114 protein-coding genes, 3 tRNA genes and 1 pseudogene (1 of these 118 running past the window's edge) are annotated in these 115,343 nt (G+C 33.0%); 45 read left to right on the top strand and 73 right to left on the bottom strand.

From position 1 onward, the window contains the following. The 6 genes from N4A31_03125 to nuoG form a co-directional block, all read right to left on the bottom strand. Positions 1–395 carry the start of a DUF3137 domain-containing protein gene (locus N4A31_03125; GenBank protein ID MCT4635225.1) on the bottom strand. It extends 598 nt beyond the left edge of the window, so the window shows 395 of its 993 coding nt (coding positions 1–395); it begins with the start codon at positions 393–395; its stop codon lies off the left edge, out of view. A gap of 3 nt (positions 396–398) precedes the next feature. Continuing rightward, the gene (locus tag N4A31_03120) at positions 399–959 is read right to left on the bottom strand and encodes a LemA family protein (GenBank protein ID MCT4635224.1); all 561 of its coding nucleotides are present in this window, start codon (positions 957–959) and stop codon (positions 399–401) included. Continuing rightward, complete coding sequence (locus N4A31_03115; GenBank protein ID MCT4635223.1) at positions 956–1,360, bottom strand: Smr/MutS family protein; 405 nt, start codon at positions 1,358–1,360, stop codon at positions 956–958. The genes N4A31_03120 and N4A31_03115 overlap by 4 nt, the downstream gene beginning before the upstream one ends. 129 nt (positions 1,361–1,489) lie before the next feature. Next, on the bottom strand, positions 1,490–1,969 hold the full coding sequence (gene nuoI, locus N4A31_03110) for an NADH-quinone oxidoreductase subunit NuoI (protein MCT4635222.1): 480 nt from the start codon (positions 1,967–1,969) through the stop codon (positions 1,490–1,492). A 5-nt stretch (positions 1,970–1,974) separates the two neighbouring features. Beyond that, entirely contained in the window at positions 1,975–3,000 is a 1,026-nt protein-coding gene (nuoH, locus tag N4A31_03105; protein ID MCT4635221.1) for an NADH-quinone oxidoreductase subunit NuoH, read from the bottom strand. Positions 3,001–3,008: 8 nt separating this feature from the next. Beyond that, on the bottom strand, positions 3,009–5,018 hold the full coding sequence (gene nuoG, locus N4A31_03100) for an NADH-quinone oxidoreductase subunit NuoG (protein ID MCT4635220.1): 2,010 nt from the start codon (positions 5,016–5,018) through the stop codon (positions 3,009–3,011). Positions 5,019–5,435: 417 nt separating this feature from the next. Here nuoG and N4A31_03095 point away from each other — a divergent pair, with 417 nt between their 5' ends. Further along, positions 5,436–5,570 carry a hypothetical protein gene (locus N4A31_03095; protein MCT4635219.1) on the top strand — a complete coding sequence of 45 codons (135 nt, stop codon included), beginning with the start codon at positions 5,436–5,438 and terminating at the stop codon, positions 5,568–5,570. Positions 5,571–5,754: 184 nt separating this feature from the next. Here N4A31_03095 and N4A31_03090 read toward each other — a convergent pair whose 3' ends face one another. From N4A31_03090 to N4A31_03080, 3 genes are all read right to left on the bottom strand, one after another. Next, positions 5,755–7,785 (bottom strand): S9 family peptidase, encoded by a 2,031-nt coding sequence (locus N4A31_03090; protein MCT4635218.1) that lies wholly within the window; start codon positions 7,783–7,785, stop codon positions 5,755–5,757. A 141-nt stretch (positions 7,786–7,926) separates the two neighbouring features. Further along, positions 7,927–8,481: a hypothetical protein gene (locus tag N4A31_03085; protein MCT4635217.1), complete on the bottom strand. Its 555-nt coding sequence runs from the start codon at positions 8,479–8,481 to the stop codon at positions 7,927–7,929. Positions 8,482–8,539: 58 nt separating this feature from the next. Next, complete coding sequence (locus N4A31_03080; GenBank protein ID MCT4635216.1) at positions 8,540–8,974, bottom strand: hypothetical protein; 435 nt, start codon at positions 8,972–8,974, stop codon at positions 8,540–8,542. A 402-nt stretch (positions 8,975–9,376) separates the two neighbouring features. Between N4A31_03080 and N4A31_03075 the strand changes: the two genes are divergently transcribed. The 3 genes from N4A31_03075 (at position 9,377) to N4A31_03065 (ending at position 12,454) form a co-directional block, all read left to right on the top strand. After that, complete coding sequence (locus tag N4A31_03075; GenBank protein ID MCT4635215.1) at positions 9,377–11,224, top strand: ribonucleoside-diphosphate reductase subunit alpha; 1,848 nt, start codon at positions 9,377–9,379, stop codon at positions 11,222–11,224. Positions 11,225–11,442: 218 nt separating this feature from the next. Next, on the top strand, positions 11,443–11,919 hold the full coding sequence (locus N4A31_03070; protein ID MCT4635214.1) for a hypothetical protein: 477 nt from the start codon (positions 11,443–11,445) through the stop codon (positions 11,917–11,919). A gap of 58 nt (positions 11,920–11,977) precedes the next feature. Then, complete coding sequence (locus tag N4A31_03065; protein ID MCT4635213.1) at positions 11,978–12,454, top strand: hypothetical protein; 477 nt, start codon at positions 11,978–11,980, stop codon at positions 12,452–12,454. An 87-nt stretch (positions 12,455–12,541) separates the two neighbouring features. Here the strand turns inward: N4A31_03065 and N4A31_03060 are convergent, their stop codons facing one another. Continuing rightward, a complete protein-coding gene (locus N4A31_03060) occupies positions 12,542–12,790 on the bottom strand; it encodes a DUF2312 domain-containing protein (protein ID MCT4635212.1) in 249 nt (82 codons plus the stop codon). A gap of 146 nt (positions 12,791–12,936) precedes the next feature. Here N4A31_03060 and glmU point away from each other — a divergent pair, with 146 nt between their 5' ends. Both glmU and N4A31_03050 read left to right on the top strand, forming a co-directional pair. After that, positions 12,937–14,232, top strand: a complete 1,296-nt coding sequence (glmU, locus tag N4A31_03055) for a bifunctional UDP-N-acetylglucosamine diphosphorylase/glucosamine-1-phosphate N-acetyltransferase GlmU (GenBank protein ID MCT4635211.1) — start codon at positions 12,937–12,939, stop codon at positions 14,230–14,232. Between the two features lie 109 nt (positions 14,233–14,341). Next, positions 14,342–14,968, top strand: coding sequence for a hypothetical protein (locus tag N4A31_03050; GenBank protein MCT4635210.1), 627 nt, complete (start codon positions 14,342–14,344; stop codon positions 14,966–14,968). Positions 14,969–14,989: 21 nt separating this feature from the next. On the opposite strand, the gene N4A31_03045 is transcribed toward N4A31_03050, so the two are convergent. The 4 genes from N4A31_03045 to cysT form a co-directional block, all read right to left on the bottom strand. Then, positions 14,990–15,574, bottom strand: coding sequence for a hypothetical protein (locus N4A31_03045; protein MCT4635209.1), 585 nt, complete (start codon positions 15,572–15,574; stop codon positions 14,990–14,992). A gap of 119 nt (positions 15,575–15,693) precedes the next feature. After that, positions 15,694–16,503 carry a 2,3,4,5-tetrahydropyridine-2,6-dicarboxylate N-succinyltransferase gene (gene dapD / locus N4A31_03040; GenBank protein ID MCT4635208.1) on the bottom strand — a complete coding sequence of 270 codons (810 nt, stop codon included), beginning with the start codon at positions 16,501–16,503 and terminating at the stop codon, positions 15,694–15,696. Further along, complete coding sequence (cysW, locus tag N4A31_03035) at positions 16,500–17,306, bottom strand: sulfate ABC transporter permease subunit CysW (protein MCT4635207.1); 807 nt, start codon at positions 17,304–17,306, stop codon at positions 16,500–16,502. The genes dapD and cysW overlap by 4 nt, the downstream gene beginning before the upstream one ends. Next, positions 17,293–18,117, bottom strand: coding sequence for a sulfate ABC transporter permease subunit CysT (gene cysT, locus N4A31_03030; protein MCT4635206.1), 825 nt, complete (start codon positions 18,115–18,117; stop codon positions 17,293–17,295). Before cysT ends, cysW begins: the two co-directional genes overlap by 14 nt. 211 nt (positions 18,118–18,328) lie before the next feature. Here cysT and rplS point away from each other — a divergent pair, with 211 nt between their 5' ends. From rplS to N4A31_03015, 3 genes are all read left to right on the top strand, one after another. Beyond that, the gene (gene rplS / locus N4A31_03025) at positions 18,329–18,712 is read left to right on the top strand and encodes a 50S ribosomal protein L19 (GenBank protein MCT4635205.1); all 384 of its coding nucleotides are present in this window, start codon (positions 18,329–18,331) and stop codon (positions 18,710–18,712) included. Positions 18,713–18,931: 219 nt separating this feature from the next. After that, positions 18,932–19,357 carry a helix-turn-helix domain-containing protein gene (locus tag N4A31_03020; protein MCT4635204.1) on the top strand — a complete coding sequence of 142 codons (426 nt, stop codon included), beginning with the start codon at positions 18,932–18,934 and terminating at the stop codon, positions 19,355–19,357. A gap of 86 nt (positions 19,358–19,443) precedes the next feature. Further along, positions 19,444–19,518, top strand: a tRNA-Asn gene (locus N4A31_03015). A 641-nt stretch (positions 19,519–20,159) separates the two neighbouring features. On the opposite strand, the gene N4A31_03010 is transcribed toward N4A31_03015, so the two are convergent. Further along, a complete protein-coding gene (locus N4A31_03010; GenBank protein MCT4635203.1) occupies positions 20,160–20,789 on the bottom strand; it encodes a CvpA family protein in 630 nt (209 codons plus the stop codon). A 70-nt stretch (positions 20,790–20,859) separates the two neighbouring features. Here N4A31_03010 and N4A31_03005 point away from each other — a divergent pair, with 70 nt between their 5' ends. From N4A31_03005 to N4A31_02995, 3 genes are all read left to right on the top strand, one after another. Continuing rightward, a complete protein-coding gene (locus N4A31_03005) occupies positions 20,860–22,023 on the top strand; it encodes a UbiH/UbiF/VisC/COQ6 family ubiquinone biosynthesis hydroxylase (GenBank protein MCT4635202.1) in 1,164 nt (387 codons plus the stop codon). A gap of 96 nt (positions 22,024–22,119) precedes the next feature. Further along, a complete protein-coding gene (locus N4A31_03000; protein ID MCT4635201.1) occupies positions 22,120–22,608 on the top strand; it encodes a hypothetical protein in 489 nt (162 codons plus the stop codon). A gap of 83 nt (positions 22,609–22,691) precedes the next feature. Next, on the top strand, positions 22,692–23,828 hold the full coding sequence (locus tag N4A31_02995) for a hypothetical protein (GenBank protein MCT4635200.1): 1,137 nt from the start codon (positions 22,692–22,694) through the stop codon (positions 23,826–23,828). Between the two features lie 43 nt (positions 23,829–23,871). Here N4A31_02995 and N4A31_02990 read toward each other — a convergent pair whose 3' ends face one another. Both N4A31_02990 and N4A31_02985 read right to left on the bottom strand, forming a co-directional pair. Continuing rightward, positions 23,872–24,033, bottom strand: a complete 162-nt coding sequence (locus N4A31_02990; protein MCT4635199.1) for a hypothetical protein — start codon at positions 24,031–24,033, stop codon at positions 23,872–23,874. Continuing rightward, positions 24,030–25,499, bottom strand: coding sequence for an ankyrin repeat domain-containing protein (locus tag N4A31_02985; GenBank protein ID MCT4635198.1), 1,470 nt, complete (start codon positions 25,497–25,499; stop codon positions 24,030–24,032). The genes N4A31_02990 and N4A31_02985 overlap by 4 nt, the downstream gene beginning before the upstream one ends. A gap of 149 nt (positions 25,500–25,648) precedes the next feature. On the opposite strand from N4A31_02985, the gene N4A31_02980 reads away from it, so the two are divergent. Continuing rightward, complete coding sequence (locus N4A31_02980) at positions 25,649–27,817, top strand: hypothetical protein (protein MCT4635197.1); 2,169 nt, start codon at positions 25,649–25,651, stop codon at positions 27,815–27,817. Here N4A31_02980 and N4A31_02975 read toward each other — a convergent pair whose 3' ends face one another. The 5 genes from N4A31_02975 to N4A31_02955 all read right to left on the bottom strand — a co-directional run bounded on the left by N4A31_02975 (position 27,818) and on the right by N4A31_02955 (position 30,340). Next, complete coding sequence (locus tag N4A31_02975) at positions 27,818–28,240, bottom strand: lysozyme (protein ID MCT4635196.1); 423 nt, start codon at positions 28,238–28,240, stop codon at positions 27,818–27,820. It lies immediately after the preceding gene. A 1-nt stretch (position 28,241) separates the two neighbouring features. Further along, positions 28,242–28,688 (bottom strand): hypothetical protein, encoded by a 447-nt coding sequence (locus N4A31_02970; protein MCT4635195.1) that lies wholly within the window; start codon positions 28,686–28,688, stop codon positions 28,242–28,244. Between the two features lie 16 nt (positions 28,689–28,704). Then, positions 28,705–29,157: a hypothetical protein gene (locus N4A31_02965; GenBank protein ID MCT4635194.1), complete on the bottom strand. Its 453-nt coding sequence runs from the start codon at positions 29,155–29,157 to the stop codon at positions 28,705–28,707. Positions 29,158–29,230: 73 nt separating this feature from the next. After that, positions 29,231–29,482, bottom strand: a complete 252-nt coding sequence (locus N4A31_02960; GenBank protein ID MCT4635193.1) for a hypothetical protein — start codon at positions 29,480–29,482, stop codon at positions 29,231–29,233. 78 nt (positions 29,483–29,560) lie between these two features. Next, a complete protein-coding gene (locus N4A31_02955) occupies positions 29,561–30,340 on the bottom strand; it encodes a DUF2163 domain-containing protein (protein ID MCT4635192.1) in 780 nt (259 codons plus the stop codon). A gap of 82 nt (positions 30,341–30,422) precedes the next feature. Between N4A31_02955 and N4A31_02950 the strand changes: the two genes are divergently transcribed. After that, complete coding sequence (locus N4A31_02950) at positions 30,423–30,944, top strand: hypothetical protein (protein ID MCT4635191.1); 522 nt, start codon at positions 30,423–30,425, stop codon at positions 30,942–30,944. Here N4A31_02950 and N4A31_02945 read toward each other — a convergent pair. After that, positions 30,941–31,543 carry a DUF2460 domain-containing protein gene (locus tag N4A31_02945; GenBank protein MCT4635190.1) on the bottom strand — a complete coding sequence of 201 codons (603 nt, stop codon included), beginning with the start codon at positions 31,541–31,543 and terminating at the stop codon, positions 30,941–30,943. The genes N4A31_02950 and N4A31_02945 overlap by 4 nt on opposite strands. 95 nt (positions 31,544–31,638) lie before the next feature. On the opposite strand from N4A31_02945, the gene N4A31_02940 reads away from it, so the two are divergent. Then, entirely contained in the window at positions 31,639–31,914 is a 276-nt protein-coding gene (locus tag N4A31_02940) for a hypothetical protein (GenBank protein ID MCT4635189.1), read from the top strand. Between the two features lie 72 nt (positions 31,915–31,986). On the opposite strand, the gene N4A31_02935 is transcribed toward N4A31_02940, so the two are convergent. The 4 genes from N4A31_02935 to N4A31_02920 form a co-directional block, all read right to left on the bottom strand. After that, on the bottom strand, positions 31,987–32,424 hold the full coding sequence (locus N4A31_02935; GenBank protein MCT4635188.1) for a DNA starvation/stationary phase protection protein: 438 nt from the start codon (positions 32,422–32,424) through the stop codon (positions 31,987–31,989). A gap of 95 nt (positions 32,425–32,519) precedes the next feature. Next, complete coding sequence (locus N4A31_02930) at positions 32,520–33,575, bottom strand: hypothetical protein (protein MCT4635187.1); 1,056 nt, start codon at positions 33,573–33,575, stop codon at positions 32,520–32,522. 28 nt (positions 33,576–33,603) lie between these two features. Then, complete coding sequence (locus tag N4A31_02925) at positions 33,604–34,287, bottom strand: hypothetical protein (protein MCT4635186.1); 684 nt, start codon at positions 34,285–34,287, stop codon at positions 33,604–33,606. A gap of 74 nt (positions 34,288–34,361) precedes the next feature. Then, positions 34,362–37,646: a glycoside hydrolase TIM-barrel-like domain-containing protein gene (locus N4A31_02920; protein MCT4635185.1), complete on the bottom strand. Its 3,285-nt coding sequence runs from the start codon at positions 37,644–37,646 to the stop codon at positions 34,362–34,364. A gap of 100 nt (positions 37,647–37,746) precedes the next feature. On the opposite strand from N4A31_02920, the gene efp reads away from it, so the two are divergent. Together efp and N4A31_02910 are read left to right on the top strand one after the other, a co-directional pair. After that, positions 37,747–38,313: an elongation factor P gene (gene efp, locus N4A31_02915; protein MCT4635184.1), complete on the top strand. Its 567-nt coding sequence runs from the start codon at positions 37,747–37,749 to the stop codon at positions 38,311–38,313. A 2-nt stretch (positions 38,314–38,315) separates the two neighbouring features. Further along, the gene (locus tag N4A31_02910) at positions 38,316–39,071 is read left to right on the top strand and encodes a hypothetical protein (protein ID MCT4635183.1); all 756 of its coding nucleotides are present in this window, start codon (positions 38,316–38,318) and stop codon (positions 39,069–39,071) included. 294 nt (positions 39,072–39,365) lie between these two features. Here N4A31_02910 and N4A31_02905 read toward each other — a convergent pair whose 3' ends face one another. Further along, positions 39,366–40,574, bottom strand: a complete 1,209-nt coding sequence (locus tag N4A31_02905; protein MCT4635182.1) for a hypothetical protein — start codon at positions 40,572–40,574, stop codon at positions 39,366–39,368. Positions 40,575–40,794: 220 nt separating this feature from the next. Here N4A31_02905 and N4A31_02900 point away from each other — a divergent pair, with 220 nt between their 5' ends. Next, on the top strand, positions 40,795–41,646 hold the full coding sequence (locus N4A31_02900; GenBank protein ID MCT4635181.1) for a hypothetical protein: 852 nt from the start codon (positions 40,795–40,797) through the stop codon (positions 41,644–41,646). 62 nt (positions 41,647–41,708) lie between these two features. Continuing rightward, positions 41,709–42,812 (top strand): branched-chain amino acid transport system II carrier protein, encoded by a 1,104-nt coding sequence (locus N4A31_02895; protein ID MCT4635180.1) that lies wholly within the window; start codon positions 41,709–41,711, stop codon positions 42,810–42,812. 124 nt (positions 42,813–42,936) lie between these two features. On the opposite strand, the gene N4A31_02890 is transcribed toward N4A31_02895, so the two are convergent. The 11 genes from N4A31_02890 to N4A31_02840 all read right to left on the bottom strand — a co-directional run bounded on the left by N4A31_02890 (position 42,937) and on the right by N4A31_02840 (position 50,288). Then, positions 42,937–43,614 (bottom strand): ankyrin repeat domain-containing protein, encoded by a 678-nt coding sequence (locus tag N4A31_02890; GenBank protein ID MCT4635179.1) that lies wholly within the window; start codon positions 43,612–43,614, stop codon positions 42,937–42,939. Positions 43,615–43,630: 16 nt separating this feature from the next. Then, positions 43,631–44,611: an ankyrin repeat domain-containing protein gene (locus tag N4A31_02885; protein ID MCT4635178.1), complete on the bottom strand. Its 981-nt coding sequence runs from the start codon at positions 44,609–44,611 to the stop codon at positions 43,631–43,633. 68 nt (positions 44,612–44,679) lie between these two features. Continuing rightward, the gene (locus N4A31_02880) at positions 44,680–45,114 is read right to left on the bottom strand and encodes a prepilin peptidase (protein ID MCT4635177.1); all 435 of its coding nucleotides are present in this window, start codon (positions 45,112–45,114) and stop codon (positions 44,680–44,682) included. A gap of 112 nt (positions 45,115–45,226) precedes the next feature. After that, positions 45,227–45,907 carry a hypothetical protein gene (locus N4A31_02875; protein MCT4635176.1) on the bottom strand — a complete coding sequence of 227 codons (681 nt, stop codon included), beginning with the start codon at positions 45,905–45,907 and terminating at the stop codon, positions 45,227–45,229. A 49-nt stretch (positions 45,908–45,956) separates the two neighbouring features. Next, the gene (locus tag N4A31_02870) at positions 45,957–46,643 is read right to left on the bottom strand and encodes a hypothetical protein (GenBank protein MCT4635175.1); all 687 of its coding nucleotides are present in this window, start codon (positions 46,641–46,643) and stop codon (positions 45,957–45,959) included. Positions 46,644–46,734: 91 nt separating this feature from the next. Continuing rightward, positions 46,735–47,499 carry a hypothetical protein gene (locus tag N4A31_02865; GenBank protein MCT4635174.1) on the bottom strand — a complete coding sequence of 255 codons (765 nt, stop codon included), beginning with the start codon at positions 47,497–47,499 and terminating at the stop codon, positions 46,735–46,737. Positions 47,500–47,583: 84 nt separating this feature from the next. Beyond that, positions 47,584–48,261 (bottom strand): hypothetical protein, encoded by a 678-nt coding sequence (locus tag N4A31_02860; GenBank protein MCT4635173.1) that lies wholly within the window; start codon positions 48,259–48,261, stop codon positions 47,584–47,586. A gap of 75 nt (positions 48,262–48,336) precedes the next feature. Continuing rightward, positions 48,337–48,741, bottom strand: a complete 405-nt coding sequence (locus N4A31_02855; GenBank protein MCT4635172.1) for a phage tail protein — start codon at positions 48,739–48,741, stop codon at positions 48,337–48,339. Positions 48,742–48,764: 23 nt separating this feature from the next. Then, positions 48,765–49,136 carry a hypothetical protein gene (locus tag N4A31_02850; protein ID MCT4635171.1) on the bottom strand — a complete coding sequence of 124 codons (372 nt, stop codon included), beginning with the start codon at positions 49,134–49,136 and terminating at the stop codon, positions 48,765–48,767. Positions 49,137–49,429: 293 nt separating this feature from the next. Continuing rightward, the gene (locus N4A31_02845; protein ID MCT4635170.1) at positions 49,430–49,762 is read right to left on the bottom strand and encodes a phage head closure protein; all 333 of its coding nucleotides are present in this window, start codon (positions 49,760–49,762) and stop codon (positions 49,430–49,432) included. Position 49,763: 1 nt separating this feature from the next. Further along, the gene (locus N4A31_02840) at positions 49,764–50,288 is read right to left on the bottom strand and encodes a head-tail connector protein (protein ID MCT4635169.1); all 525 of its coding nucleotides are present in this window, start codon (positions 50,286–50,288) and stop codon (positions 49,764–49,766) included. Between the two features lie 106 nt (positions 50,289–50,394). Here N4A31_02840 and N4A31_02835 point away from each other — a divergent pair, with 106 nt between their 5' ends. Next, a complete protein-coding gene (locus N4A31_02835) occupies positions 50,395–50,688 on the top strand; it encodes an ankyrin repeat domain-containing protein (GenBank protein ID MCT4635168.1) in 294 nt (97 codons plus the stop codon). 4 nt (positions 50,689–50,692) lie between these two features. Further along, complete coding sequence (locus N4A31_02830) at positions 50,693–51,355, top strand: ankyrin repeat domain-containing protein (protein ID MCT4635167.1); 663 nt, start codon at positions 50,693–50,695, stop codon at positions 51,353–51,355. 50 nt (positions 51,356–51,405) lie between these two features. Here N4A31_02830 and N4A31_02825 read toward each other — a convergent pair whose 3' ends face one another. From N4A31_02825 to N4A31_02815, 3 genes are all read right to left on the bottom strand, one after another. Then, positions 51,406–51,972: a hypothetical protein gene (locus tag N4A31_02825; GenBank protein ID MCT4635166.1), complete on the bottom strand. Its 567-nt coding sequence runs from the start codon at positions 51,970–51,972 to the stop codon at positions 51,406–51,408. Between the two features lie 204 nt (positions 51,973–52,176). Next, the gene (locus N4A31_02820) at positions 52,177–52,467 is read right to left on the bottom strand and encodes a hypothetical protein (protein MCT4635165.1); all 291 of its coding nucleotides are present in this window, start codon (positions 52,465–52,467) and stop codon (positions 52,177–52,179) included. A gap of 42 nt (positions 52,468–52,509) precedes the next feature. Next, positions 52,510–54,135: a phage major capsid protein gene (locus N4A31_02815; protein MCT4635164.1), complete on the bottom strand. Its 1,626-nt coding sequence runs from the start codon at positions 54,133–54,135 to the stop codon at positions 52,510–52,512. Between the two features lie 331 nt (positions 54,136–54,466). On the opposite strand from N4A31_02815, the gene N4A31_02810 reads away from it, so the two are divergent. Next, positions 54,467–55,123 carry a hypothetical protein gene (locus N4A31_02810; GenBank protein MCT4635163.1) on the top strand — a complete coding sequence of 219 codons (657 nt, stop codon included), beginning with the start codon at positions 54,467–54,469 and terminating at the stop codon, positions 55,121–55,123. A gap of 79 nt (positions 55,124–55,202) precedes the next feature. Beyond that, positions 55,203–56,156 (top strand): hypothetical protein, encoded by a 954-nt coding sequence (locus tag N4A31_02805; protein MCT4635162.1) that lies wholly within the window; start codon positions 55,203–55,205, stop codon positions 56,154–56,156. A gap of 84 nt (positions 56,157–56,240) precedes the next feature. On the opposite strand, the gene N4A31_02800 is transcribed toward N4A31_02805, so the two are convergent. Further along, entirely contained in the window at positions 56,241–57,452 is a 1,212-nt protein-coding gene (locus N4A31_02800; GenBank protein ID MCT4635161.1) for a phage portal protein, read from the bottom strand. 118 nt (positions 57,453–57,570) lie between these two features. On the opposite strand from N4A31_02800, the gene N4A31_02795 reads away from it, so the two are divergent. After that, entirely contained in the window at positions 57,571–57,948 is a 378-nt protein-coding gene (locus N4A31_02795) for a hypothetical protein (protein MCT4635160.1), read from the top strand. Positions 57,949–58,098: 150 nt separating this feature from the next. Here N4A31_02795 and N4A31_02790 read toward each other — a convergent pair whose 3' ends face one another. Then, positions 58,099–58,890 (bottom strand): class II glutamine amidotransferase, encoded by a 792-nt coding sequence (locus N4A31_02790; protein ID MCT4635159.1) that lies wholly within the window; start codon positions 58,888–58,890, stop codon positions 58,099–58,101. Between the two features lie 40 nt (positions 58,891–58,930). Continuing rightward, entirely contained in the window at positions 58,931–60,664 is a 1,734-nt protein-coding gene (locus tag N4A31_02785; protein MCT4635158.1) for an ankyrin repeat domain-containing protein, read from the bottom strand. 284 nt (positions 60,665–60,948) lie between these two features. On the opposite strand from N4A31_02785, the gene N4A31_02780 reads away from it, so the two are divergent. Then, positions 60,949–61,704: a pentapeptide repeat-containing protein gene (locus N4A31_02780; protein ID MCT4635157.1), complete on the top strand. Its 756-nt coding sequence runs from the start codon at positions 60,949–60,951 to the stop codon at positions 61,702–61,704. A 9-nt stretch (positions 61,705–61,713) separates the two neighbouring features. On the opposite strand, the gene N4A31_02775 is transcribed toward N4A31_02780, so the two are convergent. The 8 genes from N4A31_02775 to N4A31_02740 all read right to left on the bottom strand — a co-directional run bounded on the left by N4A31_02775 (position 61,714) and on the right by N4A31_02740 (position 73,059). Next, positions 61,714–64,125, bottom strand: coding sequence for an ankyrin repeat domain-containing protein (locus N4A31_02775; GenBank protein ID MCT4635156.1), 2,412 nt, complete (start codon positions 64,123–64,125; stop codon positions 61,714–61,716). Between the two features lie 163 nt (positions 64,126–64,288). Next, the gene (locus N4A31_02770) at positions 64,289–65,866 is read right to left on the bottom strand and encodes a DEAD/DEAH box helicase (protein MCT4635155.1); all 1,578 of its coding nucleotides are present in this window, start codon (positions 65,864–65,866) and stop codon (positions 64,289–64,291) included. Between the two features lie 128 nt (positions 65,867–65,994). Then, complete coding sequence (locus N4A31_02765; protein ID MCT4635154.1) at positions 65,995–66,198, bottom strand: cold-shock protein; 204 nt, start codon at positions 66,196–66,198, stop codon at positions 65,995–65,997. A 475-nt stretch (positions 66,199–66,673) separates the two neighbouring features. Continuing rightward, positions 66,674–67,102 (bottom strand): hypothetical protein, encoded by a 429-nt coding sequence (locus tag N4A31_02760; protein ID MCT4635153.1) that lies wholly within the window; start codon positions 67,100–67,102, stop codon positions 66,674–66,676. 72 nt (positions 67,103–67,174) lie between these two features. Continuing rightward, a complete protein-coding gene (gene pgeF, locus N4A31_02755; protein ID MCT4635152.1) occupies positions 67,175–67,870 on the bottom strand; it encodes a peptidoglycan editing factor PgeF in 696 nt (231 codons plus the stop codon). Next, positions 67,854–69,233, bottom strand: coding sequence for a glutamate--tRNA ligase (gene gltX, locus N4A31_02750; protein MCT4635151.1), 1,380 nt, complete (start codon positions 69,231–69,233; stop codon positions 67,854–67,856). Before gltX ends, pgeF begins: the two co-directional genes overlap by 17 nt. 374 nt (positions 69,234–69,607) lie before the next feature. Continuing rightward, a complete protein-coding gene (gene ispG / locus N4A31_02745) occupies positions 69,608–70,867 on the bottom strand; it encodes a flavodoxin-dependent (E)-4-hydroxy-3-methylbut-2-enyl-diphosphate synthase (protein ID MCT4635150.1) in 1,260 nt (419 codons plus the stop codon). A gap of 50 nt (positions 70,868–70,917) precedes the next feature. Further along, positions 70,918–73,059, bottom strand: coding sequence for a hypothetical protein (locus tag N4A31_02740; GenBank protein ID MCT4635149.1), 2,142 nt, complete (start codon positions 73,057–73,059; stop codon positions 70,918–70,920). Between the two features lie 172 nt (positions 73,060–73,231). Between N4A31_02740 and lon the strand changes: the two genes are divergently transcribed. From lon to N4A31_02680, 12 genes and pseudogenes are all read left to right on the top strand, one after another. Then, positions 73,232–75,643 (top strand): endopeptidase La, encoded by a 2,412-nt coding sequence (lon, locus tag N4A31_02735; GenBank protein ID MCT4635148.1) that lies wholly within the window; start codon positions 73,232–73,234, stop codon positions 75,641–75,643. Positions 75,644–75,786: 143 nt separating this feature from the next. Beyond that, on the top strand, positions 75,787–76,059 hold the full coding sequence (locus N4A31_02730) for an HU family DNA-binding protein (GenBank protein MCT4635147.1): 273 nt from the start codon (positions 75,787–75,789) through the stop codon (positions 76,057–76,059). Positions 76,060–76,153: 94 nt separating this feature from the next. Continuing rightward, positions 76,154–76,771 (top strand): zinc-ribbon domain-containing protein, encoded by a 618-nt coding sequence (locus N4A31_02725; protein ID MCT4635146.1) that lies wholly within the window; start codon positions 76,154–76,156, stop codon positions 76,769–76,771. Between the two features lie 56 nt (positions 76,772–76,827). Then, positions 76,828–77,895, top strand: a complete 1,068-nt coding sequence (locus tag N4A31_02720; protein MCT4635145.1) for a hypothetical protein — start codon at positions 76,828–76,830, stop codon at positions 77,893–77,895. Between the two features lie 42 nt (positions 77,896–77,937). Then, positions 77,938–78,174 (top strand): hypothetical protein, encoded by a 237-nt coding sequence (locus N4A31_02715; GenBank protein MCT4635144.1) that lies wholly within the window; start codon positions 77,938–77,940, stop codon positions 78,172–78,174. A 58-nt stretch (positions 78,175–78,232) separates the two neighbouring features. After that, positions 78,233–78,640 (top strand): annotated as a pseudogene (rpiB, locus tag N4A31_02710) (ribose 5-phosphate isomerase B). A 12-nt stretch (positions 78,641–78,652) separates the two neighbouring features. Further along, positions 78,653–79,924 (top strand): serine hydroxymethyltransferase, encoded by a 1,272-nt coding sequence (locus tag N4A31_02705; protein ID MCT4635143.1) that lies wholly within the window; start codon positions 78,653–78,655, stop codon positions 79,922–79,924. A gap of 77 nt (positions 79,925–80,001) precedes the next feature. Continuing rightward, a complete protein-coding gene (locus N4A31_02700; GenBank protein MCT4635142.1) occupies positions 80,002–82,191 on the top strand; it encodes a PAS domain-containing sensor histidine kinase in 2,190 nt (729 codons plus the stop codon). Beyond that, complete coding sequence (locus N4A31_02695; GenBank protein ID MCT4635141.1) at positions 82,191–83,597, top strand: sigma-54 dependent transcriptional regulator; 1,407 nt, start codon at positions 82,191–82,193, stop codon at positions 83,595–83,597. Before N4A31_02700 ends, N4A31_02695 begins: the two co-directional genes overlap by 1 nt. After that, a complete protein-coding gene (locus tag N4A31_02690; GenBank protein ID MCT4635140.1) occupies positions 83,590–84,240 on the top strand; it encodes an HAD-IA family hydrolase in 651 nt (216 codons plus the stop codon). The genes N4A31_02695 and N4A31_02690 overlap by 8 nt, the downstream gene beginning before the upstream one ends. Further along, on the top strand, positions 84,233–84,652 hold the full coding sequence (locus N4A31_02685) for a DUF2155 domain-containing protein (protein ID MCT4635139.1): 420 nt from the start codon (positions 84,233–84,235) through the stop codon (positions 84,650–84,652). The genes N4A31_02690 and N4A31_02685 overlap by 8 nt, the downstream gene beginning before the upstream one ends. Continuing rightward, positions 84,642–85,043, top strand: coding sequence for a hypothetical protein (locus N4A31_02680; protein ID MCT4635138.1), 402 nt, complete (start codon positions 84,642–84,644; stop codon positions 85,041–85,043). Before N4A31_02685 ends, N4A31_02680 begins: the two co-directional genes overlap by 11 nt. Positions 85,044–85,262: 219 nt before the next feature. On the opposite strand, the gene N4A31_02675 is transcribed toward N4A31_02680, so the two are convergent. From N4A31_02675 to yajC, 12 genes are all read right to left on the bottom strand, one after another. Further along, positions 85,263–85,348, bottom strand: a tRNA-Leu gene (locus tag N4A31_02675). Positions 85,349–85,406: 58 nt separating this feature from the next. Beyond that, positions 85,407–86,384: a Holliday junction branch migration DNA helicase RuvB gene (gene ruvB, locus N4A31_02670; GenBank protein ID MCT4635137.1), complete on the bottom strand. Its 978-nt coding sequence runs from the start codon at positions 86,382–86,384 to the stop codon at positions 85,407–85,409. Next, positions 86,381–86,989 (bottom strand): Holliday junction branch migration protein RuvA, encoded by a 609-nt coding sequence (gene ruvA, locus N4A31_02665; protein ID MCT4635136.1) that lies wholly within the window; start codon positions 86,987–86,989, stop codon positions 86,381–86,383. The genes ruvB and ruvA overlap by 4 nt, the downstream gene beginning before the upstream one ends. Before the next feature lie 119 nt (positions 86,990–87,108). Next, positions 87,109–88,236 carry a hypothetical protein gene (locus N4A31_02660; protein ID MCT4635135.1) on the bottom strand — a complete coding sequence of 376 codons (1,128 nt, stop codon included), beginning with the start codon at positions 88,234–88,236 and terminating at the stop codon, positions 87,109–87,111. Between the two features lies 1 nt (position 88,237). After that, positions 88,238–88,936, bottom strand: coding sequence for an outer membrane beta-barrel protein (locus tag N4A31_02655; protein ID MCT4635134.1), 699 nt, complete (start codon positions 88,934–88,936; stop codon positions 88,238–88,240). A gap of 36 nt (positions 88,937–88,972) precedes the next feature. Then, positions 88,973–90,109 carry a hypothetical protein gene (locus N4A31_02650; protein ID MCT4635133.1) on the bottom strand — a complete coding sequence of 379 codons (1,137 nt, stop codon included), beginning with the start codon at positions 90,107–90,109 and terminating at the stop codon, positions 88,973–88,975. Between the two features lie 179 nt (positions 90,110–90,288). After that, entirely contained in the window at positions 90,289–91,692 is a 1,404-nt protein-coding gene (gene lpdA, locus N4A31_02645; protein ID MCT4635132.1) for a dihydrolipoyl dehydrogenase, read from the bottom strand. 10 nt (positions 91,693–91,702) lie between these two features. Then, the gene (gene odhB / locus N4A31_02640) at positions 91,703–92,872 is read right to left on the bottom strand and encodes a 2-oxoglutarate dehydrogenase complex dihydrolipoyllysine-residue succinyltransferase (protein MCT4635131.1); all 1,170 of its coding nucleotides are present in this window, start codon (positions 92,870–92,872) and stop codon (positions 91,703–91,705) included. Between the two features lie 105 nt (positions 92,873–92,977). Further along, positions 92,978–95,815 carry a 2-oxoglutarate dehydrogenase E1 component gene (locus N4A31_02635; GenBank protein ID MCT4635130.1) on the bottom strand — a complete coding sequence of 946 codons (2,838 nt, stop codon included), beginning with the start codon at positions 95,813–95,815 and terminating at the stop codon, positions 92,978–92,980. A 189-nt stretch (positions 95,816–96,004) separates the two neighbouring features. After that, positions 96,005–96,604, bottom strand: a complete 600-nt coding sequence (locus N4A31_02630) for a hypothetical protein (GenBank protein ID MCT4635129.1) — start codon at positions 96,602–96,604, stop codon at positions 96,005–96,007. A gap of 8 nt (positions 96,605–96,612) precedes the next feature. Beyond that, the gene (gene secD / locus N4A31_02625; GenBank protein ID MCT4635128.1) at positions 96,613–98,151 is read right to left on the bottom strand and encodes a protein translocase subunit SecD; all 1,539 of its coding nucleotides are present in this window, start codon (positions 98,149–98,151) and stop codon (positions 96,613–96,615) included. Between the two features lie 92 nt (positions 98,152–98,243). Continuing rightward, the gene (gene yajC / locus N4A31_02620; protein MCT4635127.1) at positions 98,244–98,708 is read right to left on the bottom strand and encodes a preprotein translocase subunit YajC; all 465 of its coding nucleotides are present in this window, start codon (positions 98,706–98,708) and stop codon (positions 98,244–98,246) included. 245 nt (positions 98,709–98,953) lie between these two features. Between yajC and pheS the strand changes: the two genes are divergently transcribed. The 4 genes from pheS to ispH are packed head-to-tail and all read left to right on the top strand — an operon-like array spanning position 98,954 to position 104,172. Further along, positions 98,954–100,012: a phenylalanine--tRNA ligase subunit alpha gene (gene pheS, locus N4A31_02615; protein ID MCT4635126.1), complete on the top strand. Its 1,059-nt coding sequence runs from the start codon at positions 98,954–98,956 to the stop codon at positions 100,010–100,012. Then, positions 100,012–100,863, top strand: coding sequence for a pyridoxal kinase (gene pdxY, locus N4A31_02610; protein ID MCT4635125.1), 852 nt, complete (start codon positions 100,012–100,014; stop codon positions 100,861–100,863). Before pheS ends, pdxY begins: the two co-directional genes overlap by 1 nt. Then, positions 100,863–103,244 (top strand): phenylalanine--tRNA ligase subunit beta, encoded by a 2,382-nt coding sequence (gene pheT / locus N4A31_02605; protein ID MCT4635124.1) that lies wholly within the window; start codon positions 100,863–100,865, stop codon positions 103,242–103,244. The genes pdxY and pheT overlap by 1 nt, the downstream gene beginning before the upstream one ends. A gap of 4 nt (positions 103,245–103,248) precedes the next feature. Further along, positions 103,249–104,172, top strand: a complete 924-nt coding sequence (gene ispH, locus N4A31_02600) for a 4-hydroxy-3-methylbut-2-enyl diphosphate reductase (GenBank protein MCT4635123.1) — start codon at positions 103,249–103,251, stop codon at positions 104,170–104,172. Positions 104,173–104,186: 14 nt separating this feature from the next. Here the strand turns inward: ispH and N4A31_02595 are convergent, their stop codons facing one another. The 6 genes from N4A31_02595 to dksA all read right to left on the bottom strand — a co-directional run bounded on the left by N4A31_02595 (position 104,187) and on the right by dksA (position 109,699). Then, positions 104,187–105,893 carry a hypothetical protein gene (locus N4A31_02595; GenBank protein MCT4635122.1) on the bottom strand — a complete coding sequence of 569 codons (1,707 nt, stop codon included), beginning with the start codon at positions 105,891–105,893 and terminating at the stop codon, positions 104,187–104,189. Between the two features lie 120 nt (positions 105,894–106,013). Further along, the gene (locus N4A31_02590) at positions 106,014–107,126 is read right to left on the bottom strand and encodes a hypothetical protein (protein ID MCT4635121.1); all 1,113 of its coding nucleotides are present in this window, start codon (positions 107,124–107,126) and stop codon (positions 106,014–106,016) included. Between the two features lie 72 nt (positions 107,127–107,198). Then, positions 107,199–107,870, bottom strand: coding sequence for a hypothetical protein (locus N4A31_02585; GenBank protein MCT4635120.1), 672 nt, complete (start codon positions 107,868–107,870; stop codon positions 107,199–107,201). A gap of 72 nt (positions 107,871–107,942) precedes the next feature. Next, positions 107,943–108,299: a hypothetical protein gene (locus N4A31_02580; GenBank protein ID MCT4635119.1), complete on the bottom strand. Its 357-nt coding sequence runs from the start codon at positions 108,297–108,299 to the stop codon at positions 107,943–107,945. A 21-nt stretch (positions 108,300–108,320) separates the two neighbouring features. Continuing rightward, positions 108,321–109,052 (bottom strand): outer membrane beta-barrel protein, encoded by a 732-nt coding sequence (locus tag N4A31_02575; protein MCT4635118.1) that lies wholly within the window; start codon positions 109,050–109,052, stop codon positions 108,321–108,323. 224 nt (positions 109,053–109,276) lie between these two features. Next, complete coding sequence (dksA, locus tag N4A31_02570) at positions 109,277–109,699, bottom strand: RNA polymerase-binding protein DksA (GenBank protein MCT4635117.1); 423 nt, start codon at positions 109,697–109,699, stop codon at positions 109,277–109,279. 642 nt (positions 109,700–110,341) lie between these two features. Between dksA and terL the strand changes: the two genes are divergently transcribed. After that, positions 110,342–111,739, top strand: a complete 1,398-nt coding sequence (gene terL / locus N4A31_02565; GenBank protein MCT4635116.1) for a phage terminase large subunit — start codon at positions 110,342–110,344, stop codon at positions 111,737–111,739. Between the two features lie 15 nt (positions 111,740–111,754). Here terL and N4A31_02560 read toward each other — a convergent pair whose 3' ends face one another. Then, positions 111,755–112,147, bottom strand: a complete 393-nt coding sequence (locus tag N4A31_02560) for a hypothetical protein (protein MCT4635115.1) — start codon at positions 112,145–112,147, stop codon at positions 111,755–111,757. A 174-nt stretch (positions 112,148–112,321) separates the two neighbouring features. On the opposite strand from N4A31_02560, the gene gshA reads away from it, so the two are divergent. Continuing rightward, a complete protein-coding gene (gene gshA / locus N4A31_02555) occupies positions 112,322–113,515 on the top strand; it encodes a glutamate--cysteine ligase (GenBank protein ID MCT4635114.1) in 1,194 nt (397 codons plus the stop codon). Here the strand turns inward: gshA and yidD are convergent. Next, positions 113,497–113,715, bottom strand: coding sequence for a membrane protein insertion efficiency factor YidD (gene yidD / locus N4A31_02550; protein ID MCT4635113.1), 219 nt, complete (start codon positions 113,713–113,715; stop codon positions 113,497–113,499). The two genes, gshA and yidD, sit on opposite strands and share 19 nt — an antisense overlap. 152 nt (positions 113,716–113,867) lie before the next feature. Here yidD and N4A31_02545 point away from each other — a divergent pair. Together N4A31_02545 and N4A31_02540 are read left to right on the top strand one after the other, a co-directional pair. Beyond that, positions 113,868–113,957 (top strand) — tRNA-Ser (locus N4A31_02545). Between the two features lie 445 nt (positions 113,958–114,402). Continuing rightward, complete coding sequence (locus tag N4A31_02540; GenBank protein MCT4635112.1) at positions 114,403–115,299, top strand: hypothetical protein; 897 nt, start codon at positions 114,403–114,405, stop codon at positions 115,297–115,299. Positions 115,300–115,343: the final 44 nt, after the last annotated feature.

The following is a 115,343-nucleotide window of genomic DNA, read 5'->3' as shown; positions in this document are numbered from 1 at the left end:
GTAAAAGCGTCAATACCCTTAATTGGAATATATTTAAGACTTGAGTAATATCCTATAATTTTGTTATATAAACTTGATTTAGTTGTGTAATCAAAGTTCCTTCTGATTTTTTTTAATTTATAGATGCTATAAATTAGTCCTATAAAAAAAGCTATGGTAATGGGCAATATATAGGGATATTTAATTTCTTTATTTCGATAATCCCCCTTAGAATATTCCACTAAATTAGGATAGATATAGAATGTTATTATAAATATAATTATCCCAAAGAAGATTGATAAGAAAAGCATTTTTCTATATGCAAGTAACTTCTTTTTTCTATAAATCTCAAATTTTTCTAATTCTGGTTCAATTTCTGCTTTATAGTATGATTGGAAGCTTTTTTCATCTAACATAATTTATAAAATCTTATTAGCATCAACTGCTTTTTTATGACTCTCATCCACTTGATAAAAGGGCATAGCTTCAACATTAATAAGTTTAGCAATTATATTTCCAGGAAAAATTTGAATTGAATTATTGAACTCAGTTGTAGTCGCATTATAAAATCTTCTTGCTGCACTAATATGCCCCTCCACTTCATTATAAGTTAGCTGAGCTTGCAGCATTGCTTCATTTGATTTTAAATCAGGGTAATTTTCAACCTGTATTAATAGATCAGCCATTTTACTAGCCACATCATTAGAGGCTTTAAAATATTCTGACACTTCATTAATATCATCATGTTGATAATTATATGGAATTTTGCTTCTAAGAGCAGTAACTTCTTTAATAAGACCTTTCTCATGCTCCATAAATTTCTTAGCAATTTTCAATATGTTAGGAATTAAATCATGTCTCTTCGTGAGCTGCACATCAATACCTGAGAGAGCTTCCATAAGCTGATTTTTTCTTTTTATTATAACCATATACCAAACATATAATACCAATAATATGCTAACAACAATAATGATAGTCATCTGCTTCTCCTTTTAATCATAACGCGAATTGAACCACTTCCTCCAAGACTATCTTGAACCCATGAATATCCAAGAATATATTTCTTTAATTCAGTATATTCTAGCCATCTTGGAACTGCAAGTTTAATAACACCAGGCGAGTTTAACTTGCCTTTGCCGGTGATAACAATCACCTCCTTTTTATTGTTGTTATAGCTAGCATCTAAGAAATTTTTTAAGTTATCAAAAGCTTGATCTTGAGTTAACCCATGGAGATCAATTGTTGATTCTATGTTGTCATAACACTGTTGAGATATTTTTCTTTTTTTAGAAGGAATATTAGCTCTAGGTAAATTATTACTAAAATCTAATTTTGTTACGTTTTTTGTATATCTATTCCAAGATTCTAGATCTTCACTCATAGAAATAAAAATAATATACAGTCGCAACCAAAAGAGTAAAGGTTATTTTTACTGCCATTAATGACAAAACCACTCTTGTTTTTCCGTGTTTTTTTATTGTTTCTTTTATATATTTTTTTACCATTGTTTTTACCTATAAGGAATATCTTTTTCTATTCTCATTTTTATTTCTTTCTCCCAAACTTCACCATTTCTAAGAAGTCTTTCTTTATCATACAATAATTCTTCATGAGTCTCTGTGGCAAATTCAAAGTTAGGACCTTCAACAATAGCATCAACTGGACAGGCTTCTTCACATAAACCACAATAGATACATTTAGTCATATCTATATCATAACGAGTGGTTCTGCGGCTTCCATCCTCTCTTTCTTCTGCCTCTATATTAATTGCTTGCGCAGGGCAAACAGCTTCACATAACTTACAAGCAATACATCTTTCTTCGCCATTTGGATAGCGTCTTAAAGCATGCTCACCACGAAATCTAGGACTTAACTCTCCTTTTTCATAAGGATAGTTTATAGTTGCTTTTGGCTTAAAGAAAGACTTAAGGGTTAAAAACATCCCAGAAAGCAATTCAGTTAAAAATAGTGATTTGAAACATTTAAACATAATATTTAAGCAATCTCTGGTAATAAATTATTAAAATATAATATTGATGAAATCAATATCACCGAAAATAAACTAATCGGTAAGAATACTTTCCATCCTAGTCTCATCAATTGGTCATATCTATACCTAGGAAAACTTGCCCTAATCCATATAAAACAAAACAATATAAAACAAACCTTTCCTATAAACCATATTGGTCCTGGAATAAAGCTTAAAAACTCTAATCCAAATGGTGGTAACCATCCCCCCATAAATAAAATGGTCATCATGGCGCTGGTTAATATCATATTGGCATATTCTCCAAGGAAAAACAATGCAAATGGCATTGAAGAATATTCAACATTGTATCCTGCTACTAACTCTGCCTCAGCCTCTGGGAGATCAAAAGGAAGACGATTAGTTTCAGCTAAAATAGAAATAAAAAATATCACCGCCATGGGAAGCATTAGTAACTGAATATACCATGGCATATTTTGCTGATTCATTACAATATCAGTAAGATCAAGAGATCCCACGCTCAACAATACTGTAACTATAACCAATCCTATTGAAACCTCATAAGAAATCATTTGTGCAGCAGAACGAATAGCTCCTAAAAAAGCATAGTTTGAATTACTAGCCCAACCAGCAATTATAATTCCATAAACCCCTAAAGAAGAAATTGCTAATAGATATAAAACTCCAATATTTATATTGGCCAGAGCTAAACCAAACCCAACAGGAATAACTGCCCAAGCTACTAAGCTTAATATGAATGTTATCATAGGAGCCATGATAAAAAGTATTTTATTAGACCTACTAGGTACAATAATCTCTTTAAACATTAATTTAACTGCATCAGCAATAGGCTGCAATAAACCAAAAGGCCCAACTACATTTGGCCCTCTCCTCATTTGCATTGCAGCAATAACCTTACGTTCAGCATAAGTTAAATAAGCCACACTTAGAACCAAAGGAATGGTAATCATCAATATTTTTAAAACGATAAAAAATACAATTGGAAAATATTCTAGAAATAAGTCAAATAGCATCTGCATTTTTAAATTTCCTCTGCCAATTTAGCACATTTAGACATCGTAACTGATGCTCTACATATTGGGTCAGTTAAATAGTAATTACTATCATTATATCTGATAACCTTAGTATCGCAATGATACTTACGACTATTTATTACAAATTCTTCTTTTTTAATTTGACCAATATTCGCAAAATGAGGAGCAATTTCACATAATTTATCACGAATATCCCACAAAGAACTATAACTTAATATTTTACCTATAACAGACGATAATTCGCAGATAATTTTCCAATCTTCTTTTGCTTCTCCAGGCGGGGAGGATGCTTTATGTGCTCTTTGAACTCTTCCTTCCAAATTAACATATGTGCTATCTTTCTCAGTATATGCACAACCAGGCAAGATAACATCTGCTGCATGAGCTCCTTTATCTCCATGTGAACCTTGATATATCACAAACTTGTCTTTAAGCTTGGTAATATCAACTTCATCTGCACCTAAAAGATATACCAACTTTGTCTTCTCTAAAATCTGCTCAACGTTATATCCTTTATCACCCGGAACAAAACCAATATCTAACGCCCCTACTCTAGCGGCAGCCCTTTGTAATATATTAAATCCGTTCCAATCTTCTTGAATAAAATTATATTTTTCAGCAATTAACTTACAAAGAGTGATAATCTCCGTTCCATCATCAAGAGAGATAACTTGCGATCCTAATATAAGCATAGGCTTTTTAGCTTCCTTTACTTGCTTAGCTATTGGATGCTTACCCTTTAGTATATCCTCTAAAGTATTTAGCTCTTCCCCTAAATATTCATATTCATAAGTTAAATCCGCTTTAGTGCCTAGTAAAGCAATTTTAGCTTCAGACTTTCTAATCCTTGCATTTAAAATAGCGGCTTCTTTCCGTGGATTAGAGCCTACTATTAAACAAAAGTCTGCATCTTCAATTCCAGCAATAGAAGTGTTGAATATATAATCTCCTCTATTACTTGAATTTATCTTCTCATTATATTGTCTACAATCTAAATTATCACTTCCTAAAGCTGCCCATAATTCTTTTAAAGCCAGCATTGCTTCAACATCTATTAAGTCACCAGCTATAGCACCAATTTCATTTTCTTTAAGTGATTTTATCCTATCAGCAATAGTTTTATATGCCTCATCCCAAGTTGCTTTTTTCAGTTTCCCTTTATGCTTCACATAAGGAGTATCAAGTCTTTGTTTCTTTAATCCATCATAAGCAAAGCGTGTTTTATCTGAAATCCATTCTTCATTTACGCTTTCATTAAGCCGGGGAAGAATTCTCATCACCTCTCTTCCGCGGGAGTCAACACGAATATTGCTACCAACAGCATCTAAAACATCAATTGATTCAGTCTTGCTTAATTCCCAACTTCTAGCTTTAAAAGCATAAGGTTTGGAAGTTAAGGCTCCAACTGGACATAAATCAATAATATTACCTGATAATTCAGAAGAAATAGATTTTTCAATATAGGTTGTAATTTCAGTGTCTTCCCCCCGATATAAAGCGCCTATCTCTGGAATTCCTGCAACATCTGTTATAAAGCGAACGCATCGGGTGCAGTGAATGCATCTAGTCATATAAGTTTTAATTAATGGACCAAAATCTTTATCCACTACCGCTCTTTTCTCTTCTTTATATCTGCTTTGTCCTTTGCCATAAGCCATAGATTGATCTTGCAAATCGCATTCACCAGCTTGATCACAAATTGGGCAATCCAATGGATGGTTGGCAAGCAAAAACTCCATCACTCCTTCTCTTGCTTTTTTAACCTTAGGAGTATTGGTATGAACCACCATATTATCCATGGCAGGCTGCGCACATGAAGCAATAGGCTTAGGTGCTCTTTCCACTTCCACCAAGCACATTCTACAATTTCCTGCTATAGCAAGTCTTGGATGATAGCAAAACCTAGGAATCTCAATACCTAGTTCTTCACAAGCTTGAATAACTGTGGTTCCTTCTTCAACTGTAATTTCTTTTCCATCAATGGTAAGCTTTGGCATGGTTATCTCTTTAAAAAATTCTACAAATCACGAGTATACTCATAATTTATTCAGGATGGAATCTATTTCCTCATAAGTTATAGAAATTTTAAATCAAAAACCTTATCTTTCTTTGGTTTTTTATCATCTTGTATCAGTTTTGCTTTTCTTCTTTCGATAAATCCTCTGCTTAATTTGATTCTTAAAGTTGATGTCACTGGATTATGTAGTGGATCGCTATTTTACATTAATATTATATCTTGTAAGATTTAAGACGTATAATGTATGATATTGAGTAATTGCGGATGAATATTTAAATTAGGGGTGTTTAAGAAAAATAATTGCCCAACTAATAATTAATGATATAATGGGTGGTTGTAGTTATTAATGATTAGGATTAATATGATTAGGATTATACTTGGATTGTTATCTTTTTTTATGATAAATAGCTGTTCTAGCGGGATGTCATTTGCTCCAAAAGACCTTAAAAGCCCTTGTGTTGCTATAGAGTCACCAGATGGATCACCTGCTCCTTGCGTTAAAAGAAGAGTTAATGATCACTGGTTAGTATAGAAAATTATCTTTTAATAATATTCTCTAACTAACACTACTTTTTTCTTTTATCACATCTTTATTAATTTTTTCACAGCTGATGTTTCCGCAACAGATGCTGCACCTGTTGCTATCTTTGAACCTTCTCTCTTACAGCCCTACATCAAAACATCCTGTTGCGCTAGATTCTTGAATCCGCCAATGGTTAATTTTTTACTCCACCTAATAAAAAGCTATATATCATTGCAACTTCTTCTAGAGCATTAAACCTTCCTGATTGGCCTTTATGACCAGCTCCCATCTCAGTTTTTAGTAATAACAAACTATTATCAGTTTTGCTAGCGCGAAGCTTGGCCACCCATTTAGCTGCCTCCCAATACCCTACTCTAGGATCTGTGAGTCCAGCTGTAACCAACATATCTGGATACTCTTGTCTTCTAACATTGCTATATGGACAATATGATTTTATATAATCAAAGTATTCTTTACTAACTATTGGATTTCCCCATTCTTCAAACTCTCCTGGAGTTAAGGGCAAACTATCATCAAGCATTGTGTTTAAAACATCAACAAAAGGAACTAAAGCCACCACTGATTTGAATAGTTCTGGGCGCTCATTGACAACCACCCCCATTAACATTCCACCAGCACTACCGCCCATAATAGAAAGTTTATCACTACTGGTATATTTTTGCTCAATTAAATATTCTGCAGAAGATATAAAGTCTTCAAATGTGAATTTTTTGCTCAAGAATTTTGCAGATTCATACCACTCATATCCAAGTTCATCACCTCCACGAATATGAGCTATAACATAAATAAATCCCCGGTCTAACAAAGAAATTATATTTGGCCTGAAGCTCACTGGCATAGCGAGACCATAAGAGCCATATCCATATAATAATAGAGGGTTTTCCTCTCCTGATTTCACTTTATCTTTACGATAAACCATTGACAAAGGAATTTTTGTTCCATCTTTTGAGGAAGCCCATAACCTCTTTGTTTGATACTCCGAAGAATCATATCCACTTGGAATTTCTGTAACTTTTCTAGTATGCAGTGTTTTACTTAAAAAATCATATTCTAAAACTGATTTAGGGGTGGTAAGAGAAGAATATATGATGCGTAGAAATTGATCATCCTTGTTAGTATAGCGCACAACTGCTTCATATACTTCTTCGTCAAACTCAATTTTATCAACTAGTTTTTGATCACCTATGTTGTAATATTCTATGCTACTTAATCCTAAAACACTTTTAGTGGCCACTATATATTCATTATACAAAGACACGTCAACTAGATAATAATCTAAGCTGTGAGGAATAATTTCTTCAAAGTTATCACTATTAAAGTCTTCAGCTACAACCAAACGAAAATTCTTTCCCTTATCATTAGTGGTAATATAGAATTTATCCTTCATATGATCAACACTATATAAATGATTAGCTCTGCGCCCAATTGCAAGCTTAAGCTCTCCATCCTTTAAATAATGCACTTCACTGCTGATGGAGCTGGAACTATTAATAAAAATATAATCATAGCTAGAGCTATGCTCAATAGAAACTGAAAATACTGGATCTAATTCATGATACACTAAAATATCTTCATGTTGTTTTGTTCCAAGTTTATGAAAAAATACTCTATTTCTACGCCAGTTATCGTCCAAAGCCAAATAGTAAAACCCATTGCTTTCTTTATTCCATACTATGGGTCCAATAGTATTAGTAATAAAATCGTCTAAATCTTTCTTTGATCCTAGGTCCTTAACATAAATATTATAGCGCTCTGAACCATCGCTATCATAAGCATAAACTAATTTACTATGATCTCTACTCACCTCAGTGTCTCCAATGGCAAAAGAAGACTTATCCCTTGCTAACGCATTGCAATCAAGCAATAGCTCTTCCTTTTCTTCATGTTTTCTATATAACACGGGATAGTCTTGCCCTTTGGTTGTTCTGGTAAAATAATAAAAATTATCTTCTTTTACAGGATAAGATTCATCATCCTCTTTTACTCTTCCTTTCAACTCCTCATAAATTTCTTTTTCTAAAGCTTTATTTTCATGTTGCTTGTAGTAATTATTCTCAGCAGTAACATATTCTAGAATTTCTGGAGTATCAACCTTTGGCCAGTTTTTATCTCTAAGCCAAAAATAATTGTCTATAATTTTCCCCCCATGATTCATAGAGTTATGGGGGATTGTTGAAGCTATGGGAGGCTTAGTATATTTCATGCTATAATCTCTTATGTTTCTATTAAAATTGATAAAAACAAAATATAGCTAATATTCTATAATATCAAATATAAAATATTATTTAGTCATAAAGGATGAAGTAGGAAGTATTATTTAATACGTTTAAATATCAAGGTTAGATTATATATCATAATAATCATCTACTTTTCCAGACATGCAGCTACTTATTGGATTGTGTTGAGCCGCATATATACAAAAGCAACAAAACATAGAAGCAAGGGTTGATAAAATTCCTCCGCTTTCAGAAACAATAACTTCTGCAGGAGAGTCTTGTGTTTGATTTTGCATATCAGACCATTCAGAGCACCCATCATCGTATTCCCTATCTTCAACAATATGATAAGAATGATTACTTTCATCAGTATATTTATCAGGATCACTGGTTAAATCGCTCAAACCATCAAACTGCGGATCATTCTTATAATATTCTTCAATAAACTCCACAACATCATCATTGCCTTCTCTTTCTATGAATCTTGCTGCCGCATTTAAAGCTTCAATGGTTGTATCATTCTCTATATACTCGCCTCTTTCTTGTTCAATAGCTTGATTTAAGTCGTGAATTGATAAATTTAGAGCATTCAATTCTCCAGAAAGAAATTCACCACTATCTTCCGCCATATTAATCAATTCTATTATACAGTCTTTTGCATATTGGGTAGTTATTTTGGGCATATTAAGAACATCTCTTTAAAGAAGGGTAAAATAAGGTTACGTTATTATTGAATTTTATTTAGACTACAGGATCCTGATCATTATCATGGCCATCAAAACCAAACTCACCAGACATATGAGCTTTGACGCTTTGCTGAAAAATATGAGCAAAACAACAAATACAGCCTAACATAGATAAAATAGACCACCCATTAGCTTCAGGAGCTACATTTTCAATAGGCTCTAAAGGATAAACTACTCTACCATAATAATCATTTATAAAATCTCTAGCATCATTCACAATTCTAATGTTATCATCCCCCTCTAGTGCTATATTTAGTTGTTGCGCAGCCATTCTTAGCGCTTCCCCCAAAAGGGACCGATGGTGTAATGCTGCATTTCCTAGATTTATTGAAGAATCTTCAGCGGAATTATCTGCTACTTGAGTCTCTCTAAATATTTCATTTAACTTTTTAAGTTCACCTTGTCTTATGTTAGTAGCAATTATAGGCATTTTTTTCTCTTAAAATTTTATAAACACAAACAACTTATTTTGTCTTTAAAACTAAATATATTATTGTTGGCTTGATTTATCGATGAATAATGTAGTATCATTACAAATAGTTAATATATATTACCTTATGTAATTAGTCAAGATTAATATAATTTAAATATTAATGCGTAATATAGAGAATAGAGTTATACAAAATCCCCCTTACACCATAAATAATTAAATAGAATATCTTTGTAAAAGATTAATATCTGGGAGCACTTAACCAAGAAACTTAATCGCTCAAAAGCACTATATATAGTAGAATTTAAAAAAGTATACACAATATATATTATTTTACTGGACAGTTCACGAGTAAGAATTTACAATGGTTTTATGCCTATAATTTTATAACATGAGAAAACAATGACAAAATCTAACGCCAACAAAACAAAAAAAAATAATTCTGTAACAATAAATCCAAAAGCAGATGAGAATTTAACCTCTTTTGGGAAAGCTGTTTTAACTGATAGATATTTACTACCAGAAGAAACTTACCAAGACCTTTTCGCCAGAGTAGCAAATTACTATGGAGATGATCAAGACCACGCACAAAGAATTTACAATTACATTAGTAATTTATGGTTCATGCCTGCTACTCCTGTGTTAAGCAACGGTGGATCAAGCAGAGGCCTTCCTATCTCTTGCTTCTTAAATGAAGTAGAAGATAATTTAGAAGGAATTGTAGATATTTGGAATGAAAATGTCTGGCTGGCATCTAAGGGTGGAGGAATTGGAACTTATTGGGGAAATGTTCGCTCCATTGGAGAGAAAGTAAAAGGAAGTGGAAAAACTTCAGGGATAATTCCTTTCATAAAAGTACAAGATTCAATGACCCTAGCAATTTCTCAAGGAAGCCTAAGACGTGGAAGCGCAGCAATGTATCTCCCTATAAATCATCCTGAAATTGAAGAATTCATTGATCTTCGTCGCCCTACAGGCGGCGATCCAAATCGCAAGGCACTTAATATTCATCATGGGGTTTCAGTAAGCGACGCATTTATGAAAGCTGTTGAAAAAGATGAACACTGGGATTTAATAAGTCCTAAAGATGGAACGGTTATGTCAACCATGAAAGCTCGTGAATTGTGGATTAAACTACTCACCACTAGAATTGAAACAGGTGAGCCATATATTCTTTATATAGATAATGTGAACAACAAAATTCCTGATCACCATAAAGAGTTAGGCTTAAAAGTTAAAATGTCCAACCTATGTAGTGAAATTGTTCTTCCAACCGGAAAAGACCACTTAGGAAATTCACGCACAGCTGTATGCTGCTTATCTTCACTAAACCTAGAGAAATATGATCAATGGAGTATAGACCCACAATTTATAACTGATGTAATGCGTTTTATTGATAACGTATTAGAAGATTTTATACAAAAAGCACCAGATTCTATGGCTAAAGCAAAATATGCTGCAATGCGTGAACGCAGCGTGGGCCTAGGAACCATGGGATTCCATTCATTCTTACAATCTAAAATGATTCCTATAGAGTCGGTAGTTGCTAAAGTTTGGAACAAAAAAATATTCAAACATATCTCTGATGGAGTGAAAGAGGCTTCAAAAATATTAGCAGAAGAGAAAGGTCCCTGCCCTGACGCCAAAGAATGTGGCGTTATGGAAAGATTCACTAACAAAACTGCAATTGCTCCAACCGCATCCATTTCTGTTATATGTGGGAACTCATCCCCTGGAATAGAACCATATGCAGCGAATAGCTTCACTCAAAAAACTCTATCTGGTTCATTTAATGTTCGTAATAAACATTTAACTAGACTGCTTGAAGAAAAAGGAAGGAATAATGAACAAACATGGTCCTCCATTTCCACACATGAAGGATCTGTAGAGCAATTAGATTTTCTAAACCAAGCAGAAAAAGATGTATTTAAAACAGCCCCAGAAATAGACCAACGCTGGTTAATTGAATTTGCCGCAGATCGCACAGACTTCATTGATCAGGCTCAATCATTAAACTTATTCTTACCTGGGAACATAAGCAAAAAAGATTTACATAACATTCATTATTCAACCTGGAAACAGGGAGTTAAGAGCCTTTATTACTGTAGATCTACCTCTATTCAGAGAGCCGACAAAGTATCTCATCAAGTTGAGACCACTGTCTATGACTTTAATAAACCCATAGATAATTCTGTAAACAACAAAACAGCAGATGAGAATAAATACGACGAGTGCTTGTCCTGTCAATAATACTATAATGTCCTCTGGGGGTGATTCCTACCCCCATCTTTTATTATTTCACTCCTTTTAAAAAGAAAGACATTAACCATTTCTTAACAATCACTCTGTAGCATAATAGTTACATAAGAAATAAAGTTAATAATTCCTAAAAGAATATTAGCTAAATAGTATGATTACTCAAAGATTAAGAAAAAACTAATACCAACAACTAAAAAAGGAGTAAAATCATGAAACAAGTGAATGCAACAGCAGAGCAATTAGAAGAATTTGTAAAAGATCATGCAAACGACTTTGAAAAGGCAAAAGATGCTTTTTCTCAGAAAAACTGGCAAGCATTCTGCAAAGAAATGCAACCTGTCCTTAAAAAAGCTGAAGAGCTTGGCATGACAACAAAAGGAACTGCAGAAAAAATATATAATGAAGCCAAAAAAGAAACAGATGGCTTCTATATTAGAGCCTCCCATTTTGCTGCAGATGCCACAAAGTCATTTTCGGATAAGGCCCAAAAAATGGCTAAAAATTGTAGCACTAAAGCAAAAGAATTCTTTTCATCTTTAAAAACCTTTGCAATGACGGTATATAAAGAAACAAAAAAATTGGTGCAAAACCTTACCCATGAAGCCCACAAGCAAGGAAAAAGCTTTGTTGAAAAAATTCAAGATGCTGGAAAAGATCTATTTACAAATATCCGTAAAAGAACTTAAATATATTGTGGGGGTGTTGCCCCCTCCTGCTAAATAACTTAAGGAAAGGACAAAATAAATGAAAAAAACAAATACATTAAAAGATAAATTAGAATCCTTTGTGAAAGATCATGCAGATGATTTAAAAAAAGCAAAAAAAGCCTTTTCCCAAAAGAACTGGGAAAATTTTTGTAAAACAATGCATCCTCTTCTTAAAAAAGCCGAAGATCTAGGTTTGCTAGCTAAAGAAAATGCAGAAATTCTCTATAACAAAACAAAACAAGGAACAGCAGATTTTTATGTAAAAGCATCTCATTTTGCTAAAGATGCCAAAAAACTATACACAGACAATGCTGATGTAATTGAAAAAACATGTAATGATAAAGCAAAAGAATTCTTTGCAGACTTAAAAGAAATTTCAACAGATGTGTTTGAAGACACAAAAATTATGGCACAAGAGATAAGTGATGAAGCTCACAAACATGGAAAACCTTTTCTTAAAAAGATAAAAAACAAATTAAAAAACATATTAAATAGATTATGCAAAAAACTATAATATAGCTTAGACAAAAAACTTCAAGGATCCAGCACTCTTCACTCTAAAAAGCTGTGAAAGCTGGATTCTTAAAAACTAGAATATAGTTTATACCATATCCAGAGCATGTTTATAAAGGTCTATAATCTCTTCTTGCTCAATTAATTTTGCTGTATCCACTTTACGCATACGAACAATTTGCTTTAAGGCCTTAGTATCAAACCCTTGAGCTTTAGCTTCAGCATATACTTCTTTTATATCTTCAAGAAGTACCTTCTTATCTTCCTCTAAGCGCTCGACCCTAGCCATAAATTGTTTTAAATAATCTTTTGAGCTGTTATCTATTACATTAGTCATGTTTTTTCCTTAAAAAATTACTTTGCAAATATTTATCTCAGATAATGAGACGATTTTCAAGAGGATTAATATTAACTTGAAGAAGAAAATAAAAAAGGATAAAATCATTGAAAATAAAACTTACCCTACAAAACCAAAGGAGCCATATGTCTACAAGTATCATAATTCTTGCCGCTGGGCAAAGCACTCGCATGAACTCTAAATTACCAAAAGTTTTACATCCAATAGCTGAGCGCCCTGCTTTAGGGTATATTTTAGACACCGCCACCAGCTCAAATCCCAATCAAATTATTTTAGTTACTTCTCCTGATATGGATGAAGTTAGGGCTTTTGCAGATAATGAATGTAGCGGTATTGCTCATGTAATCCAAGAAAAACCTTTAGGAACAGCTAATGCTGTTAAACATGCCCTTCCGCATCTTGATTCCAATGGAGAAACAATTATTTTATATGGAGACACTCCTTTTGTTACCTCAAAAACCTTAAGTGCGCTTAAAAATAAAATTACATCTGCCGCAATTGTTGCTTTTCATTGTTACACAGAGAATAGATATGGACGATTGGTCACCTATGAAGATGACCTATTAGAAATAGTAGAATATAACGATGCAACACCTGAAGAAAAGTCAGTAACCCTGTGCAATTCAGGTATTTATTCAATAAAGAATGAGCATCTGCACAAGTTCATCCCTCTTATTAAAAATTCCAATTCTAAAAAGGAATTTTATTTGACAGACATTGTAAAACTGATATCTCAAAAAGATATAACTTGCTCAATTATAGAAACAAGCGAAAAAGAAGTTATGGGTTTTAATACCAGAGAAGACTTAAGCAAAGCTCAGGATATTATGCAAGAGAACATAAAATCACTCCTTATGAACCAAGGAGTTAGCATTATTAATCCAAAGAGTTCATATATTGCTTACGACTTTCAGGCTGGCAAAGATGTTACCATATATCCTAATGTATTTATCGGCAGAAATGTATCTATTGGTGACAATGTTCAAATACGTTCATTTAGCCATTTAGAAGGAGTAAAAATTGGACATAACAGCTCTATAGGACCATTTGCTCGCATTCGCCCAAAAACAGAAATTGCATCTGATACACGCATTGGCAATTTTGTTGAAATCAAAAACAGCCAGATAAATAACAATAGCAAAGTAAACCACTTAAGCTATATTGGAGATAGTGAAATAGGTCAAAACTGTAATATTGGCGCTGGCACCATCACCTGTAACTTTGATGGAATAAAAACAAAATCAAAAACTACTATAGGCGACCAAGTTTGTATTGGCTCTAACAGCGCTCTTATTGCACCTATTACCATTAATAACGGAGCATTCATCGCTGCTGGAAGCGTTGTAACTGAAGATGTTGCAGAAGATGAATTATGTATAGCAAGAGCTAAACAAACTGCTATAAAAAAATGGCGCAAATAATTTACGAGACAAAAAATAGGTAAATATTATAAAAGAAGAAAAAAAGAAAAAAAAAACTGTAAGTTTTGCTGAAAAAGATAATGTTATTATATATAACACTGAAAAAAAAATGATGCATTATCCAAACCCTGGAAATATGCATCATGAAGATAAATCTAAAAAAGCTATTATTTTTGATGAAGAAATAGCGTTAGAAAATTTTATGACTAACTTTGTTAAAGAGTCGTCCATAAATTACGCAAATTCATATATAAATTCATCAGCAAAATCAGATAAAACTCAAGAATTCACAGAGATTTTAAATAGAGAATTTAATAAACTTCCAAAAGGCAAAATTTATATAGAGCCTTTTCGTAAGCAAATAGAAGAAAATATGGGTGAATATATAAAAGAAATGGAAAAAAATCTGATTCCTAAAATTAATCAAACTGCCAAGCAAATAAAAAAAAGATCGCAATCACAAAATTCCCAAAAAGAAGTACTTTCCACTATAAGCAACAAAATTCGTAATGATAACAAAGTTTACAAATCCAAATCCGCTTCTTTTTATAAAAAGCTATCACAATTATGTACAAAATTTGGACTGAGTATAAGCTCAGAGTTCTATATGAACAAAAGCCAAGAAATAAAACTAGAGGTTATGAGAACAAAACTATCATTAAATAAAGCATGCGCCTTAGGACCTGCAACGCACTCTTCTGGAAGAAAAAAACAAAATGAAGTGCGTCAACGATAAATAAAGGATTGCAATAGAGAGTTAGATAATTCTTTCTCCTGCTCTTATACTTCTTAATTTCACTGCTGCATCATGATCTAAAATTCTTGTTTCAAAAACTTCTCTTTGATTAAGTAACAGATTTCTAAATTCATCATCTATTCCATCTATTCTATATGTCTTATGTAGCAATCCTGTTACTTCAAAAAGGGCAGCTCTTTTACTATCTTCATCAGAAGTTTTTTCAATATTTTTAATTGCTCTTTTATATTCACTTTGAAATTCTTGTAGAGAAAAATTTCCCTTGCCTCTTCGATGAACAATTTTTTCTGTGTATTCCTGCAGTTCCGCTTCAAACCTCGTATCATTGCTTTGTAAATCAATTACCCTTACAGCATTTATATCACCGCCTCTTGCTGCATCTATTAGCGGAGCAAGTAATTTTGCCTTACCAACTGGTGATATAACTTCTTCAAGTTTTAATACAGTATCATATAATTTCTGATAACTGGCTAAATCTGGAGAATCTTGAACCTTTTTTAGATTTTTTGAATACTCCATAGCTATATCAGGATATTCTTCACGTAATTGCTCAAGATTTTTATAATTACATTTTATCTTAGACATGATCATACTACCTTAACAAGGGATTATAATCATGAGTATAATAAAAACATAGTTAACAAAAGATTAATTTTCTACAAAATTATTTATTCTTAAGTTATAAAAACAACCGAATAATAAATTTAGAACCTCAACAATTCATTTATTGAAGTTTTACTTCTGGTTTTTTTATCCACTTGTTTAACAATAATTGCAGCATATAATGAATGACTACCATCTTTGGAAGGAATACTTCCAGGAACCACCACTGAATATGCTGGAATTTTTCCATAAGTTATTTCTTTAGTTTCCCTATTATAAATTCTAGTAGATTGACCTAAGAAAACTCCCATAGAAAGCACAGAGCCTTCTTCAACAATAACACCTTCAGCCACTTCACTTCTGGCACCAATAAAACAATTGTCTTCAATTATTGTTGGATTAGCTTGCAAAGGCTCTAGCACTCCCCCTATTCCAGCTCCTCCAGAAATATGACAGTTTTTACCAATTTGTGCACAACAGCCAATTGTTGCCCAAGTATCAATCAAAGTTCCATCATCAACATAAGCTCCAAGATTAACAAAGCTTGGCATTAGTACTGTGTTTTTACCAATATATGCCGCTTTTCTAACTATGCTTCCAGGAACAGCACGGATGCCATATTGGGTAAATTCTTCAATTGTCCAATCAGTAAACTTTAAATCAACCTTATCATGATAATTAAAAGGTTCATGCTCCATAATTCTTGAGTTATTTAATTTAAAAGACAATAGAACAGCTTTTTTAAATGCCTGATTCACAACCCAATTAGCGCCATGTTTTTCAGCAATTCTAATTTCGCCTCTATCTAATTGGTTAATAACTTGATCAACGGCATCCTTAGCGAAATTTATCTCACTTTCGCGCTTATCCCATGCTTTGTTGATTACTTTTATTATCTTATCTTCAATCATTTTAATTCCTTATAAAAATACTTTTTAACAACTAATGTTATCATAGCTAAAACAGCCAATATGGATGCCACTGCAAAAGCCGCTACATAATTATATTCATTATATAATATTTCTACTTGTATTGGAATAGTAGTTGTTTCTCCTCTAATATGCCCTGAAACAACAGAAACTGCACCAAATTCACCAAAAGCCCTGGAAAGAGAAAGCAACAGCCCATATAAAATTCCCCATTTTATATTGGGAAGAGTTATGTAAATAAAAGCTTTAAAACCACTTGAACCAAGGGAAATGGCAGCTTCCTCTTGCTCATTTCCTTGTTCAAGCATAATTGGAATCAATTCACGAGCCATAAACGGAAGAGTAATAAATAAGGTGGTAATAACAATAGCTGGAACAGCAAAAACAATTTGAACACCATGTTTATAAAGCCATCCCCCTATTAAGGAGTCAATTCCAAAAATAGACAAAAACATAAAACCTGATATAACCGGAGAAATAGACAGAGGCAAATCAATTAAAGCCATCAAGAAAGATTTCCCAGGAAAATCAAATTTAGCCAAACACCAAGAAGCAGTTACTCCAAAAACTAAATTAATTGGCACTGCAATAGATACCACCAATATAGATAATCTAATTGCTTCCATCACTTCTTCATTATTTAGAGAGTTTAAATATTCAGATATTCCTTTAGAAAAAGCTGTAACAAATACTGTTATTATTGGAAAAACAAAAGCAATCATTACCAATAAAATAGTGCCAATAATAAAAAAAGTTTCAGCAATAGCATTATTAGCATATCTCATGGCGACACCTCTTAGTCACAAGGTTAATACCCCATAATATAGAAAAAGCCATAATCATCATAACAGCTGCAATTGCGGTTGCTTGATTATAATCAAATTGTTCAATCTTACTATATATCAATAAGGATATAATCTCCGACTCTTTAGGAATATTGCTAGCAATAAAAATTATCGCTCCATATTCACTTAACCCTCTGGCAAAAGATAGACTAAATGCCGAGAAAATGGACGGTAGAAAATTAGGTAAATATATTTTACAAAAAACCTTCCAAGGACTGGCCCCTAAGCTATAAGCTGCTGCCTCAATATCTTCATCAATTTCTCTTACAACCGGTTCAATAGTACGAATCGCCAATGGAAGACCTACAAATATTAGAGCCACTATAATTCCAAGATTTGTAAATATAACTTCAATTCCAAGATTTGCTAGAAATTTACCAAACCAAGATTCGCTGTCGTAAAGATTGGCTAAACTTAATCCTGCAATAGCTGTTGGCAAAGCTAGAGGAAGATCAATAAATGCATCGATAATAGGCTTACCACGAAAATTATATCTAACCATACTCCAAGCAATTATTAGCCCCATCAACACATTTATAAGACTAGCAATAAAAGCAGAGGCAATTGTTAATTGATATGCAGCAATAACCCTATCATTAAAAACAGATACAAAAAACTGCTCCCAACTTAAATGTATTGACTGGTAAAATAAATGCGATATTGGAAGAACAACTAATAACAGCAAATAAAACAATGTATAAGCAAGCGATATTTTAAAAAATGGCAGAATACTATATTTCTTATATAACATATATCTTCATAAGATTGTCATTAGAATGCTCTTTATCATAGTAAAATTAGACTATATATTCTATAGATATTTTGACAAAACCTACCTAAGAACCAAAAATTATCAAAAACACAATAAAATATTCAAATATTGAAAATTTTCTTTGCATTTTATAGATATTTTGTATATGTTGTTTGAAAATTAAACATTACAATATTTAAAAGGGACCAAAATGTCTAATCTATTACAGAAATTTGAAGCAGAGCAAGTATCAAAGCTTATCGAAGGCAAAAAATATGATAAATTCTCTGCTGGAGATACAGTAAGAGTAAATGTAAAAATCGTCGAAGGCACAACTGAAAGAATTCAAGCTTTTGAAGGTGTTTGCATTGCTATTCGTAATAGAGGGTTGCATTCTTCATTTGTTGTAAGAAAAATAAGCCATGACCAAGGTGTTGAGCGCCGCTTCCCTCTTTACTCTCCAAGAATTGATAGCATAGTCACTGTAAAACGCGGTATCGTAAGAAGAGCTAAATTATACTATATGCGTGGATTAAGAGGTAAAGCTGCTAGAATCAAAGAAAAATTCTTCCATAACACCAAAAAAGAGAAATAACTACTTATTCATTATAGCCCATAAATTCGAATCATCATTTATGGGCTATATTTTTGTCTGCCCTTCTTCATAAAAAACAACAAACAAAACCAATAATTACAACTTATTTAAAAAGTTTGCTTGTAACATGATTCAAAACATTATATATATTTACAAAAATACAAAAGGTTAAAATCACAGAATATTAATATATATTAACGTCCTATCTTTGGAGAATCAATGATAAATTGTAATGATGAGAACAACATAGAATCCTTTATTGGTAGACAGATTCGTAAACGAAGACATATTCTTGGCATGAGTCAATCTGATTTAGCTAGTAAAGTTGGCGTAACATTTCAACAAATTCAAAAGTATGAAAAAGGCACCAATAAAATTATGGCAAGCAGACTCTATGAACTTTCTAAAATTATGAATGTACACCTTAATTATTTTTTTGAAGAATATAAAAATAAAGAAGACACTACAAATTTTTCATTAAACGAAGAGCAGTCAGAGTTTATATATAAACTTCCTAATTCTTCTCCAGCTTCTCCAGGACAAGATGCTCTAAAATTAGTTAAAGTTTATAATAAAATCCCTAATGACAAGAGCAAGAAAAAGCTATTAGGCTTCTTAAAATCACTTACTGAAGATAACGAATAGAAAAATTGCTTTTTATATAAAAAAGGACTGGAAACTTTAAAAATAATCTGTTATACATCTCTGGTATTGATTTTTACACCACTAATTCCCCGGTAGCTCAGTGGTAGAGCAAGCGGCTGTTAACCGCTCGGTCGCTGGTTCGAGTCCGGCCCGGGGAGCCAACATTTCTTTCTTATACACCTCAAGCAATTGATGATCTTCTTCCTTCAACTCTTTTGGACGATCAGTGCTTTCTTTGCTCTCATGTATTAAACGCTCCACGTCAGTTAATTTAAGAAAGCTGTCTACAAGCTTCACTAAAGCTGCCACTGATTGAGGCTCTAAAATCTCTTGATCTAAACGAGATGAGATACTCTTCTCTAATTTATTGCTTAGATTATAAATATTCCCCCTCATAGCATTGATATCCTCTTCAGGACTTCTAAGAAAACTTAAAACCTCTTCCTTGGAAGGAGCTTCGTGAACCAACATTCTATTATGTGGATTTACTTCGCGCACGGCGCATAGCCGCCTTAACTGATAAAAACCAGAAGATTTATTATAATTCATATTATTTACTTATATTATTTATTAGATTGAAAATATTTAGATGCGATGACCTTATTAGGCCTTTTGATCTAATTCATCATTCTTTTAATGGAAAGTTTTAGTCTCATAGTCATATTATTTTAAAATTACAACCTTTTCCCCCTGTCATTGAAAAACGATAGTTTTCTGAGAATCCAAATCTAATTCTCTAACACAGTAAAGATTGTAGTAGAAACTCCCCCCGTGTCCCAAGGGCAACAGAATTGTATTGTTTTTATTCTTGGAAATACTCCGAAGAATTCATCTCTTTTTTAAGAGCTTTGTTCTTAGATCTGGCATTATCTCTCACTTCTTCTTCTAAAGAATCAGATTTTCTTTCAAAGCTATTTAGAAGTTTCTTTCTCTGAGATTCTGAAGTTATAGCATCAAACAAAGCTCCAGAAGTTGTGTCCAACACCTCATAGCTTTTAGCATCTTTTAACCATTCTGGGGTATTTTTATGATCAACTGCATGCATAACCATATATACAGACCAGAAAACTGCAGCAGCAATCAAGAAACCTCTTAAAATCCCAAAAAATGAACCAATACATTTATCTGCTGCACTTCCAACAAACTGCGAGGTTAGTTTAATAATTTTCGTACCTAAAACGGAAATAGCGACCACTAGACCTATGTAAACACCCACAGAAGCAACAAACCCACAAATAAAAGCACTCGGTATATATTCTCCTAGCAACTCATTCACATAGCTATAGCTTTCAAGGGTAATAATAGCAGAACCAACCCAAGCAAAAAAATCTATAAAGCTTTCAATAAATCCTTTTTTAAAACCAAAATATGTTGAAGCTACAATAATCAATAAGATAATATAATCAAAGTTTCTAAGTTCTGAAAGTTCCATATTTTTTTACTTCTGTTATATGTTGTTTAATAGTATATTAGGGGTAATTTATATATTTTAAAAGAAAATAATGAAAAAGCCAATTATTATAGGGGCTAATTTAACAGGACTATCCACTGCCTTAGCTCTAAGCAGCTTAAATTGCTCTAGTATCTTGGTAGATAAGAGAAACCTAAGTATTCCTTGTAAAAAGGATGGTAGAGCTATTGCATTATCTTATGGATCAAAGCAAATTTTAGAAGAAATAGCTGTGTGGAAAGAATTGTCTCCTTATGCTGGGCCTATTAATGAAATTAGAGTCACCGAACAATATTCTCCCCTCTTCCTCCATTTTGATAATAATGACACTTTAGGACACTTAGTAGAAAGCGATAACATACAAAAAGTTATGTATAGCATAGCTAGTAAAGATCCAAATATTACCATATTGGACAACACAACCTATGAATTAATCGATAATGATCACGATCAAGCAATAGTAAAAATAAATGAAGAAGAATACATAACACCTCTTCTAATTGCTGCAGATGGAAAATTCTCCAATCTGAGGAAACTATGTAATATCAAACATTTCTCACATGACTATAATCAAAAAGCTATAGTATGCAAAGTTCAGCACGAGAAATCTCATAATAATATCGCTCAAGAAATTTTCTTACCTCATGGTCCTTTTGCTATTTTGCCTCTAAGAAACCAAAATCAATCCGGTATTGTTTGGACCGAAACTCATCAAACGGCAGATGCCCTTATGGATATGAAGAAAGATAAATTCAATTACTTCTTAAGAGAAAAATTCACAGATTATTTAGGAAAAGTAGAGTTAATCGGAGAGACAATATCTTACCCGCTAATATTAATTTTAGCAGAGAGATATTATCATAATCGTGTAATGTTAATCGGAGATTCAGCCCATTCTGTGCATCCAATAGCAGGACAAGGTTTTAATCTTGCCATGCGTGATATAGAGTCGCTTATTAAACTATATAGCAAATATGAAAATCTTGGATTGGATTTTGGCTGCTATCAATCTCTAGAAGAATATCAATCTTTAAGAATGAAAGACAATATTAGCATGGCCGCTATAACTGATGGTCTTAATAAACTATTTTCTAATGATAATTCTTCAATTAGCATGCTTCGTAAAATAGGCTTAAGCGCAGTAAACCAAATCCCACCATTGAAGAAATTCTTTATGGAATATGCAATGGCTAAAAAACAAAATTATAAAAACTAGAGTATTTTTTTTATTAATAGATTGCATAAATCTTAACTTGATCTAAAATTAAAGCCGTAATTTATTCATTAAACGCAATTAATTTACATAACAATTATGACTGAAGATGATTTTCAAAAAACAATAGAACAAATAAAAAAAGATAGAAAAAAAATACTCACGGAGCAAAAATTGGCCTTAAAAGATATAATAGGAAATTTTCCTATTAGTAAGAATGAGAAAAACGAAATATTAAAAACCATCTATAGCGAAATAGATTCGCTTAATAAATCTGAATTAAAGCAATTTAAAGAAGAATACTTTCAAAAAGCAGAAGAAGCTGAAAGAAACTATGACGGAAGTAGATTGGAAGTGGAATTGAGCTTCCTAAGAGATGAAATGATCAATAGTCTTAGATCTAGTCAGAATAATTTTCATCAAGAAGTTACCTCTATAATGAATTATGAAGCTCCCCAATATTGCAACCTATATATGAATTTAATGGACACTCATTATCAAAACGCTTTTCCAAGCCTTATTCCTGAAGAATTTAAAGCTGAGCTTGCAGGAAGGCAGTGGCTTACAGAATTAGTTTTTTCATATTAGCTCTCTTTAGATAAAACACCCTTGACAAAATTGCATAATGCATTATCTTAAATTATTAACATTATTTAATTATTTGGGTTTTAATGGACTGTAATAATGAGCCACAAAAATTTGATAACACTTGCAAAGCTATATTTAATCTTAAAGATCATCTTAACAGCTGCATAAATATTGAACCCCAAACTTCCCTTTTAAATCAATTATTTCGCTTTAGTGAATATGGGACCTTGGGAGCAGAATATACATTAAAAGCTCTTAAAAATAGTTTTAAGAATAATGAATTGCTTGACTATGTTATACATCCTCAAAAGATGACTGAAGATGCTCAAAGATTACCTCAAGCAACAGAGAACAATTCTCAAAGCACAGCAAAAATTTTTCAAACCTTATGGATAACTTCAAAAGAAAATCCAGAGCCCATTAACCACCAATTAGAAAATTTTATAACTCAATCAAAAAAGTTAAATGAATATCAAATAGTCATCTGGACAAATATTGATCCTGATAGATTAAAAGAACAGAACCCTAAAGTAACAGAAGAAAATATACAAGTTTATAATATTGCTCACATAACTACCGAATATAAACAACTTCTAGATTTTATTCTTGATCCAAAAAACTATGTTGATAATGTAAGAAGTTTTAATGGCCTCATCATTGATTTAGCCAAAAACATCATCATGGAAAGTGTAGGTGGATTTATAGCAGATCTTAACTTTCAGTTTGACCCTAATTTCAAACAAAGCGGTATACAATCATATGACTTTATAGCCCATTATATGGGTTTTAATATCATTGAAAATGGATTTTTTATAGCAAAGCCTCATCACATAATTTTTAGAGAATTGCTAAATATTCAAGAAGAGATGCTATTTAGCACTGAATGTTCATTGCAAGAACTTAAAGCTATAAATAGTAATAAGGAAGGTATCTTCTCAATGATTCCGCTCATGATGGCTTATTTAAAATATAACAACCTAGAAGGAAATATAGATGCGCTCACACCGCATGATTTATGTTTTCAAGAGCACCATATAGCCAATATTAAAGCACATGAATCCATATATCATAAACTAGAAAGCAATGACCCTGCTGAAGTTAAAGAATATGCAATTAGTTTAGTCAATAATATTAATTATGGAATCTGTTTTAGCAGCATAATAGAAGAACCAATTGGCATAGATTATCAAAGTAGATCTTGGGAATTAGCTGAATTATAAGATTAACTCAACTTCTTCCTTGCTTAATATAATCAGAGAAATATTAACGCCAATAACAGCTAGTTATACCAATATCCTTAACTATATTCTTAAGATCATGACGGTTTGTTTTTTCTTGTTGCATAACTTTATCTATAAAATCATACATACTTTCTTTTGAATAAATTGACCTCTCTGTCAGATCTTGAAATTCTTGACTTATCATATATGTCCTTCAAATTTATCTGGAATAAAAATATAAAGCGCTACTAAACCTGTCATTATCATATAAGCATCTCTCTGTTCAATAACCTCATATTGATCCATCCAATAATCCAATCCCCCTAGAAACCAACTTTCAGAAAGCAATTCCTCATATTCCTCCATCAGTGAATCCTCTGAATTTGATTCTAATAGCTCTTCTAAAGTAAAAAGCAACCCATAATCATCCTGGTAAGTTACTGAACTCAAGGGAGCAGTTTCTACTGAATTATCTTGAGCCCTAACTAAATCATAACTCCTTCTTATATCATTATTTAAATCAATCAACCCATCATAATGCCTTCCGTCATAAGCAACATGATATTCTCTATGGTAATCTGCTCCCCCCCTAGGAGAAATAGAATAAGTATTGCTTCCATGATGGATAACAAACACTATTCTAATATAATCAGATAATGCTTGAATAACTGGATGATCAGCTTCTTCTCCTTCAACTCCTAGCCTATCTATATACCAATATAAATCTTCTCTAGTTTCAAAGAAGGGTATAAACTCATTTGGATTATACAGCATAAATTTTACGGCAGTACCCCTTAACCTTAAAGCAGCTTCATTTAAAGAATCAGAATCAAGATCATTAAAAATACTGCTAGCCAAAGCTGTAAAAAAACAATTTCCGTCTCTTGGAACTTCATGCAACTCATAACCTTGAGCTCGAACAGCCGCAACAATCGGTTCTCTAATCTCTGCATAATTATCCATAGATTGCTGAAAAATAGCCACAATCTCCCGATCACCTTCATCTATTTTACTAGCATTTATTTCAGCATAAATTTCCTCTTCTATTTCTTCACCAGCACCTCCCAACTCTTTTATCGTTAACAACATAGCTTCTTGTTGATCTGCACTTAAGACATCCTGATTATATAACTTAAGTAAACTTTTTATAAATATTGATGAAAGACTCACATTATAAAAACTATCTTCACATAAAAGAGTTTTTAAAGATTTATAGGATTTTAAAATCATCAAATATAAGCTTCTAGCCAATAAAGCTGGAGAATTAAATAATAAAAAACTATTAATATGATATCCTTCATATATAATAAGTTCTTTTCTCTCTAAAATATCAATCACTAAATTATTTGCTCTGCTACTTAAAGCTTGCTGAAGAATTGAATTACCAAGATAATTAACTGAGTTAACATCGGCTCCAAATTTTATTAAATATTTTGCTATAGCATGACGTTTCTTGATGAAAGCATAAGATAATGCCCCATAACTTATACTAATCTTTTTATGCGGTAAAATTTCATGAATTAGGTCTGGCCTCTCACTAAGCATTTCCTCCACAACTTTAAATTCATTTTCTTCTATAGCTTTAAAAAAATTATAAATTCTTTCTTCTTGAGCTTTTAAAATTTTATAAATTCTTTCTTCTTGCTCAGGGAGTATCAACTGTCTTTTCATAACTATATTACTTTTAATAAAAAATTAATAATATTAACTACAAAAAATATCATTAAAACGCAAATAATTTCTACTAAATAATCTATATAAACTATTTATTAACCTTCTCTGTTTATAATATACTTATATAAATAAAGGCATATAAAACAATGAAACAATCTTCCTCAGCTCAAACTAATTATGAATCATTACAAACTAACAGAAAAAATGCTCTTGAATATGCAGAATCTATAGCTGCCAGCACTCCCTCAGAAGCAACAACACCTATGCTTCCTGAAACTCTTAACTCCATGGAAGATCTGACTTCTGCAATTAAAATATTAGATGAACAAAAAGATAACAAACTAGGCATCACCTGGTATGAGGATGATAAAGGCAATAGGATTAGGGATGCACGTAATGTTACCACAGATAATACATTACTAACAGCCGATGCTGGAGAAAAATATGCTATGCAGGTTTTAAATGAAACCAGAGGAGGCATATTACTTTTAGAACAATCAGATATACCTGAAGCTCAAAAAGAAGAGGGAAAGGCTAGATTGTTAATGGTTGCAGAATCTGCACTTAGTGAGAATATGGATGAATTTCCATCTAAAATTAGAAGCTATAATAACGCCTTGCTTGATGTTCTAAATAATGCTGGTATAGAAAATAGCGCGGAAAAACTCAATTTTGCTAAAGAGGTTGCTAATTTCCAAGATGATCATAAGCATATAATCACTTTAAATAGGGTTGCAGATAATAAAGGTGAGAAGCATACTGTTATTGAAGCTGATGTGATGCTAAATGGTCTAACTGATGAACAAGAAACACAATATAACGCTATAGCACAAGCTGGTGACAAAGTAGTTTCTATTAAAAGTGATAAAACTTCTGCTAATAAAAGTGATAAAACTTCTTTGAAATCTCGCATAGCAAAAACATTAGGAGTTAAGCAAAAAGATAAAGATAAATATGCCTGGTATAATGAATTACCTGAACACAAACGAAAACTTATTAAATCTGTTGCCTCAGAAATTGCCGCAGGCAAAAAAGTTATACCATCCCAATTGCGTGAATTTATAGGAATTAGAAATGGATATGAAAAAACTACAGCAGTAATAGAAGGGAAAAAAGCTAAAGTTTTAACTCAGAATATTCATTGTGGTGCTCCAGCATCAAAAAACAAACAAGGGAAGGAACAAATCACTCAAGAAAATATTGAGCAATTGAAAGGTTTCACAAGTAATAAAAAACTAAATCTAAACATCCTAACAAGCACAACCACATTAAGAGATGAAAGCTGGATTAGCAAACAACTTAATAAATCCTCAAAGAAAATAAAAGGAATTTTTATAAGCAGTTCACCCATCAATAGATTCAGATTATGGACAGCACCAACTAAACAAAAACACTTCAAACAAGCTTTAGTAAAAATTGGTAAAAAATTAAACAGTTCTAGTCATTCTAAAAAAACTTTAAACCTTCAAAAATATCTTAAAACTGGCAAAGATGCTTTATTAGAAGGTGCAATCAAGGAAATAGAAAGTTTAGATTCAGAATTACAAGTTGGTCTTAAGGCTGCAGTTAAAACCAGAGAACACTTAAGTCATCCCAATACAAGAATGGGTAAAAATGAAAAAAATAGTAATGTTGAGATATCTGCAAATATGCTAATAGTGGACACTTCTCTAAAAAACGACCAACAACTAGGTTCTATTTTTGATCAAAACTCTAAAGAGGAACTAAAAAACATTATAACTTTCTGTAAAAGCGGTAAAGATAGAACTGGACTAGTTATGCTGAAGGCTAGTAATTTAGCTGCAAGCTATGAGTTAGATTTAGATGAATCTCAATCACAAAAATGTTTAAAAACCCTCGCTGCAGGGAATCACACTCAAGAAATGGCAGGAATCCAAGGTGGCTCAACAGGATGCCACTCCATTAAAACTAGCGGTAAAAAACTTGGAGTAAAAGGTGAGTTTGTTTTGAACCCACATGATGAACAAGCTATAGAAGGTGTAATTAATCAAAAATCCTCAGGATTTAATAGTAAAATCAAAAAAGCAAAAGATAAAGCAGAAAAAGAAGTTGCTAAATTTTTAGTTGAAGATCAAACTCCTGAAAAAGTCGACACAAAACAGAAAAAAGTTATTGCAGAGCAACAACAGAAGAAGCAAGCAGATCAAAAGCAAGTGGTTACTACAGCTAAGTTATCTAAATCTGATAAAATAGTAAACACTCTTCAACAACAATTATCAGGAACATCTCAAACACCTACTATAACAAGAAATACCATACCATATAAAAACCGAAGCCCCTCTCGCTCTCAATAATCAAGAAGCATAAATATTTGCCTCTGCTTCTCGTCTTTTTACTAGCCCTGCAAGAACCATTCCTCCTGCATATACCCAGCGCATGAATTCTTTTGGTGCATCTTGATGCTCTTCTCGATTCACCTTTTGTCTTAAGGTGGATCTTTGTAAAGCTGCCCCACCAAGATTGAAGGTAAAAGAAACTAAAGCATCAAACTGCCCTTGGGTTAAATCAACTTTTATATTACGTTTAACTGATTTCTCAGCCATATATATATCTTCTGCTAAGAGTCTATCCGCATCAGCTCTGGTTATGCTGTGTATATTTTTATCAATAACATGTCCATAACCTATGGTTTTATAACCTGCTGGGCATGTATAAGTTTTAAGGCTATATCCTTCAAAAGATTTAATTAACTGAACTCCTCTTTCTGAGATATGCATTTTATTTCACCTTTAATTTAGTAATAGCCCTTTGACCAAAATAGAAACTTATGATCCCAGCGAAAATCGCCTGATCGTCTCCATTCCATAAAATAGTTATAATATCAGTTATATTAAGACTATGCTCTATAAGCCTATATTGTAAAATTTTAATAAAGCTATATATTCCAAAAAATGCATAAGCCAGAATTGGCCGCACTGTGCCATTTAATGCATCAACCCAATATACACCTGTTTTGTAAGTTCTATATAGAGCCTTGGCTTCCTCAGCATATCCAGAAGATTCCACTTCTTCTAATCGATTATTAGATTTCAATTTAAGCAAACGCATTTGATATTCCAGCAATAATACTTCATGATTTTTATCACTCTTATCAACGAAATATTTTAGCACTTCTGGAATTAAAGAACTAATAAAGCCTGCCAAAGAGGCAAGTAATGTTATCATGCTTTTCTCCTATGATTTAATTATTAAAATTGTTATGACTCTTTGTTTGGTATATCCTAGCAATATTTTCCTTCCAAAGATCAGGCAAACGTTGCTTCACCACTTTTCTTGTCTGTAAATAGCTATGGATAATGATGATTTCTGGGTTGGTTTCTACAACCACAGCCAAATGCTGGGGCCAGTTATTTATTCTTATTAAAAGAATATTCCCTAAAGAGACTTCATCAGTTGACTCCAGCAATAAATCCAATTGCTCTAATAATGCATCGGAAGTTAGTAACTTAGGATATACTTGTTGATCATAATTTTTAAGATTTTCACCAAATTTAGTTTTTAATCCTAAACCTATAATGAGCCCCAGACAATCACAACCACCTTTTCCCTCCGAGGATATCTTCACCCTTCCCTGATGCTTAAACCTGGTTCCAAGCCAAGAATGGGCCTCTTGTATAATTTCTGTATATGGCATTTATTTAAGAATTTTTAGATAGAGTATATCCTCCAACAGGACGCTGGAGGATAAGTTTTTAAGGTAGGAACTATTATAGTTCATCAACAACAGCTGAAGTATCACCAACAACCACTGTTTCTTCTTCCACTGGAGTAACAACTTCTTCAGCTATAACTTCTTCAGTTTCTGTTTTGTCTTCAGCAACTTCTTCCACTGGAGCATCTTCCGCTGGAGCTACAACTTCTTCAGTCTCTGTTTTATCTTCAGCAACTTCTTCCACTGGAGCATCTTCCGCTGGAGTTACAACTTCTTCTTTTAGTTCTTCTGTATTTTCTTCTAACATTTGATCTCCTTTTTTATTAATTTTAAACATTTACTCATAACTTAATAATTGTTACGAAAAAACATATTAATAAAACTATTAGTTATATGCAAGAAGTTTATGCCTGCTTGGAATATAGGGTTCTCCTCGAAAATTAATTGCATTACTAAATTTATAAATACATTCATGTAGTGACTTATTGCAACCAGCAATAATTATATATTTATCACCTATTTGAATTTTTTGACTAATAACAGAATCAATAGATATTTGATGCTCTTGAAATGAAGATACATTATATTTTTTTCCTTTATTTTCTCCTGAAGTGAATTCTAACACCCCTTGACTAAAATAATCATTAGGTTCGTTTCTTGAAGAATCAATAAATGAATATCTATCTATTAAAGCTGTCACTTCCCCAGAAAAACTATAATTATCCTTATTAAGCTTACAATATTGGTCAGCAAATTCAGCTCTACAATTAGGAGAATAACATTTTCCAATTAAGTTATTAGTCTTAGAACTCAAAGAATTTATAGAAGCTGTAAACTTATTATCATTATATGATATATCACCTATCCAGCCAGTTTTTAGAATATTCTTTTTATCATTCTTAATTACAAACAACTCTATATAACTGTTAGAAAAATTTCCTGCAGTTATAGACTTTTTTGTAATCAAATCACCATCAATTATTCCCGATATACTAAAATTATCTTCCGATAACTCATTACTGCTAACCACAGTATTGGGAGTGAAATAACTCCCTGATCTATATCTTTCGTTTTTATAAATCACATCCATATCTGAATCTGTAAAGCATAGTAGCTTTCCTTCACTCATCTGCATACGCAAACAAGTGACCATATTATTATTCATAATCCCTCATAAATTAAAGATTGACAAAACAATTATCCAAAGATAGTTTAGCGGCATCATAAGTTACTTATAAAAAAACATCATGACTAAAACTTTAAATCCTCAAATAATTAGTATTCTAGAAAATGCAAGAACCGCAGAAGATGCAATATCTTCTCTCAATTCTTTAGCAAAAGAAAATAAAGAATTTTTAGAAGTTAGAATTCAATCATTTGAGGCTTTTATTGCTCCTCTTCTTTCTTTATCTGTTGCTCCCTTAACATTATTTTCAATTAGCACATTAAATGTTGCTAACCGCATTGGATATAAAATGTTTTTTAAAGAGATCATAAATATAGATGGCTATGTAAAAAAACTAGACTATATTTATGAATATGATGGCCTAAATTCTTTAAAAGCATCTTTGATCCTTTTGGGGGTATCTGCTTTACATAAAACAGCATCATTAACATTGCAATCCATACAATATCTTTTCCGTGATGAGGCATTAATAAAAGACGCTGCACACACAATAGAATGTTTAAACTCTTTGCCTTCTGACTCGAATGATATTATTGAATTCTGTGGTAATGATGGAAAATTTTATATATCTGAAGAACTCTAAAGCTTCACCTCAATAAGAGGAATCTCTTGGTGGCTATAAACCCCATAATTCTCAATTGAAGCTGATAGATGATCCGTATCAAAGCGCACAGCCACATCAAACTCTCCTTCCACTCTAATCACCACATCTTTTGCAGGAGCCTCTGGAAAGCTAATAATTCCATTACTACTATTAACAATAGGCTCCACTAATTCATCATTAGCATAAACTTTAATTGTATCAATAATAGGTTTATAAATTTTTCTAGTGGCTGTATAGGAACCATAACGATAGTTTTTAATTATCTGGAAATCTTTTATTTCTCCGTTTGCTACTGCAATTTGCTGATTATCTATTTTATAATCTAACCAATCCTTAAAGCGGAAACCAATGGCCCTGCCCTGGCAAAGACGAAAGAATCCTAATAAATAATCTAATTGTTCTTTATTCTTTATGGCTGGAGCTAAATTATACCGATTTCTAGCAGAATACCAATTAATATTGCGCTGCTCGAACCCACTGCTACTAGTTACCACATCAGTAAAAAACTCAGGTCCACCAGTGGCTCCATAAGCAATATCCACAGGAAATTGAATTTCATGAAATAAAATTGAAGACATACACATCTCTTATATATTAAAAGTTGACAAGTAAGTTAACTTATGTTAGTTTTTATGTACAAATAGTTAATTAGTTAATTTAAGGAGGGGTTTTTATGGTAGAGATAAATTATAGTTTTTTACAAGACGCCATATGCTCTGACTCAAGCATAACAGATAAAATATTGGCAGAGGTTACCAAACAGCTAATAAAGAAAACAGCAGAAGTTGTTGTTAAACAAACATTTGAAACAGCACCTTATGTTATATCATATGTTGGAGATACTATAAAAAGTAACTACACATATTACTTTGGCAATGAAGAACCTGTAAAGGAAGAACTATGCGGAGTAACAATTGAACACGATGATCACTCTGGAACGATTGGATAAGAAAAGTGGAGGATTATCTTCCTCCACTTGCTAGTGATTTTCTTTTTATTGTACTAACTCTTAAAGACTAAACTAAATACTGCTTTTAAGCATCCAGAGAGATTTTTCATGCACAGTCATTCTATCCACAACCATACCTATAGTAACCTCATCTCCTACATCTTGAGCAGCCACTAAAGCCTTCTTTAGAACATCAATAACAAGCATTTGTCCACCACTTAAATCCTCTAACATTTCTTTGGGACCAAGCTCTCCATCACCATCTCTTATGATTGACAATTTATCAAATGCTTTAAAACTTCCAGGAGCTTTATCACCTAAAGCTCGAATACGCTCAGCAATATCGTCAATAGCCGTGCTTAATTCATCATATTGCTCTTCAAATAACAAATGCAAACTCTTAAAATTAGGCCCTGTTACATTCCAATGGTAATTCTGGGTTTTTAATGCTAAAGCATAAGAATTGGCTAAAAGTGATTTTAAGTTTTCTATAACTAATTTATTACTCATAATATTTATTCCTTTAACTAATAATTGATGATATTTACAGAATATATTAATTAACCAGCAGCATCAACCTCTCTGTTATGAGTATGCACTAATTTTCATCGTACCTTATCACCTTTCTTAGAAAATACTTTCTTTTTTAAATTAGAAGCAGATTTCATTACCTTATCAACAACTCCTGTCATTTGATCACTGCGAATAACTCTACCTAACATTTTCTGCGTCTCTCTAAGCTCCTCTCTAGTTTTACCAGATACTTCTCCACCAAACATTCTAGCTAATCTATCTTTCCTAATTTCTTTACCCAATTCCATTTGCATTTGTTTAAACGCCTTTTTATACTCTTTCTTTTCTTTTGAAGTAGCTTTCTTATAATTTTCTTGTAGAAAATTCTCTTTCTCTTCTAAAGCTTCCTGATGAACTTGCTCCATTTCTTGAATCCATTTTTTTCCTTCGTCACTTTCTTGCAAGAACATCATAGGAGTTGGTGTTTCTTCAGGTTCATAAAGAAAGTGCTGATGCTGATTTAATAGTTCTTGCTTATCTTTTTCACTAAATCCTTTAAGCACAGTACTTATTACAGAAAAATTTTTATCTAAAGCCGCTTTATGAAGAAGAGTATTTTCACCCTCTATCCACTTACCCATTAATAACTCTTTTCTATCTTTTAAATCCAATCCCTCAAGCATGCACCATATTGTTTGGGCGTCTTTTAAACCAGCAGCAATATCAACAGGACGAGAACTCAAAAGATTACGTTGACTTAATAACTCAATATTCTCTTCTGATGTATTATTTTTTAAAATATCTTTTATTACTTTTTCCTTACCATGCATAGCAAGATAATGAAGAACAGAGCTTCCAAAATAGTCTGTTTCTTTTAATAATTCCATCTTCTGTTCTTTTGAGGAAAATTTTTGAAGAATAGTTTCTATTATTTTATCACTTATATCTTCTTCACTACCTGCTAAAATATGTAACAATCCTCTTCCCATTCCCATAACATCTCTTGGTTGCATTAATTCTGCTTTCAGCTCATCTTCATTAAAATTTTCAAGAGCTTCTTTTACTTTTTCAAGATCTCCTTGCTCAATACCTGTATGAAGAAGATTTAATTTGTTTGTGTATTCTTCATTAGCTTTAGATTTAGACATAATAATTTACTCCTTAATTTATCAAGCTTTATCTTGATTTTCCTTTTAACAACTTCTTTTTTAAATTAGAAGCTGATTGCACCACTTTATCTATAACCCCTGTCCTTTGATCACTACGAATAACTCTACCTAACATTTTCTGTATTTCTCTAAGCTCTTCTCTAGTTTTATCAGAAAACTTACCAAATTTTCCTCTTGACCATCTGGCAATTCTATCCTGCCTAATCTGCTTGCCTAAATCGGCCTGTTCCTTAATATAACCAGTTTTTTGAATCTTTTTTTGTTTTTTTATACCTTTTATCTTGTCTTTTAAATCAGTTTTTCTGCGGGTATCTTCCTTAATCTGCAAATTCTTAAGCTGATTCCCTACCCCGAGCTTATTCTTCGTTTCATCTGAAGGAGATATGTTAAACAATATATCCCCTTCTTCATCTCTAGATCTTCTCGCTTCCTCTTCCTTAAAAACGCTCTTAGCATCATCAATTTGAGTATTAAAATTACTTATAGATTCTTTTAGATTTTTTTCTCTCTTTTCTATCTCTTCCTGAAAATCTTGTTTTCTATCTCTTTCTATTTCGGTTTGGTCTTCTTTTTTCTTTCGAGCAGCTTCTTTATAACCTTCATCCACTTCCTTTGAAGTTGGAAAGTTATAATCAAGGGTATCTTCCATATCATCGAAAGTTTCATCTATATCGCCATTTTCTTTTTTCATACTGTCTTTTTTTATAACTGATTAATATGTAATAAAGCTTTATTGTATATAGATATGATTAAGAAACTATTAATTTAATGAGCTGCTCTTCCTTGATAATTAAAAATGCTTCTTTCTTCTTTATCAACATCATGCCCAACACTGGTTACTAAAAACTCTAGCTCCTTACCAATTAATTGATCACTAATGGCTAGTTTCTGTAAATTATTATCTAATAGAACAAATTTCTTATTGCCAGAAGTGCTGCTACCAAACATTTCCCGCTTTATTCCAGATAATTTATATCTTCCCCCACTTAAAAACTCAGCCCTAGCAAATTGGATCACTTCATCACCAATCACCGCTAAATTTCCAAATCTTTCTAATTCTTTAGGGGTGATACTACTTAATTCTCCGTTAAATAAGGTGAGTTTTATAAATTCCTCAGATTCCTCTTCAACAACTCCTATAGTAGCATTATGGCTAAAACATAAGCTAGAACCATCGGGGCAAGTAACCACTGCTCCTCTCCAATGGATATCACTTCCTATAACACCTATATACACCCCAAAAGGAGCTACTTCGTAAGGAAGCTTAGGTAAATCCAAAATAATCAACTCTGTATTACCAGGATCAAAATGCTCCTTAGATAATAATATATTCTGCTTAGAAGAGAAGATTTGTGCTTGTTGTTGATAAATACTAGGTCTAATACTAATAGCAGTAACTTTAATAACTTTTCCCTTAGTCACATATAACTTCACCACTCGCATTGATCTAAGCTCCTCAGCAAGTTTCAAGAAGATAACATCATTAGGTCTAATTCCTATATATTTTGAATTAAGGCTAAACTGATAAATAAACTGGCCTTGATACATCTCCTGCAAGGTAATATCAGCAATGGTTTTAGCTCTTTGTGGATCAATAATAATCGGTAAATGAAGATTCATAGCCTGTCCACTAGATCCACAATAATTACTTGCAAACTCCACTGACGCCTGGTAATCAAACATATAATTAAAATAATGCACTGCAATATTTTGAGCAAGATCCAAAGGATTGCACTTAGTAATACTTAAAGCATGATTAGGTTTATCAACATCAACAACCAATTCATCTTGGTCAATAGATAGCACATCGCGATTCATCCTTTTTACAAAGTAAAACTGACCATTAGCTTCATGACTGTCAAATAAATAACTTCTTTTCAGTAGATTAAGGATATCTTTTGAACTATCTTGATTGCTAATAACAATTCCATCGACAAGATCAGATAATTCCTCTGCTCTAATTTTATCTAAAGATATTCCTGATCTTACGCAGATATCCTGCACTACTGCCTGAAGGGTCGTTAGTCCAAGCTTTCCATTCACCCAATGCCCACGAGACCAACATCCTCCATCTGTCCATACTTTATCTAAGTCCGGCCAATATGGATAAGGTCTTGCATCCCAAGTCCAAATAAACATATTTTCAAGAAACTCACTATTTCTCCAATATTTTTCACTGGCAGATAAAGCCTGTCTTTGAGCAACAAAATCCACTCTACCATTAGAATGGATAGGAAAATTGCTCTCAGTACTATCCGGACTATAAAACACATTAGGCTGATTAGAAGCCAGTTCCACAGAGGGAAAACCTAATTCAGTAAACCAAATCTTTTTCTGCTTTGGTCTCCAGTTAGTTTTAGATCCATCAGGATTAAAGTGCTCATTCTCCCACCAATACTTAATATTTTTCCAAGCATAAGCTGGGCTTAAGGGCTTTTTATTAAGCTTCTTATCATCGCTATAATAATAATCATACCCCTCTCCTGACTCCCAGCCCTTAATGATCTTTTCTTCGTCATAAAAAACCTTTGTTGAATTAGTTAGAGGGAAATAAGCATCAATACCTATAAAATCTATATAATCACATGCCCATAATGGATCTAAATTATACCAACCACCATCTGTGTGATGATATTCACTCCAATCAGCCGCATAAGTTACCTTAACTTTATCTCCAACAATATCCTTAACCTGTCTTGCTAAATCAATCAATGCATCCACTGCCGGATATTTATTATCTTTATCTTTTATTTTAGTAAGACCAATCATTTCTGAACCAATAATAAAAGCATCAACTTTATCTTTCACAAGCTTAGCATAATGGATAATGAAATTATTATAACCTTCTGGAGAATGGAAGAAGTTATTAATTCCTGATGGAGAACCAGTAATTCTTCCTCGCCAAGGTTTATGTGGCTGATCCACTAAAAGCATTGGATAAAACATTATCTTATGCCCACGGTTTTTAAGTTCATCTAAATATCGTAAAATTGATAAATCATTACTAGTGCCACCATATATCGGATTAGAATATTGATTTTTACTGATTAAATGAGCAGAATCTCTGTTATATTCCCCCACTTTCCATTGATCCGGCACAGTGGATCCTTCTTTATATTCAACCCCAGGAAGGATTTTAGCCCCAGAAGCATTTATAGTATTGGTATACCAGCTAATAACTGGCGCCACCCATTCTAAATTAGGGCATGTGTCTTTCAATTGATCTAAAGCCACTAAAGAATCAGCTTTCCCTTCTCTATTATTCTGATTTACTTTGGTCTTGCGAAAATTAAAATGACCAAATTTAGGATTATAATTTCTGGGGGCCTTTGACTGAACCTGGGTATCATAAACAAATTCCCCAGATCCTGGAATCATCACCATTGATTTTATTCTTTCTTCCAATGGCTTTTCTCCACCAGGAGAACTCACCTTCAATTTACGTCTCACTTCAAAGAGAAAACTAGGAATACGATTAGCAAATTCTCCTAAATTCAAATTCTCAATAACAATATAACTGATTCCCCTAAAAGCTGGAGTTCTTCCATATCCTTCAATTGCCTCAATTAACGGATCTGGATTCTGGCTTTCACCACCATTATAAAAGCGATATACAGACTGGCATGGGTCAATCAACTGATCATCTGCCCACACTCTTAGAATTTCATTAATTTCCCCTTCAGCAATCGCAATAGCCAAAGAAATGCTATAATGATACTCTGAAGACACTAAAACTTTTCCACCAAATTTACTTCTTCTTTGATGATGATCTCGTCTTTCTTCCTTCATTTCACTGGCCCAAATGATATTTCCAGCTAATTTAACTTTGCCATATACAATAGGAATCATCTTGCCATAAGTTGCTGTCTGCATAGTCACTTCAGATAGTTTATGACCTATTTTAGGAATATACTTTTTCTTAAAAAATATCTCATTATCCACCTCCAAGCCAACGCTAGTACCAATTCCTTGGCCTATAGCAGCCCCGAAAGGACCGCCTAAAGAACCTCCTATTGCTCCTCCAACACTTGATAAAATTACTGAACTCATATGATTCCAACTCTTAAAAAAATAAATAATATTAATGGACTAATTGCTAGATTCTATGTATCTTTATCTACATTATTTAACATAACTTAAAGGTAAATATATGAAGATAAATGCAAACTCTATTAGACTTGGCACTGTTTTAGAACATAAAAACCGTTTATATGTGGTAGTTAAAAACCCAGAACATACCCAACCAGGAAAAGGTGGAGCTTATGTTCAGGTGGAAATGAAAGACATAAAAACTGGCACTAAGCTAAATGAGCGCTTCAGTTCTTCAGAATCTGTTGAAAAAATTCGTTTAGATGAGAAAAAATATCAATTCCTATATTTTGAGGATGATAATCTAACTCTAATGGACAATGAAACTTTTGAACAAATCCTTATAGACAAAAAACTTTTAGGCGATCAGCTGGCATTTGTACAAGATGGAATGGAAATTACACTCGAACTTCATGAAGAAGAAGTTATCAGCGCAGCTGTACCAGAGAAAATCACCGCCACAGTAGAAACAACTGAACCGGTAATTAAAGGTCAAACCGTAACCTCCTCATTTAAGCCGGCTATTTTAGATAACGGCGTGAGGGTAATGGTTCCACCATTTGTTAATATTGACGATAAAATAGTTGTTAGAACAACTGATTGCACATATTTAGAAAGAGCGAAATAATTATGAGTACTAACATCTCCCATCAAGTAAAATTAATCAATGATGCAATCCATGAATCTGCTCGTTTTATGCAGAGAGACTTTGGAGAAATAGTTCAATTACAAAACTCTAAACGTGGAGTAAGTGACTTCACTCATAAATGCTATTCTCGCTTGCAAAATAAATTGATTAGCGCCTTAGATCAAAGACGCCCTAATTATGGGATTATTTTAGCCAACGAAACCACCCCAAAAGATGAATATTTCTTTTGTATTGAGCCAATATCTGGCATAGATAACTTTCAAAAAGCTATTCCTTTCTGCGCAATCGCCATAGCTTTATTTAAACAAGAAAAAGGAATTATAGAGCCTCAAGCTTTAAGTATTCATAACCCTATTCTGCGTGAAACATTCTATTGCGGCAAAGGGATTGGATCTTGGTTTGAAAATTACAATGAAACCAATGTTCCAAAATCCAGAATGCGTGTTTCAAAACAAGGAGACGTTGTTAATGCAATCACCTCAGCTCCTTTTGAGATAGATTTAACATTAAGCCGTCGTCTTGGTTCATCCCTGCTTGAAATGGCTTATTTATCATGCGGTAGAGTAGATCTAGTGATTCACAAAGCTGAAAGCCTGCTCACCCAAGCAGCTTTCCTAATGGTTCGTGAAGCTGGTGGACATGCCGAAGAAAAAGATAATAAATACTTTGCCTGCAATAATAACTTGCTTAAATCAGCATCTGAAATTTTTAACAAGCATTATTACGCTGATGAGTAAACACTCAAAAACCACTCTCTCCAGTTTCGTAACCTAAGAGGTCTTTCCACCCCTTTCGTCATTGCAAGCACCTTTTCACCCCTTTCGTCATTAAAACCTCTTCCCTCTTTCGTCACCTAAGAGCGCTTTTTTTTAAAGCGCGTGGCAATCCATTCGTCTCGCCTTAAGGGATTGCTTCGTCGCTAACACTTCCCTCGCAATGACGGACGGGATACTAACACTTCCCCCGCAGTGACGGACGGGATACTAACACTTCCCTAACAATGACCGAGCTATTAGGTCTTAACACCTAATTCACCACCTACCACCACGAATGGCTCTACCGGCAGCTTTCTGTTGTTTTCTTAAAACATCTCTCTGAGTATCATTTACTTCAAATACTTTCTTCTTCACGGTATGCTTTGAGAGAAAATTTGCCATCCTCTTAGCAACATTTTTTGCATCTTCAATAGCAGACTGCTTAGTATGATTAGCTCTTATTTTTTGTCCTATCTCTTTTTGCGCCTCAATTAAAGCCGTTCTTAATTCTGCCTTATGCTCTGCCGGAACTATTTTAAAAATATTTTGTCCATCTTTCCCTTTAACATCTGCATGAGCTCCGTTTATAACTAGTCTTTTCGCTAATTCAAGATATACGTCTTTGATATTTTTCTGCCCCTCATTCTTTTTCCAAGCCTCAGCCACTTGTACTAATGGAGGAGTTTCTGCTGTTTCTGGAGTAAAACTCACCCCCGCCTCACTTAGTTTTGGTAGCAATTCTGTAACTCGCTCGGGTGTTAACTTCTCATTATTAAGAATTCTAGTTAAAATTGGTCCTTTGTTACTAACATCATATTCTCTTATAGCATCCCTATCAGCTTTTTCTAAAGCACTTGAAAAGTTACTAATAGTACCTTTACCGTACAACTCCTTATCTCGCAATTTTCTCTTTACATATTCTTTACTTACATCATCTTTTTTATTTAAAAATTTATCTAAAACGTCTTTTGTTGCTTTTTCATTTTTCTTTTTCGCAGCCTCTGCAGCTTTTTTCTCTGCTACCACTCTTCTTTCAACTTTTTCTTGATTATGCTTTTCTAATGCTTCAGGAACACCACCCTTAACACCTTGTTCCACCAATACTGGCAGCAACTCTTGTGAATCTCTTCTTAGATTAACTTGATCAAGTAAACCAGATGGATTAAAATTTACTCCTACTTTTTTTAATGCAGGAAGAATACTTTTTAACTGTTCTTTTGTAAGATTTTCCTCACCAATAATTCTTGTTAAAATTGGCCTTCCCATACCTTTATCATATCGTTGAAGAGCTTCTTTATCAAGTTCTTTTAGTCCTTTCTTAAATTCTGCAATGTTTTTTTCATTATATGGATTAGTATTACCAAAAAGAGATTTATCAACCTTCCCTAAAAAACCATTAAAAAGAGCCTTTACTACATCTGTTTTTTCTATTTTATCTTTCATTTTCTGACGTGCTTCATCTCTGTTGGGTTTATTTTTTGACATATTATTTACTCCTTTAATTTACTCCAATAGTAATAACTATAAACCTCAACAATTAACAAACTCTTAAATTATATAATATAAACAGGACTATTTTACCCTAGTTTACATACCAGAATCACAATTCATTAAGGTATTAACTATATATAAATTATTAATTGACTGTCTTCTATGTTTATGCTAATAACATGCAATTAAATTTCTTTGATAAAGATTATCAAATATGGTGGATTTCCATAAAACAATATCATATAAATCTTTTCTCTATAACATAGTTTTTCAAACAGGGCTTAAATTACTATATAGCGGCATCATAACATCCCAAACACCACTCATGCTTCATAAACTCACCATGGATGGGGGCATCTATTTATTGAATTATTTTTTTGGCTCTAAAACCACAAATAATATTCTTAAACATATAGACATTAGTATTCCTCTAATGCAGTATTATATGTTTGGAAGCAATTATAAAACCAATGAATTTGAAGATCTTACAGTCACTCTTACAGCGGCAAGCGTTGTAGACTCCACAACCGATGTTACATTTATTAATGGCACCACATTCAAAACTGCTATAAAAGACCCTATCAAAATTCTTTGCAAGAGCATCCTAACGGAAGAATCATGTCCTTTTGTAATAAGAGGTCCTGGATGTGAATTTTTAGGAGTTATGTCAGCTAATATTGCTGTTGAAAGCTATAATAAAGGATCAATCTTTGTTAATTACACCAATCTTGTTTATAAAACCATACCAGATGCCATAGCAAAACCTTCTGCATCTTTGGTTAAAAAATCTGCCATTAAAGATTTTAATTTTAACTACGTCTCTGCGGAAGCCATATATAGAATCTTAGGTAATAATCAAAAAATAGTTCTTGATTATATAATAAACCCTAAAAACAATGATAATATTCCATCTAAAGAATATGATCCACAAACTTTAATACACCTCTTTAAAAACCTAACCCCCGCTAATAACTCATATATTCCTTTTGAAGAAGAATATCTCATTTCCTATAAAGATCATATGTTAGGTATATCAGAAGATTATCCCCTCCAAATAAACGCATGACAAGCAAGTATTAATAAGTTATAATTCTTAGCATTCTTATTTAATCTAAAAGACATAGATAAATGAATAAAAACACATTAACCGTAGGCTTCGCAGTATTTGCCATGTTTTTTGGCGCTGGAAATATGGTTCTTCCATTATATATAATGCAAAAATGGCCAGATAGCTGGTTGCCTGCCTTTATTGGTTTCTGCATAACTGCAGTTTTAGTTACCATGCTTGGTTTGCTAGCATCTGTTCTTGTTCAAGGGAATATCAAAAAATTCTTCTCTCCTCTAGGTCTTTTAGGTAGCATGACTCTTCAAACCATTTTAATAGCCATTGAAGGTCCGTTTGGAGTTGTTCCACGAAGCTTGATTGTTGCTTTTGGAGGAGTAAGAAATATTTGGCCAGAACTAAGCCCTCATATATTTTATTTAATATCTTGCATTGCTGTATTTTATCTCTCCCAAGATAAAAAGAGAGTTATTAAAATAATTGGAAATTTTATCACTCCAGCCATGATAATATTCTTAAGTATAGTCATTGGCCAATCTTATTTAGAATTTGGCACGGACAGCATCAACTTAGATTTTAGCCGTAGTGAGGCATTTTTTAATGGTTTGCTTGAAGGATATTTAACTTATGATCTCCCAGGAGCAATTTATTTCACTAGCATAGCAATGGCTTATCTAACGGCTATTAGTAGTGATAAAAAAAATATTCTAAAAAATGGCATTAAATCAAGTATTATTAGTGCCACATTGCTAACCGCTGTATATTCAATGTTTATTTATCTAGGTTTGTCTCACAGTGAATTACTGGAGAATGTATCCCCAGAACAAATCCTGCCTAGCATTATCAAAGGGTCTTTAGGAACTGGATTCTCACTTCTATTTGCAATTTTCATATTCCTAGCCTGCATAAGCACTGCCATAGCTGCTATAACCATCTGGACAGACTTTATCCACCACTATTTTCCAAAACTTCAATACAAAAGAATTTTAGGAGTTAGTTTATCTATTTCATACGGAGTATGTATGCTTGACTTTGCTCGATTAATGAGTTTATTAGGACCAATATTAAACTGTATCTATCCAATATTAATTATCCTCACAGTGTATAATATCATCATCCATTTAAAGAACATCAATGAGCCAGAACACTTAGAAGATAGCCCTAAGTAATTTATTATATTGAAGCATCTTCACAACCACCAATTATATTCAATCCTTCTATAGAAGGTAGCTACTTATCTCACCTTCAGAAGTAGCGTTGACCTGGCTACTAAATTCCACTTCAATAGCATTCTCAGTTATATGATCCATCCAACTTCATAACAAGTAATTGATTTAAAAGATGAACAGTTTCATCTGATAGTCCAACTAAGGAGGTAATCCTCATTCCATTAAGATCTGTCAGCTCATTTGCCAACTCAACCATAACCATCTCTAAAAAATCTCCAGAAAAAAGCAACCCCTCCTGATTTATTGGAGTTAAATCTACTCCCCCAAAGGTGATATTCTGTTGAAGATGCTCAGAAACTTGATTCGCTAATAAATTATAGGGAGATTCTTGATCCATAACAACTTCAGCAGGCATAACAATTGGTAAATTTTCAATATCTATATTCCAAATAGATTCTTCAAGTGCATTTATAAGTATATTTATGATTTCACCATGTCCAGAAGCAATAGCTCTATCCATAACACTATTTCCATCACTATCTATAAAATTAATATCAAGACCTCTATCAACCAGAGCTTGAAAAATATTAGCATCACCTCTAATTATCGCATATTTTATAATTATATCTAGATATTCTGGATTTTGCAGAGTCTCACGAGGAAGTTCGTTGTTGATAAAAGCAACAGCTTCACTAGAGGAAACTGTCTCAATGTTATGTAGTAAAAGAAAAATTTTAGCTCCAAGGTTAGCTTCATCTTTCCTTTTGTTATAACCATCTACAGCTTCTCGTAATTCTTTCATATTTAATCTCCAATTCTTAATAACATCCTTCCAAAGACATATCTAACATATTACCAGTATAATCAAAATTCTGCTCCCCTGTAATTAAATCATCATCAGTAGCATTATCATAACTCATTGAAATAATACAATCTTCATAGATTAATGACATCAGAGCATCGCCTGTCATTCTTAAATCATCAACCAAGGCTTGATATATAAAATCTCTTATTTCGTCAGTGGCAGCAAGATCTGCAGCACTATCCCCTGCATTATTTGCAACAAAACTCACTCCATATCTCACAAGCAGTATAACAGCATCTATGTTACCATTCATTGCTGCTATATGTAATGGAGTATTTCCATCATCGTTTTGAATATTCACATCAGCCATTAATCTCAATAAGGATTTTATAACTGTAACATCTCCAGAATCAGCAGCATAATACAAAGCAGTGTTTCCTTGGTTATTTCTAATATCAGGATTCATCCCCCTTGATAACAAAAATTCTACCGTTGCTTCTGCTCCAAAGGAGTTATAATTCATTGTGGCGTAATGTAAAGCATTGTTTTCATTATCATCTAAGAGATTTAAATCTGCTCCTCGATCTAATAACATCCTTACAAGATCAACTCTTCCATTATAAGCTGCCATATGCAGAGAAGTTTCTCCATCTAAATTAGTTAAATTAGCATCAGCATTAAGACTCAATAAATCTCTAACAGCATCAACACGACCATTCATTATAGCAACATGAAGAGGAGCATTTCCAACATCGTCTAATATATTAACACCATAGTCATGTTGGGATATTAAATGCATGGCCGCTTGCCAGTTATCTTCACGAATATAAAGAGACACTTGATTAAATATCTCATTCATTAATGCAAGTTCCTCTTCCGTGATTTCATCTGCGCTATCAACAGAGTCAATTTCTGTTTCACTTGTATCACTAGAATCACCTAAAATAATCTTAGCGGAGAACCTTAAAAAACTGTAATATTGTCGCTTACTCATAATTATATAATTTATGCTGTTTAACAAACAAAACAACATAGCTAATTATTAAATAAAATCAATACATATTATATAAATAGAAAAATACTTCCAGTTACCAATAGAGAGAATACAGATTTAGGATATAATTTTTGATATCTAGCAAGTAAACTAAAGTTTAGTAGCAAAGTTCCGGCTAATAAAACAGCCATGACATATTTTGGAGTTAGGCCTAAAAACTTAAATAGCAGCGCCCCTATCGCCGTCATGCTAATCTCTAGAATTATATAGATAGGATCAATAGGAGCCTTACAATAATTACACTTAAACCAAGTACTAAACCAATTTAGTATTGGAAAATACTCATAAAATTCAAGCTTATGATTACATACTGAGCAATGAGGAGCCTTCCCCATTTGACTATTTATTCCATTAATAGGAATAAACCTAGGGATTCTAAAATAAGCTGATGTTAGATAATTCCCTATCATTAGCCCATAAAATCCTGCTAGCACATAAAACATTTTTATTCCTTTATTCTTATCTCAACTTTTAAGTATATCTCACCTAAAATCTTTAGGCTAATAAATAATGATATATAATTGCAATCTAGTTATAAGACTTAAACCATTCATCTTACCACATAGCCCTTTTACGGCGCATTGTAGGAGCACTACGACCAGTTCCAGTTACCACACTAACCTCATTTGAAGCAGAATCTATAGTTATTTGCCCACCAGCTTGTGTTACTTTATTTACAGTTAAACTAACTTGTCCTTGATCGTCTTTAGTTATACTTTTTGAAACTTTATCATTCCCAGATGTTATAGTTACACTATTCCCATCAGAACCTTTTGAAGATTCTAAACTTTTGTAATTCCCATCATTATCAGTAACATAGGCACTCTTCTCCTTAGATACTCCCGCTCCAGCCTCTAGATCTTTCTCTATTTCCATTTCCTCTGTAAGATCAACAGATTTTCCATTATACTGAGTAGATAATTCCATAGATCTTTCTTTCTCGAACTCTGCCCCACTTCCTAACTCTTTCTCTACTTCCATTTCCTTTGCAAGATCAACAGATTTTCCATTATACTGAGTAGACAACTCCATAGATTTTTCTTTCTCAAACTCTGCTCTACTTCCTAACTCTTTTTCTATTTCCTTTTCCTTTGATTTAACTACAGAAGTTGTACCGTCCTGGCTAGAAATTTCTTTCGATTTCTCTTGCTCATTACTAGCATCCGCTGTCATACTAAATGATAAAAAAGGTAAGCTAAATAAAACTGTGGTTACTTTTAAAAAATCTTTACTCATAATATTTACTCCTTATATTTTGAACAATCTAAAATTAGTTATAAAAACTCTAATCCCCTTTAATTCTTTGTAAACTTAAGTCATATAATGTAAGTGGTTCTCTTTTAATTTCAGGATTTCCCTCTCTGGCTTTCAAAGCCAATTCCTTTAAATACTTGGGCGCAGCAAATAGATCTGTATTACCATTGAGATCTAGTTTTCTTAAGTTTCTTGCTGATATACTTAAATCAGTTTCAGTTTCTTTATCGAACCAAAAAGTAAATCCCCAAAATGCTAAAGCTTCAATTAGCCACTGTCCCTTTCTTAAAAAAACATCTTTACCATTAGTCATAGTAAATTGTAAATCTTTCTCTAGCCTATCTTCATCTTTACCAATAAAATGAATGGCACATTCATTAGGAAAAATATTGTACTCTGCAAGAGATTCAATCATAACATCACCCCACTTACCCATCTCTGGAACATCTGGAATTGCTATAAATATCGCTTCTTTTTCAGGAAAAACAGCCTTAAATTGTTTTATTTGCTGTTCTATTGTTAGTGGGTTTACCAATGGATCAAATAGTGGATCTCCTTTTAAATTACAAGACCCCATCACGTAAACCAATTGCATATTCTTTAAAGCAAGAATCCTTTCCAAACTTGCCTTATGGCCAATATGCATCGGCTGTCTCTTACCAATTGAAAGAATATATTTTATGTTTTGAGACTTTAATTCCTCTATAGTATGAACCATCAATTATTCCAGTTTCCATCACATACATTACTTATCTTCTTCACTTTACAAGTTATTGATAAATAAATTGTAAAGTCCAGCGTGATATTTACTAACCTTCCCTTCTCTTTTTATTCGCCAAAGCTTCAGCGCCTTTCTCATAATTTTTATCTTCTATTTCTTTCTGTCCGGGGGTAACAGGAGGACCAAATTCCACCGCTGTTGTTTTATTTTGAAACTTCTGTCTCATAAAACTGGACACTCCTGTTTTAGCAGATTCTCTTTCTTCTCGATATGCCTCTTGTTTCACAGTATTTTCACTTCCACCTGTAACTAAGGAAACCTTACCTATCGCCTGCCTGGCTTCTTCTGCTACTTTAGGAGGAACCTTAGCATCTGCAGCAATCTCTACCACCTCAACCATATCCTTCATAATATTTAAATCATTCTGTTTGCTATCCACGCCTTGGTTGCTTCTTAAACGATTAGCTGCAATGGCAATTCTATTTTCCATCTCAGCTATCTGTCTTTCTTCCTTAAGCTTTGCTTTTTCAGCAGCTTTCTCTTCTTGAGTTTTTGGAGAAAGAACTTTTTTTATAAATTTTTTAGCCACCCCTTTAAAGAATCCTAAATCTTGTTCTTTTTCTTCTTTTTTTTCCTTATCATCTTTTTTTACAGGCTCTTGCTTTTTTTCCCTTTTTTTCTCAACAGATTTATTAATATCAGTTTTATATTTGCTATGTATCTTCTTCGTCAGCTCTTCAATCAACTCTTTCTCTTCTTCACCTTTAACAGCGCATATTTTACGCATCTCTTCGGTTAATTCTGTTAAGCTTTTTGCATCTATATCAATTATTCCTGAAGTATCATCAGCCATAGTCTCTCCCTTAATTATTCATCTATTAAAGTATAGTCTAGCACAGATTTTTAGATTATTCAGTAAAAGATTATTTACAAATAATTAACTACTAACATAATCATAGTCAGGAATAACTCCAACACGAATTGGAATAGGAGTCACATAACTTTGAGTTGTTGTGTTATACTCAACAACTTCTGGCACATAGGTCTCAGTCCTTGTAACAGCAATTTCTAAAAAAGCTGGAGTTTCACGACCAGGCACTATAGAGCTAGGAGCCAGCATATTCATAATTTCTTGAATTTCTGCTGTGGATACATGATTTAAATATACTTGCCCATAATGATCTGTAGATGAAATAAATTCACCTTCCCTAATTGAATTTACATTGATATTTAGCCTATATTCAAGAGCATTAACCTCAATTCTTCCAAGATAGCCCCGTGATGTGTCTGCAGATTGGCTTAGAGATACGTCTCTCATAATATTTGCATAAGCCAAAGCTCTGGCATTGCTCATACTAATAATCAAGTCTAAAAACTGTGCTTCACCAACTGGATCATATGAGCCTTGTGCCGACAGAGGAATAAAATTTACACTATAATTTACTTCTACAAATCTTTCTGTAACCTCATTATCTCTTATAAATCTAGTCGCCTCAAATTCTAACAACTCTCTAACGGATTGAAGACGCCCAATAGTATCCACTTCTTCATGCATATCTCCCCTTTCTATAGCTCTTTGAATTAAATGATGTTGAAGATTTGCAAATAAACTCATAATAATAACCTAAGACTTAATAAGATTGACATAACCAAGGAGATTATATGATCTATTAATCATCAGTCAATATAATTACCTTTTCTTTTCAAACAACACCTCTCCTGAACTTTCTAGATTAATCACATAGTTTTCTTCTTCATTCACTTCTCCTAACCTCTCATAATGACTAATTATAAACTTACCAATTAAGCTACTGCCATTGGCAAATTTAAATTTATACTTAGCAAGTTTGCCTGTAAAAACTAATTCTTGAAGATATATTTCTCCAGCGCTATCTGTAAATGCTCCAGATCCGCTAATACTCACATATCTTAACCCAGCCTCATTCAGCAATTCTCGCCAAGCAATAGAATTATTATTGCTAGAATCTATTAATTGGCTATTCACCACCATTTTTAAATTTCGCATACCACCAACGGCCTGCCATTGATCTGCCTGCTTTAAGCTTAGCAAAACCAAAGATCCACTATATATCATATCTATTTTCTCTAATATTGTAATTAACCAACAACAGCCTTAAATTTCATATTAATTTGATGTGTAACTCCATCATTTTGCAAACTTATTTTTTCTTCTAAACATCTCATAAGAACAACTTTATCTTCCCCATTAATATTAAGAACCCCTTTAATATTCCTAGATATCTCTAACATGTTTTTTAGGCTTTTATCACGCAGATATATAATTATCTTAAAGTTAGCGTCTAATATTTCTTGATTCACCACAGACCTGTTTTTGCTATTAAATTCACCAATATAAATATAAGGAAAATAGCTATTATAAGGAACCTGATAATAAATCCCCTTCACTTGATTCTTAATGGAATCTATATCTAGTTTTTGGTATATAAATTGTTGTAGATATAAGAGCATAATTTTTCCTACAAAATAATTAAAAAATAGGTTATCCCCAGAGATCTAGGAATTTAAAAAGAACAAAATAAATAATCAGAGTAAAAACAATGAATTAGTTTCTAAAGACCATAATAGGAAGTATCTTCTCCAAAGATAAAATAAGGATATAAACAAACATATGAAACTTTACAACATTTCCATTATCTAAAATATAATTAGCCACATCATCATAGTTAATAATATTATGAATCCCCAAGCTATATTAATTTACATATTACCTTTTATGCACATATATAACTATGAGTTACCAATTATATAACTTCCTGTCCAATAATCACAGTAACCGCATTCTTTTCATCTTCATTGATGATTCTTTTTATCTTAAATGTTTTTTCAGAATATATAATTCGCATATCTCTTGTAATTTTAGGATTATAACGAATTCTAAAACGATAAAGCGAATTATCCATCAGTTGCATGGAAGAAAAACTCTCACCAGATTTATGGTTATATAAAGCTTTAGCTTCAGCATTTAGCGTCTCAAAATAGGTCCAAGACTCTTCCCTTCCACCTAGACCATCGTCTTTAAATATAGGCTCTTGAATAACAATAATTTGTCTTAAACATGATGTAAAACTACTCATCCTAAAACCTCACTCTTCTATATGGCTGATATAAATTTCTTGCTGCCACTGGCAATGTTTTATCACTGCCTCTCATATCATAAAGCCTAGCTAAATGTTCTAACATTCCTTGTTTTATAGGGGCCGGAAGATCCTCAACTTCATAACCTACCGAATATGTAATCTCAGCTTTCTCAATTATGAAATGACGTTTCATATTAAACTCATTATTGCCTAAAACATAATGATCACTAGATAAATAACTAACCTCTCCATTTTTCTTATAAAGCTTAAAGCTATCTATTCTATTAATTGGCCCATGAATTAATTTAACTCTAATTGGCAAATCTCCATGAATGGTTATTTTCCAAGTAGTCCTCTTTAATTTTCTAGAGGTATAATTCTCAGCTACCACACACGCAATATCCAACATCTCTTCAATCATTTCATCATCATATGAATGATTAACTCGCAGATATTGCTTTGCTAATTTTAGGGTAATAAAATTTGTCTTAGAGACTTGTAGCCTCTCTAGGTTTGATTGCATAATTCTCTCTTTATTTTGGATTATTAAATTATTTATTGAGTATTTGCTATTAATAGTTGTATGATCTATATTAAATTATAATGTAAAAAAGAAGGTGTTATAAGCTATGGTCACTTTTCCATCATCTATGTCTGAAACAATGATTAGAGGAGACGGTATGAAAATCAGAAATATGATTTCCCTCTATAATCTTGATGTTCACCAACAAGATGAAAAAGAAAACACCTTGCTCCATTATGCTGTATTGAGCGGCAATGAAGACACCGTCAGAACCATATTAAAATTAAATCCAAACCCTAAAATACAAAACAAGGAGGGCAAAACACCTTTACAGTTAGCAAAAAAACGTGGATTCATTTTGCCAGAAGATATAACCTTCCAACTAACCCCCCCCCCATAACAAAGTGCATGAAGCACTAATTGGAGGCAATGAACTACAGATCAGGAACTTAATATTCACAAAGGAGCTTGATATCAACAAACCAGATGAAGATGGGAACACCCTGCTCCATTTAGCTATACTTAGTGGCAATGAATCTTCTGTTAAAGCCATCTTAGATCTAGAACCTGATCCCACAATAAAAAACAAACAGGGAAAAACCCCTTTACAATTGGCTAAAACTTTAGGAGGAGAAATCGCCGAAAACACAGCCCATCAATTGGATGAGCATCTACGCATAGAAGTAATACGTTCAACACCTAATAAAGAATTTGTAAATAAATTAGTACTTGGCGGAGCAGACCCTAGCAGTAAAGATTTACAAGGCAAATCAACTGTAAGCATCCTAGAATCTGGAGGACGCAGAGGTTATTTTGAAACCAAAGATGAGTTAGACCCCAGCAGCAAAGAACTTGAATTACTAGACATAATAGAATTAGCAACACAACAAAAAGAAAAGGAACCTACACCGAAAGAGCCTAATAAAAAAGTAAGAAAATCTATAAAATCTATTATACAAAGCATGAGAAAGAAAATTAGCTTTAATTTCAGTGTGTCAGAGAAAGCTAAAAATTTTTTCTATTCTAACAAAAGAAATAGCAGAAAAACAACTGGCAGACAAAAATAATTGAAGGCATCACCCACCCCTAAATGCTAACATCACGAATAATAACGAGCTTAGAGTGATCTGCCACTTTTTTTTGTTGCTTTGTTATAAATAGCATGGGCTGCATTCATAACACGCTTCACCCTAGAACTTCTAATAGCTTCCCCAATAGCCTTTTGTCTATCTATATACCTAGTTCTAGTTGATTTTTGTTCCTCTGGTATATAACCCATTTTAAGAATATTTTTCATTCTTTGAAAAGAGTCCGCCATAATACCAGATTTCTTTCCTGTATTTTTTTTACTTTTGATTTCCTTGCCAAGCTCACTCTGTATATTCACTAAATCTTGCTTTTTCTCTTTAATAAATTCTGGAGGCAATGATTTAAGTAAGTTTTTAAACTTACCTATCTCCATTAGTTGATCTTTAGACATTTCTTTTATAGCATCTATAATTGCTTGCTTTTTTTGCTTTTGATCATAAACAGAAGAACAAAGTTTACTGAGTCTACCATTAACACGTCCAGATTGAATAATCTCTTTCAATCTTCTCTGATCAAATTGATTAAATTGATTTTCTTTATTAACCAATTCGTTAAATGACTTTAAAGTACTGTCATATTCTTCTGTAGAGTTCATTCTTCTTCCATATCAAAGTTGTTTCCAAGAGCAATGTTATATAAAAATCATTAAAAAGTGATTAACAAGATTAAAATAGAGGGAGAATGATTTACGCTTCAATCTCCCAAACCAAGTTCCAATGTGAAGAAGGAACATTTGGATTATTCATTGCATTATATATCTATTAGTATTTAAAGACATGTCATATTTGTCAATTAGCATTTATTTATCACCAAAAGAATTTGGAGCCTGGGTACCAGGCCTCATTGCATAAGACACCGCTTTAACTAATTGATTAAACATTTGTTTATTAGAAAACATATCGCTAACGGAATCTTGTTTCACCATTGATCTACCCACCACTTTACCAAACCCCCTACCCAAATCATCACTCACCATCTCAGATTTATTAGACTTAGTATTCTTCTCAGATTTAAGTTCTGAAACCTCCTTGGCTAATTCCTGAACTTGGGCCTTTAATATTTCTAACTCATTAATTTCTTTTCTTAACATATATTTTCCTTGTATAATTAAAAATAACTGATATTAACAATCTTAAGATATTTTCAATAACTTAATTGCCTCAAAATTAGTTACATCTCCACCTACCCTCTTAGTAGCATAGAACTTAACGAATGGCTTATAAGTATAAGGGTCTCTAAGAATTCTAATTCCAGCACGATCAACAATTTTATACCCTGATTTAAAGTCACCCAGCGCAATACTCAAAGAACCTTTATTTACCATAGGCATATTTGTTGCTTCATACACAGGAACTCCAAACAAACTATCAGGAGCACCAACTTCTGTAGACGGATTCCATATATATTTACCTGTTACATCATCCTTAATGGTTCTGGCTATATACATAGTGGATCTATTCATTAAAAAACTTGCATTACGACAATAATTTTCTTTCATCGAGAATAATAAATCTAAAAGACATTCATAACCAAAATTATGCTCTGATTTAGAGATTTTCTGCTCAATTTTATCAGCTCCATATGTTAAAATACCTCTAGGACAGCTAGATCCATCTCCATGAAAAAAAGCCTCGCTTTCTAATTTATCAAAGCTATTAACTAATTTCTCAGCAAGCCAATTTTCAATATCAATTGATGAATCATCTATTAATTTCTGTGTTGCTGCAGGCTGAGCATAAAGCTCAAACACTGGAATATTTCTTTTATGAATCTTTGGGGTGTCTGTTTCTTCTCTCATAGAGACTTCTGTAGTCCACCCGGCCTGCGCTTGGTCAACATCCTCAATAATATCTAAAGATCCACTTGAAATTATCTCACTCGATGCTAACTGACGCATCGGTGATAAACCTTCTAAATCTCTAATAATTTCGTTAGAAGTTTGTCTACTTATTAAATAACCACCATCTGAATCAGAACTACTCGACAAAGACTTCTGCTCAATTCTATTTAGCCCCTGCTCACTACCAAACCTTAAGTAATTATTGAAAGCTGCTTTATGTTCATGATCATTACCAGGAACGAATAATTCCCCTCCAGAAAATGGTCTAGACATGCTTGTTTCAATATCATCTAATCTAGATTTATAATTATCTAAATATGCATTAATTTTCAATAATTGCTGATTAAGAAGAGGATCAGCTGAACCCTTCTGCTCAGTAGATTTTAAAATTTCTTCGTTCACTAACTTAAAATCTTCCCAAGCCTGTTGATTATTTGTTTTCATATTATCTCCTAGTTTTTTATGTTGATTCTTTACTTCTAAAATGTTTGCATCCATGTTAGCTGGAAAAGTCACCAGACTTATTTCCCATAGATCAATGTTTTCTATTATTCTTGTATCTTGTTTATAGTGATATTTTAATGGTTTAAAGCCAATGCTAACTCCTGAAATAGCCTTAGACTTAACTAAATTATAAGCTGTTTTGGCCTGAGGCAAATCCAGCAATAGCTTTGCCCTGAAATATAACCCATAATCATCCTCATAAATTTCTTCCACAATTCCTATGGGCTCTTCTAAATTATGCTGCCAAAGCAATTTTACCTTTTGTGGATCAATTTTCTTAAAGGCTCCATTATTAATTAGGTCATTATGTTGATCAACCACTCCAAAAACACTAGCATATCCGCTAATAACTCCTTCTTCCTCATTTAATAAACTACTGTCAATAGTTACATTTTTTCTATTTATATCCTTCATGACTAATTTAACCATCCTATTTTTGAGTTAATCATACTTATATACGTCTTTATATTTACATCTTTATTTTTATTTTAATTCTTTCTTAACACTACTCCATGATAATTTACTTTTAGTTACTGTATTATGACTTTTGCAACCTAAAGAGTAACAAAAACCCTATTAATTAAAAAAAATTAAGTTTTTGTTTATTTTTTGCTTGCTATATATTTATTAATTGTTATTAATTATTTGTAACGTAATAAATTGCGAAAAAGTTAATAACGTCAACTTATCGTAATAATTTGAAAACAACAAAAAACACTAACTATTAATTTGGACAAAATTTACTATGAAAAGAAAATTATCATTTGACGACTTAGCTGACTCAGCACATCCTCCTACATCTCCATTTTCTGTAGGTGATCTATCTCCTATTATAAATCCATCCCCCATGCAATCTCAGCCAGCACCTGGATTTGAAACTCCACCGCCTACGCAACCTGGAGGAGCTTTAACTATTACACCAACAAATCATCTTCTTTTTGGATATCATACACCTGCGCATGGCAATGCACCACTTGCTGGAATTGTTATACATGGAGGAGCGCACAGTCCTGGAGCCATTGGCCCTAATGCAATGACCCCTCAATATGAAGCTCAATCCCCCATTCAGCAAACTCAACTTGTGTTTACTGATAGCGAGAGCGAGGGCGAAACTGATACTACAGAAGAGATTACAGACCAAGAGATATTGGATGCTGTTACTATCATTACAACAGATACTCCGGTTAGAGATCAGATACCCAATGCAAGAATAGATGGCTTAACACCATTAAGACCCAACGAAATGATAATAAATCCTTTTGCTGATGGTGACACTACTTCAGATTCAGAAAGTGATTCAGAAGATTTAAACAATGCATTCATCTTAGATGACAAGGCAGATATTTTACAAGGTGAGCATAGTTTATTCACTCTAAAAGAATTAGAAGAAGAAAATTCTTAATATCATAAGCCTTAAATTATAATTTAGGGCTTTTTTTTACCAGCAAGAAACCTAACTATTAATTTGGACAAAATTTACTATGAAAAGAACTTTTGCAGAGATGTCTTATCCTGCACCAAATGTGCAACAGACTCCACCTCAAACTCCAGAACATGGACAGGTAACCCCTGATAATAACCAACAACAAGCGCCACTACATGGAGGAAATTTAGTTGTTGGAAATAATCCTCAAACTCCAGAACATGGACAGGTAACCCCTGATAATAACCAACAACAAGCTCCACTGCATGAAGGAAATCAATTTCACCCCCTTCATTATACTCCAGAACATGGACCATTATTTGGCTCACCTACATCTGTAGGCCATTTTATTTTTACTCCTCTAGCTATAACTCCTGTAGGAACTCCTAATCAACAGGCAGAACAACATGCTGGAATAGCAGAGTTTTATGCTCAAAATGGAATAATTCCAATGGGAAACCAGCATCAAGGCGGAGAAGTGGTTATTAATACCCCACACGATGGTCTAAATATTGTAGAAGTTATGCAAGGAAATGGCGCAATTCCTCTATCCACACCAGAAAGTGGTCTTAGTAATGGAGATATAGCCCAAGTAATGCAAGGCGATCAAGGAATTCAACTTTTTCCACATACTCCTGGTGATAGCGATAGTGATAGCACTTCAGATGAAAGCTCTGCTAACGAAAGCGATAATGGAATTGTTAGAAATCTTTTTAATGATTTTGCAATCGAAGATAATTCTGACACCGCAGAAGAATCTAATACTCATCAACAAGCAGTAATTAATAGATATAACGGTGCAGATATCATAAATCCTTTCACTGGTCAAGCTTTTGAAAGTGTTTTTGGTCCTGATTCAGATGAACCTTATAATCTTGTACAAGGAGTTGAAGAGATGCACTTAGATGGAGAGACGACTTCTGAAAGTGGAGATAGCAATAAAGAAGATGACCAAGAAATTTTAGGTCAAACTAACCATGGATTTTCAGATGGATATATCTCTGATGAATAAGATTTATAAAACTATACTAGCCTATGGGATGGTATAATATCATCTAAATCTATACGCCTTAATTGCTTTTTAAGGCGTATATTTTTATAATACATCGCCATTTTCTATTGGCGATAAACCAATCATCTGACGTTTTTCATTAACAGTTAAAAAAGATGCATTTTCAATTCTTGCCCAAATTTTTTCTCTCCTTGCAGAAAGCCCACTAATTTCATTAACATCATATGCCAAGCTTAAACCATCACCATACATTGGAACCAGCCAATGATTGAGGCTATCCGTTAAATGATCCAACATGGGAATCACCGTCTCTTCCCAAAGAGCTAATCTGGCCTCTTGCATATTACTATAAGTATTGTCACCTGGGATGCCAAGTAATTGAGGAGGAACTCCAAAACTTAAAGCAATGTCTCTTGCTGCGCTATTCTTAGACTCTATAAAATCCATATCTTTTGGAGACATGCTCATCTCCTGCCATTCAAGCCCACCTTCCATTACAATAGGTTTACCTGCATTTTTATTACCCATGAAAGATTCTTCCATTTGCTCTTTAATACGGGTGTATTGCTCGTCAGAAAGAACAGCATCATATGCACCATTACTTTTAACAACCAATGCACCCGAAGGACGCGCAGCATTCTCAAGCAGTGACTTATTCCAAGCCGCTGCCTGATTATGCTGGTCAATGCTAAATGCCGCAGCTTCAACTGAAGAAAGCCCTCGGAGATCATCTAGCGGATGGAAGTTTTTAATGTGTAATATCTTAGTATGTCCGGTTATTTTATTGCATGGATAGAATTTTTCTACAGTCTTAACCTTATAAATATAGCCAGCAACATTACCAAAACCATCTGGTACAATACTCACTCTATCTGGCCTAAGAATATGCAATTCTTTTGGTGGAGAATCATCTCGTCCAAGTGCTTGAATAAAAGCATTTCCACTAATTAATTTATAAGCATAAATATTTTCAAAAAACTCAGCTCCAGCATAAAATGGATTAGGACGATGAAGCAATTTTAGAAGTGGATGATCCTGAAGTTTAACTTTATGTTTATGTTTTGTTTTATAAAGAGCCCAAGGTACACTGGCAGCAGCCTGAGATACCATATTTATTGCCCTATGCGCAATTACATTCTTAATATAAGCTTGATCAGAAAATTGTTCATATTCTCTTGAAGACCAATGAGGTGTATTCATTTCATAAAAATATGACTTATCTGACGAATGTGATCTATTCTTCATTACAGATTTATCGCTAGATTTTGTAAAAAATTGTTTAAACCTGTTGGTCATATATATCTCTCCTGAGAATTATCATATATTAATGGATAAAATTATTTTGAAGCTTAATTATTTTTTAACCAAGAGAGCACTAAACTATCTTATATAATTGACATAAAGAATTACAAACATGCCCACCGAACCCACCGAAGCCGAGCTTTGTAAATCATACTTAATAAAAAAGTGTTATACTCCTCAAATTGCTTCCCTCTTCACCACATGGGAACAAGTTAGAAGACTTGTTAATGGATATACAGTTGAGCAATCCTTAGATAACGGAAATCAGCCCGCTGAAGCCTATCATTGCAAAGAATATTTAATAAAATGCTTTCTTCACCCTGCAGTTGCAACCCTATTTACAACATGGGAGCAAGTGAGGAGATTAGAAAGAGGTTTTACAGAAGAAGAATCTCTATACATGCAAAGAACAGAAGTATTCTCAGTAGATGGCAAAACCATCACAATACCTGGTTATACAAAAATGCCAGACGGAAGTGATTTCTTTTAAAAGAGTTCTCATCCTTATATTTTGTATACTATCATAGCACTGAGGAAAATGTCATACCCCCCATATGAATTTTTTTGTTTTTTTAAAGTTATAATATAAACACTTAAGTTTTTCTCTTAAGTAGAGAAGATAAAAAATTGAAACCAGTAATTATTTAATATCACTAAAAGATGCAATCTTTAAATCTTTTCCACCATTTTTAATTTGAACATAATGGTTAACCGGCACTTCATGCCATTTATATAGATGGTCATCTAAATTTTCAGAGGCTATAACAACTGATTCATCATCATATTTTGAATAATTTAATGATAATGCTTTATGTTCTTTTGTAACAAATCTAGTAGCTATCATTTCTTTACCATTAGTAATAACTATATTAAGACGAGAAGAATCCTCCTCTCCTTGAGCATTATCCACCCATCTAAAAGCTTCCTTGATTGCTTCATTAAGAGACATTTCTTTAACATATACATATTGCATAATCAAAAAGAATAAACATTCAGAATCAGTATTGCCTTTAATCTCAAGAAAAAGTTCATCGGATAACTCTGCCATTAATGAACGTCTTATATTATCAAAGCCGTCTATGGCTCCATTATGCACCATTGTATAGTCTTTATAACAAAAAGGATGACAATTGCTCTTGGTAATATCACCAATTGTTGAGGACCTAATATGTCCTATAAAACATTTAGATTCTATAATCTTAGCTAAATCTATTAAGTTACTATCATTCCAAGCCGGCTGAATAGATCTAAAAACTGCAGGATTATTGATAATTTTAAAATCATACCAAGCCATCCCAAAACCATCAGCATTCACTTTATACTGATCTTTTGTAGCATTTTTACTTTGTTTGATTAAAGAATTACCTGGCTTTACTAAAAGTTCCCCTATTAAAATAGGCTTTTCTCCAATATATGCAACAAATCTACACATTAAACACTCCTTGTAACTTTACTTAAAAACTAACGAGTTCTTATTTTTTGCTTTGAGGATTTTTCATTTTCTTAACCATTGACTGATGTTGGCTGTACACAGGATACTCCGTATAAATAACATTAGGTTTAATAGGTTTGCTTTGTTTTGGCTTAAACGAAACAAGTCTCTGATAAACTTTATTTAAATCTTTCTTGCTTGGATATTTTATATCACTTATTCCTACCAGATTTGAGATCCATTCTCTAAATGTTCTTTGAGGTCTTTCTTTAGCTACATCTTGAGGCCGCTTCCCATCGTTATTTTTAATAGAAACATCAGCACCTTTATCAAGCAATGCTTCACATAACTCTATATTCCCTTGTCTAGCTGCCACATGAAGCAAAGTCTCTCCATTATTATCCTTAGTAGACAAACACCTAGCTAAACAACCTTCTGACAAATTATTTAAACGATCTTCTATTTTATAGTTATGCTTAGAATTACTTGCCTTTGATTTTATAAAATTCAGCACTTCCTGCACTTGCTTTGTTTCTTTTATTATTGGCTCATCTCGAAGTTTATCTATATTTGCACCATTATTAACCAGTGCAAAAATATTTTGTTTTATATCTTCTATATTCTTAGGATAATTTGGTACAGTTAAACATCTTTTATATTCTTCTATATTCCCCTCTAAAACTGTATCTCCTAGTACATCAATTGAGTTAACGTCCACTCCTTTAGCACATAAATATGTAATCATTTCTGGTTTTCCAGCATATTCTAAGAGATTTCTTCCCTCTCTATCCTTTACTTTAACATCAACTCCACTCTCAAGAGCCATTTTAAACATCCCCATATTTCCCTTAAGTGCAATATAATGCATAGGATAATAACCTCTATCCATTTTAGATCCTAAGAAGCTATTTAATTTTTTCATATCTTTAAGCTTAGTAATGAAGCGCTCAGCTAAAGCAATATTTTTATTTTCAAAACATCCCTCAAATAAATTAGATAAAGTTTTTTGATCAGTCTTATGGGTTAATAAATGATCTATTTGATGTTCTAAAGAACTAATAGACATAATCTCTTTTCTAATTTCATTCTTTCTATCCTCTCTTAATTCTTGATGAAGCATTTTACCACTTGGTTGAACTCTTTCCATTATTTGTATGAATGAAGATATTTTTAGAGATTTACTGCCCATTATTACCACTTTACAATTAGGATCAAAAACATCCATTCCTAATTTCTTAATCCCCCTATACATATCTAACTCATCAGGTGCATAATGGCCGCTATTATTCGTTATTTTAATTATTTTTCCTTGTTTATTGATGCTAATCATACCCGCAAGTTCTGCTGGCACTCCACTTAGAAAAGATGCATGAGTTAAAGTAGCCTTGCTAGGATCTGGACTAAACCTTCCTGTATGAGTAGCAATATAAAGACCTCCATCTTTACCCATAACAAAAGCTTGTAGGTTCTTTTCTCCTTTACTGACTAACCCTTCTGTGGAAGCTTTTTTATTTTGATCCTTCCTGTAAACCAAACTACCAGATTCATAAAGTAATTGATGATCCTCCAAGGTTTTCTTGTCCATTTTAAGCATCTTATACTCATCTCCAAAATGTGTCCTTTTTCCAGTGGCCACCTCTTGCAAATAAGCCGTACTAGAAGATATTCTAACCCTTACACAATCAACCAAATCCCCTTTCTGAGGTTTAATAGCTGGCATTACTTTAGATTTTACAATATCCCTCCATTTCTTTTTCGGTTCCTCTGTTTTCATTAATTTCCTCTAATAATTATTCCACTCTATAAATAGAGTAACAGTCAATTATGAAGAAATAATTAATAAAACCTACGGTAACATCCTTCCCTTTTCTTGATCCTCCGGGAAACAAAATCACTTTATCTGGTGATACAACCTCATTTTTAAATATTTAATCTGGAATAGCTCTACTCATTATTAGTAGTGAAGATTATATCTAAACTAGGTCTATAATCTTAATATTTTATTTACTATTTAAACCTATAATCTCACTACAGTAGGTAATTAACTATAGTAATTTTATGAGTGAAACCCAAGATTTGTCAGATTTTGCAGCATTTGATTTAGATGATTTGTTATCTGAAATAGAATCAAATAAATCTAAAAAAGAAGTAACGGCTTACCTTGACCGCGCTTTCCTTGCTAGAATGATTAATGAGTATCACGCTCAACAAAAACTTGGTGTATCTGATTTTGGCCGTAATAATAAAATTAACTTAGTTGAATATAATTTCACTGGAGCAGACTTCAGAAGAATTCGTTTTTCTGACTTTGCCTTATGCGACTTTAAAGATTGTGATATAAGCTCTGTACGTCTTGACCGACAAGGAATAGACTTCTTTAGAGAGTTAATGCTAAATGGAACCGTTACGGCTCAAGGACTAAACCTAGAAGGAGCTTATCTTGGACCAGTATTAACTGTTAGATCAGAATTAGGAATAGCATGCTATATTAACTTAAACCTAAGTAATATGGATCTTACAGGAACCAATTTTTCTAAGTGTGATATGAAAGGAGTGTTGTTTGAAAATACTAACATCTCTGGATGCGATTTCCTAGGCTGTAAGAACTTAGATCCAAAACAACTTGCTTTTACCATAGGAGCAGAAACCGCTCTTTTTGATGATTCACCAGAAAAAAACTTTGCCTTTAAAAAACAAATAAAAATCTATTCAGAGACCTTAGATCCAGTGGCTTACTATGCCCCTCCGTTACAAAAAACAGGCAATAAAATTATTGCCTTTTTAGCAAGAATAACTAATTTTTTTGACAATTAGACTCCTTAACTAGCTTCTTTCTCTTCCTTTTCTAGGAGTTTTGACGCCCTTCTCTTGAGGGTTTATACTTTCCACTCCCTCAACACATTGAGCTCCACTTTCTCTTAAAGAATTAAGAACATCCTTTGGAATTTCAAGCCTTAAAATTTTTGATTGTTTGGTTATTTCTTTATCTGAAATATTCACTCCAACTGGCGAACCTACACGCTCTATAACTTCCTTCTCCTCTTCTGGCACTTCTAACCTAACTTCACTACCCTCTAAACCTATAGAAGAATTCACTTCCTTAAATTCACTATTATGCTCATGATCTGCTACGCTTCCTCCATAGAATATACTTTCTATATCTTTAGAAACTTCTCTTATCAACTCATTAGCCTTTTCTGGACTTGTGGATTCTATAACATCCCTTAAAGAAATTCCCTTATTATTTTTAATATCAATGTCGGCACCTAAATCTTCAGTTAATACATAAAAATTATCCTCATTATCAGATAATAAAGCATAATGGCCAGGAGTATTTCCTAATTCATCTTGTTGATCTAAATTTGCTCCCTTAGCTGCTAATTTTTTAATCTGGGTCTCATCTCCTGATAATGCCACCTGATGAAGGCGTTTTTTTCTATTAATCTCTATAGCAGTTTCTGTTCCTTCGTTCATTGCATAATTATAGCCAATCTTCCGAGGAGAAACTCCCTTATAATTTTCTATATCAATATCTCCTCCATTTTTCATAAGACTAGTAACAACTCCTGTCTTCCCTTTTCTTACCCCATATCCAATAGCATGATGCATTATGCTATTACCTTGTGCATCCTGAACACTATAAACAGCTTTGTCAGTGGGAAGTAATTTTGCAATAATGCGATCACTAGCACCATGTTTTAGAGCTATAGCAAGACTGCTCTCTTGATCGTTATTTAACGCATTTGTATCTATCTTTGTAGTACAAAGCTTTTCAATTCTTTCATCATCCCCCAACTCTAGGGCAAAATTAAGAGCTGTATCTCCTCGATTGTTTCTCAAATTCATATCCACTTGTGAAGCACGATCACCATCCAACATTATGTCTATCACATCATCAGAGCTTAAAGCTGCAAAATGCATAGGAGAATTTCCATTAATATCTTGAGCATTTAAATCAGCTCCTTTTTCAAGCATAATATTAATTATAGGAATTTTTATATTTATCATTTCAGTGGATAAAGCCACATGTAAAGCCGTTTCTTTTCTTTTATTTGTTATATTAGGATCAGCTCCGCAGGAAAGTAAGAAATCTATTGTTTCTAAATTCTCTTTTGAAGCTGCATTATGTAAAACCGTATTGCCAAACTTATTTTGAGAATTTATATCAGCTCCTCTATTTAATGCATGCTCCATACTTTCTATATTGTCTTTTTCTGCAGCTCTATGTAATTCTGCATTTAGAAGCTTCATATTAGGGGCATATTCTTCTTTATTTTTACTTTTTTCTCTGCCCTTCTCTTCAGGTATATTTTGTTTTCTTTCTTTTTCTTCTATAAAATCAGACATTTGCCTGGCTTCTTCGTCAGTAAATATAACCTCCTCTGACTTTGAAACTTTGCTAAGTTTTTCAAAAAGCTCTTCTGATACCTCTCCTTTTTCAACAGTAAATTCTGTTCCATCTTCTTTCTCAACAAAAATTTTACTGCCTTCTCGTTTTACTCTAGCTTCTCCTTTGTTTAGCTTGGCATCTTCTTTAGTTGTGAATTTATAGGTTGGATTCTCCCTCGTTGCATATTGTCCAAATGCGTTAAAAACATTATAAAACTTTTCAGCCCCCCATACTCCCCAACTAACCTCACTAGACTTAGCCTGGGGAGCATGTTGTTTTCTAGGAGAAGGAGTAGCGGTTTTACTTTTTGGTAAATTTGGTAAAGATGTATCTTTTTGATCACTAGAAAAGGTTTGTTCAGCCTCATGCTCATCCATATCCTGCTGTGATTGATAGCGAACATCTTCCTTAGAAGGCTCACCTACCAAATCTTTTGCTAAACGATCTATTATATCATAAGCATAAGCACCTTTTTCATAGGCAGAGCGTATACCAGCCTTATAAACAGAATCTAATGTATTATAAACTGAGTTCCAACGGTCTTGATATTGCTTTTGCTTTTCTTTGTGAGATCTAATTTCAATTGCAACACCTTCCTTAGATCTACGTTCGGCCCAATCCAGAGGGGTTAAACCAATATCATCTTTTTGCTGAATTCTAGAGTTTTTAGAAAGTAATAATTTCGCTAAATCTTTATATCCATTAATAGAAGCAATATGAAGAGCGGTTTCACCATATAAGTTGGTATAGTTGATATCAGCTCCTTCAGAAATTGTCTTAGCCACCCCCTGTACATCGTTTTTATAAACACAGTCTAATAATCTTCTATTGATTTCTTCTGACATCACTAACCCCTTATAAATGTTCTTATAAAAGAATGCTATATTAATAGATGACCAAAATCAAGAAAATACACTTTTAGTTTAAAAACAGGCAAAAAATCTTCGGATAAGATTTGATACTCATCCAAAGATTTGTAGTGATTTAAAATAAAGTTTATGCTTCTAATTAAGCACCAAATCTTCTATCTCTTGAAAATGTTTTACGAAAACCATTAGAAGCAGGTCTAGCAGGAGATCTATTTTCATTCCTTGACGCTCTATTACCAAAACCAGATCTTGAAGATTTTCCAGAAGAGTTTCCATTTTCTGATCTTCTTTTTTCAAACTTTCCACCAAAGCTGCGTCGTGAAGAGTTTTCTTCTCCAAATCTTCTTCCCTCAAAAGCTCTGTTGCCAAAAGATCTTGAGCTGCCCTCTTCTAAGCCACCAAAACTACGTCTTGAAGTGTTGCCTTCTTCAAATCTTTGCCCCCTTCTACCTCTAGCGGCAAAATCAGGCCTTGAGCTATAAGATCCAGCAGATGATCTTTCTGTTTCTAATCTTCGGTTGAAGTTTCTTCCTTCAGATCGTCTAAACCCACCACCTGAATTTCTTCCAGACCTATTAGCATTCTTAGATCTTGAAGCTCTTTTAGGGTCATCAAAACTAGAATCAAGTTTAACACCAGGATACATCATTTTATGGATATCTCTCCATTTTGAATGATCTTGTGGAGTTATTAAACTTATAGCCATTCCTTCAGAACCAGCGCGCCCAGTACGACCAATACGATGAATAAAGTCTTCTTCGCATTGTGGTAAGTCATGATTAATCACACATTCAATATGCGGTATATCTAAACCACGTGCAGCAACGTCAGTTGCCACAAGAATACGATGTTTCTTATTTCTAAAACCACGAATAACTTTCTCGCGGTTTCTTTGACGAAGATCTCCATGAATAGCAGCAACACTGTGACCATGATCACGCAATTTGTCTGCTAATCTTTCTGTCCCCATTTTGGTTTTAACAAAAATAATAACAGTTCCTTCTCTTGAGTCTAATTGCTCCACCAATACACCATATTTTTCTGCTTCAGAAAGACGTATTGTTTCTTGCTTGATTGTATCAGCAGCAGAAATAGTAGAACCTATTGAGACTCTAACTGCATCTTTTAAATATTTTGTTGAAATATTTGTAATATTATTTGGCAAAGTTGCTGAGAACATTAATGTTTGACGCTGTTTCGGTAAAAATCTTGCAATTTCATCAAGTTGAATACCAAACCCCATATCAAGCATACGGTCAGTTTCATCAAGCACCAAAAATCCTGTTTTACTTAATTTCAATGTACCACGATCTAAATGATCATTTATTCTTCCAGGAGTACCAACAATTATTCTAGGATTTCCAGCTAATTGATTAAGCTGCCTACCCATTGGATCTCCACCAATTATTAACGCTGTTCTAATCTTGCTTTTATTACCCAACATTTGATTTAGCAGCGCAAGAACCTGCATAGCTAATTCTCTAGTTGGTGTTAACACTAAAGCTGTAGTATTTTCTGAATTCAATAAATATGAGATTAAAGGTATTCCATAAGCTGCTGTTTTTCCAGTTCCAGTCTGTGCTGTGCCAAGAACGTCTTGTCCCTGAAGCGCATGAGGAATTGTTTGAGCTTGAATTGGAGTTGGTGCTGTATATTTCATTGCCGCAAGTGCATTAAATAACGGCTCGGGCAACCCAAGTGATTGAAAATTTTCCATAGTATTTTTCCTGAAATTCTGAGAGAGGAAAATAATACTAATATATTTAGAAAATCTTACTCACCCTATTGTTAAGACGGCAGACTTAGGGGCTTTATTTAAACCCCCTAAGCTTAAAATTTAAGCAATTATGCTAATTTTAAATTAACTGCTGAAGTTTTACCTTTATTTGTAGCAACTTCATATGATATTTTTTCACCTTCTTTTAGGCCAGAAATACCTGCTTCTTCTAAAGCACTAATATGAACAAACACATCGCTTGTTCCTTCCTCTGGTTGAATGAAACCATAACCTTTTGTTGCATTAAACCATTTTACAATACCTGTTGACATTTCGTCTCCTTGATAACTTTATACTATTTTAAACATTACGCAAAACTACTCCGCGTAAAAATTTCTACTCTTATTACTCTTTCAGCCAGATCGTCTAAATTAACTCTGGAGAGAAATGCTTCATATTCAGGGGAAATACACCACTTAAAGTGCTAAGACCAACTTAATAACCAAAGAGCATTAGGCAAAAACCTTTCTTCATTATAAGATTAATGCTTAAAAAGTCAAGTATTTATTGGAATTACGCAACCTCAACAAATGATCCTGATTCTTCATAATCAAGAACCTCCCTAAAATCCCCCTATAAGAACCATATTAATCTCAACCAATTTTCTGTTCCATCTATAACTTAGCCATAAATTGATCAATGATATATTGTGTTTGAAACTCAGATAGCTTTTCTTCACATGCAGATATTGTATATTTTAATTCTTTCTATCTGTTCTGATAAATTAGACATATACAAAACCATATCTTAATCCTGCTCTGAAAAACAATATAACATCATACCAGTAACAAAAATAATTATTCTTACAGAATCAATTGATTCATCTCCATGAGTTACAACCATATTGTTTTCTTCTACAAAATCCAAATGGTGTTCAGTGTTGACGATATTATTTAAATATTCGTTTCGTTCTCTCATAAACTCTGTATTTATTGAATGAATTTCCGCATTCAATCGACCTTCTCCTCCACTAGATAATACTTGCTCTATACCATAATTTATCTCTTCTCTAGCTCTAGAGACATCCTCTAATTGAGTAACAACTTCCTCAATCTCGCTAACTAGCTCTAAATCTCCATCCGCTCTTGCATCCTGCAAATCTCCCCGAAGCATTTCTAGATATCCTTCCGCTATATTCATCATAACTTCAGTTTGGCTTTGTTCTAATCCATGCATAGCAACTCCTTAGAGCTAAAATTTTAATAAGATGCTAACAAGAAAAGATTAAAAGAGGATTAAGAGATATATTTATGTAAGCATAATTATTGAGATAATATTTCCCATTGGACTATTGGGATTGTGAGTGCTTCTTCTGTAACTAAAGAAAACTTCCTCTTCATCATATGTATTGCGATTAACGTCTAATATATTACTAATATTAGCTCTAGACAGCTTATCTTTAACATAACCCGGAAAATCAAACATATAATGATTTGGCTTTACACTTGGAACAAAAAACTCCTTATAACCACCTGATTCCAGCATAAAGTCTTGATATAATTCATCACCAACTTCATAGGAATGCTGCTTGATGCAAGGACCTATAATTGCGGTAATGTTTTCAGCCCCTAAAGACTTCATCTTATCTACAGCTTCTTGCATTATATTAGCTCTAGCTCCACGCCAACCAGCATGAACTGCAGATATTACCTTTTTATTCTCATCAGCCAATAATATAGGAACACAATCAGCTGTTAACACCCCCAAAGCAATATTAGGCATCGTAGTAACCTGACCATCAGCTACACAAGAATTTTGATAATCATTCACGATAATAATTTTATTGGTATGTTTTTGCTCTACAACAGATACAGACTCAGAATTAAAATGCCTAGAAACTTTTTTTAAACTCTCTTCTTTATTATTTTTTATATAAGGAAAAGACTTGGTATAAAAACCATAGCGAATATTCTTTGGCTTGAATTTATCATGAGTTATAAACATTGCCTAACCTTTTAACGGTTGCATCTTTGCCCAAAATAGACATGATTTCAAAGACACTTGGAGAAGCAGTAGATCCGGTTAATAACACCCTAGTAATACCAGCTATTTCTCCTAACTTCATCTTATTACTAATGGCGAAAGCTTTAGTGCGTTCCATCAGATCTTCTTTAGTCCAATCTTTAGATTTTGAAATATGATGCTGAAAATCTTGAATTACGTCAAATTTCATCATAATTATTTTCTTTAAATCTTCTGGAATTTCTATCTCTTCTTCTAAGATATAAATCTTAGCCATCTCTACCAATTCTAATATAGTATTTGCTCTTTGTTTTAAACTATTTAAACCTTTAAAAATATTCTCCTTGCTTTGATCACTTAATTCAGGCATATGCTCCAGCATTAACAACAACACCCTATCGTTATCAGCCTCTTTTAAATAATGATTATTTAAGTGATTCATCTTTTTAAAGTCTAATCTGGAAGGAGACTTCCCTATTGACTCTAAATTAAACCATTCTATAGCCTGATCTTGAGTAATTATCTCATCATCACCATGACTCCACCCAAGTCTTAGTAAATAATTACAAATCGTCTCTGGTAAATATCCCATATCGCGATATCCCTCCACTCCCAAAGCACCATGTCTTTTAGAAAGTTTTTTACCATCCGGCCCATGAATAAGAGGAATATGTGAAAAAGAAGGAACTTTCCATCCTAAAGCCTCATAAATAACTATCTGACGCGGAGTATTGCTCAAATGATCATCACCTCTAATAACATGGGTAACACCCATATCATGATCATCCACCACCACTGCAAGCATATAAGTTGGAGTTCCATCAGAACGTAATAAAATCATATCATCAAGGGTATGATTCTCAGTGGTAATAGTTCCTTGAACTTCATCTTCTAAAATTGTAACACCCTCACGTGGAGATTTAAGCCTAACAACATATGGAGCATCTGGATGGCTAGAAGATTTGGCATCTCTCCATTTGCTACGAATAGGCTCACCTGTTTTCATAGATTTCTCACGAAGTTTCTCTAATTCTTCTGAGCTTAAAAAACATTTATATGCTTTGCCCTTGTTAAGCAATTCTAACGCAACTTCCTTATGGCGCTCACTCTTAGAAAATTGAGTAACTTCTTCTCCGTCCCAACTCAGACCCATCCATTTAAGACCATCTAAGATAGCTTCAATTGCTTTATCTGTAGAACGCTTGCGGTCAGTATCTTCAATTCTCAGTAAGAACCTACCATTATTAGACTTAGCGAATAAATAATTAAACAAAGCCGTTCTGGCGCTGCCTATATGTAAATAACCTGTAGGAGATGGAGCAAAACGAGTGACGACATTATTCATAACCTAAACAACCTTATCTAACTAATTATTTAGCTGCATTATATAGTGTCATCGAAGGAAAATCTAGAAAAAATTACTTATCCAGACTTCCCCTACCAAATCACTTAGGAATTTTATATTTTTAATATCGAAGCTTGACATAAAAACAAATAACCCAAATTAATAAAAATCAACTAATTATAGACTTCGAAAGCTCTTCCCCCACTCTCGTCATTGCGAGCGCTTTTTAAAGCGCGTGGCAATCTCCCCCCTTCTTATAGAGATTGCTTCGTACGCCAAGGCTCCTCGCAATGACGAAGGAATCTAGGGGAATATCCATCCCTCATCATATCGTAGGAATCTATAAATAAAATAGTCAGATCTAATTCACCATTCTAACCGAATCTTTTCTCAATATATTCCGTAAGAATTCTTGTGAAATCTTGAGTTATTGTGTCTCCCCTAAGAGTGTGAGATTTCTTCCCATCAATAAACACCGGGGCTATTTTTTCCTCTCCTGTGCCAGGTAAACTAATGCCGATGTCTGCATGTTTGCTCTCACCAGGACCATTAACAATGCAACCCATTACTGCAATTTTCAAACTTTCTACCCCTGGGTACATAGTCTTCCAATCACTCATATTATCTTGAATAAATTTATCTATATCCTGAGAAAGGGTCTGAAAATAGCTGCTAGTGGTTCTACCACAACCAGGACAAGCAGAAACTTCCGGAGCGAATTGGCGAAAATTTAGTGACTGCAGAAGAGACTTACAAAGCTTAACCTCCTCTGTGCGGCTTCCCCCTGGATTTGGAGTAATAGATGCACGAATGGTATCACCAATGCCTTGCGATAATAAAATAGCCAATGCGCTAGATGTGGCCACCGTTCCTTTCATCCCCATACCAGCTTCAGTTAAACCTAAATGAAGAGCATAGTCACTATGTTTAGCTAGAGCTTGATAAACAGTTACAAGATCTGGTATGCGGCTAGTTTTGCATGACAATATTATCTTGTCCTTACTCATCCCTAAATTTTCTGCCTTTTTAGCACTTATCAAGCATGACAACACCAATGCATCATATAACACTTCTGTAGCGGTTTTAGGAGATGATTTTTTATTATTATCATCCATCAATTCTGCCAGTAAAGCTTGATCTAAACTTCCCCAATTAACTCCTATCCGGATGGGCTTATTCCTATCAAGAGCAATATTGACCATCTGCTCATATTGCTTATCTCTCTTCTGGCCAAAGCCAACATTTCCTGGGTTAATTCTATATTTATCAAGAGCTTCTGCACAATCAGGATATTCTGCAAGCAAAGAATGTCCGTTATAATGAAAACAACCAACTAAGGGTATATCGTAACCTTCTTTTAAGATAATATTCTTAATTTCTGCAACTGATTTTGCTGCCTGCTCATTATTAACCGTGATTCTAACCACCTCAGACCCTGCATTATATAGCTCAATCACCTGCTTGGCAGTACCTATAGCATCCGCAGTGTCTGTATTAGTCATGGACTGAATTAATATAGGCGCATCTCCGCCAATATAACTATTACCCACTTTCACCTTGTAAGTCTTATGGCGAGCTATTTTAGCACTTTCTTCAATATCTATTTTCTGGATTAAATCATCAATATCAGACATAAAAAACCTTTCATTAATTTATATAATAGATAATATATGATAAAAAATTACTACTGCCTAGATAAACTTTTAAGGTTTGATTTTCCTGCTGCAAAAGGATTAACTCTTTTCATAGGGCCTCCTTCCTCCATTCCTACACCCAACATTGCAGCTCCTAGTTTTTTCACTGCATCTTGTTCTTGATTTGGAGCAGCCTTCTCTAAAATTTGTGGCTTTAATCCTACTTGCTCTAAAAGCTTTTTCATTTCTTCTTTAGGATCAGCAACTCTTTGCAATTCATCTTCTGTTAGTTGAAGTGCTTCTTTATTAGCAGGATGATCTATAATTTTTGAAAATTTATTTTTTAAAGTTGGATCTGATTCTCTCTCGGGCAAGTGTTGATTTAATTGAGCCACAAGTGCTGCATTTATATAGGCATTGAGATTCTTAGGATCCATCCTATCATCTGGCTCAAGCTGATCATTTAACTGATGCAACTTAACAGCCATAGGAACGAGATCAGCTTGTATTTCTTCTATCACATCTTGTGCTTCTTGCTTTTTTCCTTCAGAGAACCTTACTAATTTTTGAGACTCTTGAGAGGTTTGTTGCAACGCAAATACTTTCTTAAAAGCTTCAGAATAGGTAAGATCATCAGTAAGTTCATAAATTTTATTTTGATCCATAAAATCCTCTTTTTTAAACTTAAGATCTTTTTGATATTCACTAGCTACCTCTTCCATAATTCTATCACGATCTTCAATACTCGCCATTTTTAATTGAGCTTCTTTCTCTTTGGAATATTTAGCATGATAACTTGATATAGCGTCTTGAGCTTCCCTAGATAAGGCTGGTAATTCTCTAACTACATTCTTTTTTGCATCAAAATCTGAAATATTTTTAGTTGTTTTCATTGCAGTTGTAGTTTTATCTTCAGCCTTACTGGTAGCAAATTTTTGCTTATTTTCACCCATAGCATTCACAACTATATCTTTTAACTCAGCTGAATAATGGTCTAATTTAGGAGTTTTATAATCACTTAAATCAATCCTATCCGTTATAAGATTAACCGTTTCAGTGAATTTCTGTGTAATGGCAGTGACTTTATCTTTTTCCTTTTCATACTCAACCCTAGCTTCTTCTACTTTAGCAGGCAATTCTTCTCTTAAAATTCCTTGGGCTCGCTTTAAATAATCATCTAAAACCATGTTGGGCAATCTTTTTCTACTTTTTTGAAAGTCCTTTCTACTGATTACATCAGTAATTTCACGAGAGTCATTTGTCATACGATCTATAGAATTAAATTGTTTCTTAAGATTGTTATATACTATAAAAGCAGCATTTCTAGGTTCATCCGCTTGGCTATGAACCTCTGGAAACACAGTGATCATCTCAGAAAATCCATTCTTTACTGCTGTTTCTGCCCCTTGGGAATTAGAATCTATAACTCTATTGACCATATCAGATGCTATTGTTAAATCTCCTTGCAAAGCTGCCTTGGCTATTAAGTCCCTTTCTATAATTTGTTCTGGAGTGAATTCTTCATGCCCAGTTAAGTCAATTCTTTCTATTTCCTTTTTCTTAGGCTGCTCTTCTACAACCAACTCCTCTTCTTTTGCTTCTTCAGCAGTTGGCAAAGGAGTGCTAGTTCCACTACTAACCCTAGATTCATATTCTTTTAGAGCTTCTTCACCAGATGATAAAGGAGTGCTAGTTCTACTACTAATCCTAGATTCATATTCTTTTAGAGCTTCTTGACCTAACATTTTGCTTGTAGTTTTTTTATCAGTTGTCTTCTCACTCTCTCCTAATATAGCATCCATATTTACGGCAACTGAATTTGGACTTCCACGCCCCTCACCTTTTTGCTCTATAGAACTGAGCGGAGAATTGCTTCTACTTGGAGATTCTGGTGCATCAAAATATAGTTCGTCATCATCCTCTAAAAATCCTTTAGATAATTCATTATGTTTTTCTTTAGTAAGCCCTTTAGCTCCATATTTATCTGATAATAATAAAATAGTTTGATTTCTCTCTACCGTCTCCTCACCATCTAAAAGTATCTCTAAGGCATTTTTTTCATGTTTAGTATCTTTAGAATTAACATCTATTTCAGGATGACTTGATAACAAATCTAACATAGACTGATAATCACCTGTTTTTGCATATACTCTAAGTACTGTTTCTAACTGTTCTTTATTAAAATGTTTCATGATAAATATACCTATATATATTGAATTATAAATATGATACAACAGCTATCATTAATAAATAATTAACTTCATAATATAAAATATAACTTCCTTTCATCCCTTGAATATTAGCTCTTAAGAGATTATATTTATTCCTACCAATAAAACACTAAAATATAAGGTAACTTGATCCATGGCCACAAAAACAAAAAAGAATAAATTAGTTTTACCATTAGTCCCACTAAGAGACATCGTAATGTTCCCTGGGATGGTATCTCCTCTTTTTGTTGGCAGAAATAAATCTATCCTTGCAATAGAAAATGCAGTAGCGCAAAATCAACAAGTTGTTTTTGTCACCCAGAAAGACTCCAATAACAACAACCCTGATGAACAAGATATTTATAATATTGGGGTTGTTGGAAATATTCTACAATTATTAAAATTACCTGATGGGACCATTAAAATTCTTGTTGAAGCAAAAGAAAGAGTAGTTATAAAAAAAGTTTTTACTACCCCAGAATGTTTATCTAGCGAAGTAACCTTCTTAAAAACCCAGAAAGAATCTAATGATATCCAACTAGAAGCTTTATCTAGAACAGTTTTTGATAATTTTTCTGAATATGCTCAATTGAATAAAAAAATCAATCCTGAGGTTATTAACGCTTTATCTGAAATAAAAGATCCTGCAATTTTATCAGATAGCATAGCAAGTCATATGCTTATAGATAATGAATTAAAACAAGAAATTTTAAGCATAGTTAGCACTACTAAAAGAATAGATAGAATCATCTTAGCTTTAGACAACGAAATTAGCATCCTTAATACAGAGAAAAAAATTCGTAGTAGAATTAAAAAGCAAATGGAGAAAGTTCAAAAAGACTATTATCTAAATGAACAAATGAAAGCCATACAAAAAGAATTGACCGAAAATGAAAAAGGTAAAACTGAATTTGAAGAAATTGAAGATAAAATAGCAAAAACTAAATTATCTAAAGAAGCTACTGATAAACTTAAGTCTGAGTTAAAAAAACTTAAGTCTATGAATAGTATTTCAGCTGAAGCATCTATTGTACGAAATTATATAGACACTGTATTAGCACTGCCATGGGGCAAGAAAAACAAAGTAAAAAATGATTTAGTCCATGCAAATAAAGTTTTAAATGATGATCATTATGGATTAGAAAAAGTTAAAGAACGAATCTTAGAATATTTAGCTGTTCAAAAAAGAACCAATTCTTTAAAAGGCCCTATTATTTGTTTAGTTGGTCCTCCGGGAGTTGGAAAAACATCTTTAGCAAAATCAATAGCTGACGCAACTGAACGTAACTTTATTCGTTTTGCCATGGGAGGAATGCGTGACGAAGCAGAAATCCGTGGACATCGCCGTACTTATATTGGAGCAATGCCAGGAAAGATCATACAATTAATGAAAAAAGCAAAATCAATGAATCCTGTATTTTTGCTTGATGAAATTGATAAGCTTGGAAGCGATTATCGTGGAGATCCATCTTCTGCTTTGCTCGAAGTATTAGACCCAGAACAAAATAATAAATTTGTTGATCATTATATGGAGATAGAATTTGATCTATCTAATGTATTATTTGTGGCTACAGCTAATAATGTGCAGAACATACCTCGTCCACTGCTAGATAGAATGGAAATAATTAAGCTCTCTGGATATACTGAAGATGAAAAAGTAAATATTGCTTCAAAATATTTAGTTCCAAAACAAAAGAAAGATCATGGTCTTAAAGTCAAAGAATTAGATATCGAAGAAGAAACCCTTAGAGATATAATTCGTTATTACACAAGAGAAGCTGGAGTTCGAAGCCTAGAAAAAGAAATAGCTAAAATTTCTCGTAAAATGGTTAAATCTATAATAGAAGGAAAGGAAAACTCTACTATTCTTACTAAGGATAATTTAGATAAATTCTGTGGAACTAAAAAATACAACTTTGGTAAAGCTGAAAATGATAATGCTGTTGGCGTGGTAACAGGCCTTGCTTATACAGAAGTTGGTGGAGAACTATTATTAATAGAAGCTGTTAATGTTCCTGGAAAAGGATTAATAAAAACAACAGGTAAGCTTGGAGAGGTAATGCAAGAATCTGCCCAAGCTGCTTTCAGTTACTTTAAATCACAAAGCAAAGAATATGGAGTTATTCCACCTTTTTACCAAAAATATGATACTCATATCCACGTTCCAGAAGGAGCAGTACCTAAAGACGGTCCCTCTGCTGGAATTGCTATGTTCACTGCTATAGTATCTATCATGACTGGAGTTGCAATTAAAAAATCTGTAGCAATGACCGGAGAAATAACTTTAAGAGGTAGAGTATTACCTATTGGAGGATTAAAAGAAAAATTACTCGCTGCATTAAGAGGAGGCATAGAAACCGTTATTCTTCCATCAGAAAATGAGAAAGATTTGGCTGATATTCCTAAAAATGTAACCAAAAACTTAAAAATAATTTTTGTTTCTACAGCCGAAGAAGTATTAAAAACAGCGCTAATTAAACCTTTAACCCCCGTAGTATGGGTTGATAGTGACCAAAAAACAAGTTTTCTTCAAGAAAATACAGATATCAGCGTTGTAACGCATTGACATATAATTCAAAGTAGGGAACTATAGTAGTTAGTGCTGGTAAATTGTATCTTTTTATAGGTCTTAATTAACCTAGCTTAATCTTGAATAAATAATATATTGTTTGTTCTATAACGTTAACTTTATAATAAAAGGGTATCACTGTGAATAAAAAAGAATTAGTAGCCATGATGGCAGAATTATCATCTCAATCAAAAGTTTGTTGTGAAAAAAGCTTAGATGCATTCATGCTCGCTGTATCAAAAGCTCTTAAAAGCGACGATGATGTTAGATTAGTTGGTTTTGGTACATTCCATGCAGTAAAAAGAAAAGCAACAACTGGTCGTAACCCACGCACTGGTGCTGAAATTAACATCTCAGCTTCTACTCAGCCTAAATTTAAAGCTGGAAAAAGCTTAAAAGACGCAGTTAATTAGTATTTAATTAAATCTGCTATTTTTAAAAAGGTGGCTTGTACTAAATAAGTCACCCTTTTTTTTCTTTGAAGTATTATGAAGAGAAATTTATTCCATGCGCATCACTTGTGAAAAATGTAATGCTGTTTATTCTATTGCAGAAAAAATAATTGGTTCTTCGGGGCGTATAGTAAAATGCGCTAAATGCTCTCATAATTGGATGGCTCTTCCTTTAAGTGAGTCTCAGAAAATCCCTCAAATTCCTCTACCTAAAAAGAAAAATTTAAGAAAAGAACCGGAAAATTATTCTTTAAAACTTATTTCTATATTATTATTAATTGCTTCAATAACAGTTATCTCTTTTCTTTTTTTCTCAAGAGATCTAATAAAATACAAGCCTCTTGAAGCTATTTATAATAGTTTTTCTGTATACGACAACTCTGGTATAAAGTTAAAAGACTTTACTTATAAAATTGATTATACGGATATAATCATCAATGGAATCTTAATCAATGACTCTTTAGAAAACAAGAAAGTTCCTAATATAAGATATACTCTGCTTGATAAAAATAAAAAAATTGTTTTTACTTCCACTGTATCCCGTGATCAATATATTTTAAAACCTAATACAAAACTACCAGTTACATATAAAATTAACAATGTCAGAAAGCCTGTTAAATATCTTCAAATTGATATAGGCAATAAGTTAGAATTATTACTTGGCTCACAATAACCAAACTCCCTATACTTAAATTTTGTTATAAACTGTAATTAATACATGGGTACATAGTGAAAAATTTACTAGAATTACTACAATCGCTTTCATCTAATTTGCATGCTGCAATATGGTCAAAGAACATAAAAGAAATAATTGCAGTAGTAGAAAAATTCCATCAGCGTAAATTATCCATAGATAATGCCGTAATGGCAGGGGTCACTCCTCTGTTCAGAGCCATACAATCAAAAAATATTGATATTGTCAAAGTTATTATAAACGCCGGCGCAAGTGTACATTCAACTCTCCCAGATGGACGCAGCGCCTTAGATTATGCAAAAGAATCTCCAGATATATATAATCTCTTAACGCAACATCAATCACAAAACATAGATTCCTCATTCTTAGAGGAACAAATATTATTTATTCCTCCAGATGGAAATTGTATGTATAACTCAGTTCTAGAAGGATATAGAAGATTAGGAAGAGATGATACACCAGATTTATCAACTTTAAGAGAAATGGTATATGACAGAATAATCAACTCAACTGGCGGAGAACATAATGAATATACGCATGCAATAGAACAACAATTAATAAATCTTATAGCCAACTTTCCTATAACTATTGAAAACCTTGAAGACTTAGCTGGATTAAACCTAGAGATCTATAATATTATAAAACCATATATTCTATTATATAACTCAGGAACCCCTGTATTAGACTCAATGAGACAAAATGGAGCTGTAAATCAATATATTGAAACCATTCTGACAAGTGGAAATTGGGGAAGAGATGTTGAGTTATCGGTTATGAGTAGAGTTTTAGATATAGAAATTATTATACATGGCCCTGGTGCACCAATAATAGTAAACAATGCAGAGAATGAACACGCTCCTTCCATTCACTTAAGCTTCACCGGAAATCATTATAACTTAATAATCCATCATGCAATGAATACTCACCTCTTTAATATAGAGGAGGAAGATGAAGACATATCTTATATCTTTCCAGATGAAGAGCAATTTATTTCAGATCAAATTCTTCCTAATGATCTTCCTGTAGAAATGTTGTTTGTCGCCACTATTCTTATGGTAGGCATTTCATTATATGACAATGAATTTTTCCAATGGTATAATTAATTGATAGTAAGAAATAATTAATTTTATAATAATGAGTGTAAAATGGACCAAGACTCTATGGATGCATTACCTAATAACTCTACTTTAACAATTAATCCACAATTAAGAGGAGATATACTTGAGATAAATAATTTTAATAACACTCTTTATAATCATACTGAACACGAGTTTCCAAAAGCAACCACTACAACTATAGTAATCAGCACATTGGTTGTAATAACTTTTTTAGCTGGTATATATTCTATCACTAGCAAATCAATTCCATCATTTAAGCCTTGAATCAATTTAATCATCTGAATATAATGAATTCTTTCAATTATATAATTAATATAAGTAAATGTTATTAATCGCTTCTGATCATGCAGGTTTTGAGTTAAAACAAGTTATAACTCAATTCTTAAAAGACAATAATCAAGAATTTATTGATTTGGGCTGCAATAACACAAATGCTGTAGATTATCCTGATTATGCTTATAAATTAGCATTAAAAATAACAGATAAGGCTATATTAATTTGTGGTAGTGGAATAGGCATGTCTATTGCTGCCAATAGGTTTTCTCATATTAGGGCTGCCTTATGTAATGATCCTGAAATGGCAAAGCTTGCTAGAGAACATAACGATGCGAATGTTTTAGTGCTTGGGGCTAGAATTATAGATCAAAATACAGCTATAAAGTGCTTGAAAGTTTTTTTGAACACAAAGTTCAAAGCTGGGCATCACCAAATTAGAGTTGACAAATTAAAGGAGAATATCCAAATGAATAAATTTTTTAGCAACAACCTAAACGATACTGACAATGATATTAAACAATCAATTGATAAAGAATTACATCGCCAACAGAATCAAATTGAATTAATCGCATCTGAAAACATAGTGAGTAAAGCAGTGCTTGAAGCTCAAGGAAGCATTCTCACTAATAAATATGCTGAAGGATACCCTGGAAGACGTTACTATGGAGGATGTGAATTTGTTGATGAAATAGAATCTTTAGCCATTGAAAGAGCAAAGAAACTATTTAACTGTAATTTTGCTAATGTTCAACCACATTCAGGATCTCAAGCTAACCAAGCAGTTATGTTAGCTCTTGTAAAGCCTGGCGATAAGATTCTGGGAATGTCTCTTGCTGCCGGTGGTCATTTGACCCATGGAGCGGCCCCTAACATGTCTGGTAAATGGTTTGAAGCCATTCAATATGGGGTAGGTAGAGAAGATTCTTTAATAGATTTTGATCAAGTAAGGTCTTTAGCATTAGAACACAAACCAAAAATAATTATTGCTGGTGGATCTGCCTATCCTAGAGTAATTGATTTTGCTAAATTTAGAGCAATAGCAGATGAGGTTGGAGCTTATTTCTGGGTTGATATGGCCCATTTTGCTGGATTAGTAGCCGTTGGAGAACATGATAATCCACTAAATTATGCTGACGTTGTCACCACAACCACTCATAAAACCCTACGTGGCTCTCGTGGTGGAATGGTACTAACTAATGATGAATCAATATCTAAGAAAATTAATTCCGCCCTATTCCCTGGTCTGCAAGGTGGACCGCTCCTTCACGCAATTGCAGGAAAAGCAGTAGCATTTAAGGAAGCACTCTCTGATGAATATAAAACTTATATTAAAGACGTAATAAAAAATGCAAAAATCATGGGAGAAGTTATCTTAGAAAGAGGCTTTGGTGTGGTTACTGGAGGAACAGATACCCACTTACTTCTTATAGATCTAAGTCCAAAAAATATTACTGGGAATATAGCAGAAAAAAACCTCGAAGAAGCAGGGCTAACTTGCAATAAGAACTCCATTCCTTTTGATAAAGAAAAACCAATGGTGACTTCAGGAATCAGAGTTGGATCCCCTGCTGGTACTACCCGTGGATTTAAAGAAAAGGAATTCAAACTAATTGGTAATTTAATAGCTGATGTTTTAGATGCAATAGCTTTAAATAATGAAGATAACTTGAGACAAGTGGTTAAAAATACTGCAGCTCAAGTTGCTAAGCTTTGCAAAGAATTCCCTATATATACTTAGAAAGTTTTAAAATATTATTTATCTTATTGTGGTAATATAGTTTTTTATGTTGTAGAATTACTACAGTATTTCTAAAAATGCCACATAAAAAGATGAATTTAGAAACGTGCAAAAGGTATTTACATAAGATCAATCCCTTAAAACTAATGCGTTACCACACAGTTATTTTATTAATGGCTGTGATGGTGAGCGTATTTTTTACCTATAATGAATTAACTAAAAGTCAATTATCTGCTATTCAGAACCCATCCACTATAATCATATTAATTGTAATAAACTTAATTTTAATTTTATCTCTAGCAATTTTGGTAGTAAGAAAATTATTCCGTCTTTGGCATAAAAGTAAACATCAGTCTGGAAAACTGCAAAACAGAATTATTTTTATGTTCTGCTTGATAGCTGCAGTACCAACCATTGTTGTTACAGTTTTCTCCACCATATTCTTTAATTTTGGAATTCAATCTTGGTTTGATCAAAGAGTTAGCACTGCTATTAATGAATCAGTAGTGGTTGCTGGATCATATTTTGATGTGCAATTACAATTAATTGAATCTGATGTTAGAATAATGTCTCAAGATATAGATTATCTTGCCGAATATAATTTTTATAATACAGAACAACTTGAAGGATATTTAAACAAACAAGCTGAAGATAAGAATCTTGTGGAAGCAGTTGTATTTAAATTAGACGAAAATAAAATTATAGCCCAAAGTAATTATAATTTTACTATTCCATTTAACGATTTACCAGATAATTCCATAGAAGAAGCAGAAGCAAATAATGTGGTGGTTATGAAAGCTGATGAAGATAATAAAGTAAGAGCTCTGGTACAGCTAGACTTTTTAAATGACGTGTATTTACTTATTGGTAGAGTTGTTGACAATCAAGTTCTAGAACATATGATTAATACCAGAGGAGCAGCCAGTGAATATGAACGTTTGCGTGGAAAGATCTCCAATTTACAAATTCAGTTTCTAATTATATTTATAGTGGTATCTCTATTATTACTTTTTGCTGCAATATGGCTTGGTATAATATTATCCTCCGCCTTAATAAAACCTTTAAATAGATTAGTGGCTGCTACTGAACAAATAACAGAAGGAAACTTTAATATAGACGTCAACATATCTAACAAAACTGATGAAATATCAGCTTTAGCTAGAGCATTTAACATAATGGCTTTAGAGCTTGGAAACCAAAGAGAAAAACTTATAGAAGCCAATCATGAAATCCAAGCTAAACATCACTTTAGCGAAACTGTTTTATCTGGTGTGTCAGCAGGTGTTGTCGCGCTAGACCTAGAGAAACAAATTTCAGCGATCAATCCTACTGCTATAAATATATTATCTCTTGATAAAAACATAGATTTAACCGATCAATCATTTGATAAATTATGCCCTGAAATTGCTACTCTTTTACCTCATGCACAAGAATTTATTGGTCATGAAGTGAAGAAAGAAATTGTAATTAATAGAGGAACTCGTAGCTCTATTTTAGCTGTTAGAATCATGACTGAGAAATTCTTAGGAAAAACAGAGGGCTATATTGTCACTTTTGACGATATAACAACTTTAGTTTTGGCACAAAGAAGTGCAGCATGGTCAGACGTTGCAAGAAAAATTGCCCATGAAATAAAAAATCCTCTCACACCTATTCACTTAGCAGCAGAAAGACTGAAAAAGAAATACTCAGGAGAGGTTAGCGATATAAAAAACTTTGATAAATACATCGATATAATAGTTAAACATGTAAAAGATATTGGTACAATGGTAGAAGAATTTGTTCAGTTTGCTAGAATGCCTACACCTAGTTTTGAGGCTGTAAACATATCTCAATTAATTAGAGAAGCCATTTTTTCAAGAAAATGCTTAGACAAGAATATTCAATACGTCACTGAAATTAATATAGATCCGGCCATGGTAAATTGTGATACTCGTCAAATAAGTCAAGTATTATTAAATCTACTTAAAAACGCTGAAGAAGCCATTGAAGAAGGACCTAATTCTAATAACGGAATAATAAAAGTTATCCTCTTAAAAAGAGATAATTTTATTGAACTTGAAGTTATAGATAATGGCGGTGGATTCCCAAGTGAATTATTTGATCGATTAACAGAGCCTTATTTAACAAGTAAAGCAACAGGAACTGGATTAGGGCTAGCAATTGTTAAAAAGATATTAGATGAGCATAAAATTGATCTATCATTGGCCAATAATGATGAAGGCGCAACCATTAAACTAACTTTTAAAGAAACAAATAAAGGATAATTATGACTTACAACGTTTTAGTAGTAGATGATGAAGAAGATATTTGCAACCTTATTTGCGATGTATTGCAAGATGAAAAATATGAAACCAGGGTGGCATCAACGGATCTAGAATCATTGTCCATGTTAGATGATAAAGTTCCAACTGTGGTTATTTTGGACGTTTGGCTACAGGGCAGCGAACTTGATGGACTTGGAATATTAGAAATAATCAAAAAAAAATATCCATACCTTCCAGTAATTGTCATAAGTGGTCATGGAAACATAGAAACAGCTGTAAATGCTATTAAAATGGGAGCATATGACTATATAGAAAAACCCTTCACTGAGGATAAATTACTCATTACTATTAAAAGAGCATGTGAAGTTGCAAAACTACAAAAAGAGAATGATGCTCTAAGAATGTATGCTATTGAGTCTCAAAAACTAATAGGAAACTCCTCAGTAATGACCTCACTAAAACAATCCATTCTTAAAATTGCTCCTACATCAAGTAGAGTACTAATTACTGGACCACATGGAAGTGGGAAAAAATTGGTAGCAAAGTTATTACATGAGAAATCTAAACGTAAATCACAACCATTTATAGTTTTTTCTGCGGCAGGTATGTCTGAAGAAAGAGCACATCTTGAATTATTTGGTGAAGAAAGTAAAGATGTTTTTTCTCAACCACGCAAAGTGGGAGTTCTTGAATTGGCTCATATGGGAACTTTATTTATAGATGAAGTAGCTGATTTGCCAATAAACGCACAAAGTAAAATACTGAATTTCCTGCAAACAAATAATTTTGCTAGAAATGGTAGTAAGAATATGGTTAAGCTTGATGTGAGAATTATTTCTTCCACAAGTAAAGATTTAAAAAAAGAAATCTCTCAAGGAAAATTCAGAGAAGATTTATTCTATAGATTAAATGTTATTGAAGTAAACGTCCCACCTTTATCAGAAAGAAAAGATGATATTCAGCTTTTAAGTGAATTCTTCTTGCATTATTTTTATCAATATTCGGGATTTCCTCTGCGTAAACTTGCAACTGAAACCATTTTAACTTTACAAAATTACAACTGGCCAGGAAATATCCGTCAATTACGTAATGTTATTGAGTGGTTACTTATTATGTCAGACTCTAATCCCAATGAACTAATAACTTCTGATATGTTACCTCCTGAGTTAATGAACAACTCCTCTTCTAGTGCCATGGAAAACACCCCCAGCAGCAGCACCTCCACTAATAACTCTATTGATATGCCACTTAGAGACGCTCGAGAAGCTTTTGAAAGACAGTATTTATTAACTCAATTAACAAGATTTGATTCAAACATTACAAAAATGGCAAATTTTATAGGTATGGAGCGATCAGCCCTACACCGCAAATTAAAAAGCCTGGAAATTGGAAATAATGATGAATAAACATAGAAAACCATCTGCAATAATTTTTGATTTTGATGATACATTAGTGAATGCTAGACCCATTATTAATAAAGCTCTAACAGCCACATTTAATCATTTTGGACTATCTGAGGAAATAATAAAATTAAAAAATATTGATATTAATCTATCCTTAAGAGATTATTTTTATAGTATATTTGCTGATAATGTGAAAGAAGCAAGAGATGTTTATTATAGTAACTATATAGAATATGCAAAAGATCTAGAAACTTTAGAACATTCAGAAGATGTGCTAAAAATATTACGCAAGAATAATGTATATACTGCTATAGTTAGTAATAAAAACGCTCCAAGACTACGTTATGAAGTTACTGAAAAATTTCTATGGAAAGATTATTTTAATCAGATAATTGGCTCAGGAGATTCAGAAAAAGACAAACCATCCCCCCTTCCAGCAAAAATTTCATTGCAAAATGCAAACATAACTGATTATAGTAATGTCTGGCTTATTGGAGACAGCTTAGTTGATCTAAAAACTGCAGAGAATTTAGGATGTAAGGCTGTTCTGTTTGGAAACCTAAATCTCCAAGATACTAGTAAATTTTACTTCACTGTTCGTAACCATGCAGAACTACTGAGAATATTAAAGGACTTATATGTTTAGAATTTTATTTACTACCCTACTAATATTTTTGTCTTCCCTTTCTATAGCAAATGAAGAACAACAAGAAGAAGTAATTCAAAACACAACTTTTGAAGAAGAATTTGCCAACAACAAACAATATGCCACCATACAAATTCTCAACAAAATTACTGCTAAAACAAAATATATGGACATTAAAGTTAACGAAGAAAATAGCTTTGGACCAATAAAAATAAAAGTGCTCTCTTGTTGGAAAGCTTCTCCTTATGATTTATCTGAAAACAAAATTCTACTGAATATCTCAGAGAAAAAAATTGGAACAAAAGAGTATGAAAATATCTTTGAAGGATGGATGTTTTCTAGCAGTCCAGCCATATCTACAATGGAGCACCCCATATATGACGTGATAGCTATCAACTGCCATGACAATTAATATAATAGAAGAAGATAGCTGTCCAAACAGCCAAAATAAAGAAACAATCTCTTTAGATGATCTAAAAGAACTTGAGAATTATCCAACAATAGAAATTCCTTACGTAACAATATGTTTTGCTCATTGTAATTATAATAATGGATGGAATAATTATAATGTCACTCATAGTTGTGAAGTTGCCCCCTCTCAGCACAGCTATGTTAATAAAATTAAAAACCTTATTAAATCAGCGAACACTTTATTAGAAAGACTAGTACAACATTATCCTAATAGTAATATTACATGTTCTGGTTATGAGATATCAGGTGTTGTAAATGAAGAAGATCGTGCTGATTGGTTATGTGATCAGCTCAATCCAATTATAAAGTTTGTTGATCATCTTGACTGCTAAAAAAATTAATTGAGAAATATTTGATAATGCATTATTGGTAAAATGGAAGCCATTATAATCTTACATTAGTTTATGAACTCCGAGGAACTGCGAGATCAGATGATGAAAGCTTAGTATATATTGAAAGTTATGTCCCAGATTCTAATCACAACTCTTTCTCTTCTAGCGCAATAGTAGTTTCTAGATGGATTACACAAAAATGTCAGATATCTAATATTATGGTGCGGTCGAGAAGATTTGAACTTCCACCCCCTTGCGAGGACAGCGACCTCAACGCTGCGCGTCTACCATTCCGCCACGACCGCAAAACAATATAGTCATAGAGTTTATAGCAAAGTTATCTAAATAATCCAAGTAATAAATTCAAGATATATGTTCAAAAGCTTGAGCTGTTAGCATTCTTCCTCTTGGAGTGCGCTGAATAAGCCCTAATTGAATTAGAAATGGCTCAATAGTTTCTTCAATATTGTCTTTCTGTTCGGCAAGACCAGCGGAAATAGTTTCAATTCCTACCGGACCACCAGCATAATTATCTGCAATGAAGCTTAAATATTTTCTATCACCACTATCTAAACCTAAATGATCCACATCCATTTCATTTAAAGCAATATCTGTAATCTTATCATTTATAACATTATAATTATAAACTAAAGCATAGTCTCTCACACGTTTAAGGATTCTCAGCGCTATTCTTGGAGTTCCTCTACAACGCCTTGCAATAACACCTGCTCCTTCCTTATTGATATCAACCTTAATAATTGATGAAGCACGCATTATAATTTTCTCTAAATCTTCTGGTTCATAAAACTCTAAGCGGAAAGGAATACCAAATCTATCACGCAGAGGATTAGAAATTAAACCAATTCTGGTGGTGGCTCCAACAAGAGTAAATTTTGGAAGATCTATCTTGATGCTACGAGCAGAAGGCCCCTCGCCTATCACTATATCCAAATTAAAGTCCTCCATAGCTGAATAAAGAATTTCTTCAACACTAGTATTAAGACGATGAATTTCATCAATAAACAACACATCATTTTCATTAAGGCTGGTTAAAATGGCAGCTAAGTCACCAGACTTAGCTAGAATAGGACCAGCTGTGGATTTAAAACTACTACCCATTTCATTGGCAATAATTTGCGCTAAAGTGGTTTTACCCAAACCCGGAGGACCATATAACAAAACATGGTCTAATGAATCTTCGCGTTTTATAGCAGATTTGACATAAATCTGAGCATTCTCTTTAAGTTTATTTTGTCCTATAAACTCATTAAAACTTAAAGGACGTAATTTATTATCGCCATCTTCTTTTATTTCTGGATCTAGTAGTTCATTGTTACTCATGATGATAACTCTTTTAATGCAGATCTAATAAGTTCATTAATGCTAATATCTGGTTTTTCTTGAGTTATATTTTTACATATATTATATGCTTCATTTCTTGAATACCCTAAGCTGGTTAATGCTGACAATGCATCATTAATATAACTTTCAGCTTGATTAGACACAGGAGCTTTAGAGGACATGTTAGGATATTTAGCAATATATAAATTAGCTTTCCTACTTAACTCTGTAAAAATACGCTCAGCAAGCTTAGGGCCAACACCAGCAATATGCTTAAAATCTTCTACCTTACGATCTATAATTGAATTTATTAACTGAGCTGGATCTAAACTGGATAAAATAACCAAAGCAAGCTTAGGGCCAATTCCTTGAACAGTTATTATATTATCAAACCATTCTTGCTCTGCACGCTCTATAAATCCAAATAAACTAATATCATCTTCCTTCACATGCATATTAATTAAAAAAGAAGCTGCTTCACCCAAGCCTGGGAGGCAAGACAAAGTTTTATCTGAGCAATAGACGACATATCCCACACCAGATACATCAAGTATCACTCTAGATTCCTCTATCTCATCTAATATTCCTTTTAATTTGCCAATCATATATCTGCTCTTATATTATTGATAGATTCTAGTGTAATACAGGAGAATAAGCAAATATATTGTTTCTAAACAATGGAGTTAGATGTCACTAAAAAATCTGTATATTTAAATATAAAAATCTAAAATTCACTTTCAGCAGCAATAGCTTCAACACCTACCATTATATGTGCACTACAAAAAGGGAATAGCATTAATTGGTCATTACCACCTAAATTTTCTTCGCTTCCACAAGCGCTACAATAACCTTTAAAAATATCAGACATTTCTGAGTGATCTTTAATAAAAACATACATCTGATTAAAAACATCAGAAAGTTCTTTGGGGGCTAGCTGCTTGACTTCTCTGATAGCATTGCTAATATCATCAGCTACATCTGCATTTTTAACATTCACCGTTGAAAGATCATTTACAGTCTTAGATAATAGAGTATATAGTTTATTATTACTCTTTTTTATAACTTCAGCCTTATAATCATATGCTTCAATAGATCCATCAAAAGTAAAATATGAATCCTGCATATTATAAAGCTGTTGATATAAAGTATAAAGTAACTTCGCTGTTTCTTTTATTTCTTCAGTCTTTTTATCATTTTTATATGATAGTAACTCAATTCCCTTTAATGAATCTTCTACTTCATTCATATATAGCTTGCATTTATCTTTTACTTCTGTGTTAATACCTTGATTAAAAGTCGTCTTCTCTTGGTTCTTAGAAATCATTCCAGCTAATTTAGCGTAATCTATTGAAGCTGTTTCTACTTGAGAATTTTTGGTATTTTGAGATATTACTTCAGCAAGCTTATTATAATCCATTGGACCTTGAGCTCCTTTACCTTCAACTTTCTTAGCCACCATATCAGATAGTTTTTCATAATCTATGTCAGCAGCAGTTGCTTGAGGAGACTGAGCGGCTTTGCCTTCTAATTTTTTTGCCACCATATTTGAAATCTTATCATAATCTAACGATTGAGAAGCTTGTTGTTTAGTAGCTTCTTGTAATTTTTGATTATAATCTAGATCTAGCTGTTTTTTCTGTTGTTCCACTTCTAGCAGCTTTTGCTTATGCTCTAAATCTTGCTGAGACTTCTGATGCTCCACATCTTTTAATTTTTGCTGATGCTCTACATCTTGCAGATCTTTCTTCTTTCTCTGCTCTGCTTCTTGTAACTTTCTTTGTTCTTCATCTTGCAACTTTTTTTGTTCTGCTGCCTTTTCTCTTTTTTGTTTTTCATATTTTGGATGAGACATTTTAAAACCTATATATTAAACTTATTCCTGTTTCATAGCTTTGCAATAAAAATGGTGACACAGTGTCAGGTGTACTATTACTTACCGTCATAGATTGTGTTTTTGTTTTACCTAAATCTATAAACCTGAAGAAAGTATCAAAAGAAAAATCATTAGTTAGCTTTGATTGAAGGCCAAAACCAACATTCCAAGCTAAGTCATAGTTACTGTTTGAACCAGAAGAAACAGTAAAATCTCCAGCATTATAATTAGAAGAATAATCCCCCATTGATATTCTAGATAATCCTAAACCCACATTCACATATGGTGAAAAAATCTCATTAACTGGTGCATTATAATAAGTATTTAGCATTAATGTTGTGCTGCTAATCTGTTGATTAGCAGTAATATTATCTCCATCATAGCTCCCATCAAATGAAAATTTATAATTGGTTCTACCAGTAAGGGTTAAATCACTTCTAATATTTTTATTAAAAATATAACCAATACCAGCTCCATAAAATTCTGACCTAAGAAGTTTTTGATTATAATATGTATTGTTATTATCTAACTTCTCACTTGGTTGAGACAAACCAGCATCTATTCTTGCATAAAAGGGAGATTTTTTATCACAACTTTTTGCATTAGCAAAATTACACATAAATACCGAAGCCGCTAATATAATAATAGCTTTTTTATCTATAGTTATATTTAAAAACATTTAATTCACCCTATCTTTCATATTAGTAATATTTACTTAGCAGGAATCTCCACACTCAATAGCAGGAATTGTCACTCCTAATAGTTTTTCAGCAGATTGTGTTAAAGTTTCACCATTAGCACCTACATTCACCTTATATCCTAAACCTTGAATTTCTTCAGGAGAGGCAATTTTTAAAACATTTTGTAATTCTTCATAATCTATTATAGCGCTAAAAGCGCTACCCATAATTATCTTAAGGTCCGAGTTCATATGCATCTTTTCCACCCTAATCAACATATCATCTATCACTGTATCTGAAAGTGTAACCATTGGAAAATGACTCTCACAATTAGCCTTAGAAATTTCATATTGATCATGTATAGGATCACATTTTAAATCTATATTGGTTGAATCTTGCTTACTATTAGAACATTCATAATATTTCACTCGATATTCCATCACATCTCTATAACAATGAAGCTTTCTTTGAGAAATATCTCCAGTGGCATTATCACGCGCAATTTTATACATCTTAGCAAAATATGCCTGACTACCCACTTCAAAATTTCCATTTTCATCTATATCATTACTACCATTCTCATCAACAAATTCATCACCTTCTTTACCGGCAGGAGCTGCTATAGCTAATTGGACGGCTTTCACTCCATCCACAGTTTTAGGCAAATTATTTGCATCTAAATCTATATTTCCTGTGTGAGTCATTAAATCTTGATAAGATTTCTCAAGCTTAGTAATTAGTTGTACTTTCTCAACATAATTCTTAAATCCATCCTTAGCTTTGCTTCCATCACCAGTTTCTGTGCGAAAATTATCATATTCATCAAGATTATTTTTAGCTTTTTTTAAAGAACGATATGCTTCACCTTTTAAAGGATCTCTAGTGTTTGGAGATGGCTTAATAAAGTCAATTGCTTTTGATAACAAATCAGGTTTAGAATCAACTAACTCATAAATATCTTTAATATTATTACTTTCAAAGAACCTAAATAACACTTTGTTTAAATAATCCAAATTACCTGGAATATTTGCTTCTGATATAACAAATTTATCTTTATACCCAGCTAATGATTTTTCTAAATTATCTGCTTCTAAATTTAAATTTGTTAGCTTATCTTGCAAATTAGCTAGTTCTGCAAGTGCCTGTTTAACATTCTGATTAGTGGCTGACATGTTATAAATATACTCCTTAAATTTGACTTGAAAAATAAAACGCAGAAAAAAAGTAGCATATCTTAACAAAGGTTGCAATTGTTAATTGAACGGGACTTTAATGTTTGAACATTTTAGTATAGCACCACACTAACAGCTAAAATTAATCAGTTGTTAGTGTGAATATATATTTAAATGAATTACATATGAATAGCACGACCAAGAACAGCAAGAGCCGCTTCTTTAACCGATTCATTTAATGTTGGATGAGCATGAACAGTTCTTGCAACATCTTCTGATGCTGCTTTATATTCCATTGCCACCACTATTTCTGAAATTATAGTGCCAGCTTCCGGGGATATAATATGGCAGCCAAGGATTTCATCATTATCACTGCGAGCAATAACTTTCACCAAGCCTTCACTAACGCCAATTGCTCTTGCTCTGGAATTTGCCATGAATGGGAATTTTCCAACTTTATAGGGAATTCCAGATGCTTTAACTTCTTCTTCAGTTTTTCCAACTGTTGCCACTTCTGGATTGGTATAAATAACTCCAGGAATCACATCATAATTAACATGACCTGCTTGTCCTGCAATTATTTCTACTGCAGCCACACCCTCTTCTTCCGCTTTATGCGCAAGCATTGGCCCTGCAATAACATCACCAATTGCATAAATATGACTAACAGAAGTTTGAAGATTCTTATTCACTGGAATTCTACCCCTCTCATCTAATTTAACTCCTGTGTTTTCTAGGGCTAAATTATCCGTGTAAGGTCTTCTACCAATAGAAACCAATACCACATCAGCATCCATTTCTTGTTTTGCTTTATCAGCAACTGATTCCATAGAGATTTTAACTCCCTTAGAATCTTTTTTAGCAGATAACACTTTCTGACCAAGCAGAAACTTGATACCTTGCTTTTCCATAGATTTTTGGAATTGTTTTACTATTTCTGCATCAGTGCCAGGCAGGATATGATCTAAATATTCAATAACGGTAACTTCAGCACCTAATCTACGCCATACTGAACCTAGTTCTAAACCAATAACTCCACCACCTATAACAACCATTTTCTTAGGAACTGACTTTAATGATAAAGCCCCTGTTGAAGAAACTATTTTTTCTTCATCAATTTCAATACCAGGAAGATTCATCACTTCAGATCCTGTAGCGATAATTATATTCTTAGCCGAAATTTGTTGTTCTTCTTTGTCTAGTTTAACTTTAATGTTGTTAACATCAATAAATGAAGCCTCACCTTTAAAATAAGTTACCTTATTCTTTTTAAATAACCCTTCAATTCCTTTATTAAGACCTAAAGTGATATCTTCCTTATGCTTCATCATTGCAGATAAATCTAATTCCACTTTAGATAATTTTATTCCATGATTCGCATATTCATGATTGGCTTTTTCATATAACTCAGAAGAATAAAGCAGAGCTTTTGAAGGAATACATCCCACGTTAAGACATGTTCCACCTAAAGCACCACGCTTTTCCACGCAAGCCACTTTCATTCCAAGCTGAGCAGCTCTAATTGCCCCTACATATCCACCTGGACCACCACCAATTATCACTACATCAAACTGTTCTGTCATTTTATATCTCCTATAAATCAAATAATAATCTTTCAGGGTTTTCAATGCATTCTTTAACTCTAACTAAGAATGTCACTGCTTCTTTTCCATCAACAATTCTATGATCATAAGAAAGGGCAAGATACATCATTGGTCTGATTTCTACTTTACCATTAATAGCCACAGGTCTTTCTTGAGTTTTATGCATTCCTAAGATACCTGATTGTGGAGGATTAATGATTGGAGTTGAAAGAAGAGAGCCATAAACACCACCATTAGAAACAGAAAATGTTCCACCGGTTAAATCTTCCATGGTTAATTTACCATCACGAGCTCTTTTTCCAAAATCGCCAATTGTTTTCTCAATATCAGCAAAGCTCATTTTCTCAGCATTACGAAGCACTGGCACCACAAGACCTTGTGGAGTTCCCACTGCCACACCTATATCATTATAGTTTTTATAAACAATATCATCACCATCAATTTCAGCATTAACAGCTGGAATTTCTTGCAAAGCTGCCAGTGATGCTTTCACAAAGAAAGACATAAAGCCTAATTTAACACCATGTTTCTTTTCAAATTTTTCTTTATATTGATTGCGCAGAGCTAAGATATTAGTCATGTCCACTTCATTGAAAGTGGTCAAAATTGCTGCTGTGTTTTGTGAGGCTTTTAAGCGCTCTGCGATTTTCTTACGAAGACGAGTCATTTTAATTCTTTCTTCCTGACGATCAGAAACAGCAACAGGCTTGCTTTCTAAAGCGTTTAAAACATCACCTTTAGTGATTCTACCATCTTTACCACTTGCTGCAACTTGACTTGGAGACACGTTATTTTCTGCAGCAATTTTACCTGCAGCTGGAGACATGATAGCACCTGACTTTGCGGGCGTAGCAGCAGGAGCGCTCTTAGGAGCTTCTTCAGGCTTTGAGGAGGACGGCTCTGGAGAGCTTGAAGCAACTCCTTTTTCATCAATAATAGTTAGAAGATCACCTATTTGAACAGTATCACCTTCAGTAAAATTTATTTTACCCAAAACCCCAGAAGCAGTGGCATTCACTTCTAAAGTTACTTTATCAGTTTCCAGCTCCACTAGTAACTCATCTAATTTAACAGCTTCACCTTCTTTCTTAAACCATTTAGCTATTGTTGCCTCTGTAACTGATTCACCCAACGCTGGGACAAATAGTTCTACCATAATAATTATCTCCTATTATATTGTAATTTCTTCCACCGCATCATCTTTATCTAGTTTATAGATAAATGGCCCCTCGGCCCTTTGAACCAAGGATGACGTAGTGATTTATTATATCGTAATTGCTTCCTTAATAAGTTTTTCTTGTTCCACTTTATGTATTTTCAGATATCCAGCAGCAGGAGAGGCAGATTCTGGCCTTCCTATATATTTTGGACGATCATGCTTACAACCAAGTTCCTTTAAACATTTTTCTATTTTTCTATCTATATAACGCCAAGCTCCCATATTCTTAGGCTCTTCCTGGCACCAAATTACTTCAGCGTTTAAATATTTAGATAATTCTGCACTTAATTCTTCTTTAGGGAATGGATAATATTGATCTATACGCACTAAAGCAATATCTTTTATATTAGCCGCTTCACGAGCTTCATAAAGATCAAAATAAACCTTCCCACTACAAAGTACAACTCTTTTTGCACTCTTAACAGAAGCATCACCTATCACTGGTTTAAATTCAGTACCTTGAGATATTTCTGATATATCAGAAACCATCATTTTATGTCTCAATAATGATTTTGGTGACATAACAATTAACGGCTTACGATAGCTTCTGTGAATCTGTCTTCTTATAGCATGAAAGAAATTTGCAGGGGTGGTACAATTAACAACTTGCATATTATCTTCAGCGCATAATTGCAGGAATCTCTCAAGCCTTGCAGAACTATGCTCAGGTCCCTGCCCTTCATATCCATGTGGAAGAAGAACAACCAATCCACTCATTCTTAACCATTTAACTTCTGAAGATGCAATGAATTGATCTATCATTATTTGAGCACCATTGGCAAAGTCACCAAACTGCCCTTCCCATATTGTGAGACTCTTAGGATTAACCATGCTATATCCATGCTCAAAACCTAAAACCGCATATTCTGAAAGACTGCTGTTAATTACCTCAAATTCACCTTGATTTTTATCCATATGATTTAAGGATGTATATTCTTTTTCAGTTTCTTGATCAAAAAGCACTGCATGACGATGAGAGAAAGTTCCTCTCTTACTATCCTGACCACTCATTCTAACATGAGAACCTTCTAGCATTAACGAACCATAAGCTAGAGCTTCGCAAGTGGCCCAGTCCAAGTCTTTCCCTGTTTCAAACATTTTCTTTTTATTATCTAGAAGACGAAGAACTTTAGAATTCACTTTCATATCCTTAGGATAATCAACTAAAGCTGCACCTATTTTCTTTATCACATCTTCACTAACACCAGTTGATGGAGACTTTTCTTTTACACGATCTTGCTTATCAAGCCCTTGCCACTTACCCTTTAACCAATCTTCTTCTGAAGGTTTATACGTTTTGGCAGCTTCTAATTCTTTATCAAAGAATTGCATTTTTTCTTTTTTATATTTAGTAATCTCATCTAATGAAATAACACCGCTACTGCTTAAATACTCAGAGTAAAGTTCAATACTAGATTTTTTATTCTTAATTAGATTATACATAATAGGCTGGGTGAACATTGGTTCATCACCTTCGTTATGACCATATTTACGGAAGCAAACTATATCTAGAACTATGTCTTTCTTAAATTTACGACGATAACTCTCAGCCATGTTAGCCGCCATTAGAACTTTTTCCACATCATCACCATTAATGTGAATCACAGGAGCATGAATAACTTTAGCAAATTCTGTACAATAACGCCCAGATCTTGAATCTTTAGGTAAGGTTGTGAAACCAACTTGGTTATTCACCACTACATGCATCATACCACCAGTAGTATAACTTTTTAAGTTACTAAGACATAAAGATTCTATAACCACGCCTTGCCCGGAAAATGCTGCATCTCCATGAAGCAAGATTCCCATAACTTTACTACGCTCATGATCCTGAATATCATCTTGTTTTGCTCTAACTTTCCCCGCAACAACAGGATTCACTGCCTCTAAATGAGATGGATTAGCTGTTAAAGAAACATGCACTTTATGACCACCATCAACTGTATAGCTTGAAGACTTACCTAAATGATACTTAACATCACCTGAAATATTTAACTCTTCCATATGAGCTAAATTACCTTGGAATTCTGATAGCATTGAAGTATAGCTTTTACCCATAACTTTGGTAAGCATATTTAGCCTTCCCCTATGAGGCATCCCAATAATAACTTCTTCCACTTTGCTTTCCACAGCTGCTGCCCTGATGATTTCTTTAACTGCTATAATAGAAGTTTCACCACCTTCAACTGAAAAACGTTTAGCTCCAGGAAAGCGAGTATGAATAAACTGTTCAAACCCATCAACATCAATTAAATCCTTCAAAGCTTCAATCTTTGCTTCTTTAGATAAAGCATGATGCATATTCATTTGTTCAATATGCTGATAGAACCATTCTTTTTCTTCATCAGAACTTAAATGGTTCAATTCATAACCAATACTAGAACAATAAACTTCTTTTAATCGTGAAATTAATTGCCTGATAGTGCATGTTCCAAGACCTAAACTCTGGTGATTCAACTCTATTTCTAAATCTAGATCTCCTTCTTCCAGTCCATAATGCTGAGGATCTAATCTAATGTAATTATTAAATTTTTCTAATCCTAGAGGATCTAAAGTGGCTAATAAATGCCCATATGCTCTATATTCTGCAATAAGTAGATTTATATTATAAATTTTAGAAGTGCTTTCTGTAACTCCTGCTTCTTGTGTTTTAGAGCTTGAAGATACTTCAGGTGGGAGGATAACTTTATTTTTTTTAGGCAACCAGGAGGCACCCATTGTTGATTTCTTTGCTAAGTTTTTATTTTCATCTAAATTACTAAAAAAACTACGCCAATAATCATCAACGTTGCTAGGACTTTCTAAGTATTTTAGATATAACTCTTCAACAAAGTCACCATTAGCTGCAAATAAAAAACTATCCTTATCAAAATTATTAGTCATAACACAACACCTCTTGCGGGGTTAACCGCCTCCTTAAAAGCTTCAAAAAATTCTTTTAAATTCTTACACTAAATTACAGCATATGCAAGCTAATCTTATAGCGCAAAAACAATTTAAAGTATTTTCTCATGGAATATTTATAAAATAATAGTTTCCATATTAACTTAAACTTAATGTAAGAAAAAAAACTTATGAAACAATAGAAACTAATTCAAAAACTAGCCCTATACTCAATGGAATTGCAAGGTTATCATCCAAACGAAGTTTCTTAGCAAATAATTCAACTATAGTTGCAGAAAATATTGCAAAAGTTGAAACATTAAGTGGCAAAGTAAAATCACAGAATATAACCAGAAAGCAATATACTGCCATTCCAGAAAGAAAGAAACTTAAAGACCCTTCTAAGGTTTTACCAAGAAAACTAACTTTGCCATATTTACGGCCAATTAAAGCAGCAAAAGAATCACTAATCATAAGAACGGTTAGAGCTAAAATTGCTACTTCTTTATTAAAAAGAATAACACTAATGGTGGAAGCAATTAATAAATATGTGGCACCAGAGATAGATTCCTCTTCTTTATCACGCATTATACCACCAATTAAATTATTGATAACCTTATTCAATTCTGGAGAAAGCTTACGCGAAACCTCAATAATTATAGATATAATAGTAAGGGGCAACAATATTACCAACATCATTTTTGTGCTAAGGTAGAAATACAAAAATGGTATCCATAAAGAAGATAAATGAAAAATTTTACGCAATATTTCAAAGTTATATTTGATCATAATTATATCTATATAAAACTTTTAGGACGAAATACATCAACCCATTTGCTTATCATTAATCTGGTCAATAATACAGCAGAGAACATTGAAGTGGCTATACCTAAAACTAATGTTACAGCAAAACCTTTCACAGCACCAGAGCCAAAGGAATATAAAAATATTCCAACTAAAATAGTAGTTAAGTTTGAATCTATGATGGTATTAAAAGCATGATTAAAGCCTCTTTCTAGTGAAGAGAAAGTGGGTAAACCATTTTTGCTTTCCTCTCTAATTCTTTCAAAAATCAATACATTCGCATCAACAGACATGCCCATTGTTAACACAATACCAGCAATTCCTGGCAAAGTTAAGGTTGCTTGAAGCATAGATAATAAAGCAACTAGTAAAATTAAATTAAAACATAACGCAACATTGGCAAAAACTCCTAATATTCCATATGTGAATACCATGAATACCATCACCGAAATAACTGCAAGAATAGACGCAAGTTTTCCTTGTTCAATGGAAACCGCACCAAGACTTGGCCCCACAGTTCTCTCTTCTATAACATCAAGTGGAGCTGGCAATGCCCCTGCTCTTAAAAGCAAAGCAAGATCATTAGCTGACTGAGCAGTATAATTACCAGTGATATGTCCAGATCCTCCAAGAATTGCGACAGAGATAGATGGAGCGCATATTAATTTATCATCCAATACAATAGCTAAACGCTTTCCTATGTTCTTCTTAGTTAACTCACCAAATTTTTTAGCACCTAAACTATTAAATTCAAACGATACCACTGGCTTATTATTATCAAAACTAACCATAGCATTTTTTAATAAATCACCATTTAGCATCACCTTTTTGTAAACAGCCACCTTAGAATTGCTATCTTCTGACTCAAGGAGCATTGTATCAAATGGTACATTATCTATTGAAGCAACATTCTCATTCACCAAATGAAAAGTCATTTTTGCTGTCTGACCAATTAGGTTTTTCAAGTGCTCTGGGTTATCAAGGCCTGGAACTTGAAGTAATATTTTATCATCACCTTGTTTTTGAATAATAGGCTCTTTTGTTCCATTTTCATCCACCCTGCGACGAACAATTTCAATAGATTGCTCTACTAACTTTTTCTTAGTATCTTCAATATAATCTTTATTATAGCTTACAATAAACTTATCTTGAACAACCTCAAGATCTAGGTCTTTATTCTTTTTTATTATTTTTTTAGCAAGATCCCGCTGCCCTTCATCTCTTAGCTCAAGAGACACCTTACTCTTACTAACACTTAAATTTAAATAACCTATCTTTTTCTTACGCAGCTCTCTACGAACATCATCCTTTAAGCCCTCTATCTGCTCTGCAAAATAAGAGTTAAAATCTACCTGCAACAATAAATGCGATCCACCTTTTAAATCTAAACCTAGATTCATAGTGCTTTTTGGAAAGTAATCCGGTAATTTTAATGTATTGCTGGAAGATAAAAAATTAGGCATAGCAAAAACAGTAGCTAGCGAACATACTAAAAATATAAGAATAATTTTCCAACGTGGGAAATGCGCCATAGCTCAAATAACCTTTTATACAAATATGAGGAAAAGTAAAGCACGCCATCTATAATAAATTTTATAAATGGCGTTTTATACTTTCAAACTACTTAATCTTTTTTAGTTTTAGTAGTTTTCGGTTTAGTTGTTTTTTTAACTAACTTCTTAGTCTCTATCTTTGCAGTTTTCTTTTCCGCAGATTTAGCCTTAGACTTCTCTTTTTCAACTTTCTCCTCTACTACAGGGTTGTCATCTTTTGATAACATCTCTGTCACTGAAGATTTCAGCGCCTTAATTCTAACATTTTCAGAAATCTCAAGATAAATAACATTTCCTTCTATTTTATGAATTGAGCCATATAAACCACCTGCAGCAACCACTCTGTCACCTTTTTTAAGATTGCCAACCATATTCTCAACTGCTTTTTGCTTCTTAACTTGTGGACGAATTAAAAAGAAATAGAAAATAGCAAAAATCAACACCATTGGTAACAACGACATAAGACTTGTTCCCGTGCTCATAGGTGCTACAGACTCTACTGACTCACTTGCGTGAGCAACTGAAATTAACGACATAAATACCTCCATAATTTTATTCAAGTAAAATATAACCAAGGTTTTTATAGAAAGCAAATTATTTATGAGTTTTTAATTCAAGTCCTATTTTGATGCTCTAAAGACATATCTCATAAACATCACTTAAAAAATAGATTTAGCAATAAAAATATAGTTTTTCATTGTTAATTAAAGAACTTGATAACTCTCTAAGAGTTTTGTAGAATCCCTAAACTGAATATTAAGTTGTTCTGGTACTTAAAATTATGTTAGATAAACAAGAAGAAGTTCTAAATTCTATTAAATCCACCAATCACATTAAAGATCTTGAAGAACTTAGAATTCAATATCTTGGAAAAAATGGATTACTTACCAATGAAATGAAAAAAATGGCCAGTTTAAGCCTAGAGGATAAAAAAACTTTTGGTGCATTACTAAACACCCTAAAAAGTAAAATAACTAATGCCATAGATAATCAAAAAATATTGTTAGAAGAAAATGAAATTAATACTAGGCTTTCTTCAGAAAAAATCGATGTAACTCAGCCAGTTCGCCGCGGTGAATTTGGAAAAATTCATCCTATTACACAAGCTACTCAGGAGATTATTAATATATTTGCTAATTTAGGATTTGATTTAGCTCAAGGCCCAGAAATTGAAGATGACTATCATAATTTCACTGCGTTAAATATTCCAGAGAATCATCCTGCCAGACAAATGCATGATACATTCTATATGAACACTATAGAAAACATGACTCTTCGCACTCATACTTCTAATGTCCAAATTCGAAAAATGTCTTCTGAGAAGCCTCCTTTTAGATTTATCGCTCCTGGAAGGGTTTATAGATCAGATCACGACCAAACTCACACCCCTATGTTCAATCAAGTAGAAGGATTATGTATTGATAAAAACATAAATATGGGAAATTTAAAATGGTGTCTTGAAGAATTCTTAAAAGCATTTTTTGAAACCGACAAAGTAGTAATAAGGCTACGTCCCTCTTTCTTTCCATTCACTGAGCCTTCAGCTGAAGTGGATATTGGTTATAAATTAGAAAATGGTGAAATAAAAATTGGTTCAAATGAAAAATGGTTAGATATTCTTGGATGTGGAATGGTTCATAGAAAAGTTATTGAAAATGTTGGCCTAAACCCCGATGAATATCAAGGTTTTGCTTTTGGTGTGGGAATTGATCGAATTGCAATGTTAAAATATGGCATTCATGACTTAAGAAAATTCTTTGAATCAGATATGAGATGGAACAATCACTTTGGCTTTTCTTTATTTGATATGCCAAGTTTAGTTAGTGGACTTTCTAAATAATGGGAATATTATCTATACAATCACATGTAGCGTTCGGATATGTTGGAAATAAAGCTGCTGTCTATCCCTTGCAATCTATGGGATATGATGTATGGCCTGTTAATACTGTACAATTTTCCAGCCATACTGGCTATAAAAACTGGCGTGGAGATATCTTTAGCAGAGAGCATATAAATTCTGTAATTAAGGGGCTAGAATCCATAGGAGTCATTGGCAAATGTGAAGCTATTATTTCTGGATATATGGGAAGCGAGGATATTTGTCTTGAAGTGATGGATACAGTCAAAAGATTTAAAGCAAAGAATTATAAAACATTCTATCTTTGCGACCCTGTTATGGGAAACAGCAATTGCTTTGTAAAACCAGAAGTTGTAGATTTTTTTAAAAATAAATTATCTGCCGATATTATCACCCCTAATCAATTCGAAGCAGAGCTATTATCCAACATAAAAATAAATAACTTTAAAGACCTAAAAAAAATAGCCACATATTTTCACAACTTGAATGTTTCAGTGGTGGTTATAACTGGTATAAAAAATCTTGAACGACTAAATGGCAATTCTTGTGTTTTTGTTTCAGATGGAACAGACCAACATATTATCATTACCAAAGAATATGATTTTAAAATGCCCCCTAATGGAACAGGAGATTTATTTTCTGCAGTTCTCTTGGGAACTTATCTTACAACAAGAAATGCATTGTCTGCAGCAAAAAATGCAGCATATTATCTAGATCTTGTTGTTAAAAATACTTTTGATGCTAAGGATAGAGAATTACGTGTTCTTAGCACTCGCTACAGCAGTTTAACTAAAAATAATATAGAATCTATCGATATAAACGGATTATCATAATGAAATTTACCTTATCTTGGCTAAAGAAATTTTTAAATACAGATGCATCCATTGAAGAAATAACTAATCAACTCACTAAAAATGGCTTGGAAGTTGAAGAAGTAATTAATCAATATGATATGTATAAAGATTTTATTGTTGCTGAAATAATCTCTACCTCCCCTCACCCAGAGGCTGATAAGCTTCGTATTTGTCAGGTTAATAATGGCAAAGAAACTCTTCAAATAGTTTGCGGAGCTCCCAATGCCAGAGCTGGTATAAAGGTTGTTCTTGCGCCTATTGGCACAGAAATTCCTAGCAATGGACTCAAAATTAAGGAGTCTAAAATTCGTAATGTATTAAGTTGTGGAATGATGTGTTCATCTAAAGAATTAGATTTAGGAGATGAACATAATGGAATTATAGAACTTAATGAGAACTATGTTGTGGGATCTTCATTTGCATATAGTTACGGCCTTAATGAGGTTTTTATTGAAATATCTATTACCCCTAACAGAGGTGACTGCTTAGGAGTTTATGGAATAGCTAGAGATTTAGCAGCAAGCGGCATTGGAACCTTAAAACCATTAGAGTTTAATAAACAACAAGGTGGATTTACTTCACCTATCAAAGTAGAACTAAATAGCTCTCATTGCTCTAAATATATTGGAAGATATTTTAAAGATATAAAAAATTCTCCTAGTCCTAAATGGCTTCAAGATTGCCTACACTCAATAGGTGTTAATCCTATATCAGCTCTGGTTGATATAACCAATTACTTCACCTTTTGTTTTGGTCGTCCTCTGCATGTATTTGATGCAGATTTAATTTCTAAAATTAATGTCCGTGATGCATTGGATGGAGAACAATTTGAAGCATTAAATAACAAAACATATACCCTAAAGGGTGGTGAATTGGTTATGGCAGATGACGATCACATTATTGCTCTTGGAGGAATAATTGGTGGGGCAAGCTCTGGGGTATCTTTAGAAAGTAAAAATATTTTCTTAGAGATTGGCTTATTTGATGCTGACAGTGTGGCGAAAACTTCGCGCATGCACTATATAGATAGTGATGCTAAATTCCGTTTTGAACGCAAAATAGACCCCGAATTTATGGAAGCAGCGCTGGATATGGCTAGCCAAATGATAATAGATCTTTGTGGAGGAACCCTTAGTACTCCTATTATAATAGATAATTATAATTACACTGCTAGAAACATAGAATTCCCCCTCAATGAATTAGAGAAACAAATTGGTATTTCTTATGATAAATCTCATGTAAAAAATATTCTATTATCTCTAGGTTTTAAGATAGAAGATAAAGGAGAAATGTTAAATCTTAAAGTTCCATCTTGGCGTCCAGATATAATAGCAAAAGAAGATGTACTTGAAGAAATAGCTCGTATAGATGGATATGATAATATTCCATCCATACCATTACCTAATAAAGAGACCAATGCACTTGATGCTAAACAACGCAGTCTTTATAGAATAAGTAGATTTGCCGCTAGTCTAGGGTTAAATGAATTAGTGACCTGGTCTTTCATGAACGCAGCAAAAGCATCTAACTTCAGCAGTTTAAAGGATGAATTACATCTTAAAAACCCCATTAGCAGTGAACTTGATTATATGCGCCCAAGCATATTACCAAATCTCCTAGAAGCGGCTGAAAAGAATCAGAACCGTGGGATTAATGATTTAAAATTATTTGAATTGGGATCAACTTTTCAGGGAGTAAAACCCCATCAACAAATTCTAACTATTACTGGTTTACGAACTGGAATGAATCATATTCGCAATCTCTATGGAGACTCTAGATCTGTTGATGCGATGGATGCTAAATCAGATATATTTGCCATAATTAATGAATTGGGATTAAATCCCAATAATTTGCGCTATATAACTGATGACCTACCTAAATATTATCACCCAGGAAGATCTGCAAAACTAGCTTTAGGAAAAACCATTGTCGGTAATTTTGGAGAATTACATCCTAAGATAATAAAAAGCTATGGGCTTCATGGTAACGCCGTTGGATTTGAGCTCTTCTTAGATAATATACCATTGCCAAAAGCAAAATTTGGTCGCAAAGGATCCTTACAAACATCAGATTTCCAGATGGTGGAACGTGATTTTGCTTTTATTGTGGATCAAGATGTTTTATGTGAAACTATTATTAAAGCAATATCGCAAAGCGATAAAAAGCTGATTAAAAATATAAATATATTTGATATATATTCAGGAAAAGGAATAGATAACAACAAGAAATCTATTGCATTTAGCGTATCAATTCAAGCTATGGATCATACTCTACATGAGCAAGAAATTGAACAATTATGCAAAAAAATAACTGATTCTGTTATTAAATCAACTGGAGGAGAACTACGCAGCGGTGGTTAAAGAAATTAATTTATATCTAGCCCAGCCTAGAGGTTTTTGTGCTGGAGTTGAAAGAGCAATAGCTATTGTTGAAAAGGCTTTAGAAAAATTTGGCCCTCCCATATATGTTCGCCATGAAATTGTTCATAATAAATTTGTTGTTGAAGAATTAAAGAAAAAAGGTGCAATCTTTGTAAAGGAAGTTAATGAGATCCCTGCAAAAGCTAGAGTTATTTTTAGTGCTCATGGCGTTTCAGAAGCAGTTGAAATTAATGCAGAAAACCATAATCTAAAAATTTTAGATGCCACCTGCCCTCTAGTTACTAAAGTTCATCTAGAAGCAAGAAGCCATGAAAAAAAAGGAAGAAAGATTGTTCTAATTGGCCATCAGGGACATCCTGAAGTGGAAGGAACCTCTGGCAGAGTGCAAAGCGATGTGGTTATTGTATCAAATGTTGAAGCAGTAGATAAACTAAACTTCTCAGCAGATGATGAATTAGCTTATGTTACCCAAACCACATTAAGTGTGGATGATACGAAAAACATTATAGATAAATTAAAGCAACGCTTTCCTAATATAAAAGGGCCAGATTTAAAAAACATCTGTTACGCCACTCAAAATCGTCAAAACGCAGTTAAAGAAATGACTAAGTTGGTAGATTTAGTTCTAGTGGTGGGAGCTAATAATAGTTCTAATTCCAATAGACTAAAAGACATTGGTATTGAAATGGAAAAGAAATCTTACCTAATCAATAACTTTAAGGATATAAACTTAAATTGGTTTGATGACGTTAGAAATGTTGGAATAAGTGCTGGAGCTTCAGCACCAGAAAAGTTAGTACAAGAAGTGGTAAATTTTCTAGAGGCAAGTTTTTCTGTAAACATCCATAATCTTCAAACAATTGAAGAAAGCATTCACTTTAACTTACCCCTAGAACTTAGAAAATAGAGATAATTCTTATACTAAGGGATAGGATATGTTTCAACAGAATTATCTTCTCCTATAATAACATTATCTATACTTTTGCTGTTCTCACTATAACAACGATAAACAACTTTATTATCATTATAAATATTGTCTATTTCGATACAACGATCATAGAACGCATCCTCTAACTCTATTGTAACATAATTCTTCCAAAGCGTCTCTGCTTCCTCTACGGTAATTTTTCCTTCTGAAACTTTATTTAAAAGAACATAATTTTGTTTAATGGCTGAAGAAAAAGCGCCCTTTTCATCTATCTTCTCACCAAAACTCCCCTTCTCAGCTAAGAAATTCTCTAAGTTTCTCACTGCAATATCACGCATAGCGTTATTAATCTCAATATCATATTTAATTGCTTTAGAATTAAAATCATATATATCTTTTAAATATGGAGTTTCTGATAAATATTTGAAAAAGTCTCTATAAGCAATCATAGAATTAGTTCCATATGCGTTATTAACATATAATTCCTCATATAAAGAATGCATATTCTTTATAAATACTCCCCCCATAATTAATGCACCTGCTAATCCATAATATGTACCGGACTGAGCAGCACCAGCAAAGCCCATCATAGATAATAATAATAAACTAGGTGATGTTAATATAATCTGAGTTGCAACTTGTGTATATTCTCCTTGATATAAATTATACGCTATATCTACAGTAACTATACCTAATGTATAAACATTATTTCCACTAACCATAGCATATAAATTATTACACCCCATAACTACTTCTTCAAAATGTTTAGCATTAGGCTCATTGTATAATTTGATTCCATCCACCAGAGAATCTAGTGATTTTATGGTTATTGCGGTTTTAGAAAACACTTTTCTAGAAAAATCCATAGCTGCTCTAGATTTAACTTCTCCAACATTATGTATTGTACTTAAATCTATTGAGTTTTTTAGTAAAAAAGAGACACCAAATTCCTCAACTATATTAGCTGCTGCATTTTTATTTGTTATCGCCTTACCTAATTGTGTTGTGAGTGCATTTTTTATTGTACCACTTCCTATAAATACTATACCAGTCAATACAGAGGTACCAACCATTGCATATTTTCTTGACTCTGTGCTATTTGATGCATTATTTTCTAATAAACTAGAGGATAATGGAATTATTCTTGGATACGAAACTTCTAAAGTCACCCCAATGGATCCAGTGTTACTGTCACTACTACTTTCAGAAAATTTACTAAAATCTACATTTTCTCTAAAACCACGAATTATCCTTGTAGTTTTTTTAGTTAAGTTCTTTTCTTCACTACGCTCAAAATTATTATTGGACCCTGCAAGATCAGTAATTGTCTCTCTTGATTCTTGTAGCAATTGATCTTGTGTGACGTCTGAATCATCAGAAGTTATATGATGATCAATACCGGACATATCTTCATTAACCCCAGCAACAGTATTCTCCGATCCTTTTTGTGAAAGATCTACAGAGTCAGAACTCACACCACCGGCAATACCGGATGCAGATGCATCTTCATTAACACTTTCTTCTCTTTTAGATAAAAGACTCACCTCAATTATACTTTGTATCTGTTTATCTTGAGCACTCTGCTCGAATACAGGATTTTTACTTTGTTCATCAAGAGAATATGAAGATACACCTATACTTCCACCAATCTTCTTGGTATCTTTTTTTGATTTATTATTTCTAGATTTTATTATCGTCATATTTTATACACCAATCCCCTGATATTATTTATAAGAACCTTACTTTAATTAATTTTAAACAACAGCCTTTATATAATACCTTCAACATAATACTAAAAGGCAATTATTAAATTAAAACAACTACTCCGTAGAAACATAACCTATGTACTCCAAGCATAATGCACATCCTGACATTACAGCTATTCCTTCAGGACTGCTATCTCCATATTGATCAATGATTCCATCGGCCGCTACTTGCATTAAGTTAATCAAAACCTCATTAGTTATAGGAAATGATTTTTTATCCAAAGTGATTTCGATTGACTGTCTTTGGTCGCCCTCAATATCCAAACTATTAAGCAAAAGATTGGAAAACTCCATAGAAAGATCAACCTTAATATAGAACTCAATATTGCTAATATCATTAATTTTATAATTTATCTCTGATGATGGATTTGATAAATAATCAACAACTTCTTTAGCACTATCATTGCTAACTATAATATCAAAAATTCTCTTCTCACCATGATGATTATTATCTTGTTTCAATAAAATTCTTGCAATACTAGTAGTACATAAATGAACTTCTTCTGTAACTTCATATATCACACTTAAGTAGCCATTACTTGTACAATAAGAACCAACTTCATCTAAACAATGACTATCCTTTTTAAGCTTATTCACACCATAGTTTAAATATTCCTCAGGTATAACAATTCTCATAGGAACAAAATCTTTCTTAGCATTTGCTACCGAATCAGAAGTGATAGAAATTAGTTTGTATACTGTCTCAGTCATAGGAATATTAATATCTTTTTCTTTTACTAAACTTTCCCAAAAAATCTTTGGAAAATTTCCTATTTCTTTAACAACTTTACGCTTTTGAATACCATTTAAAGAATTCAAATTATATTGCCTAGATGAATAAAACTTCAAAGGTATCATTCTTGGGTTTATATTCTTCTCTATCTCTATGGTGCCCACCATAGTTTTCATCAAATAATCACCTTCTTTAAGGTTCTCACAAGGCTTTATTCCCCCTATACATTGCTCTATATAAGGAATAAACTCTCCATCTAACAACCTAAATGGTAAGTAATAATCACTCTTATCATATATAAAATCATCTGCAGAAGATATCTCTTCACTATCTCTTAGATGATTACGTATATCACCAGTAGCTCCTAGATAATTCTTCAACGTATCTAAAGGAATAGTTAACACACCATCCTTATATTCAACTAAATAACTCATTTTATTAAACCATTACTCAAAATCATAACTCAATAGAGCCACTTTCTGTGGCTCTAAAATAACATTCATCTTCTAATCAACAACAATATTTGCATAACATACACCATCAGTCTCTCCAACAAAAAACTCTAGACTATTGTCTTTATCTGTATACATACACTTTTCTGTTTTTAATATACATCCAGCATATTCCAGGCTATTATCTTCATATGTATAAAATGCTTCATAAGAAGAAGGACAAACACAATCTAATGTTTTTCCGTCATTATCAACATCAAATATAGAAACTGAAATCCCTGTTTCGATATCACAATAATCTAAATTTTTTGCTACAGGCAATATTTGGTTATATTCTGAACTAAAATTAACCTTAGTCTCTTTTGATGAACTAATAAATACTTCTTTTATCTGCTCAACTTCTGATTGCACCTCAGAAATATGTTTGTATAATTTTGTTATATCCTCATCACTTCTCTGAGCAACTTTAGTTCCCTTATATACCACCATTCCAAGAGATGCCACACTGTTACTAAGCCCCTCTATCTCTCCTGCTATGTAGTCACCCACGTGATCCTTAATATATCCACGAATCACTTCGGTACTTTGTCCTGTAACTAACCCTTTATATGCATCTACAAATTCTGGAAAGTTTTTTTTCATTGGGGGAATTGTTTCCCTCTCTACTTCTAATAAGCCATCGAGTGTTGAATTCATTTCTTTTATTAATTCAGATATATTTGACATTTTTTTCTCCTAAAATTAAAGTTAAATTAATATAATAAAATTTCTAAACCTTACCCCTAATATTGTTAACGTTTACTCATAGTATTTTAAGCATTCTGGGCTATTATAGTCTCCAATACATTTCACCTTTTCATGCATCATTATTTGAATTTGATCGCATATTTCACCACTGGCACTTTGTCTGCATAATTGGTCCCAAATATTAAAATCACCTTCAGCCGCCTCTCTTTTTACTTGTAACAATTCATCCTGCGTAACATAATTTCTCTTTATACCAACAATATTCTTAGCAAGCAGATCTATAACTTTATTCTGTTCATTTATAACTTTTATAACACCCTCTGTACCATCGTTAGAAGGCGCAGAAGGAGCATCATCAAGCTCAAATTCTTCCACCATATGAGCAACTTCATCAAATGCATTGGACATAATTTTCTTACTATTATAACTCTAAAATTTATACTTAACACCCAACAGAACTTCATGAGATTTTAAACAACCCTGAAAATTATGCTGAACTGATGACTTATTATTAATCGTATGTATATTTCCTGTTCTAATACTACCTAAATCAACATATTGATAATGAAAATCTCCACTCATATCATTATTGAATCTATACTGTAATCCAGCTCCAACCTTCCAAGCAAAATTAACCCTAGTTCCACGAGATATAGTATAATCAATATCCGATTTATTATCAGAACGAACTATATTACCACTAGAGTCCGTTATATTTCTGGATATCCCTGCACCTAACATTACATAAGGAGTTATCTTGTTAATCTCAGCTATATCGTAATATAAATTCATCATCGAAGCTAAAGAACTAACCTTAGTAATTTGGGTATCTGTACTATAAGCATATACAACTTTAGCCTTATTACCATTTCTAGCAAGCTTACTCACTACTTTCCTTTGCACCATATATTCATTAGTATAGCCATCTCTATATTCTAGACTAACATCCATACGAATATGGTCATCAAATTTATAACCAACAGCAGCGCTATACACACCAGCATCACCCAGCGTATTTTTAGAAAAATCTCCTCCTGGGGCTACCCCCATTGCATAACCTAAATTTCCTTGAACATAAAAATTTTCTACTGCCAATGCATTAGTTGTAATCAAATAAATAATCATCGCTCCAATAGTAGATCTATTTACAAAATTATTCATCCCTACATCATCGCCCCTATTTGTTTAATATATATTAATTATTTAAATCAAAACAACCATTAACACAACTTAACTGTGTGGTCAATAGGTTTTTCGACGATTGTATGATTTTTTTTAAAACTTCCTATCTAACGTTGAGGTAGATGCAAATAAAAACCCTATTAGTAATCAACATACTAATAGGGTTTTGTTTTTTGTTAGTTTAAAAATACTTTAAAGATTACTTATTCATCTTCATTATGCTGACGCTCATAATTTTCGTGATTTTGTTGAGCATCAATAGAAAAAGTAGCAATAGGGCGCGCCTCTAAGCGACCAACACCTATTTCTTCACCTGTTTCTTCACAATAACCATATTCAGAATTCTCAATTCTTTCTAATGCAGAATCTATCTTCTCAATAAGTTTTCGATATCTATCTTGTGTTTTTAATTCAAATGCAGCATTTATTTCTACATTTGCTCTATCATTTAAATCTGGCTCATGCCAGTTCTCCTCTTGTAAATGTTTTAAAGCCTCTGAAGAGTTATTAAGTAGCTCGTTCTTCCATGTATTTAGCTTAATTCTAAAATATTCTAGCTGCATAGGATTCATATATTCTTCTGATTCTGAAGGTTTATATCCCTCAGGTATTGTGACTTTATTCATCGTACTCCTCTTTTAGTTTAAATTAATCACAAGATAATTTATCTCCTAATATATGCCATAATTAACTCTGCCTTACAAGAATTATATTAATAAAACTACTTATTAACTTTATAAAGCGACCTTCTAAAAGTAATTTGATTAATTATAATATTATTAGTTGACAAGATATAGTTAATATATTACTATTTATTTAATAGTTAAAAACAAATAACGAACATAAGAAACCTATAAGCTACCTCCCCACATACAGAAAAACGAGAGGCATGGTTCTATGTAGAGCGCCACTTCAAAAGGGCGCTCTCTTTTTTTTCTCAACTAGATTAATTTATTCATAGTTATTATTTATTTTCAGTCACTCATAACAAATAAGAGTTGTTCTTTTCAACTTTATAAGACTGTTTTCTTATTATTTTTAAAAAATATTGATTAATTATAATATTATTAGTTGACAAGATATAGTTAATATATTATCATTTATTTAATAGTTAAAAATAAATAACGAACATAAGAAACCTATAAGCTACCTCCCCACATACAGAAAAACGAGAGGCATGGTTCTATGTAGAGCGCCACCTCAAAAGGGCGCTCTCTTTTTTCTACAGCTCTTAAGATATCAACATATTTCAACCCAAGATAAATTTCATGCAAGACACTAATAGGCTTGTTCAAGCCGTTTTACGTAATAATTTCTCAACATTTGTAGCAAAATCATTTCTCACTGTCTCTCCAGGAACAAAATATTTACATAATTGGCATATCAGCCTTATATCAGAAAAACTCAAACAAATTGAAGAGGGAAAAATTACCCGCCTTATTATAAATATTCCACCTAGATACTTGAAATCTATATGCATTAGCGTGTCCTGGTCAGCTTGGCTTATGGGGCATAACCCTGCCACAAAAATAATGACAGCCAGTTACTCACAGGCCCTGAGCAATAAACACTCACAAGATTGTAGAATTCTTATGAACAGCCCATGGTATAAAGAATTATTTCCTGAGACCATTATCAACAAAGGAGAAAATCAAAAATCAAAATTTGTAACCTCAAAAAGAGGATTTCGCTTTGCAACATCCACTGGAGGAACTGCCACCGGAGAAGGTGGAGACTATCTAATTATAGACGACCCTCAAAATCCTAATAAAATTAACTCTAAAAAATATCGCCAAGCCACCATTCAGTGGTTTGAACAAACCTTCATTTCTAGACTAAACAACAAACAAACTGGAGCAATTGTTATTGTTATGCAGCGTCTGCACGAGGAAGATTTATGCGGATATTTACTGGAAAACAAGCGAGATCAATGGGATTTACTAAAATTACCTGCAATTTATGAACAACCTATAACATTCACTGAACCATATCTAATCACAAAAGAAACTGGATCAGTATTACATGAAGAGAGAGAAGACATGGTAGCTCTTAATAAATTAAAAAATGAATTAGGTGAATATAATTTTGCATCTCAATACCAACAAAGCCCTATACCAAGCAAAGGATGTATAATCGAAAAATCATGGTTAAATTACTTCTCATCTAAGGATAACATCAAATTCAAACAAATTATACAATCATGGGACACAGCCATCAAAGCAAAAGATGATAGTGATTACAGCGTTGGAATTACTGTAGGAATTAATAACAATGGCTATTACTTGCTTGATATACAAAGAATTAAAGCTGAATATCCAGAGTTAATAATAGCTTTACAAAATTTTTCTAATAAATGGAATCCTCAAGCAATTCTAATAGAAGATAAGGGAAGTGGCCAATCCTTAATTCAAAGTTTAAAACCACTAATTAAAACTGCAATTATACCCATAAAACCAAAATTTGATAAAGTTACTAGATTTGCTAGACATAGCCCATTATTTGAGGCAGGGAAGATATTTCTAGATTATAATGCCAACTGGAGAATCACCTTAGAACAAGAATTAATCTCATTTCCTAAATCACCCCACGATGATCAAGTAGACAGCCTATCTCAAGCACTTGAATATCTACAAAATAAAAAACCAGCACGAATAAGAACCCTATAGAAATATTAAATATATCTAACGATTTCTACTCTTCTTTCTGCCCCTCTTTCGATGCTTATTCACTTTTTTGTTATCAACTTTTTTATTAAAAGGGCTTACCATTGCTTTTCTTGTTCTCTTCTTATTCCTTTTAGCCCTCTTACCAGATTTTACTTTTCTTTTAGAAGAATAACTCTTTGTAACTTTTTTAGTAGTTTTTGTAGTTGTTTTATTTATGCCTGGATTTTTATTTATAACTGGCCTTGACGTATTAACTTCAGGATCATCATCATAATAACTAGCAATTAGATTTGAATTAGACTTAGGAATGTTATTCGCAGTATCAGCAGCATTAGCAATGCTACTATACATAAACAAAATGGCAAAACTATATATAACGGTAATAATTTTTAGTAAATTCTTTCCCATCCTTAATTCCTTCTTAAGATTACTATTAGGTTAATTTTACGAGTATCTTCATATATAAGCTTCAAAAATATCACCTAAAAATTAGCTATGCAAGCAAAATGTTGTAAAGCAAAGACTTGAATAACTGAAGTTTTTTAAGTATAACTCTAAGATTATAATTTATTAAATATTCTTATGTTAAAACTTATTGCTGAGACCATTAGATTAAAAGAACAAGAATTTGAGAATTGGTACCAGAAGAAACTAGAGTCAACCACTCCTTGTTTATATACATCCGTAGATTTACGCTATTCTGGTAAAAAAATTGTCCCTGTAGACACTAACCTATTTCCAGCGGGTTTTAACAACGTAAGCCTTGATAAAATTGATACAGCAAGCTCCCTAGCTAAAAAATATATTAATAAGATCTCCCCCGATATAAAAAGCATTTTATTAATTGGAGAGGACCATAGTCGTAATCCTTATTATATGGATAATCTAAAAACTATAGAATTAATCTTAAATAAAGCTGGATATCACATAAAAATAGGCTCATTAACTGCCACTGAACATAGCAAGAACCAAGGTAACAATCATTCTGATATCTGCATTTCTTCTATAACAAAACATAACAATAAATTACAAATAGATGATTTTATCCCCAATTTAATTATACTAAATAATGATCTTTCCTCTGGAATGCCAGACCTTTTAAAAAACATTGATCAGAAAGTTATCCCTCACCCCAATAATGGGTGGTTTATGAGAAGAAAATCTAATCATTTTAAAGTTTATAATAAGCTGGTAACTGAACTTGAAGAATTATTCTCTCTACCATCTTTTTTACTTAGTACTGAATTTGATATATGTGAAGGAGTAAACTTTAAATCAAAACATGGCATGGATGAATTGGCTAAAAAGGTAGAAGTTCTCTTATTAAAAATAAAAGAAAAATATGAACAAAATAACATTCATGATACCCCATATGTGGTAGTTAAATCAGATTATGGCACATATGGCATGGGGATTATGATGATTAAATCAGCCGATGAGATCTTTTCCATAAATAAAAAGCTTCGCAACCAAATGCACATCACAAAAAGTAATATTGTTAATGAGCGGGTGATCATCCAAGAAGGCGTAAAAACATTTGATAAAATTGGCAATGCCAGCGCAGAACCTCTGCTCTACCTTATAAATCATCAACAAATAGAATTTATGTATCGCATTCATAAGACCAAAGATGAATATAGCAATCTTAATTCAGTTGGTATGGAAATAGCTAATAATCATAAATTTGACTGTGAGGATTATTATTATTGTTGCAACCTGGTTGCAAGAATAGCTAGCTTAGCTGCAGCCCTAGAACTTCAAGGCAATGGATCGTGACCAGAACCTCCCCATGGATGGCACTTAACTATTCTTTTAATACTAAACCAGAATCCTTTGAAAAAACCATATTTATTAAAAGCTGCAATAGAATAATTAGAACAAGTTGGAGTATAGCGACAAACACCAGGCCAATAAGGCGATAAAATATATTGATAACCCTTTATAAACAATACTACTATTTTTCTAAAATACTTCATCAACATGTATGTTCTAGCTAAATTTTCAAGAAGAATAATAGCATGATTTTCAAATCTCTCATTATTTTTTTATTTTATAAGTAAAGTTTTACTGGCATAAAAGAAAATATCTTGCTATAAATGTGTTGCGATTCTTATCACAGGATCAAAATGGAGAGGTGGCCGAGCGGCTTAAGGCGCTCCCCTGCTAAGGGAGTGTAGTGGAGACACTACCGAGGGTTCGAATCCCTCTCTCTCCGCCAGCTCTAGCTAAAATTTTTTCAGTCTCCGCTCGATTTTCCTATTTAGTTTCCTGCGCTCTAGACTACAGTATCTGTCTGGTGTAGCGCTTCAAAAAATGAAATCATAACATTACTTTTAAGCCTAAAAATTACCCAAATTTGTCTCATTTTTAGCTCAAAACCTCCTCAAATTCGTCTCCAATCTCTGTTTCATGTTTACCTTTACCAGTTCGCTAAACATCAAGAAACCCTAACCTACAAGAGGAGTTCGCAAAAGGTATGAGTCGGAGATGCGAGTGTTTTTTCGAACTCATCTAACCCCCCTCAAAGCTCAGGTTTACAAGGCTTACAGCATAATTTTGTCAAATTTAATTAATATCTCTTGACAAATATCAACTAATATATTAATATATTTATAATTAAGCAACTTTCAACAACCTAAAGTAAACATGGAGCAAATATAAAAATGACTATAGAAATTATCCACTTAAAGCAATTTCATAGAATTCCTGGTATTCCAGAGTATGATAAACAAAACAACATTTGCAATATTGTCGTTAAGTCGCAACTTAATTTGGCAAAATATCTTGAACGTAATAATGACATTCCTGTAGTATCAGAGTCGTTGTATGATAATATAAACTGCGAAAATTCTAGTGAAATGTGTGCCGTCACTAAACAATATATATTTCCAAATGGATTGCCTGACTCTTTTGAGCAATTAACTCATGTCCAGAAAGCTATGCTCTACGAATATGGTGCAGCCATAACTTTAACTTATGCAGGCGTATTACCGAAGACATATCCATCAATAGATAAAGATAATTCAGATAAAATAGATAATGATTTTTCTAAAGGTATATATAACGATATCTTCTCTACTAGGGAGAAGTTCGCAATAGAAAACGCCAAATTAGCAGCACAAGACTATTATGACGACTCCACTCAAGGAAAAGTTTTTATAATTTTTGGAGGCGCGCATGATTTTAGCAAAGAATGCGATGAATTTGGTTATAAAATATCTGAAATTGATTTTAGCTTAAGAGATGAAGTTGGCTTAGCGTATCCGGACAGCATGGAAGTGAGTCATATTGAAGATCAACAATCTTCAAGCATATTCTCAGAGCAATTAAAAATATTAAGCACGAATCATCCATACCGCACAAACCAATTGATTCAATCTAAACATGTGAACATAAAGGAGTTGTCTGCTTTTGCCGAAAATCACTTTGAAGTTTTACAAGACGTGATTAAAAGAGGAGGATTAATTGATATTATTGCAACTGGATCATTACATCTTGGACAATTATTAGAGGTATTTTACGACAAAGAACATATGCAACATTTATGGGGTGTAGTCTAGGATTATTTATTAAGTCATGATATAAGTTTCGATCAGCTTTTAGC

The sequence above is a fragment of the Rickettsiales bacterium genome, from assembly GCA_025210695.1.
Lineage (GTDB): Bacteria > Pseudomonadota > Alphaproteobacteria > Rickettsiales > CANDYO01 > CANDYO01.
Note: the sequence above shows the minus strand (reverse complement) of the source record. Positions and strands in the feature narration are given on the sequence as shown.

Excerpts from the sequence above, each read along its gene's own strand:
- cysT (MCT4635206.1), bottom strand. The coding sequence starts at position 18,117 with ATGTTATATAAGAAATATAGTATTCTGCCATTTTTTAAAATATCGCTT.
- N4A31_02760 (MCT4635153.1), bottom strand. The coding sequence starts at position 67,102 with ATGCATGGATTAGAACAAAGCCAAACTGAAGTTATGATGAATATAGCG.
- N4A31_03070 (MCT4635214.1), top strand. The coding sequence starts at position 11,443 with ATGAAACAAGTGAATGCAACAGCAGAGCAATTAGAAGAATTTGTAAAA.
- N4A31_02845 (MCT4635170.1), bottom strand. The coding sequence starts at position 49,762 with ATGAGTAGTTTTACATCATGTTTAAGACAAATTATTGTTATTCAAGAG.
- N4A31_02740 (MCT4635149.1), bottom strand. The coding sequence starts at position 73,059 with ATGAAACATTTTAATAAAGAACAGTTAGAAACAGTACTTAGAGTATAT.
- N4A31_02970 (MCT4635195.1), bottom strand. The coding sequence starts at position 28,688 with ATGATAACATTACTTGCCTCTTTGGCAGGCTTTATTAGTTCTTTAATT.
- ispG (MCT4635150.1), bottom strand. The coding sequence starts at position 70,867 with ATGTCTGATATTGATGATTTAATCCAGAAAATAGATATTGAAGAAAGT.
- N4A31_02935 (MCT4635188.1), bottom strand. The coding sequence starts at position 32,424 with ATGAGTAATAAATTAGTTATAGAAAACTTAAAATCACTTTTAGCCAAT.
- N4A31_02595 (MCT4635122.1), bottom strand. The coding sequence starts at position 105,893 with ATGACGATAATAAAATCTAGAAATAATAAATCAAAAAAAGATACCAAG.
- lon (MCT4635148.1), top strand. The coding sequence starts at position 73,232 with ATGGCCACAAAAACAAAAAAGAATAAATTAGTTTTACCATTAGTCCCA.
- N4A31_02840 (MCT4635169.1), bottom strand. The coding sequence starts at position 50,288 with ATGCAATCAAACCTAGAGAGGCTACAAGTCTCTAAGACAAATTTTATT.
- N4A31_03000 (MCT4635201.1), top strand. The coding sequence starts at position 22,120 with ATGACTGAAGATGATTTTCAAAAAACAATAGAACAAATAAAAAAAGAT.
- N4A31_03085 (MCT4635217.1), bottom strand. The coding sequence starts at position 8,481 with ATGCCCAAAATAACTACCCAATATGCAAAAGACTGTATAATAGAATTG.
- dapD (MCT4635208.1), bottom strand. The coding sequence starts at position 16,503 with ATGATTGAAGATAAGATAATAAAAGTAATCAACAAAGCATGGGATAAG.
- N4A31_02885 (MCT4635178.1), bottom strand. The coding sequence starts at position 44,611 with ATGAGTAAGCGACAATATTACAGTTTTTTAAGGTTCTCCGCTAAGATT.
- N4A31_03005 (MCT4635202.1), top strand. The coding sequence starts at position 20,860 with ATGAAAAAGCCAATTATTATAGGGGCTAATTTAACAGGACTATCCACT.
- N4A31_02835 (MCT4635168.1), top strand. The coding sequence starts at position 50,395 with ATGGTCACTTTTCCATCATCTATGTCTGAAACAATGATTAGAGGAGAC.
- N4A31_02820 (MCT4635165.1), bottom strand. The coding sequence starts at position 52,467 with ATGTTAAGAAAAGAAATTAATGAGTTAGAAATATTAAAGGCCCAAGTT.
- N4A31_03010 (MCT4635203.1), bottom strand. The coding sequence starts at position 20,789 with ATGGAACTTTCAGAACTTAGAAACTTTGATTATATTATCTTATTGATT.
- N4A31_02580 (MCT4635119.1), bottom strand. The coding sequence starts at position 108,299 with ATGTCCAATGCATTTGATGAAGTTGCTCATATGGTGGAAGAATTTGAG.
- N4A31_02940 (MCT4635189.1), top strand. The coding sequence starts at position 31,639 with ATGGTAGAGATAAATTATAGTTTTTTACAAGACGCCATATGCTCTGAC.
- rplS (MCT4635205.1), top strand. The coding sequence starts at position 18,329 with ATGTCTAATCTATTACAGAAATTTGAAGCAGAGCAAGTATCAAAGCTT.
- N4A31_02655 (MCT4635134.1), bottom strand. The coding sequence starts at position 88,936 with ATGTTTTTAAATATAACTATAGATAAAAAAGCTATTATTATATTAGCG.
- N4A31_02910 (MCT4635183.1), top strand. The coding sequence starts at position 38,316 with ATGAGTACTAACATCTCCCATCAAGTAAAATTAATCAATGATGCAATC.
- N4A31_02785 (MCT4635158.1), bottom strand. The coding sequence starts at position 60,664 with ATGAAAACAGAGGAACCGAAAAAGAAATGGAGGGATATTGTAAAATCT.
- N4A31_02955 (MCT4635192.1), bottom strand. The coding sequence starts at position 30,340 with ATGAATAATAATATGGTCACTTGTTTGCGTATGCAGATGAGTGAAGGA.
- glmU (MCT4635211.1), top strand. The coding sequence starts at position 12,937 with ATGTCTACAAGTATCATAATTCTTGCCGCTGGGCAAAGCACTCGCATG.
- N4A31_02855 (MCT4635172.1), bottom strand. The coding sequence starts at position 48,741 with ATGATATATAGTGGATCTTTGGTTTTGCTAAGCTTAAAGCAGGCAGAT.
- N4A31_02765 (MCT4635154.1), bottom strand. The coding sequence starts at position 66,198 with ATGTCAACAGGTATTGTAAAATGGTTTAATGCAACAAAAGGTTATGGT.
- N4A31_03020 (MCT4635204.1), top strand. The coding sequence starts at position 18,932 with ATGATAAATTGTAATGATGAGAACAACATAGAATCCTTTATTGGTAGA.
- nuoI (MCT4635222.1), bottom strand. The coding sequence starts at position 1,969 with ATGTTTAAATGTTTCAAATCACTATTTTTAACTGAATTGCTTTCTGGG.
- N4A31_02635 (MCT4635130.1), bottom strand. The coding sequence starts at position 95,815 with ATGACTAATAATTTTGATAAGGATAGTTTTTTATTTGCAGCTAATGGT.
- N4A31_02875 (MCT4635176.1), bottom strand. The coding sequence starts at position 45,907 with ATGAGTAAAGATTTTTTAAAAGTAACCACAGTTTTATTTAGCTTACCT.
- N4A31_03060 (MCT4635212.1), bottom strand. The coding sequence starts at position 12,790 with ATGACTAATGTAATAGATAACAGCTCAAAAGATTATTTAAAACAATTT.
- N4A31_03065 (MCT4635213.1), top strand. The coding sequence starts at position 11,978 with ATGAAAAAAACAAATACATTAAAAGATAAATTAGAATCCTTTGTGAAA.
- N4A31_02780 (MCT4635157.1), top strand. The coding sequence starts at position 60,949 with ATGAGTGAAACCCAAGATTTGTCAGATTTTGCAGCATTTGATTTAGAT.
- N4A31_02980 (MCT4635197.1), top strand. The coding sequence starts at position 25,649 with ATGAAACAATCTTCCTCAGCTCAAACTAATTATGAATCATTACAAACT.
- terL (MCT4635116.1), top strand. The coding sequence starts at position 110,342 with ATGCAAGACACTAATAGGCTTGTTCAAGCCGTTTTACGTAATAATTTC.
- N4A31_02860 (MCT4635173.1), bottom strand. The coding sequence starts at position 48,261 with ATGAGTTTATTTGCAAATCTTCAACATCATTTAATTCAAAGAGCTATA.
- secD (MCT4635128.1), bottom strand. The coding sequence starts at position 98,151 with ATGGCGCATTTCCCACGTTGGAAAATTATTCTTATATTTTTAGTATGT.
- N4A31_02870 (MCT4635175.1), bottom strand. The coding sequence starts at position 46,643 with ATGGTTCATACTATAGAGGAATTAAAGTCTCAAAACATAAAATATATT.
- N4A31_02805 (MCT4635162.1), top strand. The coding sequence starts at position 55,203 with ATGAAAAGAACTTTTGCAGAGATGTCTTATCCTGCACCAAATGTGCAA.
- N4A31_02815 (MCT4635164.1), bottom strand. The coding sequence starts at position 54,135 with ATGAAGGATATAAATAGAAAAAATGTAACTATTGACAGTAGTTTATTA.
- N4A31_02715 (MCT4635144.1), top strand. The coding sequence starts at position 77,938 with ATGGACCAAGACTCTATGGATGCATTACCTAATAACTCTACTTTAACA.
- pheT (MCT4635124.1), top strand. The coding sequence starts at position 100,863 with ATGAAATTTACCTTATCTTGGCTAAAGAAATTTTTAAATACAGATGCA.
- N4A31_02900 (MCT4635181.1), top strand. The coding sequence starts at position 40,795 with ATGGTGGATTTCCATAAAACAATATCATATAAATCTTTTCTCTATAAC.
- N4A31_02775 (MCT4635156.1), bottom strand. The coding sequence starts at position 64,125 with ATGTCAGAAGAAATCAATAGAAGATTATTAGACTGTGTTTATAAAAAC.
- N4A31_02795 (MCT4635160.1), top strand. The coding sequence starts at position 57,571 with ATGCCCACCGAACCCACCGAAGCCGAGCTTTGTAAATCATACTTAATA.
- N4A31_03090 (MCT4635218.1), bottom strand. The coding sequence starts at position 7,785 with ATGAAATATACTAAGCCTCCCATAGCTTCAACAATCCCCCATAACTCT.
- N4A31_02800 (MCT4635161.1), bottom strand. The coding sequence starts at position 57,452 with ATGACCAACAGGTTTAAACAATTTTTTACAAAATCTAGCGATAAATCT.
- N4A31_02685 (MCT4635139.1), top strand. The coding sequence starts at position 84,233 with ATGTTTAGAATTTTATTTACTACCCTACTAATATTTTTGTCTTCCCTT.
- N4A31_02895 (MCT4635180.1), top strand. The coding sequence starts at position 41,709 with ATGAATAAAAACACATTAACCGTAGGCTTCGCAGTATTTGCCATGTTT.
- N4A31_02825 (MCT4635166.1), bottom strand. The coding sequence starts at position 51,972 with ATGAACTCTACAGAAGAATATGACAGTACTTTAAAGTCATTTAACGAA.
- N4A31_02945 (MCT4635190.1), bottom strand. The coding sequence starts at position 31,543 with ATGTCTTCAATTTTATTTCATGAAATTCAATTTCCTGTGGATATTGCT.
- N4A31_02905 (MCT4635182.1), bottom strand. The coding sequence starts at position 40,574 with ATGTCAAAAAATAAACCCAACAGAGATGAAGCACGTCAGAAAATGAAA.
- N4A31_02950 (MCT4635191.1), top strand. The coding sequence starts at position 30,423 with ATGACTAAAACTTTAAATCCTCAAATAATTAGTATTCTAGAAAATGCA.
- ruvA (MCT4635136.1), bottom strand. The coding sequence starts at position 86,989 with ATGATTGGCAAATTAAAAGGAATATTAGATGAGATAGAGGAATCTAGA.
- N4A31_03080 (MCT4635216.1), bottom strand. The coding sequence starts at position 8,974 with ATGCCTATAATTGCTACTAACATAAGACAAGGTGAACTTAAAAAGTTA.
- pgeF (MCT4635152.1), bottom strand. The coding sequence starts at position 67,870 with ATGTTTATAACTCATGATAAATTCAAGCCAAAGAATATTCGCTATGGT.
- nuoH (MCT4635221.1), bottom strand. The coding sequence starts at position 3,000 with ATGCTATTTGACTTATTTCTAGAATATTTTCCAATTGTATTTTTTATC.
- N4A31_02965 (MCT4635194.1), bottom strand. The coding sequence starts at position 29,157 with ATGCCATATACAGAAATTATACAAGAGGCCCATTCTTGGCTTGGAACC.
- cysW (MCT4635207.1), bottom strand. The coding sequence starts at position 17,306 with ATGAGATATGCTAATAATGCTATTGCTGAAACTTTTTTTATTATTGGC.
- N4A31_02975 (MCT4635196.1), bottom strand. The coding sequence starts at position 28,240 with ATGCATATCTCAGAAAGAGGAGTTCAGTTAATTAAATCTTTTGAAGGA.
- N4A31_02850 (MCT4635171.1), bottom strand. The coding sequence starts at position 49,136 with ATGCTCTTATATCTACAACAATTTATATACCAAAAACTAGATATAGAT.
- N4A31_02680 (MCT4635138.1), top strand. The coding sequence starts at position 84,642 with ATGACAATTAATATAATAGAAGAAGATAGCTGTCCAAACAGCCAAAAT.
- N4A31_02880 (MCT4635177.1), bottom strand. The coding sequence starts at position 45,114 with ATGTTTTATGTGCTAGCAGGATTTTATGGGCTAATGATAGGGAATTAT.
- efp (MCT4635184.1), top strand. The coding sequence starts at position 37,747 with ATGAAGATAAATGCAAACTCTATTAGACTTGGCACTGTTTTAGAACAT.
- N4A31_02890 (MCT4635179.1), bottom strand. The coding sequence starts at position 43,614 with ATGAAAGAATTACGAGAAGCTGTAGATGGTTATAACAAAAGGAAAGAT.
- N4A31_03120 (MCT4635224.1), bottom strand. The coding sequence starts at position 959 with ATGACTATCATTATTGTTGTTAGCATATTATTGGTATTATATGTTTGG.
- N4A31_02930 (MCT4635187.1), bottom strand. The coding sequence starts at position 33,575 with ATGTCTAAATCTAAAGCTAATGAAGAATACACAAACAAATTAAATCTT.
- N4A31_02705 (MCT4635143.1), top strand. The coding sequence starts at position 78,653 with ATGAATAAATTTTTTAGCAACAACCTAAACGATACTGACAATGATATT.
- N4A31_02630 (MCT4635129.1), bottom strand. The coding sequence starts at position 96,604 with ATGATCAAATATAACTTTGAAATATTGCGTAAAATTTTTCATTTATCT.
- dksA (MCT4635117.1), bottom strand. The coding sequence starts at position 109,699 with ATGAATAAAGTCACAATACCTGAGGGATATAAACCTTCAGAATCAGAA.
- N4A31_02810 (MCT4635163.1), top strand. The coding sequence starts at position 54,467 with ATGAAAAGAAAATTATCATTTGACGACTTAGCTGACTCAGCACATCCT.
- ruvB (MCT4635137.1), bottom strand. The coding sequence starts at position 86,384 with ATGAGTAACAATGAACTACTAGATCCAGAAATAAAAGAAGATGGCGAT.
- N4A31_03095 (MCT4635219.1), top strand. The coding sequence starts at position 5,436 with ATGATAAATAGCTGTTCTAGCGGGATGTCATTTGCTCCAAAAGACCTT.
- N4A31_02650 (MCT4635133.1), bottom strand. The coding sequence starts at position 90,109 with ATGTCAGCCACTAATCAGAATGTTAAACAGGCACTTGCAGAACTAGCT.
- N4A31_02590 (MCT4635121.1), bottom strand. The coding sequence starts at position 107,126 with ATGAGTTATTTAGTTGAATATAAGGATGGTGTGTTAACTATTCCTTTA.
- pheS (MCT4635126.1), top strand. The coding sequence starts at position 98,954 with ATGTTAGATAAACAAGAAGAAGTTCTAAATTCTATTAAATCCACCAAT.
- N4A31_02560 (MCT4635115.1), bottom strand. The coding sequence starts at position 112,147 with ATGGGAAAGAATTTACTAAAAATTATTACCGTTATATATAGTTTTGCC.
- N4A31_02690 (MCT4635140.1), top strand. The coding sequence starts at position 83,590 with ATGAATAAACATAGAAAACCATCTGCAATAATTTTTGATTTTGATGAT.
- N4A31_02995 (MCT4635200.1), top strand. The coding sequence starts at position 22,692 with ATGGACTGTAATAATGAGCCACAAAAATTTGATAACACTTGCAAAGCT.
- N4A31_02575 (MCT4635118.1), bottom strand. The coding sequence starts at position 109,052 with ATGAATAATTTTGTAAATAGATCTACTATTGGAGCGATGATTATTTAT.
- N4A31_03045 (MCT4635209.1), bottom strand. The coding sequence starts at position 15,574 with ATGTCTAAGATAAAATGTAATTATAAAAATCTTGAGCAATTACGTGAA.
- N4A31_02540 (MCT4635112.1), top strand. The coding sequence starts at position 114,403 with ATGACTATAGAAATTATCCACTTAAAGCAATTTCATAGAATTCCTGGT.
- yidD (MCT4635113.1), bottom strand. The coding sequence starts at position 113,715 with ATGAAGTATTTTAGAAAAATAGTAGTATTGTTTATAAAGGGTTATCAA.
- N4A31_02725 (MCT4635146.1), top strand. The coding sequence starts at position 76,154 with ATGCGCATCACTTGTGAAAAATGTAATGCTGTTTATTCTATTGCAGAA.
- N4A31_02660 (MCT4635135.1), bottom strand. The coding sequence starts at position 88,236 with ATGTCTCATCCAAAATATGAAAAACAAAAAAGAGAAAAGGCAGCAGAA.
- N4A31_02700 (MCT4635142.1), top strand. The coding sequence starts at position 80,002 with ATGCCACATAAAAAGATGAATTTAGAAACGTGCAAAAGGTATTTACAT.
- nuoG (MCT4635220.1), bottom strand. The coding sequence starts at position 5,018 with ATGCCAAAGCTTACCATTGATGGAAAAGAAATTACAGTTGAAGAAGGA.
- N4A31_02865 (MCT4635174.1), bottom strand. The coding sequence starts at position 47,499 with ATGGCTGATGATACTTCAGGAATAATTGATATAGATGCAAAAAGCTTA.
- N4A31_02585 (MCT4635120.1), bottom strand. The coding sequence starts at position 107,870 with ATGTCAAATATATCTGAATTAATAAAAGAAATGAATTCAACACTCGAT.
- N4A31_03115 (MCT4635223.1), bottom strand. The coding sequence starts at position 1,360 with ATGAGTGAAGATCTAGAATCTTGGAATAGATATACAAAAAACGTAACA.
- N4A31_02770 (MCT4635155.1), bottom strand. The coding sequence starts at position 65,866 with ATGGAAAATTTTCAATCACTTGGGTTGCCCGAGCCGTTATTTAATGCA.
- N4A31_02790 (MCT4635159.1), bottom strand. The coding sequence starts at position 58,890 with ATGTGTAGATTTGTTGCATATATTGGAGAAAAGCCTATTTTAATAGGG.
- N4A31_02990 (MCT4635199.1), bottom strand. The coding sequence starts at position 24,033 with ATGATAAGTCAAGAATTTCAAGATCTGACAGAGAGGTCAATTTATTCA.
- N4A31_02960 (MCT4635193.1), bottom strand. The coding sequence starts at position 29,482 with ATGTTAGAAGAAAATACAGAAGAACTAAAAGAAGAAGTTGTAACTCCA.
- N4A31_02925 (MCT4635186.1), bottom strand. The coding sequence starts at position 34,287 with ATGAAAAAAGAAAATGGCGATATAGATGAAACTTTCGATGATATGGAA.
- N4A31_03050 (MCT4635210.1), top strand. The coding sequence starts at position 14,342 with ATGATGCATTATCCAAACCCTGGAAATATGCATCATGAAGATAAATCT.
- pdxY (MCT4635125.1), top strand. The coding sequence starts at position 100,012 with ATGGGAATATTATCTATACAATCACATGTAGCGTTCGGATATGTTGGA.
- N4A31_03075 (MCT4635215.1), top strand. The coding sequence starts at position 9,377 with ATGACAAAATCTAACGCCAACAAAACAAAAAAAAATAATTCTGTAACA.
- gshA (MCT4635114.1), top strand. The coding sequence starts at position 112,322 with ATGTTAAAACTTATTGCTGAGACCATTAGATTAAAAGAACAAGAATTT.
- N4A31_02985 (MCT4635198.1), bottom strand. The coding sequence starts at position 25,499 with ATGAAAAGACAGTTGATACTCCCTGAGCAAGAAGAAAGAATTTATAAA.
- gltX (MCT4635151.1), bottom strand. The coding sequence starts at position 69,233 with ATGAATAATGTCGTCACTCGTTTTGCTCCATCTCCTACAGGTTATTTA.
- N4A31_02920 (MCT4635185.1), bottom strand. The coding sequence starts at position 37,646 with ATGAGTTCAGTAATTTTATCAAGTGTTGGAGGAGCAATAGGAGGTTCT.
- lpdA (MCT4635132.1), bottom strand. The coding sequence starts at position 91,692 with ATGACAGAACAGTTTGATGTAGTGATAATTGGTGGTGGTCCAGGTGGA.
- yajC (MCT4635127.1), bottom strand. The coding sequence starts at position 98,708 with ATGTCGTTAATTTCAGTTGCTCACGCAAGTGAGTCAGTAGAGTCTGTA.